This is a genomic window from Paenibacillus sp. R-74696 (assembly GCF_055814915.1).
This window is the reverse complement of the sequence record NZ_JBPULM010000045.1, coordinates 346028-460446: the sequence shown is the minus strand read 5'-3', so window position 1 is coordinate 460446 and position 114419 is coordinate 346028. Positions and strand designations below refer to the sequence as shown.

The window sequence follows — 114419 nt, the reverse complement described above, 5'->3', positions numbered from 1 at the left end:
AGCCCACTACAGATCATACAATTAAAAATCCTGAAATCCTTTATATATAAGGGTTTCAGGATTTTTTTTGCGTACTGTCAGTGAAAAGCGGATGGGGACAAACCGGCTTGAGCATCCACGAGCTTGAACTTATTGCCTTTTTCATTCGCCATCTCCAAACCCAAGTAATCTAGGCTGTCTTAATAGGCCGGATTCCGTAAATTCGAGCGCACTTATTCGGCAGTTGAAGGGTGAGGCAATCCAAACGACGTCAGATTTTTTCATGCCATTAGAAAGGTCGGGGAAAGGGCATTCGCCCGGATGCTCCATCATAAATTGCTTCAGCACCTGCTTAGAGGCATTGTCCAGCCCTGACACATGCCCGATGTATCTGCCTTCATATCGTAGGACCAGGCTTGATACCTGTCCGTCACGCTGTTTAATGCCGACGACGTCAGCAACTAACCGGACTTCTTTTCGTTTTTTAAACCAATATTGATGTTTCTTTCCTTCCATATATGGGCCATCTAATCTTTTTGAGATAATTCCTTCCCATTCACGATCATTAAGCCATTTCCAAAGCTGCTGTCCATCGAAGTGCAAATCAGTTACAAATAGACGTGGCATTTTCTCAGGGAAGGAAGCTTGTAACTTCTCAAAACGTTGTTTAAAAGGGAGCTTTCGTATATCCTCACCATTTGAGTTGAGCATGTCAAACATTACAAATATAAGGCCATCCTCATGGGCTCGTTTTCGGGCCCCGAGCTTGGCTCTTTGAAAGTTTGGGCGTATACCATCAAAATAAGCGATCTCGCCATCCAAAATGCAAGGCCCTACACGTATGGGTTCTAATAAGGACACGATTTCTGGAAAAGTGTGATTACGCGGCTCTAAACGCCGCCCAAACAGTTCTACCCCTCCTTTTCCATCTAAACGAACCAAAGTACGAACGCCATCCCATTTTATCTGATAGCACCATTCAGGGCCGCTCGGTATATCAGGAGATGTTATAGGAGCCATAGGAACGGCAGGAAGCTGCAGCTGCATCATGATGCAGTTCCTTTTGCTTTGGAGGCGCGTTTTTTCTTAGGAGCCGGCGCAGGCGGTGTCGCGTTCTTTGTTGCATCCAAGCTGGCCTGCAGCGCGGCCATCAAATCAATGACATTGGTTCGTCCTGAAGCTGCTGGAGCGGATACAACGTCAACACTTTGACCGGCTATTTTTTGCTGTATCAGCTCGGTAAGCGCGATGCGGTAGTCATCCGTATATTTAGCAGCGTCAAAGGGCTCGCTGAGCTGCTCAATCAGCAACTTAGCCATATCGAGTTCCTTTTCATTCACAGCTGTTTGTGCGGGTAGGCTTGGAACCTGGCTGATAGCACGAATTTCATCGGGAAAGAACATCGTCTCCAAACACAAGCAGTTCCCGACTACCCGAACCGCTGCAAGACTGCCTTTGGAGCGAATAGATATTTTGGCTATACCTATTTTGCCTGTTTGTCGAATCGCCTCTAGCAGCAGGCTATACGCGCCAGCGCCCGCCATGTCGGGAGAAAGGTAATATGCTTTTTGATAATAAACGGGATCAATTTCAGCGAGGTCTACAAAATCTAAAATCTGTATGGTCTTGGCGGAATTTGGCTTGATTGCCTCCAACTCTTCCTCTTTAACAATCACATATTTATCTTTTTCATACTCGAAACCCTTCACAATTTCGTCAGGGCCAATCTCCTTATTACAATGTCGACATGTTTTCGCATAATTAATTGGCATGCCACAATCCTTGTGTAAGCTGCGAAATGATATGTCCCTATCCTCCGTGGCCGAATGCATTTTAACGGGGACATGAACCAACCCGAAGCTAATTGCGCCTTTCCAGACGGTATGCATATATAACACTCCTTGTTGTTTTAATTTAGAGTGTACATTTACTGGGAAGCTATTCATTTAGCATCAAATTCTGTATTGCATTCAGCATGTCCCCATGCAATGATGGATTAAAAGATAAAGGGAGAAAATAATGATAGAGTTTGTATTATTTATGCTTTTTTCAATTATCGAGGGTTTTGGCATTCTCTTTCTGATGCTAAAGATTTACAGACATGATACTTCCAGCTTTTACTCTGCTCTTATCGTCATAACGCTATCGAGCCTGCAGAGTTATTTTTTGAGGGAGGAGCTTTCGCTAGAAAGTATAGTTCCAGTCATTAATATTTTCATATTCGTAATATTCCTGAGTGTTATTAAAAAGATTCCGTTTTTTGCATCGTTGATTATTACCGGATTGGGCTATTTTATTTTTGCTATGATACAGGGTGCAATTGTAAACACATTTCCGTTCTTTTCAGTAGCAGAGATAAAAGCACAGCCATATATGGGATATTTGCTACAGATGTTCACAGCCTGTATTAATTTATCTATAGCTTGGGGCTTAAACAGGCTTAGAATAGGTTTTGTGGAGGAAATTTCTGAGAAAATGCGCTTTCCGCATGAACGGCGTGTAGTCGGAGGTTTTATTATTGCGATCTTAATAGGTTTTGCATTCATTCTGCATCAGCGCAGCGAGATTCTTAATATCGTTTATTATTTTGCAACTGCGTTATTTTTCTTTGTTTATTCGTACCTGAAGGAGGTCAGATCCAATGTTGGAAACTTTTTCGAGAAGACTGGCAATAAGCATTAAGACCATTGTTCCAGAGCATCCAGCTTCGGAAGCGCGACTCCAGTACGCTTTGTCATTAATCTTAAACGCTCTATTTATTATTTCAGGGGCGCTGCTCATAGCGTTATTCACAGGCAAGCTGGGCGGTGTATTAGCGGCTCTTATCTCGTTTGCTGTACTTAGGCAGGCATCGGGTGGGTTACATCTTAAATCGGGAACGATGTGTGTCGTGGTATCGATTGGGGTGGCGACGGCGCTGTCATTCACACCAACATTTTCGAGTGGAACGCTGTTGGTAATCAATTCAATTAATCTGCTGCTTGCACTGTTATTCGCACCGTCAGACATAGAGAAACAGTCGCGTATTTCTAGGCGCTTCTACCCGTTACTAAAACTGATATCAGCTGTAATTATATGTAGCAATTTATGGATAGAATCGTCTATAATTGCATTAACATTGTTAGTGCAGTGCGTTACGTTAATTCTGGCTAAGGTGGTGAGTACTCATGCTAAAAAATCTAGTATATAAATTGGCTACATTACTGGACGGAGCGGCTGTTCTTTCAGTAAGAACAGCCAGCTTTCTTTACGTCAATCAACCAGAGACACCGAAAGAGCTTTTGAAATAGTGGCGAACACAAGTGCACACAATAGAAACCCTTGATAAAATACTATTTTTGAAGTGAATGAATATTAGGCGGTAATGAATCACCTAACTAAGCAGCCAGTTGTCGATATCTAATCGATGACTGGCTCTTTCCTCAATGGTTTAAATGCGATATGGTTAGAAAATTGAAGGTAATTCAAGACTGTCTGCTTCAAGTTTTTTCTGCGTATAATCCATCCCGCATAAAATTCTCAAAAGCTACGCATCCTATCGATTGAATGCCGAGTGGCGAGCGGTAATTGCCGCTCACAATACGAAGGAGGCGAGCTTGATATGAGCGCGAACGAATGGAGCAATGGGGAAAGAGAGCAAATTGTAGCGGTACAGAAAAATGGTGACGGGGATCTGACGAGCTTTAAAACGTCATCGGGCCGTGTACTGGATTACCAGACGGCGCTGCAAGAGGTGCAGGCAGGGCAAATCGCTGGCGTGAATGCTTTCAAAGGTAGAGATGGCGAAACGTACATCCGTGGCGACGCAGACGGCGACCCTACGAACAATTTGGACCAGCTCCCGCTGTTTTAAGCAGAAAGCCCGATCTGAGCATAGCCAACAGAGAAAGAGCCTGACGCGAAAAAACGTCAGGCTCTTTTTGCAATGGATGCTGTTCATTTATCAGACTCACATCTACACCGTATAAATCTCACGCTGCTGTACAAACCGCATTTTCCCCGTATGTCCTATGTAATTTTCCATCGTATCTCCATAATGCATGAGCCATACCTTCTCCTGCAGCGTCTCCGGCAGTGTTAGCAGCTCGTCGAGACAGGCATGTACAACACCTGGCGCAATCAGCTGGCAGTCGTGAAAAATCGTATCCACGCCATCCTCCACAAGCTGCTCCAGCAAAGACGGGCTGAACTTCATATCTGCCGAATAGAAGAAGTGCTGATTGAAAATAAACGAATAGCTGTCTTTCAAGGCAATATGTTCGGTCTTAAGCAGCTTTACCGTCAACCCTGCATGCAGCTCATGCTCAACGCCTTCTTCGAGCCGTCTCACTTCAAAGAAATCATCAATCGATTGCAATGGTCCTTGCGTCAGCCCGCCGCGCAGCGTCTGCTCCCACAGCGGCTCCACTAGCGAGGAGGCGATGTACAGCACGGGTTTTTTCCCGTAAAGGAACATCATTTGAAAAGCATATTCCTCCAGCCCGCCCACATGGTCGCCATGAATATGGCTGATCAGCACCGCATTCAGCTCATCGAACGAAAGATTCGTCTCATGCAGCGCTTTGGGCAGCGTAATGCCGCAATCGACCAGCAATTTAAACCCTGGCACCTCAATTAGCGCATTGTTATTATCATATTTCTTGGCAAAAGCACTCCCTGTTCCGATCATTTGTATATGCAATGGAACACCCCCGTCTTCGAAATCATCTCGCTACATTTAATGTATCAAATGATTGGCAAACTGACAAATAGAGATACCCTTTGCCGGGTACCTACATATAATGCAGGAGCAAGATCCGGCAGGGAGGACAGAGCAGCAATGAGCAAAGGAAAAGGCAAAAACGTAAAGAAGAAACAACCGTCAGGTGAACGGAAGCAGTACCAATATAAATTGGTGCTATCCCCCGTCTGCGAAGTGTGTCCGACACCTTGTGCAAGGGGACTCGCGTATTTGGATCGAATGTCCGAGCCGGGCGCAGTTGGAAAAGGGGTTCCTTGCGTGCTCACCCGCACCTATCATTAACCGGAATATTTCCCAGGCAACCGCATATTTCTACATTTTTTTTCGCACGGGCAAGCAGCTTAAATCCCTGTAAATGATGGTCTGAAAAAAGGGAGAGCGCAAGCCTGTGCTGGAGCCATCATATAGCGCTGGTACAGGGCTGAAAAAGTTTCTGTAACAGCGCAACTCTATTCATTTTGAAGAGTATAACCATATATCCAGACAAAGCGGATGGAGGGTACTCACCTATGAAATTCAGAAAAATAGCGATTTTGCTGCTGGCGCTTTTTTTATGCAGCAGTACCTTAATGATTGCCAATGCGGCCTCGCAGACCGTGAAGGTTCTCCTGAATGGCAGCGAGCTTGAAGAAGGCGGCATTATGGTGGATGGCAAGACTTACCTGCCGATTCGGGAAATAGCCAATAGCCTGCAAACCATCGTCAATTGGGATGGGCAGAATAAGAAGGCAACCTTAACGAGACCGAATGTACATATTGTACTGATGCAGGATAGCAAGCTGTTTGGCAATGTGACGAAGGGCAACTCGTATACATTCAGCGTATTGTCGCAGGTCGACAATTTGAAGACGGATATTGCCGCGGTTAAAGTATCGATATTTGATCCGTATGGCAGCGAGAAGGTCATTCAGACGCAGACCGATAAGATTACGAAGGATAACTTTTGGTATCGGACGGAAGACTTGAAGTATAATTTCGAGTATTCGGGGAAATATGCGGTGAGATTTTTCCTGAAAATGAGCTCATCCGACGATTGGACGCTCGTCTCGGAGAAGCTGATTTCTTCGCAATAACGGCGACGGCCTGCGTTTCTTCCAAGTGGAGGAAACGCGGGCTTTTTCGTTTGACCGCTGCTAGGTCTCATGGTACGATACTCAGGTATGGATAATTGACTGAAATGGGGTAAAACAATGACTGAGCATAATCATGGCGCAGATTGCGGTTGCGGAGAAGACCATGAACATGAAGAAAGTGTATTTATTGTAACGGACGATGAGGGCCAGGAACGCGAAATGGTCATGGTTTATACGTTTGAATCCGAGAACAACGCTTATGCGGTACTGCTGGATCGCAATGATCCTGAAGCAGACGGCGTTATTTTCCGCATCGAGGAAGAGAACGACGAGGCATACCTCGTTGGGATCGAAGACGATGAAGAATGGGATCGCGTAACGAAGATTTATGAAGAAATCGCCGTTACAGAAAACGCAGCAAAAGAAGAGTAGGTTTTCCTCTCTTTCCGCTGACCTAGCAAGTCATCATGCACCTTAGCTGTGCATGCAAAAGACACCTGCGTCACCAAGGGCGAATGCTCTTGGGACAGCAGGTGTCTTTTGTTCGCATATTAGGAAATAGCCGTTTCCTCGAAAATTACTTTAACGAATTCAACATTGCGGTCCTCTGGACCTTTAACAGGGAGGCCAACTTCAACATGCTCCACAATATAGTCAATATTTTTCTGGGAAATAACCTCGCCTGGGAGTAGAATCGGGATGCCTGGCGGGTAAACATAAATAAATTCGGCAATAATCCGGCCGGCCGACTCTTTGAACGGAACGACCTCGGTCTGTCCATAGAAAGCATCGCGAGGCGAGAGCGACAGCTGTGGAATATCTGGGATTTTGACAACGAGCTCGCGAGCCTCGGCGCCTTCATGGAAGCTGTTCGATAGCGCACGCAGCGCCTCCAGCAATTTTTCTATTGAATCGGATGTATCACCCGGCGTAACAAGGCAAAGAATGTTATACATATCGCTCATTTCAATTTCGAGGTTGAAATGGTCACGGAGCCAGTTTTCTGTCTCATAGCCGGTAATGCCGAGATGGCGGACATGAATAGCGACCTTGGTTGGGTCGAGATCAAAGGTAGCCTCTCCACCTAATATTTCCCGTCCAAAGCAGTACAGGCCGGAAATTTCATTGATGCTCTTGCGGGCATACTCGGCCAGCTCGATCGCTTGTTCAGCCAGCTTGTGGCCGTTTAGAGCCAAATTTCGCCGCGACGTATCGAGCGACGACAGCAAAATATAAGACGTCGACGTTGTCGTCAGCATGCTGATAATCGTTTGAATACGGTGGGGATTAACCCGGCCTCCGCGTACGTTCAGCACGGAGCTTTGCGTCATGGAGCCGCCCAGCTTATGAACGCTCGTCGCTGCCATATCTGCGCCAGCCTGCATGGCGGACATCGGAAGCTTTTCATTGAAATGAATGAGCACGCCATGCGCTTCATCTACCAGCACAGGAATATCGAATGTATGCACCAGATCAACGATTTCCTTCAGATCGGCACATACGCCGTAATACGTCGGGTTGATAACAAGCACGGCTTTAGAGTCGGGATGCTTGTCCAGCGCACGTTTGACAGCGCGTGTCGTAATGCCGTGATCAATGCCGAGATTTTCGTCACGCACGGGTGAGATAAAGATCGGACGGGCACCTGCAAAAATAATTGCCGCCATAATGGACTTATGCACATTGCGCGGGACGATGATTTTATCGCCGGGAAGGCAGACGCTCATGATCATCGTAATAATGGCACCGCTCGTGCCTTGCACGGAAAAATAAGTATAATCTGCGCCGAAAGCATCGGCTGCAAGCTTCTGGGCTTCCTCAATAACACCGGTAGGCTGATGCAGGTCATCCAGCGGAGCTATATTTATTAAATCGATCGATAACGCGTTATCGCCGATAAATGCACGAAATTCGGCATCGCTGCCTAACCCTTTCTTATGTCCTGGAATATGAAATTGGGTTGGATTCTGTTCCGCATGGCGGCGTAATGCGCTGAAGAGCGGGGTTTTGTTATGATCCATCGCTTTCATCCCTGCCTCTCTAGTTAAAATACAAACAAGGTTGAGTATAGCAAAAACAAGTCGGAATGCAAGAAGCTTTTTTTTAAACGCTTGCTTGCGGCAGAAACGGAGGCTCGATAATAAATGAAAGAACGTACAGGCAAAAAGCCATCCGGCGTCGTTATTTGGCGCTCCCCTTTTATTATTCAACTGCTGATCATTATGTTTATTATTGAATTTGTAAAGGGAGCGCTGCTCATTTCCATTCTGCCTGTGTACATGGGAACGGTGCTTGGCTTATCAGCCTACGCGATTGGCTGGGCACTGGCGCTGCAATATATTGGCGATAATTTGTTTCGCAGCCCGATTGGCTGGCTCATTGACCGTTTGGGCTACCGCTCTGTGATGCTTGCGGGTATTGTGCTGACCTTTACGGCCGTATTACTGGTCGCTTTTGCCCATCATACAAGCTGGATAGTTGCCGCTTGTCTGCTGCTTGGCATTGGGACGTCCCCACTATGGCCGTGCGTCATTACAGGGGCGACAGAGGAGGCTGGCGAGGAAGCGAATGGCCGGGCGATGAGTGTTGTCTATGTTGCTTGGCTGGTCGGTGTGGGTGCGGGGCCAATTGCGATTAATTTTCTGCTATCCAGCTCGTATACGGCAGCTTTCCGCCTCATCATTGGCGGTATGATCGTCGTTGTGCTGACGACGATGTTTCTGCCCGGACGCGGGCGCATGAAGCAGCGTTCAGGTGCAGCGGAAGAGTCTGGGTCACAGACGGCTTCGCATGCAGCAGGAAAAGGCGATGCTGCCAGAGAGCCGTTCAAAGTTCGCGCCAGCCGTTATTTTGCCAAAGTAGGCAAGTCGCTTCATGCCAGCAAGCTGCTTTATCCGGCTATGTTTGTGCAGAACTTCTCGCTTGGCCTGCTGACACCGATCTTAACGCTGTTCGCACGTTCGGTGCTCCATCTGACGCCCGCCCAGTACAGCTGGTTTCTCATCGCTGGCGGCGCCATTACGGTGCTGGGACTCATTCCGGTAGGGAAGCTTGTGGACCGGGTCGGGACAAAATGGTTTTTGCATGTCGGGTTTCTCCTCGCCGCCATCTCGCTGCCGCTGCTTGGCATGACCCGTTCGCTGCCGCTTGTACTTGTTATTGTGGCGATTGTAGGCATTGGCTATGCCTGCATCATTCCGGCCTGGAATGCTTTAATTGCCCAAGCGATTCCGAAGGCGGAGCGTGGTGCGGTATGGGGCTTCTTCCTGACGATTGAAGGCTCAGGCATGGTGCTGGGCACGATTTTATCCGGCAAGCTGTGGGATACCTTCGGCCATCAGGCGCCATTTCTAGTAAGCGGAGCAATGCTGCTTGTCCTATTTGTTCTCCATTTGTTCATTACCAGAAAACAGCCAGTTATGATAACATAACGTGTGGAGGGGATGAGCTTAATGGACAGACGCTTGTTAATTGTAATGGCTACCTTAATGACAACATTTATTGGCTTCGGGATTATTATCCCGGTCATGCCCGAAATTATTAAAGCAGCAGACCCGCTTGGCGCGGAGGCGCATACGGGCTTAATGCTCGCGGTATATTCGGCTGTATCGTTTGTGCTTTCTCCGGTATGGGGAAGCTTGTCTGACCGAATCGGCAGACGGCCTATCATTCTCATTGGCGTACTTGGCTTCGCTCTAAGCTTTGTCTTATTCGGCTTGTCGTCGGGCAATTTGACGCTGATGTATTTATCCCGAGTGCTGGGAGGCTTGTTTTCCGGTGCGGTAACCTCGGTTATTGTTGCTTACGTAGCGGATATTACAACGCCTGAGGAACGCACCAAGGGCATGGGACTGGTCGGCATGTCAATCGGCCTTGGCTTTACGATTGGACCTGGCTTTGGCGGACTGTTAAGCCTTGTGTCGCTGGAAACGCCGTTTTATGCAGCTTCTGCGCTTGCGCTGATTACATTCGTGCTCGCATGGGCCAAGCTCAAGGAGTCGCTTGCACCGGAGCAGCGCCGCAGTGGGTCAAGCCGCCGCGAGTCGCGCTGGAAAGCTTTTACCGGGCCGCTAAAATATTTGTACATACTGGCTTTTTTCGTCACGTTTACGCTGGCAGGATTGGAAGCGACGTTGCAGTTTTTCGGCATGAGGCGCTTTGATGTAACGCCGCTGCAGGTGGGGATTTTATTTTTCGTCTGCGGCTTTGTTGGAGCGTTAATTCAAGGCGGTGTCGTGCGCAGACGAATCAAGGCGGGAGAAGAGGGCAAATACATTGCCATTGGCCTAGTCATATCCAGCATCGGCTTTTTCATGCTGCTCGCTGCGCATTCGCTTTGGTGGGCGACACTTTCCTTGGCCGTATTCGGCATCGGCAATGCGCTCATTCGCCCTTGTGTAACGTCATTAATTACTCAGAAGACGACGGTTGGACAGGGCGTTGCCTCAGGGCTCAGCTCGTCGATGGACAGCTTGGGACGTATTGCGGGGCCGCTGGCAGGTACATTCCTGTTCACGCTTGATTTAAGGCTTCCATATGTATCAGGGGGCATTCTATGTTTGGCAGCGCTGCTGCTGCTCGTACAATTCCGGCAAATGGATAAAAAGAAGTCGGTAGCGCAAGCCTGATTTCTACAATACCGACATCCAGATCAAACATAATAACTCTATTTGGGGCTGCCTTCGGGCAGCTCTATTTTCATTTCTTAGGGGACTTTTTGGCTAAACGCAAATGAGAAGTGACCGATGTCCCGCGACTGTTCGGTGCGTCTACATTCAGTCTACATTCATTTGCCTTCTTCGTCGGCTGATGAACCGTAGAGAGCAGGCACCGGAATATCGAGCAGCCGGTAATATACCCCAAGCTGGGCCCGATGGTGGACCATATGGCTGAGTCCGAAGGTGCGAAGCGCGAGCGCCCGCGGTTGGCGCAGAATGATATGGTCGCCGCTGCGCAAGGTCCATTCCTCCCCGAGTGTTTTCTCATCGCAATCGGCTAACAGCTTTTCTAGCTTGACGACGTTCGTATCGAATTCCTCCAGTACGTCCTCGCGTCTTTCCAAAGCTTCCCGCCGAAACGGCGTGGTCGCTAGATCGAATTCCGGAGAATGGAAAATAGCCAATTGCCAGTTCAGCAGGTTGACCAGGTGCGTGACGAGCCCTCCCAATGTCATCGATTTTTCATGTGGTTTCCACATCAAATGCTCCTCGGGCAAGCGCTCCAGTATTCGGCGCGTATTAGTCAGCTCATGCATGACGTCTCCGATGATCAGTTTTTTCACCATAAATTAACTCTCCTCCCTTATATAGTGATAATACTATAATCACGATGGAGTGGAAAGGCTTGTTTCAGTCGCTTTGGGCATCAGCAAGGAATGCCTCGAGTTGTGTTTTATATGAAGAACAAAAGGGACAGCTATTTAATTTTTCGCAAAAATATATGGTAATATGAGGATATGAATGCAAAGAGAGGTGAAGTAGATGAAAAAAACGATTTTTCGCGCATTGCTGACAGGAGTTGCCTTTGTCATTGTTTTTTATGGTGTGCAAATAATCGGTGGCGTGTATATAACCGAACATTATGTCCCCGATATAACAGAACAATATGCATCTGTTGACTACTTGCAAAGTACCGTAACTATTAGCTGGGAGGACAACACTCCTATTTGGGCGTGGCTGCAGGTATTGCTCGTCATGCTGCTTGGAGTTGCTGTCTACTACTTGGCAAGGCTGCTGAAAAGCAAGCTATCGAAATAATCAGCGATAAACGAACTCATACTAATCAGGCCATCATCCCCCATGTCCGAAATATCTGCTAATAGGAAAAAAGCCGCTGCACCTTGCAAAATACAAGGGCAGCGGCTTTTTGCGTATGCGATATTTTATGTGTCTTATTCCTGCACGAGCGAGCGGCGATACAGCGGTAGCAGCGATTCATAGGTTGAGGAGGCAAGCTTCACAAGCGCTTCGCCATCGCGCAAAATCGGGTCGTCGGCCGCAATATGCTGGCCGATGAGCAGCTCTGACTTCTTCACGTCGCGGAAGCGGACGAGGGCATGCTTCCATTGCTCGCCTGTCATTTCGCTGACGGGTACGGATTCCTTTTTCGTATGATCCAGCGAAATGACATAGGAGGAAGGAACCTGCGCGATGACCTCATCCAGCTCGTTTAAGTAAGCGGAGGCGATGCGGGATTTATTCGGCGTCTCGTAAATGAGGGCGAACCATATAAACAGATGATCGTCAAAAAGGCCCAGTTGAAAATGCGGATGTGCCTTATACCCGCGCTTATTATTGCAAATCGCGAGCCACGTATCCTTAGGCGGATTTACGGAGCGGCGGGCATGCTTTGCTACGTGCAAAAACATTTCGTCGCCTGCCTGCACGGAAAGCTCGATGCGCAAGCGCTCGCCAATGGCGTGGAACTTAGGCTGGATTTTTTCCTGGATTCCCGCCATCCGCTCCGCTAGTCCCTGAAGCTGAAACACATCGAAATCCTCTTGTGTAAATCCTTTAAGCTCGGTCGTGCTATTCGCTATCGTATTTATGCTCATACGTTTATCTCTCCTTGCTTGGAATGAATGATAATTTCAAATAAAAAATCGCCATTTGCGTACGATCCCGCAGCCCCAGCTTGTGAAGCATATCGGAAATATAGTTTTTGATCGTGCCTTCGCTCAAAAAAAGCGAGGAGGCAATTTCCTTGTTCGATTGTCCATCGGCAACGAGGCGAATAATTTGCTGCTCGGCCTGCGTCAAGCTGTAACGTGCCGCTAGCTCACTGCTGGTCCGCTCTTCCGGAGAAAGCTCGGTCAGCGCAGCATCTTCTGCGTCTGGCATCGTAATCATGCCCGCCAGCTTGCGGGCGATATCGGGATGAATGAGCAGCGAGCCTTCAAAAACGGTTTTAATGCCATTAATAATACGGCTTGGCGGTACATTCTTCAGCAAATAGCCGCCGGCGCCGCAGCGGATTGCCTGCACAATATAGTCGTCATCATCGAAGGTGGTCAGGATGAGGACGGCAGGGGGCTGCTCCAATGCCCGAATGAGCCGCGTGCCTTCGACGCCATCACAGCCGGGCATGCGAATATCCATCAGTACGACATCGACCTTCGTCCTTTGCACAAAATCAGCTGCGGCCTTGCCGTCGGCACATACTCCCGCCACGATGAGCTCCGGGTCGAGCTGCAAAATAACCTGCATGCTTTCCCGAATAAACGGATCGTCATCTACAATTAATACGGTAATCATAGCAGCGGCCTCCTCCTAGCCTTTCACAAATGCATGTTTCTCGTCAGCACCGCTAGCGCCGCCTAGCAGCGGGAGCTCGGTCGTCACGCTGAAGCTATCCTCCGCTTGCCAAGACAGCTTTCCACCGATTAATGATATACGCTCTCGCATGCCGCGCATGCCAAGCCCTGCTGTAATGGTCCCTTCGGGCACAGCGCCATTGTTGGCGATCGTTAAGGCTACGGTGTGCGGTCGAAATAGCAGTGTAACCTTTACCCTTGTGGCGCCTCCGTGGCGAACCGCATTTGTAATGGCTTCCTGCGCGTTTTTGAACAAAATAAATTCCATGCTCGGGTAGAGAGGGAGTGGATTTCCCTGCACCTCAAAGGCGACTGCGATGCCGAGCGCTTCGCCGGAATCTTTAACGAGGCGGTCCAGCGCATATTGCCTGGAGTCTCCTTCGCTGGGCACCGCGAGCCTGCGCACGGTTTGGCGCATCCGCTCCATGCTGTCCTGCAACTGGTCGCGAATTTGCCCGACCATCGTCTGTGCGCGGGCAGGGTCCGCCTGAAATAGATGCAGCGCGGCCTCGGACATCATTTTCACCCGGATTAAGCGATGTCCGAGATCATCATGTATGTCTCGCGCAATGCGATTGCGTTCTTCAGTCTGCGCGTATTGCTCGATTTGCGAGGCATAGCTCTGCATGCGGCGCCTTGCGGCTTCCAGCTCCTCATGGCTTTGCGCAAGCGCTGCATACAGCGTCTCCACTTGGCTTCGCTTGCCCTCTACCTGCTGGGTAGCCTGCAGCACCGCCCCAATCGTCAGCCACAACAGCAGCATTGCAGCCATCATGCTCGGCGCTAGACCGTACATGGCGATCCAGAGGCATGCCCCTCCAGCCATGATCCATATTGCGGCCATACCAGCTGATGGCTTCGTGCTTAAGGCTGCTATTAAAGTAGAGAAGAGGAGCAGGAACAAGACGCCGCCATAATGATAGGCGAACCATCCGAAGCCAAGCAGCTCCAAAAACAAAATCAGCACCGCGTATTTAGGAAACAGCGTATCTAGTTTAATGACAGACAATGCTATCAAGACGCCGATCGTATAAAAGGCATAGCTTGCGGCTGAAATCGAGAATACGCTGATGACTGCGGGTACAGCAATCAATAGGCCTCGAAACCAGTGAAACGGTACATTCATGTCGGATTAGCTCCCGCAGCGCAATAGGCTTTTATCGTCCTAAGGCGTTTTTTCATTTTGATTCCTATCGTTTCATTATAGCATAATCGCCCAAAAACCGGCTGTATACAGCAGGCGCTAATGATATGACTTTCGTCACCTTCATTTTGTGACTTTGTAGAGCTGTATGCTTGCAAGCGGCGTTTTATAATGGACACAAGATGATGAATAGGGAGGATGAGGGCTATATGAGCCTAGTAACATTTAAAGATGTCGTTAAAAAATATGACAGCACCATTACCGTCAACCATTTGACTTTTGATATTGGCGAAGGCGAAATATTCGGACTGCTTGGGCCCAATGGGGCGGGGAAAAGCACATCGATCCATATGCTTTCGGGGCTGCTGCCTCTGAGCGGCGGCGAAATTACGGTAGGGGGATATTCCATTCGCAAGCAGCCGCTGGAGGTCAAGCGCCTCATTGGCCTAGTGCCGCAGGAGCTGGCGATTTACGACATGCTTACCGCTTGGGAAAATGTATCCTTTTTCGCAAAGCTGTATGGACTCAGAGGCAAGCTGCTGAAGCAGCGGGTGGAGGAGTCGCTGCAATTTGTTGGGCTGCTGGAGCGGGCAAAAGACAAGCCGTCAACGTTTTCGGGCGGCATGAAACGGAGACTTAACATTGCTTGCGCGATTACCCATCGCCCAAAGCTGATTATTATGGATGAGCCGACGGTTGGCATCGATCCGCAGTCGCGCAATCATATTTTGGAGTCGGTGCGCGAGCTTAACCGTCTGGGGTCAGCCATTATATACACAAGCCATTATATGGAGGAGGTAGACGCCATTTGCTCGCGAATTGGCATTGTCGATAAAGGCAAGCTCATCGCCTGCGGCAGCAAGGAGCAGCTGAGGCAGCAGGTCGGGCAGGAGGAGCGGATTATTTTCGAAGTCAATCAGGCCCATCAGGCTGCGGCGAAGGAGATGGGCGAGCATCCGGCAGTTAAGCAGATAGAAGAACAGGATGGCCAGCGGAGGCTTGAGGTCACCGTGAAGGACTCGCCTTCCGTGCTTCAGGATTTGCTGTTTATATTGCAAAAGCATGGCATTTCGCTGCGCCAGCTGACTCGCGTCGAGCCGAATTTGGAGTCGTTGTTCCTCCAGCTGACCGGCCGCTCGCTGCGCGATGAATAGGAGGTGCGAAAGCATGCGGACATGGTGGATTGCGTTAACCTATGAATGGATAAAGATGAGCCGAATGCACACGCTGCTTGTGGTGCTCGCGGGGCTTCCACTGCTGCTCATCTATTTGCTAGGCAGTGCTTTTGACAGTGAAATAAAGCCAGCGAAGGTGGCGGTATACAATGCCGATCAAGGGACGTTGCGAGAAGGTGTAGATGCTTTTTGGCAAGGGGCTGACATCCTTCCATACGCCCGTCCCATAGCGCTCTCCTCGGAGGCTCAGGTGCGGGAGGCGGTGCAGGATGGAACGGCCGATTACGGCGTTATTATTCCTGCGGATTATTCCGACAAGCTTGCAGCGGGAGAAAGCGTTAGCTGGCACACTCTCGAAGGCCATGACGGGAGTAAAAACATTGCGGCCCATTCTATCGTTCGTGCGTACCTGTCTCAGGTGAACATGCAGGCGGCGGCCTTCAAGGTGCTTGGGCCCGAAAGCTTATCCGCGCTGGACAACCGCCAGACGGATGCTGCCGCACTCGTTAAAGTACAGACGCTGGGCGGGGGAGCGGATCAATCCTTCGGTTCTGTATCGGCTATTCAGTATTATTCTGTCGCTTATTTGATCATGTTTTTGCAGTATGGCGGCATGACGGGAGCCATTTCGCTGCTGCGGCAAAAAAGAGAAGGAACCTTGCAGCGCTTGTATGGCATCCCTGCTTCGCTCAGTGCGGTTGTAGCCGGCATTATTAGTGGAGCGGCACTGCTCGGCGTGATGCAGACGATTATTATGATTGTTTTTACCAAGTATGTTTACGGCGTTGATTGGGGAGGGGCGTACGGGGGAATCGCGCTCGTCTCACTGCTGACCATTATCGCTGGCTCTGGACTAGCACTGACGATAGCTTCTTTTGCCAAAACCGTTAAAACGATGCAGACGCTGTTTAACACGCTTATTTTCAGCATGACTTTTTTAAGCGGAGGTATGGTTGCGATGGTTCAGAATAAGCTGGGTCTCATCAGCAAGCTGAATATTAATTATTGGGCCAATGCGGCGCTGCGTGGGCTGATGGATGGATCAAGCAGTGTCCTCGTTTGGCAAAATATCGGTATTTTGGCGGCTATAGCCGCAGTACTAGCCATTGCAGCGATTATTCGCTTGCCTAAGGTGGTGAAGCAGCATGCGTAGCTTGCCAATTGCGATGCAGCTCATTCGCAGAACGATGGGCACGCGCCGGGGCTTTTTTCTAAATGTACTGCTTCCTGCAATCGCCTTGTCGGTTATCGCTGGTTTGTTCAGCAGCCTGCAAGCGGATAAAGAAATTATTGCTGTCAGCAATGCAGATCGAGGAGCTTTCGGCGCTTATATGCTGGACCTTGTCAATAAGGACTCGCTTTATGAGGTGAAAATGGAGACAGATTCGACGGGCAAGCTGGTTAGGGAAGCTGTTGCAGCTGGTGACGCAGATGCGGCGATTTTTATTCCCGCCGATTTCACGGAGCGCTTGCTTGCCGGCGAGCAGCCACAGCCGGTGCTATATCGGTGGACGGAGCAGCTGTGGAACGCCTCTCTATTATCCTCGCTTGAGGCTCAGGCGAGCAGCATGGCAGCTTCCGTCGAATTGCTGCAAGCGGCCTCTGGCGGGGCTACTCTGGATGCCGAGAAGCTTAGCGAGCTGCTGGAGCAGCAGGCGAGGCCTGCGGTCAGCGTAGAGCATACTCCGATGAAGCTAGGGGTCGTTGCTGCCAATCCGATTATGATTGGCGTGATCTTGCTTTTTCTCATGCTGCTGGTCAGCCAGTCTGTCGGCTTCATTATGGAGGATCGGGAAATGCGGACGATGCAGCGCATGTATACGGCGCCGCTTCGCTCCCTTGATATTGCGCTTGGCAACTATTTAGGCAGCATATTGGTTGGCAGCATTCAGCTTGTGCTGGTGCTCTCGCTTACTTATTTTGTGTTTGGTTATTCGCCGGGCGTTTCCTTCGGGGCTATGCTTTTCGTATTGGAATGCTTTATGCTGGCGGCGATAGGCGTTATGACGGCAGTTGGGGGACTCGTGAGAAATGCCCATCAGCTGAGTCAAATCAATTTGCTCATTGTCACGCCTACCTCGATGATCAGCGGCTGTTTTTTTCCGCTATCGATGCTGCCGGAGTTTTTGCAGAAGCTGGCCAATTTTATGCCGCAAAAATGGGCGCTGCAGGCCATTGACCGACTGAGCATAGGTGGTGGGATCATAGATATTGCGCAGCCGATTCTGATTTTATTGCTGTTCGCCGTTGTCCTGCTTATTTTCGGTGGGGCTGTGCTTCGGCCAAGTCATCAATAATGAAGATTCAGCTTCCATATTGAATCGTTTACAATAGTGCATGTACTTGCTCACTGGCGCAGCTTGCTGGTGGGGAGGGCTTGCACTATTTTTGCGTGGAATTATATAGAGCGTGCCTTACATATTGAGCTGTAGAAAAATAAGGAGCGAAAAATGAACCTTTTGACTCCGTTAATTGTTTATAGGGTGTACATGGCGAGAGCGAGAGGAGGGAAAGCGGGTTATGACGGAAAGAGAGCTGTTTGAGCAATATAACAAGGACGTCTATAAAACGTGCTACTATATGCTCCGAAATGCAGCGGATGCAGAAGATATATGCCAGGAAGTATTCGTGACGGCATTCCGCAAGGAATGGCGGCAGGTTGAGCAGCTTAAAGCGTGGCTGCTGCGTTTGACAGTTAATTCCTGTCTAAATGCAATCCGCCGCTCCAAAAACGGGAGGCTGAAAGAAAGCTTAAGCGGCTGGCTGTCGCGCAGACACCCGGAAACGGTGGAGCAGGTGGTCGAGAAGCGGGAAGCGCATCAAGAATACAGCAGGCTCGTGGAGCAGCTGCCGTTGAAAATTCGCACGGTAATAGCGCTGCGCTATATGCAGGAGCAGACACTGCCAGAAATAGCGGACATTCTAGGTATTCCAGTAGGTACGGTGAAGTCGCGGCTGCACAAAGGGTTAAAGCTGATGAAGCAGTCGCTGGAGGCCAAAGACGGTATTTATGAACAAGGAGGCATGCATTATGAAACCATCAGAGAACGAAATGATTCAGCGCTTGAAAAAAGCTGAACCGCCAGCCTATCCTGATTTTGAGGCGATGTGGCAGCGGATTGGGCATACAGGCGTTGAAGCCGCTGCCAGAAGCAAGGAAGAAGTCGGAACAGCAGGTTTTCAAGTTAGCGGAGCAAGCTCGCAGCAGGGCAGCGGTGCGGAAGCATCGGTGCGCCTGTTAAAGAAGCCGCGCAGCCTGAAGCGTGGTCTAGTGATTGCGGCGGCAATTGCTTTAGTTGCGGCGACTCCTGTTTTTGCCTATCAACTAGATTGGGTTCATCTGTTGAATGGCAGAAGCGGTATTCAATCGGCTCTTGCTCAAGGCATGGGACAAAAAATGGAGAAGTCGGCCGTACAGGACGGCGCGACCTTTACAATTCATACGGCGGTTGTTGATGACAACCGTACAGTATTGCTTTACAGTCTCGCTCCAGCGGGCGGAGAGGACGGTTATTTATCCTTTTCAGATATGCGATTGACGGATTCAAAGGGAAAAGCGATTGAAGGCAGCTATTCGATGAGAGGCTGGGATGAGGCCAGCCATTCATACCGTGGTTATTTCGAGACGGAATGGACGCCAGAGCAGCTGGTGGATCAGGTGGATTTTTCGGCATCGGGGGCAAGCTTTATTTCGAACGCCGCCATCCCAATAGAGCTAGACCTAACTAGCGATGGCATACAACGCTTTAATTTGGATCAGGATGGGATGGGCAAGCTGGAGGTCCAGCTTTTCAAGCAAAATGGGGATGAGGTTTTGCTTTCCTCCGCGCTCAGCTTTACAGATGAAACAGTAAAGGGTTATGCGTTCCCAGAGTTAACAATCAAGAGTGGGGACAGTCTCGTTAAAACAAGCCGCAGCGGTACATTTGGGAAGCCGGGGCCTAATGGTGAATATACGATGCTGCAATATTTTAAGCTAAGTGATTTAACGAGCAGCGATTTAACCTATAGCCTCAGCTATGCCCGTGAAGAAGGACAAATTGACGGAGGTTGGAGCATACCGCTTGAGCTAGACAAGCAGCAGATGCTTTCTGGCACGATTAAACGTGACGTTCAGGTGCCGATTGATTTGCAGCAGAATAGCTTTAAAATCGATCAGATTGTCATAACGCCAACCCAAATCAGGCTTACAACAAGCCATGAGCAAAAATATATGCAGTACCCTTTCCAAAACTATAAGCTCGATGTAGGAGGAACATTGTTAGAGGGTTACCTTTGGGGTGGCAGTGAACCTTATAACAATGCTATACGGTTTGAGCGTCCGCAGGGACTTGTCATTTCGGAGCAGACCCCGATTACGCTCATTCAAAGCTATGAGGTAACAACGCATACAGACAAAGATGCAGTCATTCATTTGAGCGATATAAAGGAAGAGAAGCAGTACATGACGACGGAAGTAGGCGGCTATCCAGTTAAATGGACCTATTACCGTAAGGGTTCAGATGTGTTCATCCAAAACGAAAGCGACGACAAAACGTTCGGCGGTGTCAACCAGACTTTCCGTGGAAAAGGGAGAGACAGCGTGCCTAGCGAAATACTAACCGCTAATTTCTCCGGCGACGGCATTAACAGCTCGACAGAGGTTTACCGGAACTACGAGGGAGACAGTCTTGATTTGTCCATCTATTACTACACGACGGATGCACCGGATAAGGAGCTGCGCACGCCGCTGCTGCCATAAAAACGATAAGATGCTCCAAAATGATTCGTTCGAGCGCATCCAGCGCTTGCTGCAAGCCGCCCAATTTGGGCGGCTTGTATTATTTTTTTGCCCAAAATCAGCTTTTGCTTTAAAATTAGTCAATAAACCAAGTTGCCAGAACATAAGATGGAGTATAAGATAGAAACAAGAACAAATTGTCAGAACATTTAGTCAAATTTATGAAAGGTGTTACGACACTGTTTTGAAGGAGGGATTGCCGTGAATAAGAGCCACGAAGTCGAGTATTGCAATTTGGAGCTGCGATTTGAACGGCGGCAAATCCAAAATCTCATCCGCGATCTCATTCAGGAAGGGTACTCCTTGTATTGGAGCGAAACGGAGGTCCAGTTTCTCATCTCGATTCGAACAGGCCGCAAGCTGGTGAAGCTTAAGTTTCAGCGGATGAAGGATAGCTACAAGATGGTGGGAGACTATGTAATCCGGGACGAGAGGTTGTCGGAGCTGCTGGAAAAACTCATTAATGATTCTAGAGGTCATGCGGTGGTCAAGCGAATGAAGGATCGTCAAATCGTCATTGAGAGCATTATGTTCGGTGAGATTATACGACTTGTGGAGGTGTCCGGTATGGAACATCGGATTATTTATCAGAAGAAGCCGCTTGTCACCATGGAAGAAATGATCAAAGCTTTTCAATCCAAACGAGCAGAGGAGCGCGCTCCGGTGCTGCGCTATGAGCTTGATTACGAGCTATCCGTTCTGCATGAAGCACTGGGAGCTGAGGATGAGGCTGCTGTCCTTTCGTCAAAAGCAAAGCTTGGCGAGCTGCGGCTGGAAATGCTGCAACTCGAATTGTAAACGCCGTCTATTTCAGAACAAAGGTTGCACAAAATAGATAAAGCGGGAGCAGCCATTGCGGTTATTCCCGTTTTTTTTGTTTTTTCTTAAAATATATTCAGAATGGCAACGCCGTTTGCTAGTGGAAGGTCGCATTCTGGCGCAATATAAGGTAAACTTTCTAAAGCGGTCAATAAAACTGATGGTGTTTTGGTTATATTTTTAAACCCTACTAGTTTTCTTCTCTGCACAAAAGGAGTAAAATAGAGCTATTGTTGACCCAAATACAATAACAAAGGATGGAAGAACCAGATGTCTAAACAGCAAATCGGTGTAATTGGCTTGGCAGTCATGGGCAAAAATTTGGCCCTTAATATTGAAAGCAGAGGCTTTACGGTGTCGGTATTTAACCGCTCCCGCGAGAAAACGGACGACCTGATCCAGGAAGCAGCAGGCAAAAACCTCGTTGCTGCTTATACAGTGGAAGAGTTCGTACAATCGCTTGAAGTGCCGCGCAAAATCCTGATCATGGTACAAGCAGGCGCTGGTACTGATGCTACAATTGACTCCCTGTTGCCGCATCTGGATAAAGGCGACATCATTATCGACGGCGGCAACGCTTATTTCCCTGACACACAGCGCCGTTCCAAAGCGCTTGAAGATAAAGGCATCCGCTTCATCGGCACGGGCGTATCCGGCGGCGAAGAGGGCGCACTGAAAGGCCCTTCCATCATGCCAGGCGGACAAGAGTCAGCTTACAAGCTGGTTGAGCCAATCCTTACAGCTATTTCGGCAAAAGTCGGCGACGACGCTTGCTGCACATACATCGGACCAGACGGCGCAGGCCATTATGTAAAAATGGTGCACAACGGCATCGAGTACGGCGACATGCAGCTGATTTGTGAAGCTTATGACCTGCTCAAAAACGTGCTTGACGTTAGCGTTGAAGAGCTGCACAGCATTTTCAGCGAGTGGAACAAAGGCGAGCTGGACAGCTACCTAATCGAAATTACAACCGACATCTTCTCGAAATACGATGAAGAAACAGGCAAGCCGATGGTAGATGTGATTTTGGACTCCGCTGGTCAAAAAGGTACTGGCAAATGGACAAGCCAAAGCTCGCTCGATTTGGGCGTTCCTCTTTCCATCATTACGGAATCCGTATTTACCCGCTTCCTGTCCGCAATGAAGGAAGAGCGCGTAGCAGCAAGCAAAGTGCTGAGCGGTCCTGCAAAACAACCATTCCAAGGCGACAGAGCGGCATTCATCGAATCCGTACGCAAAGCCTTGTTTGCAAGTAAAATTTGCTCTTATGCGCAAGGCTTTGCTCAAATGCGTGCTGCTTCCGATGAATATAACTGGAACCTGCAATACGGCGAAATCGCGAAAATCTTCCGCGGCGGCTGCATTATCCGTGCCCGCTTCCTGCAAAACATTACAGATGCTTACAACCGCGATGCGGATCTGCGCAACCTGCTGCTTGATCCTTACTTCAAGGAAATCGTTGAATCGTACCAAGGCGCATGGCGTGAAGTGGTTTCCGTGGCTGTATCGAACGGTACGCCAGTTCCGGCATTCGCAAGTGCGCTTGCTTACTTTGACAGCTACCGTACAGAGCGTCTTCCAGCGAACCTGCTTCAAGCACAACGCGACTACTTCGGCGCTCATACGTTCAAGCGTCTAGACAAAGAAGGCACATTCCACTATAACTGGATTCAATCTTAATCGGGATCTTAAGAGGAGCGAGCGGCATTATTCGTGCGGCTCGCTCCTTTTTGCTGCAATTAAACCGTGGGACGCTTCCTTCAGCCAGCTCCGCAAACGATCGGCTTCCTGGTCGGAAGCGCGTCCACGATGAATGAGGCTCATGGCCGCTTCAGCAAAGCAATGAAAATTACGCAACAATCGTGGCTGCGACAAACCTGTTAAACCAGGATCATCGTCAGCCACCTTTTTTTTAATATATTCGAGCATCCAGATGACATCTTCGCGGGAAAGCGGATGATTGGGGTTTAAAATACGGCTAATACGCAATTCCGCCTTCTGTGCGGCTGAGTGTTCACGATCATGGGTCATGACGGCAGCCCTCCTATCGTTCTAATTATTATCAACGATACGGCAAAACGAACTTTTTTATACCCGATTCGCTGCAAAAAATGATATGATGGTTGAAGAAATTAATAGGATACACTAATTTGATGGGGGCACTAGACAATGAATCAGGAGGCAGGCCGCCACGGCAAAATTGTGCTGGTAGGCTTTATGGGAACAGGGAAATCGACCGTCAGCCGCCTGCTGGCCGAGCAGCTTGGTTATGCAAGATTCGATACCGATGAGGAAATCGAACGCTCGCAGGGCAAGCGGGTCGCAGAGCTGTTTGCGGATATCGGAGAAGCAGGCTTTCGTGATTTGGAGAGCGGCATGATTCAAGAGCTGCTAAGCCGCAAGGAGCCAGCTATTATTGCGACAGGTGGGGGCGCTGTTTTGCGTGAAGCCAATCGTGAGGCGATGCTGAGCGGGAGTCTCGTTGTCGCGCTCAAGGCTAGCGCCGAGCAGATTATTGCGAGGGTGCAGTCCGATTCGTCAAGGCCGCTGCTGCAAGGCGACGTTGCCGCGAATGTGAACCGGATTATGGAGCAGCGCAGGCACGCTTACGATTTTGCGCATCTTGTGCTGGATACGACATCGCTCAATGTGCATGCCGTATGCGCAACTATATTACAAACAAGGGAGACAAAATAAATGACAGATGTTTTAGTTACGCCAACACCTAAGCTAAGCGGGGAAATTCAAGCGCTTTCCTCGAAAAATTATACGACCCGCTATTTGCTTGTTGCGGCTCTTGCTGAAGGCACGAGCACGATTTATTATCCCGCTCACAGTGAGGACAGCGATGCGATGCGCCGCTGTATTCGCGATTTGGGTGCTGTTGTAGAAGAGGACGAAGAGAAAATCGTTATTACCGGCTTTGGCCGCAATCCAAAGGATGTAAAGGAGCTGGACGTAGGCAATGCGGGAGCTGTTCTGCGTTTCTTGATGGCTATCGCATCGCTTTGCCCGGATGTGACGTTTGTAAACCGTTATCCGGATTCGCTAGGCAAACGCCCCCACAGCGATTTAATTGATGCGCTTGGGCAAATTGGCGTGCAAGTGTCCCATAATGAAGGCAAGCTGCCGATCACGATTAAGGGCGGACAAGCCAAGGGCGGCAAAATTCAAGTGTCCGGCGCTGTAAGCTCGCAATTTTTGAGCGCCTTGCTGTTCCTGACTCCGCTGCTTGCAGAGGACAGTGAAATTGAAGTGCTGAATGATTTGAAATCCAAGGTTGTTGTTGGACAAACGCTGGAGGTGCTGGAGCAAGCGGGCATCGTCATTCATGCGAGCGAGGATTTGATGAGCTATCGCATTCCAGGCGGCCAAAGCTACGAAGCGAAGACCTATATCGTACAGGGAGATTATCCAGGTTCGGCGGCGATTCTCGCGGCTGCGGCAGTGACGCAATCGGATGTTATCGTGCACCGTCTCGCTGAGAAAAGCAAGCAGGGCGAGCGTGCGATCGTGGATGTGCTTCGCATGATGGAAGTGCCGCTTACTCATGACAATGATATTGTTCATGTCAAGGGCAATGGCAAGCTGAAAGCCATTGAGTTCGATGGCGACCAAGCGACGGATGCGGTGCTGGCGATGGTAGCAGCAGCAGTATTTGCAGAAGGCACCTCGCGTTTCTATGATGTTGAAAATTTGCGATATAAGGAATGCGACCGCATTACCGACTACTTGAACGAGCTTCGCAAAGCGGGAGCGAATGTAGAAGAGCGTCAAAGTGAAATTATCGTCCACGGACGTCCAGAAGGCGTTGAAGGCGGCGTCGAGATTAATGCGCATTATGACCACCGCGTCATTATGGCACTCTCGATTGTCGGACTGCGCTCGAAGCAGCCGATTCGAATTCGTGACGCGCACCATGTTGCGAAGTCTTACCCGATTTATTTTGACCATCTGAAGGCGCTTGGTGCGAACGTAGAGTGGGTAGAATAAACTTGAGGTAGAAGAAATAAATAGGTGGAATAAGGGAGGAGCGGTTCATATGGCATTTGAAAATCCATCACGCGAGGAAATTAAGGGGCTGCTTGAGCAAAGCGCTACTGTAGCAGTGGTCGGCTTGTCTGACAAGCCTGACCGCGTCTCCTACATGGTATCGCAGGCGATGCAGGCGAAAGGCTATCGCATCATTCCAGTTAATCCAGCTGTGAAATCGGCAGAAATTTTGGGTGAAACCCGCTATGAGACGTTAAGTGATATTCCGTTTAAAGTGGACATCGTCAATGTGTTCAGACGCAGCGAGCAGACCCCGCAAGTAGCGGAGGAAGCCGTTGCCGTTGGTGCGAAAATTTTATGGCTCCAGCTTGGCATAGCTAATGATGAAGCGGCGAGCATTGCTGAAGCTGGTGGATTGCAAGTGATTATGGACCGCTGCATTAAGGTCGAGGATTCGATTTTGCTCCCACAAGGAAAATCCAAAACCTGACTGTAATAAAAAACCGATCGACTTAGCACAATAAGAAAGGCTTCAAGGGGCGATGCAGCATGTCGTTCATGAAGACTTTCTTTTTAAATGTCGAGGAGGACAACACGTGAATCAAATGTCGCAACAGCCAGGATATTTCCAAGGGCAGCAAGGTCAACTGGGTCAACAAGGTCAGTTTTCGAACAATTATCAGCCATCGGGCTTCGTACAGTCGCATTATCAAGGCCAACTGAGCGAGCCAACCTTTAACCAGAACCCAAGCAGCATTGTGCAATCTCCTATCGGCGGTAATCAGGCGACGAACCAGCACAGCTACAGCTCTGCTTCATATTTGCCAAGCCATCAACAAAATACGGGCATGACGCAGCATCAATATCAGCCGAACAGCGGTTACCAATCGTTTACGGCGCAGCCACATGTTTCAAGCTATACTTCGCACTTAGGCTCAACTAATTATGCAACGAACCCGGTAATCTCGCACTTAGGCTACCAAGCGAGCCCTCAGCAGCATTATGTACAGTCCCACACGGGGTATGCGGGTCAAAACCAAAACTTCTCAAGCGGCGGATATGCAGGGATGTCCAATAACCAATATCAAACGCATGGCGGCATGCCAGTACAATCGGCGACAGGTCAAAATCCGGTGTACCACGCAACGAACGCTTATGCACAGTCCGGTCCGGTCATTGCGCAATTGGGGTGGCAGGCTGGCCAAAATCGCTAAGCCATTTACGCAGAGCTTAATATAAGCTCGCCGCTGTAACGTTATAATAAGGAAGAATCATCAACAGGAGCGGGCCGAAAGGCCCGCTCTTCACTTTGACAAAACGTGCGGAAAGCCTTACCATCGAGAAAAAGACATTTTAATCAGCAAAGGGGGTACGAAAGTGAATATATTAGGAAGCCTGCAGCAGCTCGGAAGAGCATTTATGCTGCCAATGATTGTGCTTCCAGCAGCAGCCATATTTTCGAGCCTCAGTCAATTGCCATGGGATTATATTGGACTGCCGCAGCTAACGCTTTATTTGCAGGCTGCAAGTCATGCCATTTTTACTTACCTTCCTTATTTGTTTGCGGTAGGCATTGCGCTTGGCATGACAGGAAATGCGCTTGCAGCTGCATTATCGGCACTCGGCGGGATGTTCATTTATGTAGGCATCACGCAGACAGCTGTGCCGGAAATTGAGCCGACGGTGTTTATCGGAACGTTGATGGGCATTATCTCAGGCTTTAGTTATGAACGATTTAAAAATTTGCGTCTGCCTGAATACATACAGTTTTTTGGAGGGCCGCGGTTTGTTCCGCTGTTCGTCAGCTTTATATCGGTCTTATTTTCCATATTTATGATTGGACTCACGCCATATATTGAACGGATGCTTGAAGAGCTTGGCAACATTGTAGCTTCAGGAGGCGGGTTCGGTGTTTTTCTTTATGGCTTTGTCCATCGGATTTTGGTCGTGTTTGGCCTGCATCATCTCGTCAGCCATGTTTTCTGGTTCCAGATTGGCGGTTATACGCTGGCGGATGGGACAACCGTGTATGGCGACTTGCCGCGGTTTTTCTCTGGAGATCCGACAGCAGGCGTGTTTATGGCGGGGATGTATCCGACGATGATGTTTGCACTGCCCGCTATCGCGCTTGCCATTATTCATGAGGCAAGGGAGGATCTTAAGCCTAAAATTCGCAAAACGTTCATGTACGCGGCGCTAGCTTCCTTTTTGACCGGTGTGACCGAGCCTGTGGAATTTGCCTTTCTGTTCGTTGCGCCATATTTGTTCGTCGTTCATGCACTGCTCTCAGGCGTCATTATGTGGGTGACGTATGAGCTGGGCATTCGCCACGGCTTTTCATTCTCGGGCGGAGCGATTGATTTTATCGTCAACGAGCATTTGGCTACGCGGGGCTGGCTGCTCATACCCATTGGTATCGTGGTCGGGCTCATTTATTATTTTCTGTTCCGCTGGGCGATCGACCGTTTTCAAATACCGACTCCAGGGCGCGAGGAAGGCTCGCATCTCGATGAGTGGGCTGGCGATATTCCGCAGCGTGCGCCGCTTATTTTACAGGCGATTGGCGGCAAGGACAATATTGTGAAAATGGAATCATGCATAACCCGGCTGCGATTGAAAGTAGCTAATGAGAAGCAGCTTGATATCGCGGCACTGCGCAATTTGGGAGCAGCCGGGGTCATTCGGCTTGGCGGCGGCAATGTGCAGGTTGTCTTCGGCACATATTCGGAGCTGATTCGCGGTGAAATTTTGAATACGATTCAGCGGGATCAAGAGCAGGTGCTATTCAGCTCGCCGATGCAAGGAAAGATGATCGCGCTCAGCGAAGTGCCCGATCCGATTTTTTCCGGCAAGCTGGTTGGCGACGGTGTTGCTTTCATACCGGATAAAGGAGAGCTTGTCTCGCCCGTCAAAGGGGAAGTTATTCATATTTACCCGACGATGCATGCGATTGGCATTCGAACGCCGGAAGGGCTTGAGGTGCTGCTTCATATCGGCATTGACACGTCCCTGCTTGGCGGCAAAGGTTATTTCAAATCCGCTGTCAAAGAAGGGGACAAGGTGCTTCCAGGCGACTTGCTCATCCGCTTCAATTTGCAGCAGGTTCGCAAGGAAAGCAAATCGCTGGCGACTCCGATGGTCATTACCAATTCGGATCTCGTGCGTTCATGGCGATTTGCACCGTATAAAACCGTTAAAAAAGGACAATCTTCCGTAATGTCGGTAGTGCTTAAAGAGATACAAGTTGGAGGGGAAAGGCCATGATACAAGGTATTGGAGCGTCAGCAGGCATAGCGATCGGAAAATCTTTCGTATTGCCCAGCTGGGAGTGGGAGCTGCCGGAGCAGCGCATCGATGTTGCTGATTTTGCCCGTGAGTTCGAGCGAGTATATGAAGGCATCCGAACGTCAAAATTCGAAATCGAGCAAATGAAGGATGAGCTGCGGGAAGTGGTTGGTCCTTCGGAAACCCATATTTTTGACGCGCATCTTGCGATTTTGGACGACCCGGTGTTTATGAATGAAATTCAAGGCATTATTAGCCGGCAATACAAGGCAGCAGAGGTAGCAGTCAAGGAAGCGATCGATCACTTTGTGACGATGTTTGATTTGCTGGATGATGAATATATGAAGGAGCGTGCGCTGGATATAAAGGATGTCGGCAATCGGCTGCTCAAGCATTTGCTTGGCGTGCCGGAAATTAAGCTTCCGTCCAACACAAAGCCGTTTATTCTCGTCGCCAAGGAGCTTTCTCCTTCGCAGCTTGCCCATATAAATCCGCAAAATGTACTTGGCATTGTTACGCTGGCAGGCAGCACGACTTCCCATTCCGCTATTATGGCGAGGGCGCTCGGCGTTCCGCTCGTCGTTGGAGTGGAAGCGAAGCTGGAGGAACCGATTCAGACGGGCCAGATGATCGTGCTCGATGGCGGTGACGGTGTCATGTATGTACAGCCGGCTCAGGAGATTGTCGCGCTATATTCAGCGAAACAGCGGCAGCAGCAGGAAGCGAAAACCCGTCTGCGCGATATCGTCGATCATAAGCCGATAACGCCGGATGGCAAGCGGTTGGAGCTTGCGGCCAATATCAGCTCCTTCAAAGAGCTGGAGATTGCTTTATCGAGCGGGGCGCATGGCGTCGGCTTGTTCCGCACCGAGTTTTTATATATGGACCGCAATCGCTTCCCACTGGAGGAGGAGCAGTTTGACGTATACCGCAGCGTAGCGGAGAAGCTGGAAGGCAAAACGGTCATTATTAGGACGCTTGATATAGGCGGTGACAAGCAGCTCGATTATTTTAATATTGCTGAGGAAGACAATCCGTTTCTAGGCTATCGTGCCATCCGCATCTCACTGGATCGCAAGGATTTGTTTAAAGTACAGCTTAGGGCGATATTGCGGGCCAGCCATTATGGACAGGTTAAGCTGATGTATCCGCTCATTTCCTCGGTTGAGGAAGTTCGTGCAGCAAATGCAGTATTAGCTGAGGCGAAGCAGGAGCTCGAGCAGGAGGGCCAGCCATATAACCGGGATTTGCAGGTTGGTGTCATGATCGAGGTTCCGGCTGCGGTAATTATTGCTGATTTGCTGGCAGGCGAGGTCGATTTTTTCAGCATTGGCACGAATGATTTGGTGCAGTTCACCCTTGCTGTAGACCGAATGAATGAGGAGATTTCGCATTTGTACGAGCCATTCCATCCCGCAGTGCTGCGGATGCTTAAGCTCACGATTGATGCGGCGCGCCGAAGCGGCATTAAGGTGGGGGTATGCGGAGAGCTGGCTGGCGATGTCAAGGCGCTACCTATTTGGCTGAGCCTTGATGTCGATGAGCTTAGTATTTCATCGCATTCGCTGCTGCAGGTGAAAGAGCGGCTGCTCCGCACAAGGCAGGAAGACAGCCGCTTGCTGCTTCCGAAGCTGCTGGAATGCCGCACGAGTGCGGACATTCATGAGCTGCTTGGAAAGTTTATGGATGAAAATGATGCCAGAAGGCAAAGCGCCTCTATTTCTTAAAATATAAGAATTTATAAGTATTACATTTATAAATAGACTTATATTTCACCCTTGAAACGGTTGCTTTGCCGCCAAAGGACGGCTTCAGCCGTTTACGCTTGGCCTTTGTATTGCTCTAATGCGTCAACGAAAGCTTTGGCGTATGGCGGAAGATCCGGCGGACGTCTAGCAGAGATGAGGTTTCCGTCTACAACAACCGCCTCGTCAAACCATTCGGCACCGGCATTTTCCATATCGTCACGAATGCCAGGCGTGGAAGTGACCTTGCGGCCTTGCAATATTTTAGCGGAAATGAGCACCCAGCCCGCATGGCAAATTTGGCCAATCGGCTTTCCGGCTGCGTCAAGCTCCTGCACAAGCTCAAGCACTTTAGGGTAGCGGCGGAGCTTGTCCGGCGCCCAGCCTCCAGGAACGAGCAGACCAATAATGTCGCTGCTGTTCACTTCATCAAAGCTGAGGTCGGCAACGGCGGGCACGCCATATTTTCCAATATGCTTCTTGCCCTTCTCAGGACCAGCATATAGAACGGTAGCTCCCGCCTCGCGGACGCGATATACCGGATACCATAGCTCCAAATCTTCAAATTCATCATCCAGCAGGCAAATAACGGTTTTATTGTGTAAGGTCACAGCTTTTCCCTCCATTTCATATTGTCTTACCTATTGTATCGAAGGAGAACTTATGAAGCAAACCATAGCAAAGCGTACGGTAAGAGTGCTTCGCTGTATTCCAGCCGTATTCGGCATGGCAGCGATTTTTGCCGCATCAGCGACGACGGGCGAAGAGATGAATACGCTGCTGCCCTTTTTTCAAAAGCTGTTTCCGCAAATGGCGAGCTTTGATTGGGGACATTTTGTCGCATATTTTATGCTCGCTGCCACCATCGATTTCGCAATCGGTGCGAGAGCCGACCGTTTAGGCATCAAAGTATTGATCGTGTTGTTGTGCGGCATCTATGGCATTACAGACGAATTTCATCAATCTTTCGTAGGCGGCAGAATGCCGGATGCGGCCGATGTCCGCAATGACATGATTGGAGCGACTGTGTGGGTTATTCTAGTGGCACTGCCGCCAGTACGCCGGTTATGGCGGCGCATCGCTCGGTAATCCCGTTGTTTACACAAATGATATAAATCAGCAAAAGCAGCGGCCGAAAGACCAGGATTTATTGAAGTGGCAGCCCACGCTTTAATCGTTCATTTATCGTTGAATTATCGTTCATTTTCAATAGTAAAAATTACATAAGGCTGAAAGCAGGAGTTTTCGCGAAAAAGGTCGAATATTTTACGCATCTCAAATTATGAGCATAAACGGAGATGAAGGGCGGTACAGCCGTCCGCGTGAAGGAGTGGACCAACTTGGAAAAGCGGTGTCATTGTGGTGACATCATGAAGATGAAGCTGCGTACCGTCATTTATTCAGGGAAAGTGGAAATAGACAATGTGCCTATTTATTCCTGTGTAGCCTGCAGTCGAAGTGAAGTGTTTCCAGAAGTAAAGCCCGATTTGACGGGTCTGATTGCTCAACTGGGAGCGGAGCCAGAGAAGCAGACCTTTTTTTTCGATGAATGTAATGAATGGGCAAGCCTGCTCGTCATTGCGAGAAATACGAAGAAGCAATCCGATCCTGCCGCAGTGGAACGGCTTATTCAGGAGCGGATCGATGCGCTGCTGGACCTGCTGCTGCTTGCTCAAGGGCTTGAGGATGAAGGTTGGATAGCGGATATTACGAAGCGGCTGGGCCAAATCAGCCGGCCGACAAGGCATACATAATGCAATAAAGCGATGAGTTTGCAAGCAGATGCTTGTTCGGAAATGAAGGCGCCCCGGCGCTAACATTGCGAAAAGTAATATTTTGTCGTATGATTATTCTATTGTGCAGTGGGCGAAAGTAAAAAATCTGAGATAATGGAGAGAAGGACCTTGACGGTAACCATTTATGATGTAGCAAGAGAAGCAGGAGTATCTATGGCTACGGTTTCCCGGGTTGTCAATAACAATCCAAATGTGAAACCCGCAACCCGCAAGAAGGTTTACGAGGCCATTGAGCGTCTGGGATACCGTCCTAATGCGGTAGCTAGGGGCCTTGCAAGCAAGAAAACAACGACAGTTGGTGTCGTAATCCCCGATATTTCCAACGCTATTTTTGCTGAAGTGGCACGGGGTATTGAAGACATTGCGAATATGTATCACTATAATATTATTTTGTGTAATGCGGATAAGAAGAAGGATAAAGAAATCCGCGTTATTAACACGCTGCTAGAGAAGCAGGTTGACGGTTTGCTCTTTATGGGCGGTGCTGTAACGGAAGAGCATATGCAGGCGTTCAAAACAACGAATGTCCCAATCGTATTATGTGCAACTACGGATGAGAACGGTGAAATTCCTTCCGTTGATATTAATCATGAGGAAGCAGCTTTTGATGCGGTCAACAAATTGCTGGAGCAAGGCCACCGCCGGATTGCGATGATCAGTGGCACATTGCAGGACCCTGCGAATGGCTATGCCCGTTTCCAAGGGTACAAGCGGGCGCTGGAGACAGCTGGCATTGCTTATGATGACACGCTTGTTCGTATCGGCAACTATCGTTATGAATCCGGTATCGATGCCATGAAATATTTTATTGAGCTGGACGAGCGTCCGACTGCGGTATTCTCGGCAACAGATGAAATGGCCATTGGTGCCATTCATATGATTCAAGACTCCGGTCTGAGCGTGCCAGGCGATATTTCCGTTATTAGCGTAGATAACAGCCGTATGGCTTCGATGGTTCGTCCGCAATTGACAGCTGTTGCCCAGCCTATGTACGATATCGGAGCGGTATCGATGCGTCTGCTCACGAAGCTGATGAATAAAGAAAATGTGGATCACTCCAAAGTTATTTTGCCGCATGAAGTGATTGTGCGCCAGTCTGTTGGAGGGGTATAGGAAGTATGACTTTTAACAAAATAGGCATCATTGGGGCGATGGTTGAAGAGATTGAGCTTCTCGGTCAGCACGTCCAAGTAACCAAGGAAACGGTGAAGGCTGGCATTACTTATTACGAAGGCCAGTTTCATGGCAAGACCATTATTTATTGCAAATCCGGTGTTGGCAAAGTCAATGCTGCTGTATGTACACAAATTTTAATTGATTTGGGTGCGGATTGCGTGCTGTTTACCGGCGTAGCCGGAGCTGTTGATCCAAGTCTGAATATTGGTGATATTGTCGTGTCCACAAGCTGTGTTCAGCATGATATGGATTGCTCGCCGCTAGGCTTCGCACGCGGTGAAATTCCATTCCATGCGCGTTCGGAATTTGTGGCTGATGAGCGTCTGGTCCAGCTGGCCGTTGATTCGAGCAATCGCTTGTTTGAGGGACGCAGCTTGAAAGGCATCGTGTTATCCGGCGACCAATTTATTGCGAGCCGCGAGACGGTTGCGCTGCTGCGTGAAACGATGAACGGTGCTTGTGCGGAAATGGAAGGCGCATCAGTAGCCCATGTATGCGATATGAATGAGGTGCCCTTCGTGGTCATCCGCTCCATGTCGGACAAGGCTGACGGGTCTGCGCATGTCAATTTCCCAGAATTTACAGTGAAGGCAGCCAATAACTCCTACGCAATTATTGACGACATGCTTCGACATATGTAGTTCATAAGAAGGTACAAAACCGCCATCCGGGCACACGGGATGGCGGTTTTTGTCGTTGGAAAACGACGTTCAAAATAGGAAATAGATAGAAACAATTATATTCCGATAGGAATTATCTATTTTAATTGACAGCGATAGGAAAAGCATTGTACGATTCATCTTGCCACCAGCATTTTACTATTTTTGGTTAAATGAGGAGGAGAGAAGAAAAAAGATAGCCTAGAGCAGTACTGAGACGAATTAAAAGACAGAACATTCTGAAAATAAGGCTGTTGGCGAAAATTAAACTTTAGGATAGGTGGAGATAGGTAATGGCAGACGTTAGCTGTGTCGTATGCAAATCGGAAATTAGCGTGGAGTCGGATGCAATAAGTGGGGAAATCGTAGAGTGCTCGTCATGCGGACAAGAGCATGAGGTGCATGCTGTAAATAATAGCATTTCAGTAGCATTAGCTCCCGAGATTGAAGAAACTTGGGGCGAGTAGAGGAGCCTGGGGTATGAAGCAGACAAATACGGATATTTTGCTTTGTGTGACGAAGCTGCGAGAGGAAGAGAAGCGTATTTATGAACTGCTCCAGCAGGCTGGACACCATGTCCAGGTGAATTTGGATTCGATGGAGCTGCCGCTTGAGCAAGGCTGTGCCGATCAATATGGTGTCGCACTTATTCGCTGCCTCTCGCAGAAAAAAGCGCTAAGCCGCTCAACGATGCTGGAATTATCCGGCATTGAAACGATCAATTCGGTTAAAGCGATTAACATTTGCACGAACAAAATTCATCAAGCAATCGTGTTTCAAAAGCATAACATTCCGCAGCCCCGCTTCAAGGTCGCTTTTACAGCAGACAAAATCCTCGAATCGTTCGAGGATTTTGGCAACATATTTGTGATCAAGCCACCCAGCTCCTCCTGGGGAAGAGGCATTGCCCGCATTGTTGGCAAGGAATGCCTAGATGGCTGGATTGCGGCACGGGAATCGCTTGATCCGACCCAGCAGTCCTTTCCTGTACTCGTACAGGAATACGTGGACAAGGGGGATTATGATATTCGCGTTGTCATTGTCGGCTGGAAGCCAATCGTTGCATTTCGGCGGGTATCGGTCGACAACTGGAAGACGAATACGCATTTGGGAGCAGAGGTTGAGCCTATTGCTATCAATCAGGAAATAGAATGGATTTGCAGCAAGCTGACCGAGGTGCTCGGTGAAGGCATCTATGGCTTGGATTTATTTTATGACTATCAAAATAAACGTTATCTCGTATGCGAGGTCAATCAAAACCCGGAGTTTTCAAAGTCATGGAAAATTCATGGCGTCGACGTAGCCGCTCATATCGCGCTTTATTTGCAAGGGAAATTGGCATCTAGAACAAGGCAGGAGGTTAACGCATAACGCAGATTAGACGATGGAACTCGAGTTAAAACGATGAAACATGAACCATGAAAGCAAGCTAAGGATAAAGGAGAATCGGCAATGGCCCATACGACAATTATTACAGCTCCAGAGAAGGTGACACCAGTAATCAAAAAGGAGCAATATTTTTCTCTATCCTTTGTTTTATCCCGTGTGCTGAATTCCGGCGTCATCATGAGTATTGAAAAAAATGAGAGCGAGCTAAAGGGGCTTGAGAAAAGTATCGGCAAGCTGACACAAAGCAAATATGTCTCCTTGTTTAACAGCTATACGGGCGCGGTGCATGCCGCGCTCTGGGGACAGGATATCGTCCATGGCTCGCTGACACGCCTGGAGGGGGCGAGCGAGCAGGATCAGCGTTTTGCAAGCTGGCTCGGAGTAGGGCTGGTGACGGATCCGGAGGTTTCACAAGGCTTCGAGAAGGTTAGCGTTACGTGGGGAAATTTGCCCCGCATTGAGCAGGAGCTGCAGCAGTCGCCGGTGCTGGTGCTGGATTTCACGGAGCTTGGCTTCGGCCCCTGCGCCTCTATTTCGGTAAATGACGAGAGCGTCTGGACCAAGGCGGAGCGTCTGAAAATATTCGGCGCCTTCGACTTGAAGACGATGTGGACGCAGGAGGAGGCGGAACCGGACATTCAGCCGGGCGCACAATTCAACTATAGGCTCAGCCCGCTCGTGGCGGCATGCGTCAAACTATCGCTTTTAAGGAGGAACAGCAGCCATGAAGACTGATTTTATCCGCAAGCCGCTGAGCTTGCCGTCGGAGGCCTGGATTAACGAGCAGCTTGCTTATTATGGGGGGCCAGCGGTCATTCCCGAGGATAGCCGGAAGACGACCTTTCCTTCCATTACGAAAGAGGACATCGTGCAAATGCTAGTGTCTATTCAGCAAAGCCCGGAAGATGTGATCGATGAGTTTACGGAAAAATACCGCAGCTACGTGGGGGCGAATTATGCGCTTGCTACCGCAAGCGGAACATCAAGCCTGCATCTGGCACTCGTTGGCGTTGGCGTACAGCCGGGAGATGAGGTCATCGTTCCAGCGTTTACGTTTATTGCGACCGCACAGGCCGTTGTGGCGGCGAAAGCGATTCCGGTATTTGTGGATATCGATCCACTGACCTATAACTTGAATCCAGCGCTGGTAGAGCAGGCGATCACAGCGAGGACGAAGGTCATTATGCCGGTCCATGTCCATGGCTTGCCAGCTGATCTGGCTCAGCTTAGGGCGCTGGCTGACAAGCATCAGCTGCACCTAGTGGAGGATGCATCCCATGCGCATTCTGCCTCCATTGGCGGACAGCTGTGCGGCTCTATCGGAGATGGAGCGGGGCAAAGCTTAATGGCGGATAAAAACTTCCCCGTAGGCGGAGAGGGCGGCATCGCCTTCTTCAAGGAGCGGGAGGATTATGAACGGGCATTGAGCTTTTTGCAGGAGACGGGCATTGATTACCGCATGTCATGGATCGCGGCAGCGTTTGGCATTAGCCAGTTGGATCGATTGCCGTTTTATGATGCGATTCGGGCGAGAAATGCGAGCTATTTAACAACTATTTTAGCGCAAACGAAGCTGTTTAAAGGGCCGTATGTGCCTGAGGGGCATAAGCATAGCTACAATATGTACCGCATTAAGCTGGACCCGGAAGTAGCGGGGCTGGGAGATTTGCTGGATTATCAAGTGAAAGAGGCTATTCAAGAGCTGGCATCGAGCGAAGGCGTGTTTGCGCGGGAGTGGCAAAACGTGCCGATTCCGGGCCATCTGCCTTTTCAAAATCGCAAAGGGTTTGGCAGAGGGTATCCCTTTACACTGTCAGAGCGCAAAGACTTTGGCTACCACATTGACCATTTCCCCGAGACGCTGAAAATGCTGCGCTCGTCGCTGACCATTTGCCGGGAGCTGCGTTCGCCAATTGAATATGAGCGCATAGCCGCATATGCGCTGGCGTTTCAGAAAATAGACGCAAACCCGTCGATTATTCGTGAACTCGTGCTTCAGAACACGGCGGCCAAAAAATCATATGAGAGGGATGCGAGACTCGGATGAGTGTAATGGGTAGCAGCATGAAGCGCGTCGCCATTTTGGGCGGCAATGGCTTTACAGGCGGAGAGCTTTACCGGCTTGTAAAGCGGCATCCTTATTTTAAAGTGGATTTTGTATCCTCGGAATCAAAGGCAGGGCTGCCGCTGGATAAATTTTTTGTTTCGTCGGCGCGCCAGAAACGGTCGGAAGGCGGGAAATTTCAGAAGCTGGCAGAGCTTGCCGGACATTATGATTTCATTTTTTCCTGCCTGCCGACAGGGGTATTGCCACGCCATATCGACCATATTGCCGAGCATGCCGAGTATGTAATTAACGTCAGCGGAGATTATCGCCTAAACGATCAGGAGCTGCTGCGGCAGCATTATCCAGAAAGCCTCAGCCATCCAGCGAAAGGGGGCAGCCATTATTTTATTCCGGAGTTTAGCGACATTAATTTGGAGGCGAAGGTGGTCAATTTGCCCGGCTGCATGGCGGTTGCAACGATTTATACGCTGTTTCCGCTGCTGGCAGCTAATCTGATTGAACCGCGCGTCATCTCGGACGCCAAGACGGGCTCCAGCGGCGGCGGCAAGGCGAGCACGGAGCATCATGCGGAGCGCGCCCATAATTTTCGTCCTTATAAAGTGCATGGGCATCGCCATAGGCCGGAAATCGAATTTGCGCTCCAACAGCATCTGGAACGTTCCGTGGAGCTGCAATTTTCCGTGCACAGCCTGGATTTGCCGCGGGGCATTCTCGTTACGTCCTACTCGCTGCTGAAAGAACAAGCGAGCGAAATCGATGTGAAAAAAGCATTTTATGGCGCCTACGCGGCAAAGCCGTTTGTCCATTATTTCAATTCCAAAAACGGTTCCTATTCGTATCCAATGATCAAAACGACAGCAGGGACGAATTACGCTGAAGTTGGCGCTTATGTAGAGGGCCGCAATTGCGTATCGATCGCCTCGATCGACAACCTGATTAAAGGAGCGGCAGGGCAAGCCATTCAGGCTGCGAACCTTTACAGCGGCATTGCGGAGGAGGCGGGCTTACAATTTGAGCTAGAGGGGGCGTGGCCTTAATGTCGAGCCAGAGCTTGTATGTCATTAAACTTGGGAGCAGCACGATTATGCACCATCCCGAAGTATTTGCCGAGCTCAATGATCTGGTGCAAAAAGGAAAAAAGGTGCTGCTCGTAGCGGGCGGAGCAGAAGGCATCCGGCAAAAATACGAGCAGCTGAACCGGAGTATTCCGATTCTCGCTTTAGCGAACGGAGATGAGGCGCGGTACTGCTCTCCGTCAGAGATGCCGCTCATTCGGGCGGCATACCAGGAGTTTATTTTAGCGAAGGTCCATGAGCAATTAAAAAGCTACCAGCTCAAAGTATTCGCCCAAATCGGCGGGGACAACGAGGTTGTATTTGGACAAAAATCGAAGCCGGTCAAAGCTGTCATTGATGGCAAAACCGTTATCGTTCGCGATTCCCTGTTCGGTTCTTTTACAGGCTGCAACGTCGATTTTCTACAGGGTGCCCTGCAGGTGTTTGACGTCGTATGCTTGACACCGCCTATTTATGACCGTGAGCTAAGCGAATACATCAACATCGATGCGGACATGCTGGCCGCTCATCTTGCAACCGAGCTTGGAGCCGAGCATCTGCGATTTATTACAGGTACGGCGGGTCTTTTGCAAAATGTAGATGAACCAGCTTCTACGATATCCGACGTCTATCTGGGCGATGAAATTCATTCCATCAAAGGACGGATGAAGCAAAAGGTACGGGCGGCGAATCACGCCATCAGTAAAGGCATTTGCGATGTAAGCATAACAGGTCCGCATTCGCTGAATCGGCCGGGCACGGGCAAAACGTGGTTTTGGAATATCCAGCGGGATACCAGTGGGACGGATTTGCTTAGAAAAGCGATTCGAATTCCATCGGTTTCCGGCGACGAGTCAGAGCTTGCGAGCTATTTGCTGAATGCCGTTCAGCTGCCAGGGGTAGACGGCTTTGTCGACGAGGCGGGCAATGTAGTGTTCCGCAAAGGAAATGGGCCTAATCAGCTGCTGCTGCTCGGTCATCTGGATACTGTGCCCTATAATTGGCATGTTACCTGTGATGCTGAGCGAATTGCTGGCCGCGGAACGGTGGATGCCAAGGGCAGCCTGCTGAGCTTCATTCAAATGCTGTATGATGCCGAGGTGCCTGAGGATGGCTCGCTGCTGGTCATTGGGGCAGTGGAGGAGGAGGTATCTTCATCCAAGGGGGCCTTTTACGTAAGGGATCATTACCGGGCGGATGCGGTCATTATCGGCGAGCCGAGCGGGGAGGACAGCTTGACGCTCGGCTATTACGGGCTTTACAAGCTGAGCATTTCAATTAGTAAGCCACAGGAGCATTCCGCTGGCAAGGACAGCGTTAGCGTGCTGGATCAGCTTTATACGATAGTGGCGGATATCCGGGAGCAGGTAGGAGGCGTTGATCCGAGCAGTTTGTCATCTCTTATTGACATAAAACATAGTAATCATAATGGAATGCTTGGTTCTACGGGCATTTTGAATTTTCGAATTTCTCCGCTTGCGGGCAAGGATTATGCGAAGCAGATCCAGCTTGATTATGGCGATGGCGTGTCTGTAGCGGTGCTGCGTGCTACGCCAGGCTTCGCAAATCCTCGCAACAGTCCATTAGTTAAAGCCTTTGTACGCAGCTTTGCGAGCAAGGGGAAAGCGATTCATTATATTAAAAAGCGTGGAACAAGCGATATGAACACGCTGGCTACGACCTGGGAGGACGTGCCGATGGTCGCCTACGGCCCCGGTGATGCAAGCCTCGACCATACGAATGAGGAGTATTTGCTGCTAAGCGAGGTACATGGCGCGCGAGCCATTTTACAGGGAGCCATCGAGGAATGGTATCGCCTAAGATCGGAGGAGGGTTCCTATGGATACGTTGGTACAGCTGCCAAATCGTTCAGCTGAGCCTGAAGAGCTGCTGGCGAAGGCGCAGGCTGCACGCAGCTCTATTATCGATATGGCGGCCCGCGAGACGGGCTGCCATATCGGCGGCAGCTTGTCGGTCATCGATTTGCTCATTGGCGCCTATGCAAAATATCATCATGACGCGGATACGGCCATCGTGCTGAGCAAAGGGCATTCCGCAGCGGCGTTATATGCGGCGCTGTACCAGTATGGGATTTTGTCCGATGATCCTGCTGCCTCCTACGGCGGGGCAGATTCGCTGTTCACCGGGCACCCCAACCCGAAGCTGCCGGGCATCCCTTTTGCCACCGGCAGTCTCGGGCATGGGGTAGCCTATGCAGCCGGCTGGGCGCTTGGACAAAAGCTGCGGCGCACGAGCGGGGTTGGCATTGCCATCGGCGGTGATGGCGAGCTTCAGGAAGGGCTATGCTGGGAAACGGCACAACTCGTACAGGCGAAGGGCATTACGAATTTCATTTATGTCGTCGATTGCAACGGGGGGCAAAATGATGGCCTGCTAGCCGACATATCGCCGCTGCCGAATTTGCGGGAGCGCTTTGAAGCCTTTGGTTTTCAGGTGAAGGAGATCGACGGCCATGATCTCGGGCAAATTATTGCAGCGCTGGAGCCAGGCGGGGAGAAGCCGCTGGCGATTTTGGCCCATACGGTGAAGGGCAAGGGCGTAGCTGCCATAGAAGGCAATCCACATGCCCACTATGCCAAAATATCTGAGAAAATAGCGCTGAAATGGAAGAGGGGCTTGCAATGAGCAGCTTGGCAGCAAGAGAGGCCTATAAAGATGAATTAACGAAGCTGGCAGCGGATAATGCGAACATTATTTGCTTAGAGGCGGATTTGGGCGGAAAAGAGCATCCTTTTCAGCAAAGCTATCCGGATCGTTTCTTCAATCTAGGCATAGCAGAGCTCGCCAGTGTAGATATCGCTGCGGGGCTGTCGAAGGCAGGCTTCGTGCCGTTTTTCTCGACCTTTGCTTCGTTTGCTGCTTTGCGGGCAGCGGAGGGCGTAAAGCTGGCGCTAGGATATATGGGTGAAAATATTAAAATCGTCGCGGCCTATGGCGGAGTGTCGGGCGGCTGGTTTGGGACAACGCATCATTGCTTGGAGGATATCGCGGTTATCCAGACGTTCCAGAATATTCGCATCGCTTGTCCGCATGGGGAAGCGGAGACGAGGCGGGTTGTGCAGGAGGCGGCAGCGTCAAATGAGCCCTACTACATCCGCCTGTCTCGCAATGACAAGTTCGATAGTCTCGCCCGTGATGAGTCGAGCAACTGCCGCGAGCTGCTGTTTGAAGGCGCTGTGCGCAGCGAGGCAAAGCTATGCCTGGTGTCGATTGGCGAGCAGGCCACTGAAATATGCAGCCGGATCTATCAGGAAAATGAGCGGGTCAACCATGCGCATCTTTGCTATGTGGATCGCGACAGCCTGAAGCGTTACAAGGCGGAGCTGCAAGCGGCAGCGGGAGCCTTCCTCGTCGTAGAGGAGCACCGGGCTGCTGGCGGTACAGCGTCCAGTCTCGCTCTGCTGCTGCCGGAGAGCCGGGTCTATTCGCATGATTGCGGCGAGGAATGGCCGATATATGGCGGCAGCCATGCAGAGGTGCTGCACTATTTAGGTTTTGGCTATGATGCGCTGACAAGGCAGATCGCAGAGCTCGGAGGAGATGCCGATGATATTTAGCGTGCTGCGGCCAGCGAAATTCCGTTATTTTTTTCTCTCGGACATTATTTCCGGCTTCGGAGTTGGGATGAGCACCATTGGCGCCAACTGGTTTCTAATGGACCAGACGGGTTCAATCAGCGCGATTGGGTTTATGCTGTCGCTCAATGTAATCGCCGGCTTTCTAATTTCGCCGTTTGTGGGCAGCTTGACTGACAAATTTAATCGCAAAGCGATTATTCAGTGGACGTATTTCATCAGGGCGGCAGCTGTGCTGGCTATTATGGGCTTGTTTTTATGGACCGGATTCCGCATTGAATATTTGTATTTATTTACGATTGTGAATGGCATGGGCTGGACCATCTATATGTCGGCCTCCCGCAGTCTGGTGCAGGAGCTGCTGCCTGAGAAGGATTTGATCAAGGGCAATTCCTTAATTGAAATCAGCCTGCAGGTCGGCATGTTCATGGCGGGTGCAGCATCGGGCGTGCTGTATAAATATTCGGGCTTTGAGGTGATTTTGCTCATTAATGCGCTTGTGTTTATCGTCAGCAGCCTGCTGCTGTACCGGGTCAGCTATGAAGCGATTGCAGTCGAAAATAAAAAAGAATCGTTTGTTTCCAGCTTTAAAAATGGACTCAGCTATTTGGCTGAACGCCCGTTTATTTTTTTCCTCGGCGTCATCGCTATTATTCCGTTAGTGTCCACGATGATTTATAATGTCGTGCTGCCGGGTTATGTGAGCGATGCTGTCAAGGGAGATTCGGTCGTATTCGGCCTTTCGGATATGTTTTATGGCATTGGCGGGCTGTTATCGGGTTTCATTGCCGCTCCGCTGGCCGCGAAATTATCGAAAAATACGACGATTGCTTTATTTTTCGCCGTAGCCTTTGGCGTATTAATCGCTGTCGCGTTCAACACATTTGCGTTTGTCCTGTATTTGGGCAGTATGCTCATCGGCCTCAGCAATTCCTCGCTGCGAATCGTCATGACGACAACGCTGATGGAGGAGGTATCGAAGTCCTATATGGGCCGGGCGATGTCGGTATGGATGGCCATTTCGCTGCTGCTTCAGACGGTATCAGCTTCCGCTCTGGGCTTGCTTATCGACCGTTATTCGGCAGCTGTCGGCTTTCTCTGCATGGGTGGGCTGATGCTCGTGGGGCTGATTTTGCACCGGATGCTAGTTGCAAGCAGCGGCGTAAAGGCGAAAAAAACGCTGGAGGTATAAATTTATTAACTAAAGGAGAATAGCTATGACCAAACCCAAAATCGTCGCTTTTGTTGAGCCGAGCTTCTACGGGGTGAGCTTTGCAAGAGCGGCCTTCCAGCAGGGATGCACGGTAATCTCGATTGTATCCTCTGTGGATAACCCGCGCACGTATGGCTATGAGGGCATTTACCATGATTTAATTGTTGCGGATATTAGAGATGAGGAGTCCGTTTACGAGGCAATCCGCGGCTCAGCGTATTTCGGCAAGCTGGATGCTTTAATTCCGGCGACAGACTATGCCTCTCATTTGACGGCAAAGGTCGCAGAGCGGCTGGGGCTTAGAAGCGTGCCTTATGAAGCGGCGTTAAAATCAAGAAATAAAGATTTGGCCCGCGAAGCCTATGAGGCGTTTGGGGTGCCAAGCGCAAAATACAGGAAGGTGAGAACCTATGAGGAAGCGGAAGCAGCGGCTCGTGAAATTGGCTATCCAATTGTACTTAAGCCGACCAATTGTGCAAGCAGCCAAAATGTCTATTTTATTTCCGGGCAGGATGAGCTGAAGGAAGCGATGGCGATCATCTCGGATTTTAAAGTAACGTATATGGATTTCAAAGTGAGAGAGGAATATTTGGTTGAAGAATATTTGGAGGGCCAGGAGTTCAGCGTGGAGATTTTTCTTGAAAATAGCGAGCCTGCGTTTGCGGTCGTTACCGAAAAAATAACGTCGCCGCTGCCTTATTTCGTCGAGGTGGCGCATACGCTGCCGACCTCCGTGCATACGGATAAACAAGCGGAAATTATTGATACGGCGGTAAGCGCGCTGCGGGCAATTGGAATTACGGATGGTCCTAGCCATGTCGAGGTGAAGCTTTCAGAGCAAGGTCCGCGAATTATTGAAGTGAACGGCAGGCCGGGAGGCGACAATATTTCCTCGGATTTGCTCGTTCAAGCGCTTGGTGTAGATTTTTTTGAAGCGACCGTACATTATTATTTAGCAGAGCCTGTAAATGTTCATGCCAGCCGCAGCCGGGCAGCGGCGATCGCTTATTTGCTGGCCGAGAAGGACGGCACCGTTGCCTCCGTAGAAGGTCTTGAGCATTTGCAGCCGGGAGACGCTATCGTTCGTTCGCATATTTCGGTGCAGCAGGGGGACCAGATTTCCGTAGCTAAAAGCTCGGATGACAGGCTCGGTTATGTCATAACTGTGGCGGATACACCGCAGGAGGCGAAGCAGGCCGCACTTGATTTAATAAGCAAGGTAGAGCTGGTCTATCAGTAGCCTAAGCAGGCTTGCGATTTTAAACAAATACAGGGGGACTGCAAGCAGATGACGAACATTTTGATTGTAAACGGACATGATTATTATGACAGAGCGCAAGGGAAGCTGACCCAGACGCTCATTGCAGCGGCGGTCTCACAGCTCTCTGAGCAGCATGCTGTTCAGACAACCACGGTTGCAGAGGGCTATGAGGTGGAGCAGGAAATTCAAAAATTCCAATGGGCCGACGTTATTATTTTTCAGACGCCTATTTATTGGTTCAGCATTACAGGCCTGCTCAAAAAATATATCGACGACATTTACCTGCCGAATATATTTTTCGGCAAAGCGGTAGAGTTTGGCCGTGGCGGGCTGCTCACCGATAAAAAATATATGCTGTCGCTCACATGGGGAGCGTCCGCTGCCGCTTTCTCGGTTCCAGCGGGCTTCCTGGAAGGAAAAAGCGAGGACGAGGTGCTGTTCAGCGTGCATAAAACCCAAGAGTATTGCGGGCTTAAGCAGCTGCCCACCTTCTCGCTTTATTCTTCCATGCGTGAGCCTGATGTGGGAGATGGCTTAGCGAAGCTTAAGGAGCATTTGAAAAAGACCTTCGAGCTTTGAGTCGGAGCGAAATTCATAGCTAGCCCGCCCCGTTCGGTCAAGCCAGCTTATAAATCTTGAATAGCAATTTCGCAGATGGCACGATTTTTGGTTTCAATTTCACTACGGCGGGGAATGGGCGGAATATGCGCCAAATCATCCAGCCACCATTCGGGCAGCTCACTAGGGCTGCTTTTTTGCCATTTATCGAGCCACTGCTGGGGCAGTCGCAGCTTGCTCTCAAGAAGGGGCTGCGTTTTCTCCAATCCCGCAGCAGCTCTGCTCGCAAGCTCCAAGGCGATAGGGTGATCGGTCATGGTCAGCCATACAAGTGCCCAAGCACGCGGAACGACGCGCCATAGGTCATAGCCGCCGCCGCCAAGCGCGACCCATTTGCCGCCCGCAAACGTATGGGCCAGCTCATGGATAATGGTAGGCATTTCGCTATAAATGCGCATGCTGCAATGAATATGCGACAGCGGATCATAAGCGTGAGCATCGCAGCCATGCTGGCTAATAATAATGTCGGGCCTGAAAGCGGCCGCGACCTTCGTAATGGAGGAGCGGAAGCATTCCAGCCACGAATCGTCCTCCGTATAAGGCTCCATGGGCAGATTAAAGCAGGTGCCTACGCCCGCATCGGTGCCTTTTTCATACACATAGCCGGTGCCGGGGAAAAGAAACTTGCCCGTCTCATGGATGGAGTAGGTGCATACATCGGGATCATTGTAAAAAATCCACTGCACCCCGTCGCCATGATGGACATCGGTGTCGATATAAAGCACCCTTGCGTTGTACGTTTCCCGCAAATGCTTGATGGCCACGGCTGCGTCATTGTAGACACAGAAGCCGGAACCGCGCTCTGGAAAAGCGTGATGCAGCCCGCCTGCCATATGATAAGCATGCAGCGTCAGCCCGCTCATCACCTGCTCCGCCGCTTCTACAGAACCGGCAACGATAGCTGCGGCTGCGTCATGCATGCCCGGGAAAAAAGGCGTATCCTCCGTATCCAGCCCAAATTGCCCGGAGCTGTCTTGCTCTTCTAGTGCAGGTGTCTGCGTGCTGAGCTGCCTAACTGCTTCTATGTAGTCCTCGCGATGCGCCAGCGCGAGCATTTGGCTGCTTGCTTGGCGGCTCGTCTCATGCCATTGCTCCTCGGGGAGCGCGCCCAGCGTTTGAAGCAGGTCGACCGTAAGCGTCAGCCTGATCGGATTAAAAGGATGCTCCTCGCCAAATTTATAAAGCGAGCAGTCTGGCTGATGCACAAAAATAGCATTTGACGGCATAAGCATAAACGAATCACGTCCTCCTCCGGCTCATTACGCCGATCTATCCTTAATACATAAACCGCTGCCGAAACCGGACGCGGTCAAACTGTTCGATTGATGCCAGCGGTACTTCGCTGCCAATCCGCACCATCAGGCAGTTGGCGGGATGGGAGCATATTTCCGGATCATCCGTTGCATACCAAATCATATCGACTGACTTCATCAGCTTTTCCATCATCGTGCGATAGTCCCAGACGCTGAGTCCCGTGCTTTTCAAATCCCAATGCCAATAATATTCCGTTGTAAAAATAATCAGGTTTTCCAACTGCTGCTCCGCGAAGGCGAGCTGGATCATTTTTTTGCCGAGCCCATAGGAGCGGTAGTCATTAGCTACTTCGACAGCGCCAAGCTCGACCAAATCGATCATACTTCCTTCGGACCACCGCTCCAGCTCATCGGGATAATGGAAGGTGACATAACCGACGATGCAACCGGCTTCCCGGGCCAAAATAATGCGCCCTTCCGCCAAACCGGCGATTTCGACTAGCGCTTCATGCTGTTCCGCAGGCCTGCGAAATGCATCAAGGTCCGGATGCATAGCAAGCAGCGTTAGCTGCTCAGCAGGAACAGGCCCTTCCAGCACAAGCTCCCGGCCGTCTGCGAGTATCATTTTGTCTTGCTGGTAGTGTTTGCGATGCTGCAAGGCATACTCCCCTCTCTGTGGTGCTGCCTAAATGGTAAAGCTTGTTCTACTAATGGTTATAGCAAACATTCAGCCAAATGAAAAGCATAGTCGAAAATAAAGCAGATATGTTATAATCGTCCATGTAAGCGTATTCCACTCGGTAAAGGTGTAATAGATTTGATGGGAGAGTGATAGAATGTCTGATCTACATCAAGAGCGAATTCCAGCAGTAGCTAATAATTCTAACCTGGTTGATTATGATGAAGCTGTAAAAACCTTCCGATGGGAAACGATTGAGCAGCAGTTCAGCTGGCACCAGACCGGAAAGGTGAATATGGCTTATGAAGCGATAGATCGCCATGTATCTGTTGGCAAGGAGGACAAGGTTGCCCTTTATTACAGCGACAGCTCACGCGACGAGTCATATACGTTTGGGCAGCTGCAAGCGCAATCGAATCAATTTGCGAATGTGTTGCGGGGGCTCGGCATCATGAAGGGCGAGCGCGTATTTGTGTTTATGCCGCGAACGCCTGAGCTGTATATAAGCGTGCTCGGAGCGCTCAAAGTCGGCGCCGTTATCGGCCCGTTATTTGAAGCGTTCATGGAGACGGCAGTCAAGGATCGCCTTCAAGACAGTGAAGCGTCTGCGATTATAACGACGCCAGCGCTGCTCAGCCGGATTAAGCGCGATGAAATTCCATCGCTGCGGCATATTATCGTTTATGGCGATGAGGTGCAGACAGATGACGTAATCGTCGATTACGCCGCTGAGATGCAGCAGGCATCGACCGATAGCGAGATCGAATGGCTCGGACGCGAGGATGGCCTTATTTTGCATTATACATCGGGTTCGACTGGCAAGCCTAAAGGCGTCTATCATGTGCAAAATGCAATGATTCAGCATAAATATACAGGCCAGATTGTCCTCGATCTGAAAGAGGATGATATTTACTGGTGCACCGCCGACCCGGGCTGGGTTACGGGAACTTCCTATGGCATTTTTGCTCCATGGCTTAATGCAGCTACGATTGTCGTAAGGGGAGGCAGGTTCAGTCCAGCGGATTGGTACGGCACGATTCAGAAATACGGCGTCACCGTCTGGTACAGTGCGCCAACAGCGTTCCGCATGCTGATGGGCGCAGGAGATGACGTCGTATTAAACTACGATTTGTCCAGCTTGCGACATGTGCTCAGCGTGGGCGAGCCGCTTAATCCGGAAGTCGTTCGCTGGGGGATGAAGGTTTACCAGCAGCGCATTCACGATACGTGGTGGATGACGGAAACGGGCGGACAGCTGATTTGCAATTACCCGTCGATGACGATTAAGCCAGGCTCCATGGGCAAGCCGCTGCCGGGCGTGGAAGCGGCGATCATTGATAATCAAGGCAATGTGCTGCCGCCATACCGTATGGGCAACTTGGCTATTCGCACGCCTTGGCCATCGATGATGCGTAAAATTTATAATAACCCTGCCAAATACGCGGAATATTTTCATCTGGAGGGCTGGTATGTATCGGGTGATTCCGCCTATATTGATGAGGAGGGCTATTTCTGGTTCCAGGGCCGCATTGATGATGTAATTAATACAGCAGGCGAGCGAGTAGGGCCGTTTGAGGTGGAGAGCAAGCTCGTTGAGCATCCAGCGGTTGCAGAAGCAGGCGTTATTGGGAAGCCTGATCCGATGCGTGGCGAGATCATTAAAGCTTTTATCGCCCTGCGTGAAGGCTATACGGCATCCGATGAGCTGAAGGCGGAAATTGCCCAGTTTGTGAAAGTGGGCTTGTCTGCACACGCGGCACCACGAGAAATTGAGTTCAAGGATAAGCTGCCGAAGACGCGCAGCGGCAAAATTATGCGTCGTGTGCTGAAGGCATGGGAGCTGAATTTGCCAACAGGCGATTTATCTACGATTGAGGATTAAAGAGAAAGCTCAAAAAAGCTCCGGTTCCATGCAACGTTAGTTGCGGAACCGGAGCTTTTGCTTTAGAGCGATTCATCTGTGAAAAATAACGTTTAACCGCCAATGCTTGCTTTCGAGGAAGGAGCAGACTGCCCGGCAGCGTTCTCCGCTGTCACATAGAACGTTCCTAATGCAAGCGGCGAGGCGTAGACGAAGCTCGTCTCTGCGGTAGTACCTATTTCCACATACTTCCCATCATTGGCTGCCGCAAAATAAACATGGTACACCTTGACTTGCTCGCCGGCTGCACTTGCCTGCCAAGACAAGGTAACGCCTGTTTCATTGCCTTGTGCGGAAAGGCCAGCAGGGGCTGCTGGTGCAGCCAAGCCGGTTTCCGGCGTTGGCCTTGCATCAGGTCCTTGCCCTGGATCGCCGCTTTGCTCAGGTGGCTGTACCGGATTCAGCGGATCAGGGATAACAGGTGCGACAGGCGCTTTGCCGAAGCGGGCAATTTGGCTAGGTGCCGATTCCTTGCCGGCAACATCTATTGCTGTAACATAAAAGCTGTAGCCATTGCCCGCACTGACGGTGAAGCTCGCGCTGTAGGTGTCTCCGAGCAGGATGGAATTTCCTACTTTGTTAAAGGAGCCTTCGTTAACAGCTTGATATAACCGGAAGCCAACGACATCCTTCTGGGCCGGAGCGGAGAAGGAGAGGCTGACTACACCTTGACCAATCGAAATGAGTGCTACATTGCCCGGTGCACTTGGCGCACTTCCGTCATCCTTACGAGGATCGACCTTGGAAGGCGCGTTTTTGCCTGCATCCGTCGGCAAGTAATAGCTTAGCGCTCGGCGGCTGTTTGCCGGAACGCGGGAAAGCACTTTGCTGATTTCATCCATAAGCTCGTCAAGCGGCTTCTTGCGCTTAATAACCGTCTGCTGCGAAATGAAATCGGAAGGTGTTGCATCTTGAGCGACATAATTGACGCCGTTGTAGCGTATGAATGACATATTCACAAGGGCGTCATCCGCTTGCTTAGGAATATATTTTTTGTTGAACCAGTCGGTTACGAGCATGCCTGCTGATCTTGTTAATGCCGTTGGCAGCTTGCCGCTGGCACTGGATACAGTAGCTTTAACAATGCCATCAGGCTGATTGAACGCCTTGGTCGCAAACATCTCCGGCTTCTCATCGGCAAGCTGATTCATCATCTTCGCCCAGATTTCGCGGGCGCGCTTGCGGCTGTCGCCTTCGAGCGTGTAGATCGGCTTCTCATAGCCGGCCCATACGCCAAGCGTGACATCAGGGGTGAAGCCCATGAACCAGACGTCGCCGTAGTTTTGCGTAGAGCCCGTTTTGCCCGCATACGGGATCTTGCCGTAATTTTTGAGCCGCGAAGTAAGTGAGTTCGCTGTGCCGCTTGGGCTGGAAATAACGGTGCGAAGCATATCCGTCATCAAGAAAGCAGTCTGCTCGGAAAATACGCGAGTCGGCTCGTGCTGATGCTCGTAGACGATTTTTCCATTAGCATCGGTAATCTTCGCGATCATATAAGAATCATTGTACAGGCCTTGATTCGGAATCGAGCCATAAGCGCTCGTCAATTCTTCAACGGATACCCCGATGCTGAGTCCGCCGAGAACGCCAGTCTGTGCTGCATCATCTTCTGGCTGCAGCGTTGTAATGCCGAGCTTTCTAGTAAACTTCCATGCTTCCTTAATCGTAACCTCATCAAGGAAAATCTTAAGCGCTGGCAAGTTAAGCGAGCGATTGAGCGCTTCGCGAGCGGTAACGAGACCGCTGTAACGATTATTTGCATTTTTTGGAATATGATAGCTGGAACCGCTGTTTTTCAAAATAATCGGCGCATCATCCAAGACGCTTGCAGGTTGGATCAGCCCTTTATCAATGGCTGGCAAATAGGCGGCGATAGGTTTCATCGTTGAACCCGGCTGCCGAGTCATCTGAGTGGCAAAGTTCATCTGCTCCTCGTAAAAATCACGGCCCTCCAGCATGCTAAGTATAGCTCCGGTTTTATGGTCAACGAGGACGGCTGCGATTTGCTCAATGCCTTTCTCCTTGCTGTCCGGAGTGAAGTTGCTCGGATCATTTCCGATATCTCGCATCATTTTATAAATGTCTTTGTCAATCGTCGTATGAATCTGATAGCCGCCACGGAGCAAATGCTCGCGGGCTTCTTCTATAAGATCGGCGTTTTCCTTCTTGCGAAGATCGGCTATGGTCAGTGTCGGGTCCTGCTGCATGAGCATAACTTCCGCCGCCTGACGCTCAGCTTCCAGCATGAGGTAAGGATACGTCGTATAGGCTTTCGCTACTGGCTTCGCGAGCGAGCCGCGAATATCGAATTTTTTCGCCTGATCATACTCCTGCTGAGTAATGCGTCCGGTTTGGAGCATCCGCATCAATACGGTCGCTTGACGCTCGATTGCGAGGTCAAAGCCGCCTTCATTGAACTGTCCTTTGCCGTTAAAAGCGGTATAAGCGGAAGGACGCTGCGGCAGTCCGGCCAAATAAGCCGATTGCGCAATGTTCAGCTTGCTCAAATCGGTAATGCCGAAAACACCTTTGGCGGCCGCCTTGATCCCATATAAATTGTAGCCGCTTGAGCCATTTCCGAATGGTACTTTATTCAAATATGCCGCAAGAATTTCTTCTTTCGTCAAGTAACGCTCCATTCGTAAAGCGAGAAAAATTTCCTTCACTTTACGGCTGTCGGTTACGTCCAGGCTTAGAAATACGCGGCGTGCCAATTGCTGGGTAAGCGTACTGCCGCCCGTCTGCGTATCTTCATTAAGCAGCTTTTGCTTAACTGCCCGTCCCAAACCGTTCACATCGACGCCATAATGGGTTTCAAAATTATTGTCTTCAATAGCAAGCACGGCGTTAATGACTTGCGGGGGAAGCTCATCGTAATCAACTAGAATACGATCTTCTTCCGTACGAAGCTGTCCAATAAGGGTATCATCATTAAAGAAGACAAAGCCTGTAACTGAGTTTTCGTTTATTTTCTCTTCAATTAAGGTTCGCGGTCGAACTTCTTCTCCTTTAACCAAAGAGGCCACATAGCCCGTTACGGCTCCTCCCGTTAGCAAACCGACGAATATGACGAGGTAACAGAGCCACTTTACTGTTAGCCATGTTACGAGTCCAAATGTACGCCAGCCGCTTCTGCGGGATGATGATGGTTGTTGATCTTCCTGCATATGAATTAACTCCTCCTCCAATACACCCAACTATTATAGCATAAAACACCATTTCGAAAAGAGGGAAGATGATTGACTTCACTCATTTGCTATGTTATGGATACACGAAATTCTACATACCCATTTATCGGAGGGAATAATTAGTAGGAAGAAATGAAATATAGCATGAGGTCTGGGACAAATTGTGCAAGCTTATTTGATTTTTTGAAACAATTCCTAAGGAATTAACGTAATAAATAAAAACAGTTATAACAGCATTTGGTTGTAGAGAGGGGGGGACAAAGTGGAGGCGTTGTTCTGGGGCTGTCTGTTCGGCGGCGTGCTTTATGCAATTGTAAGCGTTATATTTGGTGATTTTCTAAGCTCTGCTTTTGACGGAGCACTCGATTTCCTCGCCAGCGAGGGTTATGGCTGGCTTCAGCCTACCTCGCTCGTAGGCGGTATTACCGCCTTTGGCGGCGCAGGGCTGCTGCTGCAAAAATATTCACCACTGACAGCTGGAATCGTCCTTGTCATTGCTGGATTAGTCGCGATTGTCGCAGGCGGAGGCGTTTATTTCCTATATGTGAAGCCGATGAGCGAAAGCGAAAATTCCACAGCCATTTCGATTCATGATTTTACCGGGCGGCTAGGCGAAGTATTGGTACCGATTCCGGCGATAGGCTGCGGCGAGGTGCTGATGCCGGCAGGGGCGGGATTTTCCAATCAAATTGCCGCAAGCTTTGATGGCGAACCGATTCCAAGCGGCGTCCGCATTGTCGTGATTGAGGTAAAGGAGCATACGCTGTATGTTTCTCAGCTTGAAATATAGGAAAGGGTATGATTTCGCCATCCTTTCTCTATATTTCTCGGAATGAACTGCGCCGCGCCGCCAAAGGACGGCGAGAGCCGTTTCACCTTGATCCACTGTTATAACTGGCGATTTGACAAACAGAGAGGAGCTTGATGCTATGCCTGAATTTTTGCTTATTCCCACCATTGTCGTTGCTGTATTCGTCATTCTAGGACTCGCGTTCTGGGCCCGCTACAAAACCGTTAGCCCAGATGAGGCGATGATCGTAACCGGCTCATTTCTTGGAACCCGCAATGTCTTGACGGATGATAGCGGCCGCCGCATTAAAATCGTCAGAGGCGGAGGCGCTTTTATACTGCCAATCTTCCAGAAGGCCGAATTTCTTTCTTTGCTTTCCCATAAGCTTGATGTATCTACTCCAGAGGTTTATACGGAGCAGGGCGTTCCCGTTATGGCCGATGGCGTCGCGATCATTAAAATCGGCGGTATCGTAGAGGATGTCGCAACAGCTGCCGAGCAGTTTATGGGCAAGCCGACAGAAGAGCTGAAAAGCGAGGCGCAGGAAGTGCTGGAAGGCCATTTGCGGGCGATTCTTGGTTCAATGACAGTAGAGGAAGTGTATCGTAACCGCGATCGGTTTGCCCAAGAGGTACAAAGCGTAGCGGCCAAAGACCTGAAAAAGATGGGACTGCAAATTGTCTCCTTTACAATTAAAGATTTGCGAGACAAGCACGGTTATCTCGATGCGCTCGGCAAGCCTCGTATCGCGGCAGTGAAGCGGGATGCGGAAATTGCACAAGCCGAGGCAGTGCGGGATGCAAGAATTAAGAAGGCGAGTGCCGAAGAGGAAGGGCAGAAGGCTGAGCTGCTGCGGGATACAAATATCGCGGAAGCGGAGAAAATGAAAGAGCTCAAAGTCGCTTCCTTCAAAAAAGACCAGGATACCGCGAAGGCGGAAGCGGATCAGGCCTATGCTATTCAAGAAGCTCGTGCGAAGCAGAGCGTCGTTGAAGAGCAAATGAAAGTTGAACTTGTGCGTAAAGAACGGGAGATTGACCTCGAAGGAAAAGAAATTTTGCGCAGAGAGAAGCAATATGACGCCGAGGTGAAGAAAAAAGCGGATGCCGATCGTTATGCAGTCGAGCAGGCGGCAGAAGGGGAGAAATCCAAACGGCTGCGCGAGGCTGATGCGCTCCAGTACAGCATCGAAGCTGAAGCGAAGGCTATGGCTGAGCAGAAGCGGCTGGATGGCTTGGCCGTAGCGGATGCTGATCGGGCCAAAGGTACTGCGGAAGCCGATGTAATCAGGCTGCGGGGGCTAGCGGAAGCCGAGGCGAAGGAGAAGCTGGCAGAGGCATTCGAGAAGTTCGGAGAGGCTGCGATTCTCGATATTATTGTGAAAATGCTGCCTGAGCTGGCAGGCAAGGTCGCTGAGCCAATCAAAGGCATCGATAAGCTGACGGTTGTCGATACCGGCAATGGCGAAGGGGCGATGCGTCTGAGCAACTACGTTACTTCCCTTATGGCAACAGCGCCAGAAATGCTGAAAAGTGTAGCAGGCATTGATGTTAATGCTTTAATGAAGGGATTGACGACGAAAAATACATCATCCCCTGCTCCAGTGCCGCCTGCTGCAGCTCCGGCGATAGCTTCCTCAACGAGCGATGCATTGATTCAATTGCTGGCCTCAAAGGAATCTAGCCAAGAGGAGAACAACCAGCCATAATAAGCAAACAAAAAAATCCCTGGCATCAGAAGATGACCAGGGATTTCCCTTAAAATATAGGAAAGAATATTGTAACAATATTCTTTCTCTATATTTCTCGGAATGAAACGCGCCGCGCCGCCAAAGGACGGCTTTCGGCCGTTTCACCTTATTAACGGCTGTAGAACTCGACGATTTGTTTAACGTCGATTTCTTGCGTCAACTCAGCACGCTCTGGGAAACGAACGTACTTGCCTTCAAGCGCTTGGTCGTTAAACTCAAGGTAATTAGGCAGGTGATGACGGCCTTCCATAGCTTCTTTGATCGTTTTCAGACCACGGCTGCGCTCGCGCAGGCCGATTACGTCGTTAAGCGATACGGTGTAAGAAGCGATGTCGACTTTTTTGCCGTTAACTGTAATATGACCGTGAGATACCAATTGGCGCGCACCAGCACGCGAGTTGGACAGGCCAAGACGGTAAACGAGGTTATCCAGACGGCTTTCCAAAAGAACGAGGAAGTTGTCGCCGGAAATACCTTTCAATTTAGCTGCTTTATCGAACAAGTTGCGGAATTGCTTCTCGTTCAAACCATACATATGGCGCAGCTTTTGTTTTTCTTGCAATTGAACGCCATAGCCGCTCAATTTCTTGCGTTGGTTCGGGCCGTGTTGGCCTGGTGGAAATGGACGTTTGAGATCTTTGCCAGTTCCGCTCAGGGAAATTCCAAGGCGGCGGCTTAATTTAAATTTAGGTCCTGTATAACGTGACATGCGTCGTGTTAACTCCTTCAACAAATGGGATTTTTGAAGATGGGGTTGTGTTTCGCGGAACAAGCTCAAATGCTCAAGTCAAAACTTAGAGCCTAACAAGCACCTCAGCCGCAGGCTTGTCAGTGAACTTATTCTCGAGGGTGACACAAAACCGTACGCCCATGTATTCAACAATTAATATTATATGAAATTCAAGCAGAAAGTCAAGAAAAATAGCCGCTTATGCTTATCGGAAACGATATAGAGTCTTTAGGCCTATAAACCAACTGTTAATTAGTGCAATATTCTTAAAAATAAAGTATGATGAGGGTATCTTCTTCATACATAGATGACTGCTCATCTCCTTGTTTAGACCGACAGAAGGGTTGGGTGTTGCAGATGAACAATCGAAACCTAGATGGAAATTTTAACAATCATTTTGCTCAGGCTGCAGCTCCTGTAGAGCAGTTGCATCCTGAAATATGGTTTATGCACGAAGATATTAACGAAGCGGACAGGCCCTATATGATGCCGCTGCTTCACGATAGCTTCGAGTTATGGTTTAGGGAAACAAGCGAAGAAACAGAAGCGATGCAGGGCAGCTCTTTTTTATTTGACTGGGAACTGCGTTTAATTGATAGCGCGGGTGCTGTTAAAGGGCAGGAACTGTTGTGGCATGAAGAACTGCAGCTGCTAGCTGCACAAGTAGCCGCGACAGGCGGCGCTGCTACACTGTCGTTTGGTGAGCCTCTTACTCATGCTGCTGCTGTTCCTGTTCGCAAACGCTCGAATGGCGAGCCATTCAGCATATTTATACATATTGCCCCAAGCAGTGCCGTCGAAGCCGAGCAGCAGGCAAGGCTTGGCGCCCTTCATTTCCGCAGCTGCTTCTATCGCGCTTTCGAACATATATATGTCCGGGATTTGCTGCTCCAGCAAACACGAACGGAGAAGGACGCAAAAAGGCGGGATGCCCTTTTTCTGGCAGCTAAGCGATTGTATGATCAATTCGATGTTACTGCCGTGCTGTCCGAAATGCTGAGCAGTTTGGGCCAGCTTTACCCAAGCTCGGAAGTCAATTTGTATTTGTCACAGGACCATTTGAATGGCGACGCCCGCGTCAAGCCGCTTATTTTTAAAAATGCAGCACATGACATTGTTGCGAAAGCTTTCATGGAAGGCAAGCCAATGACGCAGAAGGAGCGTGATGGCACGATCCGCCTTGCGGTTCCAATGAACGGCAAGCAGGCTGCTTACGGCGTGCTCTGCATCTCGATTGACGCCGAGCGCTGGGATATTGCAAATATGCCGGCCTTCGTGCTGCTTGCTGATACGGCGGGTTCTGCGTTTGAGAATGCCAAGCTGTACGAGCAGTCCAATTTGCTCATCAATGAGCTTCGCGTCATTAATGAGCTGGCGAAACGGCTGAATCAATCGCTGAAGCTTAAGGATATTTTCAAGTTTGCGACGCATGAGCTGCTTAATATTTTTGAAGCCGATTATTGCTCGATTCTCCAATTGGATAAAGATCGCAACCAGTTTAATGTGATGTCCAGCAATATTCCTACGCTTGCACGTGAGCAATTTGTGCCGGATTACGGCTTTAGCGGCATTATTAACCGCACGAAAGAACCGCTTATTTTATCAGATTATTGGCAAACCCGAGTCGTAACGTCTAAAATGATGGATCACACTGGCTCTCGCTCGCTTATCGCCGCACCTATTATGGTCGAAGATGAAGTAGTGGGCGTGATCATGGTTACGCATAAAAGCCCTCATTATTTCTCCTACGACAATTATAAGCTGCTCCAAATTATGTCCACACATATTGCCTTGGCGGTGACGAACGCTTCGCTGCATGCAGAAGTTCGCCGGATGGTGATTACGGACAATTTAACGGGGCTGCACGCCCGCCACTACTTGAACGAGCAAATTCTGAGCCGTCAGCGCAAAGATCCGCTAGGCTCACTCGTGCTTGTCGACGTTGACCATTTCAAACGCATTAATGATACGTTCGGCCATCAGGTTGGGGATCGTATTTTAATCCAAGTGAGCGAAATTATTCGGACCACGATTAGGCAGGGAGACATCGCTGCAAGATGGGGCGGTGAGGAGCTGGCTGTATATTTGCCAGGCATTCGTTCTGAACAGGCTTTTCGGATTGCTGAACGTATACGCTTGCTTGTGGAAGAGGAGACGGACCCTAAAGTGACGGTATCCTGCGGCGTGTCGGAATGGACGTTTGAAAATGAGAAAATTAGCGTTGAATCGTTATTTTATCGTGCAGATATGGCCTTATATGATGCGAAAAACAATGGAAGAAACTGTATTCGGCTCGGTGTGGGCTAAAAGCTGGAATTGGACAATCGGGCATTGGAGTATCTTGTGAGAAAGAAGAGAAGCGCCATGGGCATGTTGCTCAGGCGTTTTTATTTTTGTATCCAGAAGGTCGCCTTTGTCCCATAAGACAATAGCAGCCTGAAAAGGAATAAGGAGTCTACTGCTTCGGGGAAGCTAATGGATAGGAAATGCAACCTCAGGAGGGAAGCGGAAATGAGAATAAACAAGTGGAGTGCTCTATTATCTCTACTCGCATGCACGGCATGGCTGAGCGGCTGTATGGATGTGGCAGACAAGCGAACACCGGAACAGTGGCTGACTTTATCAGCAGCTGGGCTTGCGGCAACGGATAAATACAGCTTCAGCGGCTCTACTTCCATTATTGGAGCAGATGGCTGGAGCTATACGCCGCAGCGCTTCTCGGGAGAGGTGTTGAATCATGAACAGATCAGATCGTATGCAGGGACAGCAGCGGATCAGAGCACATCCCGCACGCCAGCGGAGCTGCTTAAGGAGCTTCAGCAATCGACTAATAAGGTAAGTATTCAAACGGAGACAACAGCGGAAGGGCATCTCGTGCTTCATGCGGCCCTTGACAAGGGTGCAGCGAAGAAAAGGTGGGAGAAGCGCCTGACGGCAGAAATGGCAGCTCTCGCGAGCCGGGCTCCCTCAGAGGAAGGAGCGCTGCGGCAGGAATGGCTGCGCACGTATGAGGCGTCTCATCAGGAGCTGAAGCAAATGCTGGCCACCTTAGAGGTGGATGGACAATACGAGCTGACCATCGACCGCAGCAGGCTGGTGCCGCTCAAGTTGGAAGAGCAAACGACATTTGCTTATCAAAAACAGGGCAAAAGGATCATGGAGAAGCGGACGACGAACATTTCGCTCAGCGCTTTTGATGGTTCCACTTCGCCATGAAGGATGCACATGCCTGTTAAACATGTTACGATGGGGTTGGTAGTAATCGTCAAATATAGAGAAGCAATGATTTGGAGGAGAGTTTAACATGCGTGACCCAAGAATTCAGCAGCTAGCTGCCAATTTGGCAGGCTATTCCATTGGCGTTCAGCCGGGAGAAAATGTACTTATTGAAGTCATCGGCTCGGAACGCGAGCTGACGAAAGCTTTAATTGAAGAGGTAGCGAAGCTCGGCGGCAGACCATTTGTGGAAATTACAGACCCTGCGGTAACGCGTACGCTGCTGCAGAATGGAAGCAAAGAGCAAATCGAAGAGTGGACGAAATATGATTTGCAGCGCATGAAGCAAATGGATGCTTACATCGGCATTCGTGCGGGCGGCAATGTCAATGAAATGAGCGATGTGCCGGAAGATAAAATACGGCTGTATGAGCAAATTTATCGCGATGCTGTACATATGGATCAGCGGGTCAAGCGCACGCGTTGGGTCGTTATGCGCTATCCGAACGAATCGATGGCGCAGCTGGCAAAAATGAGCACGGAATCGTTTGAGGATTTTTATTTTAACGTCTGTAATTTGGATTATGCCAAAATGGACAAAGCGATGGACCCGCTTCAGGCTTTGATGAACAAAACCGATCGCGTAAGAATTGTATCGCCAGGCACCGATCTTACTTTTTCCATTAAAAATATCGGCTCCAAAAAATGCTCCGGCCACCGCAACATTCCGGATGGAGAAGTTTTTTCGGCTCCTGTGCGCGACTCGGTACAGGGTACCATTTCCTACAATGCACCCAGCGTATATTCAGGCGTAACCTTCTCGGACATTTGCTTCACGTTTGAAAATGGCAAAATCGTCAAGGCAACAAGCAGCGATACAGCACGCTTGAATGAGATTTTGGATATGGATGAGGGCGCGCGTTATATTGGCGAATTTGCAATTGGCTTTAATCCGCATATTTTGCACCCGATGAATGACACTTTATTTGATGAGAAGATCGCGGGAAGCCTGCACTTTACACCGGGCCGCGCTTATGATGAAACGGACAATGGAAATCGGTCTTCCGTTCACTGGGACCTTGTGCTTATTCAGCGCCCAGAATATGGCGGAGGGGAAATTTATTTCGATGATGTGCTTATCCGCAAGGATGGACATTTCGTTATTCCGGAGCTCGAGGCGTTAAATTCCGAAAATTTGAAATAAATGAAAAAGAAGCGTTTAACAATTTGCCTCTTGCCCGATCAATGATTTCAGGTTATCATGATTTCGAAGGTAAGCTTTACTAATTTAATTGGAGGGGTTCCCCATGTCTAACAACGCAGCTATTGTAGAAATATCCCAAGCAGCAGGTCAATTCCGCTCATCAATCGTTCTGCAAGCAGATAACAAATATATTGATGTTAAAAGTATTTTGGGATTGTTCACTACGCTGGTAGGCGGTCACTCCTACGAGCTTCACGTCCATGGACCAGATGCTGAAGAAGCAAAAGCCGCAATGGCAGCTGTTTTCGCTAAGCATAACCTGAATATTGCAGTCGTTTCTGAATAAACAGGTTACACCAGTACATGCGCCTCTTCGCTAGCCGAAGGGGTGCTTTTCTGTTTTGTCCTTGTGTATTGGCTCTTTTTCGTCTAATATAAAGGGTATAGACGACGGCGGGTACACGCATTAGGGGGGAAAACGATGTCTTCACCGGAAGTCACGGTTCAATTGCATGAGAAAGCTCTTCGTCTCCTTATGGAGGATGCGGCTAAAATAGAGAAATTGATTGAGGTTCAGATGGAGAACTTGACGACCCGTCAATGTCCGCTGTACGAGGAAGTATTGGACACGCAGATGTATGGATTCTCGCGGGAAATTGATTTTGCAGTACGCGCTGGTTTGATCGCTGAGCATAGCGGCAAGGAGCTGTTAAGCCGATTGGAGCGCAATCTGGCTCAGCTTTACGAAGCGTTGAATAGAAAGGAGTAGGCGTACCATGCGGCCTGCTCCTTTTTTTTGTTTGTCTCCCTTTGTTTCTATCTGTTTAGCTATCTGCTTGTTTTAATTGTTCTATATTTCCTTGTTTCCTTAAGAAGGAACAATTTTGCGGCTTTTGTCTTTATTTTGGTGGGAGTGTGTTGAAAAAGGCGGGGCGGAGCAAAAGGTTTGGAAGTGAGAAGCGGCAGCGCTCGCCTTTGCTCTTGGATTCCCACCATTGAGATGGTGTATCAGGGAATCCAAGAGTAACAGCGATCGAACTCCAAGCCTTTTGCGCAGCCCAGATCCTTTTTCAGCGTGCTCCCATCCTTTATACCAAATAAAAAGCAATGCCCAAAATACAATAAACCATTAGCAGCAGCGCCCCTTCATACCAATTGGTCTGTCCGTCCCCCGATACCGACTTCGCTATAAAGACAGATACCGCGATAGCGGTCAGCTCAATCGGTGTAAAAATAATGTCCATCGTCTTGCCCATTATTGCGCTGGCGATAATGAGCACGGGGGCGACGAACAGGGCGATTTGCAAGCTGCTTCCGATAGCAATTTCGACGGCCGCACCGATTTTATTCCTCATCGCCAACATAATGGCTGCACTGTGCTCTGCGGCATTGCCGACAATGGCTATGATGAATGCGCCGACAAACAGCTCAGACAGCCCAAAACGCGTTGTAAACGTATCCAGCGTGTGGACCAGCCATTCACTAATAAAAGCGACCATCACGGTGGCGACAACGAGCATGAGGACGGAGCGGCCCTTAGACCAGGCAGGCTCGTCGCCATGGTCATTGCTCATTTCGTTGTCTGCAAGCATCTGCTTGTGCGTCACCATCGAGAACAGCAGCCAAAGCACATACGACAAGATCAAAATACTGGCTACAGTCAGGCTGAGGAAATGATCCTTCTCCAGCGAGAAATGCTCGGCTCCAACAAATATCGCCGGTACGAACAAGCCGATGACAGCGAGCATCATCAAGGTTGAGTTATGCTGAGCTAACTGATGATTGAAATGCTGCTGTTTGTATTTGAGTCCACCCGCGAGCAGGCTGAGCCCGAGGACAAGCAGCAGGTTTCCGATAATGGAGCCAGTTATGCTCGCTTTTACCATGTCGAACAGACCTTCCTTGACGAGGAAAAAGGCAATAATCAGCTCGGCTGCGTTGCCGAAGGTCGCATTAAGAAAGCCGCCGAGCCGCTGGCCAGCATAATGGGCGACGCTCTCGGTCGCTTGCCCGAGAAAGCCTGCTGCAAATACAATCGCTATAGCGGAAACAGCAAATTGCAGCGTCATGTCTAGATGGGCGAAATGAGCGAGTGCACTGAAGGCAAACATGACGATTAATCCGGTGAAAAACAGCTTCCGTCTCACGTGGACACCCCTTTGTGAAAATCTGCAAACCTGTTATATAATATATCCAATTCTATTCGACAGATAACCGTTATTTTAATCGACAAAAGTTGCTTCCGGTTAATCCATCCAGTACAATATACATATATAGCAAATGGAGGAGTGAAGAAGATGACCGAGGACCTTAAAACAGGCATTATTCGTATTTCTGATGACGTAGTAGCAACAATCGCGGGACTCGCCGCACTTGAGACTCCAGGTATAGCAGCCATGTCTGGCGGGATTTCCGAAGGGCTTGCAAAACGCCTAAGCGGGAAAAACGTGCAGAAGGGTGTTTCCGTGGAAGTCGGACAGCTCGAGGCCGCAATTGATTTGCGTATAATCGTTCACTATGGCATTCCTATTCAGGAAGTATGCCGTCAGCTGCAGCTCAACGTAAGGGAAACGGTTTCGAACATGACCGGTCTTCAAGTCGTTGAAGTGAATGTGAAAGTAGAAGGTGTTGTGTTTAAGGAAGAAGAGGTTTTTGAGGAAGCAGCGGCTCCGCGTATAAAATAATCGGTGATTGCTTGTCCCGCATCGTGCGGCCAGAGCTGTTCATTCTGATATAACATCGCAACAATAAACAAGCTTCCGCGCCTCATAGCAGGTGGGAAGCTTGTTTTAGTTTTGACGTTTGTTTTTCGGTTTTGCATTGCGATTCGCTTCTCGTGAAATGCTAAGCAATACGCCAATACACATGAGACAGGCCATAAGCGATGAGCCGCCATAGCTTATGAAAGGGAGCGTTACCCCGGTCAGCGGTATAGCGCCTGTTACGCCGCCAATGTTTATGAATGCCTGAATGCTGAACAGCCCTATAATGCCGACGCCGATAATGGTGCCATATTGATCCGAGCAGCGCAAAGCGACGATCAGGCCGCGCCATAAAAAAGCAAGGAAAAATAAAATAAAAAGCGAGGCTCCAATAAAACCGAATTCCTCCGCGATAATGGCAAATATAAAATCATTATACGCATAGGTCAAATAATGCAGCTTTTGTACACTTTCGCCAAAGCCAGCTCCGGTCAAGCCGCCATGCCCTAAAGCCTGTAAAGAGGAAACGAGCTGAAGCCCCGTATCCTGCTTGTCTGCCACAGGATCCAAAAAAGCGGTAAAGCGGGCAATACGATAAGACCACTTTGCCGGGCTTATCGCCATAGAAATACTGACTACAACCGAAAGCACAAGCCCCATTAGTCCGCCGGTTACGAATACCTGCTTCAGATTTGCGCCGCCGGCCATAATCATAATGGTTGCGCAGCCTGCGAGTACCATACAGGAGCCCAAATCCGGCTGCTGCATAATAAGGAAGCAGATGAAGCCTGTAACAAGAATGACGGGAACGAGACCTTTTTTGAAGTCGCGGAATTTCTCGCCTTTTTTGGAAATGAGTGCTCCCAAGTACAAAATAAGCGCGAGCTTTGCGGGCTCCGTTGGCTGTATAGTTAGGGGCCCTATTTTTAGCCAGCTGTGCGCACCGTTAATGTTATCACTCACAAAAGGAACGATAGCAAGTAGAATAATGACAGGAATAAAGAAAAGCAAAAAAGACTTCTTGTAAAATTCGTAACGAATATTCATCATGATGAGCATGAAAAATACGCCTGCTGCTGCAAAAAGAGCCTGTTTTTTAACAAAATAAAGCGGATCATTCAAATACTTTGGTGAATACAAGGCAATGCTTGAGCTCGCGCTGAATACCATCACGAGCCCAAAACCGACGAGCAGAAGCGTGAAAATAAGAAGCAGAAAATCTGGCCTGCCACGGCTGCCGTTTTGCGTTTTGCTCATACTAGTCAAGCAATTGCTTTAGTTGCTGCAATCGCTGCGTAGCTGTGTTCAGAATAGGCTGTGGCACCGGGGATTCATACTCCATACCATGCGGGAACGTTGCTCTGCCAATGTATACGGCTTCAATTGCAAGTACAGCATGTGGAGATTCAAGCTTTCCTTCAACGGCACGCGTGTTGATGCGCAAAAAGTACTCAGCGTTCGTAGCCTTATCTTCCAGTTTCAAATCATATGTAGCGCGGTAGTATTCCCACTGCCAACGAACGAAGCCGAGCTTTTCTGCTGATTCATCCAAATGGAACAGCTCGCTCTGAACACCGTTCAAACCGGTATTCTCAATAATCATGATGTTTCCTCCTCATTATTCAAAAACCAATTGTTGAACATTCATTTCTCATGATAGTATGTTTCCCCAGCCAGTGCAAGCCTTACCCACAGCGACAAAGCAATCAGAAATCAACATTCCTGCAATTAAGCTTCCTCATGTGAGCTTCGTTCTGTTAAAATAGAGTAAGTTTATACGATTAAGACGATAGGTCTGTCATTTGTGTAAAAGGTGAAGGAGGTTTGCTGTTATGTTGACCAGTGTCTATACGTTAGAAAAGCTGCAACATCTTTATCCAGAGATGGTGCAGTGGCGGAGATACCTCCATCAGCATCCTGAACTATCCTTCCAAGAGGAGAAAACCTCAAGATGGATCGCAGGGAAGCTGGCGGAATTCGGCTGCGAGTTTGAGGAAGGTGTAGGCGGATATGGAATCGTTGTGACGATAAAAGGCGAACAGCCTGGGCCAGTCGTGGCTCTGCGCGCCGACATCGATGCGTTGCCGATTCAAGATGAGAAGCAGTGTGATTATGCGTCAACGGTACCCGGAATGATGCATGCTTGCGGGCACGATGGCCATACGTCGTCGATGCTGGCGATAGCTAAGTTTTATCAGGAGCATCGCGAAGTAATCAAAGGCGAGCGGAGGCTGTTGTTTCAGCCTGCTGAGGAAGTGACGCCGGGTGGTGCCATTCATATGATAAAGGACGGCGCGCTTGAAGGCGTGGATGTTATCTATGGCATTCATCTGTGGGCTCCGCTCCCATTTGGGCAAGTATCGTCAAGAGCTGGCGCTTTCATGGCCGCAGCCGATGAATTTACAATTGAAATTATCGGGCTGGGCGGACATGGTGGCATGCCGCATAAAGGAATTGATACGATTGTAGTCGGGGCCTCTCTCGTGCAGTCGATTCAATCGATTGTTAGTCGGAGCATTAACCCGCTGCATCCGTCGGTTATTTCAATAGGATCTTTTCAAGCGGGTACGACGAATAACGTCATTGCCGAACGGTGTTTAATGAAAGGTACAGTTCGTTCATTCGATGAGGAAAGCCGTTATTTTATTCATGAGCGGTTGAAGCAAGTAATTGATCATACCTGCCAAATGTATGGAGCCAAATACGATTTTCAGCTTCGCATTGGCTATCCTGCTGTTATCAATAATGAGCATGAAGCGGAACGTTTTTTCCGTGTAGCTGAGCCGATGCTGGGAGAGGGCAATGCGGTGCGGGGCGATGAAATGATGGTAGCCGAAGACTTTTCCTACTACTTGGACAAGGTTCCCGGCTGCTTTATGATGGTAGGAGCGGGCAATGGCGAGACGTCCACCAGCTATTCCCATCACCATCCTAAGTTCGATTTTGAAGAAGGCGCGATGCTTAAATCCGCAGAGCTGCTTATACGGTTGGCTGAGGATTATGTGTCAGAGCCATAGATGGTCGTAGCACTAAACTAAACGCTGGATGAGCATGTTAATAGCAGTAAGATGAACGTAAGGGGCATGTCACGGAAGACCGTGGCATGCTCTTTTTTTTATGCGAAACGAGCTTTGACGACTAAGGAAACAACAGCGTTTACACTTGCATAAAATAGGGCTTTCTTCCGCATACTGCTCCTATAGGTGGCCATTATGGCCGAAGCGTTGGCCTTGCAGTTTTGCGAAAGGCAGGCTGCATACTGACAGAAAAGGAGGGCTTTCTATGCTGAAGCCAAGCGGCAAGCCGCTCATTGTTCAAAGCGATATGACGCTTTTGCTCAATATGAAGCAAGCCGGGGCAGAAGAGGCCGCTGGAAGGCTGCTTGCTATCGCAGAGCTCGTCAAGCGCCCGGGAGGGTGGCATACGTACCGGATGACTGCCATGACGCTATGGCAAGCCTGCGCGTCAGGCATGGCGGCAGAGGATGTCATGGCGCTGCTGATGGAGTATGCTTCATCGAGCATCCCGACCTATACGGAAATGAGCATACGCAAATGGATGGGAAGATACGGCAAACTGCATCTTGAGCTTGCGGGAGACAAGCTCATGCTAAGCGGCAGCGCAGAGCTTATCACGGAGCTGGACCTCCATCCGCATATCAGGCCGAAATTAACAAACCCGGATTTGGCAGCATGCCAGAACGGTTTAGGTGTGGAGATTCGTGGGGGGGAGCGAGGGCTGCTCAAGCAGGAGCTGGCCCGGCTCGGTTATCCCGTCATCGATCAGGCGGGCTATCACGCCGGTGAGGCGCTGATGGTGCAGCTGCGCGAGGAAACGCGCCACGGCATGCCGTTCGAGCTGCGAGGCTATCAGCAGCAGGCGGTAGATGTGTTCTGCGCCGAAGGCTCCGTGCATGGCGGCAGCGGGGTCGTCGTGCTGCCATGCGGAGCTGGCAAGACGGTTGTCGGGCTGGCTGCACTCGCAAAGCTAAGCAGCGCGACGCTGATTTTGACCTCAAGTACAACCTCGGTCAAGCAATGGAAGCGCGAGCTGCTGGACAAAACAACGCTGCAGGATGAACAAATAGGAGAATATGCTGGCGGGCTGAAGCAGGTGCGTCCGGTGACGATTGCCACCTATCAAATTTTGACGAGCCGCAGGGCGAAGTCGGCAGACTATCAGCATATGAATTTATTTTCCGAGCGCGATTGGGGGCTCATTATTTATGATGAGGTGCATTTGCTGCCTGCACCTGTATTTCGAATGACGGCGGATATTCAAGCGACGAGGCGGCTTGGTCTGACGGCAACGCTCGTACGCGAGGATGGCTGCGCGGAGGATGTTTTTTCGCTCATAGGTCCGAAGCAGTATGAATGGCTGTGGAAGGCGGTAGAAGCAGAGGGACATATTGCGGCTGTTCATTGCACCGAAATTCGCATACCGCTGGATGAGGCTGTCCGCAAGCGTTATGCGGCGGCCGCTCCACGCTCCCAATTGCGCCTTGCTGCAGAAAATCCGTCGAAGGCAGACGTCATTACGGAGCTGTTGAAGCGACATGAGGGCGTCCCAACGCTCATTATTGGGCAATATTTAGATCAACTGCATGCGGTTGCCGAAACGCTCGCAATTCCCGTTATAACCGGAGAGCTGGAGCAGGATAAGCGCCAACTGCTGTATGACCGTTTCCGCTCGGGTGAGGTTCCTGTGCTGGCGGTTTCCAAGGTTGCCAATTTTGCTGTAGATTTGCCGGATGCGGCAGTAGCCATTCAAATATCGGGCAGCTATGGCTCTAGGCAAGAGGAAGCTCAGCGCATTGGGCGCATTCTCAGGCCAAAGCAAGGCAGAAACGAAGCATGGTTTTATACCGTTGTTAGCGATGGCACCAAGGAGCTGGATTTTGCCTTGCGGCGCCAGCTGTTCATGGTGGAGCAGGGATATCGCTATGCGTTGGAATCGCGGGAGTAGTTTCTCATGAATTAAGTAAAGAAATCCGATCCAAATTATCTAGGGGGAGAAAAAATGTACGTCCACGAGCTCGCCGACAAGCTGACGGATTATCGGCAGCAAACGTTTATGGAAGCACCGATGTGGTGGTATGCGGTTAAAGAAAATAGGCAGTGGAGCGATGCTGTTAAGGATCGCCGTTCCGTGCTTGAGGCCATTCAATCGCTATCTTCTACGACGCTTGCGGCGCTGAAAGCGGTCATAAAGCTTGCGGGGGCTGATCCAGCTCCTGAAGAGAAGCTTTTTCGCTTTGGCCCGAAGCTGGCGCGCATGTCAGGCGCGGAGTTTCGCTGGGCTCTGGCCGAATTGCAGCGCGGCGGGCTCGTATTTTCGGTAAGCCGCAATTGGGGCGAGCGCATTTATTTTGTGCCTCGTGACAGCTTTACGCTATGGCAGCAGCTGCTGTTTCCCTGTCATTTGGAGGCGAAGGACATGGATACTTTGGCAGATGGCGAAGTGCAGTTTCGAGCTTCCGGGAGGCTGCTGGGGCTTCAATTGCTTGATGCCTGGACGGAGCTTGCGCGAAGCGGGCTTGTGCTGACGAATAAAGGGATTTTGCCTAAAAAAATAATTGCCCGCCTAGGGATCGCCGTTACCCTTAGGGAGGAAAACATCGCCTGCTTGAATATATCGGATGATAGGGTACGCAAATACGGGCGCATGACTGCCTTTATTTTGGAAACGGCTATAAGGCTAGGTGTGCTGGAGGAGGAAGAGGAACGGCTCGTATGGGTAAAGGAAAAGCTGGAGCAGTGGCTGATTTTAAACAGCTTGGTGCGCGAAGCTTGTCTGCACAGCCTGATTGTGGAGTTTTATTTATATCGGCAGCCGCTTTTGGCACAGGGCACAGCTGCATTGTCTATGCTTGCCGCGGGGCATTGGTATGAGGCTCGTGAGTGGCTGCACGATGTGCAGAGCGAGGCTGCTGCAACGGCAATGGGTCAATTGGCTTTAGGTGATGAGCAGCAGCTGGTCGGTTGGCTGGATACGCTGCATGCTTTTGGTTGGCTTGAGCGGATAGAGCTGCCTGGGGATCGCAGCTGGTTTCGCTGGATGATTGATCCCCAGCAGGGGGCAGTTGATTCATGGGCACCGCTTCCAAATGAAAGTGAAGCTGTCATTGTGCAGCCAAACGGGGAAATTATCGTCCTTCCGGAATGCGACGGGCGTATACGCTGGGAGCTGGAGCTTATGGCCGAACGGGTAAGCGAGGAACAGCTAGGACTGTATCGGCTTAGCCGCAAGTCGATTGAACGAGCCCTTGCTTTCGGGAGATCGGAAGCAGCGATGCTTGCTTTTCTGGAATGGGCTTCCGGGAGCCCTGACGCGGCAGCGGAGGCAGCGCCGCTGCTGCGAGACTGGGGAGGCAAGCTGGATCAGCTAAGCAAACCAGTATCTGGCGGGGGCAGCATAGGAGAAGGCAGAGAGTATCCTTCCTTTCATAATAGCTCCCAGCAGTTTCTAACAGCTGATTTGCGGATGTATCCGGTTTATAAAATGGCTGTATATGGAGCAAGGCAGGAGGACTGGCTTGGCCATTACGAGCTTATCCAGCATGATGATGAGGACAAGCAGGGCAGCTATGCGGGGCTAAAGCAAATACCCGCGAGCTGGTTGAACCAGCGCCGCGCCTACCATCATTCCACAAGCCGGGAGATGATGGAGCGTGCGCTGCAGTGGCAAACACCAGTTGAGCTGCATCTGGAGGAAGAAATCGTTTCTTTTGTGCCTTGGGAGCTGCATGCGGAATCCAATAGCTGGTCGATCACGGGCAGCTTCTCGGGAGCGCAATATGGGGTAAGCGTGAGGTTGTCGCCTGAAAGCTGGCAGGCTATGAGGCTGCTTGTTCCAGGAATTAATTTTCATACATAAAATGGTATGTACTATTTAAGCTAGTATGCTATGATAGATAAGGAAGTAAGCGAATGAAATGAGGTGGAAAAATGCCTGCTACTAAGGAGCTCTCGGCTGTTCTGCCCATACACCCTGAAGGTGCAAGCGGTGTTTCTTCGCTCGATATGGCGTCGCTGCTGCTTTGTGCTTACGAGCTGGGTGATTGGATTAATCAGTCGGCTGAGGTTGCCGAATATTTATATTGGAAAGACGCAGTCAGCGAGGATGCTGATGTTAAGTCGCTGACCAGGAAGTTCGAAAAGGCGAAAGAGCTGTTTGAGGAATGCCAGCGTTTTGGTCGTTTTCATCCTGATTTTCATGCAGCTAAAGATAAAATTAAGGCGGTTGAAGCTGAGCTGGCTCAAATCGAGGCGGTCGTTCGTTTCAAATCGGCGGAGCAGGCTGTTGATACCATGCTGTTCGAGGTATCACGGACCATTGCAGAATCAGTATCGGATACGATTAAAGTGCCGAGCAATGAAGCAAGCGGCGGCGGTTGCGGAAGCGGCGGATCCTGTGGCTGTGGAAGCGGCGGCTGCGGCTAGGCGGCTCTGCTCGGTGTGAATTTTACACAGGTGGAGGGAATAGTATTGTTACCGGAACGGACGGGTTATATTATATGGGTCAGTGACCTGAAGGCGGCAAGATCGCTTGAAAAACACGGCACCGTTCATTACATGTCGCGCAAAATGCATTATGTCGTCATTTACGTAAATGCCGAACGTGCCGAAGAAGTGCTGCGCAATATTGGACGTTTGCCTTTCGTTCGCAGAATTGAACGTTCCTTCCGGAATGAGCTGCGAACGGAATACACGAAAGACAGTGAAGACAAAACAAGGTTTTACAGCATGTAGCTGCTAGAAGCGAACAGGCTGTGCGCAATAGCCCAGATGGGGACAACCCACCTGGGCTATTTTTTATGCTCAATATGATTCAGTATGATTATGAAATGAACCTCATCGAAGAGCGAAGCAAAAATCGGTTTCATGAAAGTAAAGGGATATGCTGAGTTTGCAAGCCTATGGCGGGTTCATAATCAGAACTGGAGCCGCGGAGCCGTCTCGTCAACTGTTATTTTTAAAATTCAGCATTTTTTCTGTTGTAAAATCGGTCAATCATGGTAAAATACTTGATATAATAGTCATAAAGGCCTGGTTCTTTAGGAGGAGGATTCGTGATGAAGGACAAGTTGACGAAACGTTGGAGCACCTATGAAACATTCTATGTCGATCTGGGCGATATGAAAGTTTCTGATATTGTCATTACGAATCATGCCCGTAGCCGCTGGATTGATCGTGTCGAGCATGAGAAAACGGGCTATGAGGACATCGCAGAGTTTTTGTGGGAATGCTTGAAGCAGGGCCGAATCGAGTCGTATTACCGCAATGAGCAGGATGTTTATTTAATTGACAATGATTTGGTATTCGTAGCCGAATTTTCGCCTTCCCTGACTGATACGGACATCTTGGGGAACCCGCTGCACAAAATGATTATCGTGACATTCCTTGGCCGAATGTCGGAGACGATGGAGCTACGAGATTTGAAATCCTATTATTCCTGGCTGCGCCATTCCCGGCGGATGACGCTCGTTAAAAATAGCCGCAAGAAAAAATAAACCAGCCCTTATACTTAATTAAAAAAGAAAGCGCATCTTCGATTCGCAAGCATGGTGAAGCAGCAGCTAGCCGTGCGATGAACGAGACTTGCGCTTTTTCGTGCGTTTTGGCCTAGCCATATAGTATAATGTAGGGCAGAGGAAAGGGTGGTCGGACAGATGGCGCTTAATTTTCATCAACTGCATATTTTTTATACCGTTGCGGAGCGGGGCAGCTTCTCGGCTGCGGCACAAGCGCTCCATATGACCCAGCCGGCGGTGACGATGCAGGTTCAGTCGCTGGAGGATTATTTTGGCACGAAGCTGCTGCTGCGCTCAACGAAGCGGATCGAGCTGACGGAAGCGGGGCAGGAATTGATGCCATACGCGAGACGCAGCATTGAGCTAATTAGAGATACAGATCAAGCGATGAGCTTGTTTACGAAGCAATTAAAGGGACGGCTGCTGCTTGGAGGCAGTTTGACAATAGGCGAATACATATTACCTCGGCTGCTTGGTCCCTTTGGGCAAGCTTATCCGGACATTGCCATCAGCATGAAGGTGATGAATACGGCGCAAATAATGGAGGATATTATTAATCACCAGCTGAATTTTGGTCTCATTGAAGCGCCAGTCAATCATCCGGATATGCAGATGGAGGCCGTCATGAGCGATGAGCTGCATCTCGTTGTGCCGCAGGGACATCCGCTAGCGGGGCGTACGGATGTGACGCTTACCGAGGCAGCGAGCTATCCTTTTGTGCTGCGCGAGCAAGGTTCAGGAACGAGGCTTGTGATGGAAGAGCAGCTTAAGCGCAAAAATATTGATCCTGCAGGTCTGAAGGTCGTCATGGATCTTGGGAGCACTGGCGCGGTAAAATGTGCGGTAGAAGCGGGCTTAGGCATTTCATTTCTGTCCTCCTCATCGACCAAGCATGAAATTGCGCTGGGCTTGCTGCATAGCGTGCCGATTGTGGATACGAAGTTTAAACGGCAGTTTTATTCCATTTATTTGAAATCTGCGCTGCTGCCGATTTCTGCGGTCACTTTTTTAACGTTTCTTAGGGAAAATGATTTGAGGAAATGGCTATGAGGAGTGAAGTTATGGGAAAGGTAGATTTACATACACATACGACAGCTTCGGACGGTACAGGCTCTCCCAGCAGCAATGTGCAGCTTGCAAAGGCAGCCGGTCTAGCAGCTATTGCGATTACCGACCATGATACGATGGCTGGTGTGGAAGAGGCACTGGCGGAGGGTGAGCGTGTAGGCATCACGGTGGTGCCGGGAGTAGAGCTTAGTACGATTGCAGATGGTCAGGACATACATGTGCTCGGCTATTATGCGAATTGGCGGGATGAATTATGGCAGCAGCGTCTTACGGGGCTGCGTTCTGTCCGCGACATTCGCAATGAATTAATTGTTGCCAAGCTGGTAGAGCTGGGTATAGACATAACGCTTGCGGAGGTTACGGCGGTTGCACTGGAGCACTCTGGGGGCGCGGTCAGCGGGAAGACGGTAGGCCGTCCGCATATCGCGGAGCTGCTCGTTCGTAAAGGAGCAGTCTCCAACATGCGGGAGGCGTTTGACCGTTATCTTGCTTCGGGAAGCGCTGCCTATGTCAATCCGCCTCGTGTAAATCCCTATGAAGCGATTACTTGGATCAAAGAAGCGGGTGGCGTGAGCGTGCTGGCTCATCCTGGCCTATACGGCAACGACGAGCTGGTGGAGCAATTGATACGCAGCGGCGGCGTTCAGGGCATTGAGGTGTATCACTCTGACCACGGGCCGCAGGAGGAAGCAAGGTACTTGCGTCTTGCTGAGCAATATAGCCTGATTATAACCGGAGGCTCTGATTACCACGGCGAACGGGAAGGCAAAGTATTTCACGGCGCAATCGGCAGCCGGACGGTGGATGTGGGTGTCCTGAAGCAATTGAAGTCTGGATTGAACGACGTGAATTTGTAAAAATAGATCTTAATAAACAAAAAGGACGTGACCAGCTGTGCTTAGCAGCGGGTTCACGTCCTTTTTTTAAATATAAGAATATAAGTATCGCCCTTATAATCGGCGTATATTTCACCCGCGAAACGGTTGCTTTACCGCCAGAGGACGGCGATAGCCGTTTGCACTTTGCACTTGTGGCGTGTAGGCAAGGTTAGATGGTGCAGATGAGGCTGACCTTTTGAAGCCTACTGTTTTAGCTAGGTGATTTTTGAAGGCAGTGCTTTAATGCGCTGTTCGTCTGGCGTAATGAAAAGCGTCTTCTGATGGTCATAGATGACGAAGCCAGGCTTGGCTCCGCTCGGCTTATGCACATGGCGAATCATCGTATAGTCCACCGGGATCATACTGGACGATCTTGCCTGACTGTAATGCGCCGCCAGCATAGCCGCCTCTTCAAGTGTAGCATCGCCAAAGCTGCCTCCGCGAATGACGACATGCGAACCCGGGATGTCCTTCGTATGCAGCCAGGTGTCGGAGGAAGAAGCGAGACGGTTCGTCAAATATTCGTTTTGCGTATTGTTTTTGCCTACATAAATCGCAATGTTTTCGGAAGAGGTGTAGCAGAGCAAGGAAGGGTGGGCCGCCTTTTTGCGTTTTGGCCCACGCTTGCTGCTGCGATCACGCAGGTAGCCCTGCGCAACCAGCTCCTCGCGAATTTCCTCCGTGTCGGCAAGCGACGCATTGTCGAGCTGCTGAAGCAGGGAGGACAAATAATCAATCTCTGCCTTTGCCAGCTCCATCTGTTCCCCAACGACAGCGATGCTGTTCTTATGCTTCGTATAGCGGCGGAAATAGCGCTGTGCATTGTCGGACGGCGTGAGCTGCGGATCAAGCTCAATTGTGACCGTCGCTTGATTTTCATCATAAAAGTTAACTAATGTCGCTACTTTATCCCCACGCTGGATTTGATGCATGTAGGCGGTAAGCAGCTCGCCAAGGACGCGGTATTTATCGGCATCATGCGCGTCAACCAACGTTTCTTCCAGCTTGTTTATTTTTTTAATATTTTTGGATTTTTCGTTTTGCACAAAACGAATCAGATCGGAGGCGCGCTGCTTCACCGTATCCCGTTCGGCTTTGTCGCCATAGAAGGCCTCAAGCATTTCGCTGACGGTAGGGAAGCTTGCGGTTTCCCCTTCTAAATGCGTAAGCGCTGTGACGGAGAAATACGGCTTGCCTTTAGCATTCGTCACGATGGCAGGCTCAAATTCGCCCTGCTTTGCTTTGTCCATTAAAGCAGAAAAGCTCGGCCATAAGGCTGCTGCGGAATCATTGGCGCGGTACGCAATCTCCTTGGCGAGCAGCGGACTTAAACCGCTGAAAGCTTCTACCAGCTGCTGAGAAACGGGAGCATCTGCATTAGCTTGCTTCACCGCTGCTGGCGCGCTGTCAGCTTCATCGTCAGCTGCTTGCGTGTGAGCTGGCTCTGGCTTGTGGAACGCTTCGTGAAACTGGTCTTCTCGGGCAATGGAAAACGGGTCAAGCTTTCCTTGGTCTGGGGGAGATACATAGCTGCTGCCCGGCATGACGATGCGGAAGCTGCTGATGGATGGCGTGACATGATGGATGCCGTCATGGATGATACCCGTAGCCGGATCCAGTAAAATAATGTTGCTGTGCCGCCCCATAATCTCAATAATAATGCGTTTCAAGGATAAATCACCGAGCTCGTCGCGGTGCCGAATATCGATATGTATAATTCGTTCCCGTCCGATCTGGCTAATCGCTTCAATGACGCCGCCCTCGCAATATTTGCGCAGCAGCATGCAAAACATCGGGGCTTCCATTGGATTGACATAAGTGCCCGTTGTCCAATGAAGCCGCGGATACGTAGGATTGGCTGAAAGCAGCAGCTTGCCGCTCATTCCGGCTCCGCGAATGCTGAAAATAAGGTCGTTTGCTGTCGGTTGGTGGATTTTATGAATGCGTGCGCCGATGCAGCGCTGCAAATCATCGGTTATTGCATGTATGACAATGCCGTCTAAGGCCATATTTCGCTAGCTCCTTTATGTTTCAGGTCACTCAGGGTTCCTGAAATCGGTACGTATCTCTCTATCATGCCATAGTTGAGGCAAAAACTTAACCCCTTGTTGGGATATTTTGCGGGTTGTCCGAATACATTTAGGCTTGAGAGGCTGTCCGAGGGGCGCTGAGGCATATACGGGAGGGAAAAGAAGCGATGGAACAATTGAAATGGCATCAATTGGGTAAAGGGGAGCTGACGCAAGCGCTGAACAGCATCCCGGAGCAGGGGCTGGCTGCCGCTGAAGCGGCGGAAAGGTTGCAGCGGGATGGGCACAATGAGCTGACCGAAGGCAAGCGGGTATCGCCGATCATGCTGTTTCTTAATCAGTTCAAGGATTTTATGGTATTGGTGCTCATGGGCGCTACTCTTATATCGGGGCTTCTGGGCGAATATTTGGACGCGGTAACGATTATCGCTATTATCGTCATTAATTCCGTGCTCGGCTTCGTGCAGGAGTTTCGTGCAGAAAAGTCGCTGCATGCGCTAAAAGAGATGTCGGCCCCATCGGCCAAGGTTTTGCGCGGCGGGCAAATGATGGACATTCCAGCGAAGGAACTGGTCGTTGGCGATGTCATCGTGCTGGAGAGCGGGGACCGGATTCCGGCTGATGTGCGGCTGCTTGAGGCGAATAGCTGCTATACGGAGGAGTCGGCTCTAACCGGCGAGTCTGTGCCTGTCGGCAAGCATGCGATGGCGATCTCTGAGGCGGATCTGCCGCTCGGAGATCAGCGCAACATTGGCTTTATGGGCACGATGGTCACACGGGGCACCGCGAAGGGCATGGTCATTCGTACCGGAATGAAGACGGAGATGGGCACGATTGCTGAGCTTATCCAGCAGACGGAGTCGATGGAAACGCCGCTGCAGCACAGGCTGGAGCAGCTTGGAAAAATTTTGATTGCCGTCGCCATCGGCCTGACGATTATCGTTGTTGCAGCAGGAATTTTGCATGGGCAGCCTGCATATGGCATGTTTTTGGCTGGCGTCAGCCTTGCTGTTGCGGCCATTCCGGAAGGCCTGCCCGCTATTGTGACGATCGCACTCGCGCTCGGCGTGCAGCGGATGATTAAGCGCAAGGCCATCGTCCGAAAGCTGCCGTCGGTGGAGACGCTTGGCTGTGCCTCGGTTATTTGTTCAGACAAAACAGGTACCCTGACCCAAAATAAAATGACCGTCACGACCATTTGGATGGGCGGACGGCGCTTCGATGTAACTGGGCAGGGCTATGAGCCCGTCGGCGCCATTATGGAGGGCGGGGAGCCCGTTGATATGAAGCACGACGCCTCGCTTAAACGGCTGCTGCAAATTGCGGCGCTGTGCAACAATGCTTCGATTTATCAGATGGAGCCGGAGGAAGGACGCAAGCGCAGTGGCAAAAATGCAGGGGCAGCGAAGCAGGAGTGGGTGCTCAATGGCGATCCAACCGAAGGAGCGCTCGTTGTGCTGGCAGCGAAGCTCGGCTTGACCGCCAAATCGCTGGAAGGACTGTACAAGCGTGAGCGTGAGTTCCCGTTCGATTCGGAGCGCAAGCTGATGTCGGTGCTCGCATCCCATCAAGGAGGACGCGTCATTTATGCGAAAGGCGCTCCAGATGTGCTCATGCACCAATGCAGCTATGTGCTGTGGGATGGCAAGGTTGTGCCGTTCACAGGCACGCTTAAGAAGAAATATGCTGAGGCCAGCGAAGAGATGGCCCAGTCAGCGCTGCGTGTGCTTGGTCTCGCTTACCGTGACCTGCGGGCGACTGATAAATGCAATAGCGAGACGGAGGCGGAGAGCCAGCTCGTATTCGTCGGGCTTACTGGCATGATCGACCCGCCGCGCCGCGAAGCGAGGGAAGCGATTGCGGTATGCCGCCGCGCAGGCATCAAGACGGTGATGATTACGGGTGATCACCAGTTGACTGCAGAAGCCATTGCTGGGCAGCTGGGCATTATGCCTCGCGGCGGCATTGCGATGAGCGGGAAGCAGTTGGAAAGCATGAGCGATGAGCAGCTTGATCGTCTCGTTGACAATGTATACGTCTATGCCCGCGTATCACCGGAGCATAAGCTGCGCATCGTCAAGTCGCTTCAGCGCCAAGGGCATGTCGTTGCAATGACAGGGGATGGAGTAAACGATGCTCCAGCCATTAAAGCAGCGGATATCGGTATTTCCATGGGGATTACAGGAACGGACGTATCCAAGGAAGCGTCCGCCCTTATTTTGAGCGATGACAATTTTGCTTCCATTGTTTCTGCCATTGAGGAGGGGCGGAATATTTATGAAAATATCCGCAAATTCATACGCTACTTGCTGGCCTCCAATGTTGGCGAAATTATGACGATGCTGCTTGCGATGATGGTAGGCTTGCCACTGCCGCTCGTGCCGATTCAAATTTTATGGGTCAATCTGGTGACCGACGGGCTACCGGCGATGGCGCTTGGCGTCGATCAGGCGGAGAAGGATTTAATGAGCCAGAAGCCGCGTTCGGCGAAAGAAAACATTTTTGCCCGCCGCCTTGGCTGGAAAATCATTAGCCGCGGCTTGCTGATCGGCTTATGTACACTGGGGGCATTCTGGATTACGCTGATCGAGGCGCCGGGAAGCACCGAGCATTTAGTAAAGGCGCAGACTGTTGCGTTTGCAACACTCGTAATGGCGCAGCTCATTCATGTGTTTGACTGCCGCAGCTCGCGCTCGATTTTTCACCGCAATCCTTTGCAAAATCGTTATTTGGTGCTCGCCGTATTATCGTCGCTCATTATGATGCTTGGTGTGCTGTACATTGAGCCGCTGCAGCCTATTTTCAAAACGGTGCCGCTTGGCCTGCGCGAATGGTGTCTTGTCTTTGTTGCAGCGGGAATTCCGACGTTCCTTATGGGTATTGGCAGCGTGCTGGGCACATCCAAGCCTAAAAACAAATCGGGCAAGCTGACGTTTGGCTCCAAAATGTCGACGAGATAACATAAAAGTACAAATGTTGATGTATTTAGTGAATAGTGTTTATCCAAGCTTTGCAGTATGCTATCATTAATCAGAATCTTTTATTTATCAATGATAGCCGCGGCAAAGGAGCGTAAATATAATGAACTTCACTAAAATGCATGGATTAGGAAATGATTTTATCGTTATTGAAGGCGAGCAGCAGCTACCTGATAACGCAGCACAGCTTGCTATCGATTTGTGCAACCGATTTTTCGGTATTGGCGCAGACGGTCTCGTATACATTTTGCCTTCGGATAATGCGGATTTCCGCATGCGGATCATTAATTCTGACGGCTCTGAAGCAGAGCAATGCGGCAACGCCATTCGCTGCGTCGCAAAATACGTTTATGACAACGGCTTGACTAATAAAGAACTAATTTCGATTGAAACGCTAGGCGCAGGTGCGCAGGCGGTACAATTGAGAGTAGAGGGCGGTAAAGTTCAAACCGTTCGCGTAGATATGGGCGAGCCGATTTTGAATGGCCTGGCGGTGCCAACTACGGTTGACCAGGAGCAGGTTGTAGAGCATCCGATTGAAGTAGACGGCCATGAGTTCCGCTTTACTGCTGTATCTATGGGCAATCCGCATTGCGTAATCTATGTAGATGATGCGGCTAATTTCGACTTGGCAGCATGGGGGCCAAAGCTGGAGACTCACCCGATGTTCCCGCGCAAAATCAACGTGGAATTCGTAACGGTCAATTCCCGCGAGCATACGGAAATGCGCGTATGGGAACGCGGTGCTGGCCCGACGCTTGCCTGCGGTACTGGCGCTTGCGCGACGGTCGTTGCTTCGGTGCTGAATGGTTATACAGACCGGACGGCAACGGTAACGCTTAAGGGCGGCGATCTGCTCATTGAATGGAATGAAGCGGACAATCACGTATATATGACAGGGCCAGCGGCTGAAGTTTTCCGCGGCTCTTTATAAGGCGGATACGGCTATGGGAGAAATGAACAGCAAACCGGATTTGCGTTCAGCAATCGCTGAGCGCATCTTGACGGGGGACGGCGCAATGGGAACCTATCTTTATCAGATGGGGTTCCCTGTCGGCGTTTCCTATGAGGAATTTAATATTTTGCGCCCTGATGTAATCGAAAATGTTCACCGCCGCTACTATGAAGCGGGAGCACAGGTTATTGAAACGAACACGTTTTCGGCAAACCTGGAAAAACTGTCGATTTATGGCCTAGAAGCGGAAATGGAAGCGATTAACCGTGCCGGTGTCCGCATTGCCCGCGCTGCATCCGGACCGGATGCTTACGTAGTAGGGGCGGTCGGCTCGATTCGCGCCGGAAAGCTTAAAAATACAAGAACCGTCCGCGTCAGCGATGCATATGAGCGCCAAATGGCGGCGCTGCTGACAGAAGGCGTTGACGGCTTTATGCTTGAAACGTTTTACGATCTTGACGAAATGCTGCTGGCATTGCGGATTGCCCGCAAGCTTACGGATATTCCCGTCATTTGCCAATTTGCAGTTGAAGACGTTGGCCGTACGCAGGATGGCGTCAGCCTGAGACAGGCGTTCGACCAGCTTACCGAGGAAGGCGCAGATGTCGTTGGCTTTAACTGCCGAAGCGGCCCGAATGGGATTATGAGGGCGATGAAAGCGATTGAAGGGGAAGCAACATGGCCGCTGTCGATTTTTCCGAACGCTGGTATTCCTGACTATGTGGATGGCAAATATACGTATGCGGCAACGCCGGAATATTTTGCAGCGTCTGCCCGCGAATTTGCTGATTACGGAGCACGTATTGTTGGTGGCTGCTGCGGTACGACACCTGAGCATGTCGCTGCTATGGCAGCAGCGCTGAACCATTATTCACCGCAAAGCGGTTCACAGGCAGCTGGAGAAACGGCTGTTGCAGAAGCAGAGACCCTTGTTATTAATCAACAACCACCAGTGAAACTGGAAATTCCGGATGTTATTGTGCCAACTGAGCCGAACATCGTGGATACGGTTCGTGAGCGTCATACCGTTATTGTAGAGCTGGACCCGCCTCGCGATTTGGATATTAGCAAGTTTATGGCGGGAGCAGCAGCACTGAAGGCATGTGGAACGGACGCGGTTACGATGGCGGATAATTCGCTTGCAGTTACGCGCATGAGCAATTTGGCGCTCGCTGCGCTTGTGCAAGAGAAGGTCGGCCTGCGTCCGCTTGTGCACATTGCTTGCCGAGACCGCAACTTGATCGGTACGCAATCCCACTTGATGGGTCTTGATGCGCTGGGCATTGACCATGTGCTTGCTGTAACAGGCGATCCGGCACGCTTTGGTGATTTGCCGGATTCCAGCTCCGTGTATGACTTCACCTCCTTTGAGATGATCCGCATGACGAAGCAGCTTAATGAGGGGATTGCCTTCTCGGGCAAGCCGCTGAAGCAAAAAGCGAATTTTATCGTCGGTGCCGCTTTCAATCCGAATGTGAAGCATTTGGACAAAGCGGTGCAGCGTCTGGAGCGGAAAATCAAATCCGGGGCCGATTACATTATGACTCAGCCGGTCTACGACACGGCTTTGATTAAGCAAGTGGCAGAGGCGACAAAACATCTTCCGATTCCTGTGTTTATCGGTATTATGCCGCTTGCGAGCGGGCGCAATGCCGAGTACTTGCACAATGAGGTGCCGGGCATCCAGCTGTCAGATGAAGTTCGCCAGCGGATGGCTGGACTTGAAGGGGAAGCGGGGCGTGCTGAAGGCGTCCGTATTGCCAAGGAGCTTCTGGACGAGGCAGTGCTCCATTTCAAAGGCATTTACCTGATTACGCCGTTTATGTTCTATGATATGGCAGTACAGCTTACGGAATATGTTTGGGAGAAAACAGGCGTTCATCGTTAATAGTATTGAAATGAATAAGGGGAAAGTGCTATTTTCATAAATATAAGCATTTATAAGTTTCACATTTGTAAATGGGCTTATATTTCACCGCGAAACGTTAGCTTTGCCGCCAGAGGACGGCGACAGCCGTTTCACCTTGGTAGAATTTGCGCTTTGCCCTTGTTCGTTGCGCCAAAATCATTTAAGATGTATACTAATGAATACTGCCTCCCTGACTGTTTGGAATAACAAGTCGAGGACAGGCTGTCGTACAGTTCGGATGTTGTTTATACGTCCGCCTAGCGGAAAACGTATGCCCCGGACTTTTTTCGTCAACAATAATGCAATAGTTCTGCCGTTATTTGGCAGGTGGAGTGCATTCATCGTCCAAATACTTATACTTAATATCTTGTTTATTCGGGCAGTTGCACGAGGGAGACCGGAGGGGGAGCTTACTTGGCTATTAAACTAATTAATATTGGCTTTGGCAACATTGTGTCAGCCAACCGCATTATTTCAATCGTGAGCCCCGAATCGGCGCCGATTAAGCGGATTATCCAGGAAGCGCGCGACCGTCATATGCTTATTGACGCCACATATGGAAGACGTACGCGAGCGGTAATTATTACGGACAGCGACCACGTTATTCTATCAGCAGTACAGCCGGAGACGGTAGCACACCGTCTTTCCACTAAGGATGACGATAACGACGAATAGTACGGGGAGTCTTATGAATAAGGGATTGTTAATTGTATTGTCCGGTCCATCCGGCGTAGGTAAAGGGACGGTATGCTCCGTTCTGCGAAAAAAGATGCCTAATCTCGTATACTCTGTTTCGGCGACGACTCGTTTGCCACGGCAAGGGGAAATTGATGGCGTAAACTATTTTTTTAAGACCCGAGAGCAGTTTCAGGAAATGATGGCTTGCGATGCCTTGCTGGAGCATGCGGAGTATGTCGGCAATTGCTACGGTACGCCGCGCGATTTCGTTGAACGGACGCTGGCAGGCGGTCAGGACGTCATTTTGGAAATCGAAGTTCAAGGCGCTTTGAAGGTTAAGGAAAAGTTTCCGGAAGGCGTGTTTATTTTCCTCGTGCCGCCATCTTTGGATGAGCTGAAGCAGCGCATTACAGGGCGTGGCACGGAGTCGCAGGACACGATCAATCACCGGATGACGGTGGCGGAAGAAGAGATGAATCTGCTTAGCCATTATGATTATGCGGTCGTAAATGATGAGATTGAAGCCGCTTGTCATCGGATTGAGAGCATCCTTACCGCCGAGCATTGCAAGGCAAGCAAATATTTAGCGGAGCTGGGCGAGCTGCCAGCTGCAATCGAGAAAGCCTAAGCGAGGAGATGGAACATGTTATACCCTTCTATTGATGAAATGGTTAAGAAAGTCGACAGCAAATACTCGCTAGTCGTTGCAGCATCCAGACGCGCGCGCATGCTGCGCAATGGGGAAAAATCCGAGCTTAAATCGCCAAGATCGGCGAAATTTGTCGGTGTAGCTCTTGAAGAGATTTACGGCGATATCGTTGTCGTAGAATCGAAGGAACCGATCGACGAGTAGGCTGCTGGCCCTTTAGTCAGCTTATGTGCAGTTCAGGAGAGCAACCGTCATCTATGGCGGTTGTTTTTTTGTTTCGGAAACTAGGGTGTCCATACAAACCAAAATGGGGCCGCAGCTCCTTACTCAGCGCTTATTTGAAACCAATCTGAGATCTGATGGAGGCTTAAGGAAGCTCAGCATGCGAGTGTAGCAGGGCTGCACAGCTCGGTATACGCTACCTCCGTTTTGAAGGACTGAGGTTCCGCTAATCTGGCTTTTTAGACGATTTGAGGCCGTAAGCGGACAGGAAAGCCGTTATGGCCCTCGTCAGCCTATCTAAATACCGTTTGGCAGCGAAATAGCGTCTCCTGAGTCCACGGCCTCTGCCATAACCATCATTTGGTTGAAATAGCTGCTGCTGTGTCCGCCAAAAGCCCAGGCACAAGGCTGCCTTTCAGGGGCGCAGCTCCTATTGTTGTTTGCAGCTAAATTCAGTCAGGATCAGTAGCTGGATTTTTTACGTTTTCATACGCGCCCTAGAGTGAGTAAAAGACCATCCTGGACCATCCTTCGTACAGGATGGTCTTCGTATTATCAGGTTAGCCAGAATCTTCTGGTTGGCCTTTTTCTATGTGTGAGGTTATTCGCGATCTGCAAGGTCTTGCTGAAAACGGCGCAGGCTGCACGAGTCGGGAGTAAATGCGAAGACCCAACCATCCCAGCTGTGAGGGGCCTAATGATGGGCCTAGTGAGAGGCTTAGCATGTAAAAATCATGTTGTTATTGCCTTGTGTGATTACTTGTATATAAATCTTTGTTTTTGTTTGAAATAAATATATTCAAAGATAAACAAATATGATAGTATTAAAACAAGCAAAAACAAATATGATTTCGGAGGTTTGCAAAATGGTACAATCTTTATGGAATGCCTCTCTTGCAGCAGAAGTTGAAGCAGGTTTGGGTGAACTCGTATACCGTTCTAATATTATTGGCACTGATCGCCGTGTATGTAACTGGGGGGGCGGTAACACTTCCTCGAAAACAATCGTAAAGGACTTCCGCGGCCGTGATGTAGAAGTAATGTTCGTTAAAGGCAGCGGTTCTGACCTTGCATCAATGAAAGCAGGTAATTTTACAGGTTTGCGCATGGAGGATATTCGTCCATTGTTCGAACGTTCGGAAATGTCGGATGAAGATATGGTAGCGTATCTGGTTAACTGTATGATCGATTCCAAGCACCCGCGCGCTTCTATTGAAACGCTGCTGCATGCGTTCCTGCCGTTCAAGCATGTGGATCACACGCATCCGGATGCGATTATTAGCTTGTGCTGCGCAGACAACGGCAAAGCGGTAGCGAAAGAAATTTTCGGCGACCGTTTCGTCTGGGTTCCATATGTACGTCCGGGCTTTACCCTTTCCAAAATGATCGCGGAGGGCGTGCTCGCTAATCCAAAGGCTGAGCTTGTGCTTATGGAGAAGCACGGTCTGGTTACTTGGGGCGAGACGTCAGAGGAGTGTTATGCAAAAACGATTCAAATCATCAGCGAGGCGGAAGCCTACATTGAGGCACGCGTGGATGAAGCCAAGCTGTTTGGCGGCGTGAAGCATGAGGCGCTGGCGGCTGACGTCCGCAGAAGCATCGCGGCACAAGTGATGCCAACGATTCGCGGAGCAGTTAGCGACGAGAAAAAAATGATTTTGACATTCGATGACGAAGCCGATGTGCTGCAATTTGTAGGCGGACACAATTCCGGTGTCGTTTCCCAGGTAGGCGCTGCTTGCCCAGATCACCTCGTTCATACGAAGGTCGTTCCGCTGTTTGTGGATTGGACACCGAACGCGGACGATGTAGAAGGACTTAAAGCGAAGCTGAAAGAAAGCGTTGCTGCCTATAAAGAGCAATACAAAGCGTATTTTGAACGCAATAAGCATGAAGGCGATGTTATGTTTGAAGCGGCTCCACGCGTTATTTTGATCCCGGGTGTCGGCATGATCAATACCGGAAAAAGCTGGGCTAACTCGAAAGTCAGCGGCGCGCTTTACCACCGTGCAATTGCGGTTATTAGAGGAGCGACAGCTCTGGGCGAGTTCGTATCGCTTAGCGAAAATGAATCCTACAATGTTGAGTACTGGCCGCTTGAGCTTTACAAATTGTCGCTTGCTCCGGCTGAAACTGAATTCTCCCGTAAAGTGGCGTTTATTACAGGCGGTGCTGGCGGGATCGGCAGCGAAACAGCTCGTCGCCTCGTTTCTGAAGGCGCGCATGTGGTGCTTGCGGACTTGAATCTGGAAGGCGCTGAGAAAGTAGCGGCCGAAATCAATGACAAGTATGGCGAAAACAGGGCGATTGCCGTTAAAATGGATGTAACGAGCGAAGAGCAGGTTACTGCTGCTTATGCGGCTACTGCGCTTGCTTTCGGCGGCGTTGATATTATCGTCAACAATGCGGGCCTTGCTACATCTAGCCCATTTGACGAAACTTCGCTCAAGGAATGGAACCTGAACATGAACGTGCTTGGCACAGGCTATTTCCTTGTCGCTCGTGAAGCGTTCAAGCAAATGAAAGCACAGGGTATCGGCGGCAACATGGTATTTATCGGCTCGAAAAACTCGGTATATGCAGGTAAAAATGCATCGGCTTACAGCTCCGCTAAAGCGCTTGAAGCACATTTGGCTCGCTGTATTGCAGCTGAGGGCGGCGAATTCGGCATTCGCGTCAACACGGTACTGCCGGATGCTATTTTGCAAGGCTCGGCGATTTGGAACGGCAGCTGGCGCAATGAGCGCGCAGCAGCTTATGGTATTGAGCCGGATCAGCTGGAAGAATATTACCGCAAGCGTACGACGCTGCTGGTTAATATTTATCCGCGTGATATTGCCGAAGGCATTGCTTTCTTTGCTTCATCGAAATCGGAGAAGACGACTGGCTGCATGCTGACGATTGACGGCGGCGTTCCGGCAGCGTTTACCCGCTAAATTTATTAGGAGAGATGCGGATATGTATAAAGCTCAGGGAGAAAAGCATTGGTTTATACCGGACGGTTACATTCCAGAGACGAGCTCCGGCTCGCTGCCTAGCCATGAGTCCATCTGTGTACTGAATACTTCGTCAGAAGAAGCATTGCTGCGCATTACGATCTTCTTCGAGGATCGTGACCCAATGAACGATATTCTTGTCGTGATTCCTGCCAGACGTACCAAGCATGTCCGCACCAGCTCTTTAGGCAAAAACGGAGTGCCGATTCCAATCGGCGTTCCGTATGCCATTGAACTGCAAAGCGACATTCCGGTCATTGTACAGTACAGCAGACTCGATTCCACGCAAGCGGAAAATGCATTAATGTCAACGATGGGCTATCCAATTAAATAATATAATATTTTATAGTGGAAGGGTGTTTGAACATGTCCGATCGCGCGTATCAGCTATTGGAAGAACAGCAGAAGGCTAGAGGGATTAATCTGGATGCCGTCAAAGAGCAATTGAAAACGCTTAAAATCGAAACGCCTTCATGGGGCTATGGCGATTCAGGTACGCGCTTCAAGGTTTATCAGAAGGAAGGCGTTCCACGTACACCATTCGAGAAAATCGAAGATGCAGCGCAGGTTCACCGTTACACCGGCCTTGCGCCATCGGTTGCCATTCATATCCCATGGGACAAAGTAGATGATTACAGCAAGCTGAGAAGCCATGCGGAAAGCCTAGGCCTCAAGATCGGCGCAGTTAATCCGAATTTGTTCCAGGAAGACGAGTACATGCTCGGCAGCGTAACGAATGCAAATGAAAAAATTCGCCGCAAAGCGACAGACCATTTGCTGGAATGTGTGCAAATCGCTAAAGAAACAGGCTCGCGCGATATTAGCCTCTGGTTTGCAGACGGCACAAACTATCCGGGCCAAGGCGATATTCGGAAGCGTAAAGCATGGATGCAGGAATCGCTTTCTGAAATGTACCGTGCACTTGATCCTCATATGCGGATGCTGATTGAATATAAATGCTTTGAGCCTGCTTTCTATCATACCGATCTCGCAGATTGGGGCATGTCGTATAACTTGGCGATGAAGCTTGGACCTCAGGCCGAGGTGCTTGTGGATACTGGGCATCATCTGCAAGGCGCGAACATTGAGCATATCGTTGCTTACCTGATTGACGAGAAGCGCCTGGGCGGATTCCACTTTAACAGCCGCAAATATGCGGATGATGATCTCATCGTAGGAACGACGAATCCTTATGAGCTGTTCCTGATTTTCTATCAAATTTTGCTGGCTAGCCAAGATAATGATGAGGCAATTCGCAACAACGTTAGCAATATCGCCTATATGATTGACCAATCGCACAGCATTGAGCAGAAAATTCCAGCGATGCTGCGATCGGTACTGAATGTACAGACGCAATTCGCGAAAGCACTGCTGATCAATCATGATGAAGTAACTGATGCTCAAAATAGAGATGATGTGCTTGGCGCTGAAGATGCGGTTCGCAAAGCGTTCGAATTCGACGTTACGCCGCTGCTGCACGTGGTTCGCGAGGAGCAAGGCTTGCCGCTAGATCCAATGCGCGCGTATTTGGACAGCAGCTATGGCAAGGATATTTTAGCGAGAGGCAAGGGCGGTGCCAGCTGGTGACCATTCTTGCTTACGATTTAGGGGCGAGCAGCGGAAGAGCGCTGCTTGGCCGCCTCGTCAACAACAAAATCGAAGTGGAAGAAATACATCGGTTCTCGAATGATCCGGTACAAGTGGGAGAGCGTCTGCATTGGGACGTTCTTCGCTTGTATTTTGAGATCAAACAAGGCTTGGTCAAAGCGGGGCAGTTGAAGGCAGAGCCGCAAAGCATCGGCATCGATACATGGGCTGTAGACTTTGGCCTTATTGGAAGCAGCGGCGAGCTGCTGGGAAATCCTTATCATTATCGCGACGGCCACACGGATGGTATGATGGAGAAGGTTTTTAAGGCGATTCCGCAGACGGATATTTTCGAGCGGACGGGCATTCAGTTTTTAAGCTTTAATACGATATACCAGCTCGCTGCTTTACAGCAAAATGGATCACCGATGCTGCGTGAAGCCCAGCATTTTCTTATGATTCCAGATTTGCTGAGGTATTATTTGACGGGCGATATGCTTAATGAGTTTTCCAATGCGACAACGACTCAGCTGTTTAATCCGCTAACAGGAGATTGGGATGGCGAATTGATTGAACGCCTTGGGTTGAATCGCAGTATGTTTGGACAGGTTGTTCAGCCGGGAGCGGATGCCGGGCGTATTCGTTCCTCCGTGAGCGCCGAGCTTGGCGTTGGGAGTATCCCAGTAATCGCCGTTGCTGAGCATGATACAGGATCTGCGGTTGCGGCTGTACCCGCCCTTCAGCGTCCATTCGCATATTTGAGCTGCGGAACCTGGTCGCTGATGGGGACAGAGGTAGAGCGTCCAGTCATTAATGAGACAGCCTATCGCTTGAACTTTACAAATGAAGGTGGCGTAGACGGTACGTACCGCCTGCTCAAAAACATTATGGGCCTCTGGATTGTCCAGGAGCTGAAGCGTGAATGGGATCAAGCGGGGCGCGGCCAATCCTTTGCTGAGCTTGTCAAGCTGGCGGGAGAAGCGAAGCCTTTCACTGCTTTCATCGATCCGGATGCAGCGGTGTTTTTGCCTCCAGGCGGCATGGAAGCACGTATTCGCACCTATTGCGAGCAGACAGGGCAGCAGCTTGAGCGCAGTCCAGGTGCAATTGTGCGTTGTGTATTGGAGAGCCTCGCGTTAAAATATCGTTATGTGCTGGAATTAACAGAGCAGCTTTCCGAGCAGCAGTTCAATGGTCTGCATATGGTAGGCGGCGGCATTCAAAATAAGCTGCTATGCCAGTGGACGGCTAATGCCATCGGCAAGCCGGTGTGGGCAGGGCCAGTTGAGGGCAGCGCAATCGGCAATATGATTGTGCAATGGATTGCCCGCGGCGAGCTGGCCGATATTTGGGAAGCGCGCAAGGTGATTCGGGATTCCTTCGAGGTGGAGCATTACGAGCCGACGGAGCAGCAAGCATGGCAGGACGCTTACGGCCGGTTTACACAGGTGACGGGGCTGTAGTTTTTTGAAAGAAAGGAGGGCGGCTTATGCTGGTTGCGGAGCGTTATGAAAAAATCGTACAGCTGGTGAATGACAGAGGCAGTATAAGAGTGTCCGAGCTCAGCGAGCTATGCGGCGTAACGGAGGAAACGATACGGCGCGATTTGGATCGCTTGGAGCAGGCAGGCAAGCTGCGGCGTTCGCACGGCGGCGCGGTGAACGTGAAGGATCAGCAGCCGGAGACGCCCTTTACCGAGCGGGAAATTACTCATGCGGAGGAAAAACGGCAAATTGCGCAGGAAGCGATTAGGCTCATTAAGCCAAAGGACCGGATCGTACTGGATGCCAGTACGACGGCCTGGTATATGGCTTCGCATTTGCCGGATATACCGCTCACGGTATTGACCAATTCCATTAAGGTCGCGCTGGAGCTGAGCTCGAAGGAGAAGATTGAGGTTATCTCAACTGGCGGGCTGCTCGCTTCGCGTTCGCTGTCCTACGTTGGGCCGCTAGCGGAACGCTCGCTCGATGCGTATTACGTCGATAAGCTGTTTTTATCGTGCAAGGGCGTGCATTTGGAGCGGGGAATTAGCGAGTCAAGCGAGCTGCAGGCGCGCATTAAGCTGAAAATGATCGGCATTGCCGAGCAGGTCGTACTGCTGGCTGATTCCAGCAAGTTCGGCGTACAAGCTTTTACACAGGTGGCAGAGCTGAGTGAAGTCCATTCCATTATTACGGACAAACGGATTGGGGCGGACACCGTTGCCGAGCTGAAGGCAAGATCAATGGATTTGACGATTGTGTAAGGTGGCGTTCTAGCAGGCGGGACTTGTCAAAAGGCTGTTGGGAAGTGTTTGCAGCATACGGATTATTCCCAGACGTTTTGCAGTCCCGCTTGCTTTGTCCAACTTGTCTGACAACCTGATATTATACATTTGTTATTCATCCGAGCAAAAGAGGTGCTAAAGGTGAAAGTATCCCTATTTATTACATGTTTGAGTGACGCGATGTATCCTAGAGTTGGTGAAGCGATGGTCCGGCTGCTGGCGAAATACGGCGTACGGCTTGATTTTCCAACGGTGCAAACCTGCTGCGGCCAGCCGGCCTTTAACAGCGGCTATTGGAAGGAAGCGCGGGAATCAGCGAAGACGATTTTGGACGCTTTTGAAGACAGTGATTTTGTCATTTCTCCATCCGGCTCCTGCACAGGAATGATTCATCATTATCCGAAGCTGTTTGAAAATGATCCTGTCATGCTCGCACGAGCGAATAAGCTCCAGCAGAAGTCTTATGAATTCACGCAGTTCCTCGTTCAGGTGCTTGGGGTGAAGGATGTAGGTGCGGTGTACCCGCACAAGGTGACCTATCATCCTTCCTGCCACGGCAGCCGCCTGCTTGGCATTAAGGAAGAGCCAATGGAGCTGATGCGGCACGTCAAAGGTATGGAGCTTGTGCCGCTGCCGTTTGCAGAGGACTGCTGCGGGTTCGGGGGAACGTTCGCCGTCAAGATGGCGGATATATCTGGCGCAATGGTGACGGAGAAGGCGGACCATGTGCTGGAAACGGAAGCAGAGGTGCTCGTCGGTCTTGATCTTGCCTGCCTGATGAATATCGCCGGAAATTTGCGTTACCGCAACGAACCGGTGAAAGTGATGCATTTGGCTGAGCTATTGTATGAAGGGGTGAAGCAGGCATGAGTGCACCAGCAGGAACGAAAGTGCCGCCTACGGTCAAAGGCCGGGCAGATTTGGCGTTAAACGACGAGTTTTTGCGCAAGGCCGTTAAATTTACGACAGAGCGTCTTCGCAACGGCAAGCAAGCAGCTACAGCCGAGCACGGCAACTGGGAAGATTGGCGCGAACGCGGACGGCAAATTCGTCTGCATACGATCGCCCATCTAGACTATTATTTAAATTTGTTCACTGACAATGCAAGGGCGAATGGCGTTCATGTGCATTTTGCTTCGACGGCGGCCGAGGCGGTTAAGGTTTCGCTTGCGATCGCCAAGCAGGTAAAGGCGAAATCGGTCGTAAAATCCAAGTCGATGGTTACGGAAGAGCTGCATCTCAATCATGCGCTGGAAGGGCTTGGAATTGAAGCGATTGAAACCGACTTGGGCGAGTATATTATTCAGCTTGCGGGCGAGACGCCTTCGCATATTATTATCCCAGCCATTCATAAGAACCGCTTTCAAATTGCGGAGCTGCTGTCCAAGGAAGCGGGCGAGACGCTTGAAGCGGATACGACGATATTGGCGGGCTTCGTCCGCAAAAAGCTGCGGGAGAAGTTTCTTGAAGCGGATATCGGCATGACGGGCTGTAATTTTGCGATTGCTGAAACCGGGTCGATGGTATTGTTTGAAAATGAAGGCAATGCGCGTATGGTGACGACGGTGCCGAAAACGCAGATTACACTTATGGGCATGGAACGGATTATTCCTTCCTGGTCGGATCTTGAAGTAATGGCAACGCTGCTGCCGCGTTCAGCCACTGGGCAGAAGCTGACGATGTATATGTCCGGCATTACCGGACCTCGCCGCGATGTGGACGCCGATGGGCCTGATGAGATGCATATTATTATTGTAGATAATGGGCGTTCGAACCAGCTTGGCGACCCCGAGTTTCAGGAGCTGCTCAATTGCATTCGCTGCGGCGCCTGCCTTAATGCTTGTCCGGTATACCGCCACATTGGCGGTCATGCCTATGGCGGAACGTACAGCGGACCGATTGGCGCAGTGCTCACGCCTGCGCTCCAAAAAAATGTCGGCGATTGGGATGATATTGCCAACGCCTCCAGCCTGTGCGGCGCCTGCTATGAAGCATGCCCGGTCAAAATCCCGCTGCATGAAATGCTCATTTATTTGCGCAGGCGCAAGCAAGAGGGTGGACATCGCGATTTGGCGGAAGCGGGGGGCATGAAAGGATTTTCAGCTATTATGGGCAATTCGGGCCGCTTTAAGGGCGTAGTCAAGCTGGGCAAGCTGGGACAGAAGCTCGTTTCACGCAACGGCGAAATACGGCTTAAGCTGGGGCCGCTGAAGGGCTGGAACAGCTACCGTGTTACGCCAAGCCTGCCGAAGCAGTCATTCCGAGATAAGTGGGGCACGCTCGAAGAGGAGCTTCGCCATGGTCTGAATGAGCTAAGCCCAGATGCGCGCAGCCGGATGGAGCAGCTCGTTCGCAGCAGAGAGCAAGATGGAGGAGGGCATGGACATGGCTGAACAGACGCATGAGCAATGGCTGGAGGAGCTCGCGGCGGATTCCCGCCGCAAGCAGGAAGCTTTTATGAATGATATCGCAAATAAGCTGGGACGTCCGCGCGTACTAGAGAAGCCGGTGCATCCGTTCCGCGGTGCCCCGGACTTCTGGCAGGAGTATGAATGGACACTGGAAGAGCGTATTGAACGTTTTACCACGAATTTTCATAGTAATGGCGGACATGTCAGCCATTTGTCCACGATGGACGAAGCGAAGCAGTTCATTAGCGATAAGGCAGCGGAGCTTGGCGCGCGTTACATTATAAGGCAAAACCAGCCGGAGCTTGCCGGGATGAAGCTGGAAGAAGCACTTCCTAACGTGAGCTTAAGCGTATGGAACAGCGATGAAAATGAAAATTGGAAAGCGCGCGCGGCAGAAGCGGATTTTGGGGTTGTTGTGGCTGATTACGCGGCTGCCTATACGTCATCCATTGCCGTTTTGTCGGGAAAGGACAAGGGGCGCTCAGTAAGCCTGCTCCCAACTGTTCTCATCGTCATTATTCCGCTTGAGCGGCTGAAGACGAAGCTGGGTGAGATTTTAATTCCGATGGATGACGCGGGCCGCGAGAGCTTGCCGGCGGGCGTTCATTTTATTTCAGGGCCAAGCCGATCGTCCGATATTGAAAACGACCTGACGATTGGTGTTCACGGTCCCGGCGTCGTTTATGCGCTGCTGGTAGGATAGGATTTTGGGCTATTTTTCAAGTGAGCTTAGGAAAAGGAGGCGGGCGGCTTGCAAGTAACGAAGCTGACAAAGCGGAACCATTACGAGGAAATTACGGCGCAAATTAAACGTATGATCGTAGATGGAGAGCTTAAGGTCGGAGACAAGCTGCCTTCCACTAAGGAGATGTCCGAGCGCTTTGGGGTGGGGCGGTCTACGACTAGAGAGGCGCTTAGTGCGCTTAAAGCGATGGGGCTGATTGACATTCGCCAAGGTGGCGGCTGCACGGTCATAAGCACGCTGCCCTCGGAGTTTGAGCTGCCCGAGCTGCAATCGCTGCGTATGAATCGCCAAACCTTATTGGCGCTGCTGGAGGCACGCCAGTCCTTCGAGGTATCGAATGCCGCTATCGCTGCGTCTAAACGGACGGAGGAGGATCTGGCTGTATTGAGGGAGCTTGTCGTCCAAATGAAGGCAGCCGCAGGCAATGATCTGGAAGGGGAGCGCACCGACCTGCTATTCCATTTGACGCTTGTAAAGGCGACGCATAATACGATTTTGGTGCAGCTGTTTGAGACGGTCATGAATCAGGTGGAAACCGCCATTCGTGAAATTCGCAGGGTGGAGCTGTATGCGAACCGCTCGGTTGCGGAGCAGCTTTATGAGGAGCATTTGGCCATTTATAAAGCGGTTGAAGTACAGGACGCCGAAGCGGCGTCGCTGTCGATGCGGCAGCATCTGCATCACGTCGAAAGCATTTTGATGAAATATGTGTGACCAGCAGCGGCATTTCTGACGAGTATAATCGTCAAGGATTGCCGCTTTGCCATTAAAGCTGCTTTTCCATATGCACACAAGCCACATGCTCTCCAGATGGCCTGAATCTTAATGAGATATCAAAAGGCTTATAGCCTAGCTTTTTGTAAAAAAGTATTCCTCTCGTATTCGTGTTATGGCATAAAAGGTTAAGCTTCTTTACTTTTAATTTTTCTTTGGCGATCATTTCCATCGTTTTGATCAAAAATCCCGCCGCTCCCTTGCCCCGATAATTAGGTGAGACAATGACATTGCCCAGCCAGCAGTCGTTGTTGTCATCCTTGTAAAAGTTGGCGTAGCAGGCAACGTTCTCCCCGTCTGTAATGACGGTCGGCTTCAGCCGGTTAGGGAGATTTTTTACTATTTGCTCAGGCGTTAAAGGGTAGGCGGCCGACGGAAACATATAAAATAATTCATCTTCGTTTTGTGGAAAAGAAGAGATGGTCGAAAGATCGCTCGTTTGCAAGGAGCGGTACGTGTACATATAATAAATCCCCCCCCCCCATTTCAAAAAAATGTTTTTTGCATATGTCTTAATTATTATGTATTCCTTTTTAAAAGGCTAGATGAAATGATAATGTTGATATTATAGAACGTTTGTTCTAAAATGGTGATGTTAGACTGGTTGGTCAACTGTCCATATGGACAAGAGAGCTAGGGATTGATCCAATATAACCCAATTTTGTAGGTAGAGGTTTGTTTTAATAGTACTTCTAACCATAAACGATAGTTGGGATTAGCCGCTTATTTAGTAAGCGGTTTTCTTGTGTTTAACCATTAATGAATGAATGAAGGTATAGCCTTCTTGCCTAATGGCATGACCGATTTTCGCAAATCGCGGAATGAAATTTAAAAGTTGGGAATAGTAAGGCTTGTGGCAAAACAAAATCAAAAAATAAAGAAGGACGGTGTCTACTGCATGAAATGGGACTGGAGCATTTCCTCACGCAGGAAATTGGGAAAAACGATTGGGGCATTACTTCTGGCTGTTGCCTTGATGATGAGCATGCCGAGCACGAGCATGGCTTTTGGAAAAGGTGATCATGGGCCGGATGTGTACGTTGTTCAAGGGATGCTGAAATCAATGGGGAGCTATGCTGGCCCAATTAACGGGAAATTCGACAGTTTAACAGTAAAGGGAGTTAAGTATTTTCAAAAAATGCATGGGCTTCCGGTTACTGGTGCAGTCGACAGCCGGACATTCCAGTCCATTACTTATGCTTACAGCCAAGTAAAGTACCCTTCGGGAGCGAAGGCAAAGAGCGGAGCGAAAGGCAACTTGCGCATCAAAGGTGAAGGCGGAGCCGGTCAAGGCGGAGGCCAAGGCATCGGTGGCGGAGCCGGTCAAGGCGGAGGCCAAGGAAATGGCGGCGGAGCCAGTCAAGGCGGAGGCCAAGGAATTGGTGGCGGAGCTGGTCAAGGCGGAGGCCAAGGAAATGGTGGCGGAGCTGGTCAAGGCGGAGGTAAAGGAATTGGCGGCGGAGCTGGTCAAGGCGGAGGCCAAGGAAATGGTGGCGGAGCTGGTCAAGGCGGAGGCCAAGGAAACGGTGGCGGAGCTGGTCAAGGCGGAGGTAAAGGAATTGGCGGCGGAGCTGGCCAAGGCGGAGGTAAAGGCATCGGCGGCGGAGCTGGTCAAGGCGGAGGTAAAGGAATCGGCGGTGGAGCTGGTCAAGGCGGAGGTAAAGGAATTGGCGGCGGAGCCGGTCAAGGCGAAGGCCAAGGAAATGGTGGCGGAGCTGGTCAAGGCGGAGGCCAAGGAATTGGCGGCGGAGCTGGTCAAGGCGGAGGTAAAGGCATCGGTGGCGGGGCCGGTCAAGGCGAAGGCCAAGAAAATGGTGGCGGAGCTGGTCAAGGCGGAGGCCAAGGAAATGGTGGCGGACAAGCTCCTACTACCAAGCCTGCTCCAATTGTAACGCCAGCGCCAACTACAGTTCCAGCGCCGGCAACACCAGCGCCAACTGTAGCACCAAAACCAAAATCATATTACTAAATAAAGTGGAATGAGCGTATCATTCCGATAAAAAAACGAGCCATAGAAGCGATTCTAGGGGCTCGTTTTTTGTATGGTTATTTTTCAAAGCTGACTATGGAAGGCAGCTATTTCGCTTGCAAAAACTTGTCGATAAATTGAATCGCTTTATCTGTGTTCTCGCTATTCACACGGACGCCAACGATATAGTTTTTAGGCGTAAGCACGGAAAGATTTTTCACCAGCGGGCTGTTGCTGATATCGATGCCGTATACATGCTCGGTTGGTTCATCCTTCGTCGTTTTTTTGACCAGCTCGCTTTCGGTAACCGAGGATTTCAGCTCGCCGCTCACTGCATCATCGATGTTTTGAAGGACGCCCTGCGGACTGATCCAGTCGAAGCTGGCCGAATCAAGAATATAAATATCCGGCTTCTCCGTTGCCAGAACAACCATTGCTTTTTGCTGGGAAGCCATATCGACCGCATCTTTAGCATCAAGCGGCACATAGGTCAAGTTAACTTTAAACCGTTTCCACTCGGGGAACTTGTCCAGGAGCGATTGCTCGAGGACAGCCATGTCCTGCTTATTGTCCTCTGTAAAAAATTCGCCAAAATACATCACTGACAAATCCACCGGCGGCAGGCTGGCCAGATAGCGCTGTTCCTCGCGATGATCCATATAAGCGATAACGCCGTAGATGATAAGAGCAATCGCCACAATCCCACCGAAAACATGGTATTTATAGTAGCGCCAAAAATGGTCGGTTTTCTCGGCGGCAGACGCCATATTTTTAAACTTTCCATACTCCTTCTCATTGAACGCTTGCTTGAACTTCTGGTCCTCTGCTTCAAGTATCCGTTTATAAGCGGCGGTCACTTGGCTGAATTCATCTGCCGTTGTCTCCCCATTGCCTGTGGTCTGCGTCCGGGAGCGGGATTGGCGAAGCAAGAGGCTATAGCGTTTCTCAACCTCTTCTTTTGAAGCGTTTTCGGGAAGGCCCAGCTTCGCGTAGGCTTGTTTTACATCTTCCATGGGGTCACCTCGACTATTATTTAAAAATATCAGTATAAATCCTACCCTCTAGTATACGGATTTAAGCGGACAAATGCCAATTTTCGCGCTTGCCCGCAGACGAGAGAGCGAATGCTGGCCGAGAAGGCGCTGGCATTGAACAGACTGCGAATTCAGTGATCATATGGTATGATAGGAAAAAGCTAGCTTCAAAACTAGCGTCTTGGGTGCGGCCAAACGCCGTCATACTTGAAGGAAATAAGCAGCTGCCTTACGCTTGGAATCAAATATCCAAGGAATGGGCTTGCACAAATCAGTCAATACCATAGATTAAGAGCATTGTTGTAATGGGGGATGGGCCATGCTTACAAATAAAACAATTATACTAGGAATTACGGGTGGGATCGCAGCCTATAAAGCGGCTACGCTTTGCAGTCGGCTGGTGCAGGCAGGGGCTAAGGTGCACGTCATTATGACCGAATCAGCAGCCCGTTTCATCACGCCGCTGACGCTCCAGACGCTTTCGCGCAACCCGGTGCATATCGACACCTTTGACGAGAGGGACCCTGCGGTCGTATCCCATATTCATTTGGCCGATCATGCCGATCTCATTGTTATTGCTCCTGCCACTGCAAATGTGATTGGCAAAATGGCAAATGGGCTTGCCGATGATATGCTCAGCACGACCCTGCTGGCGGCAACGAGCCCGGTGCTTGTCGCTCCAGCTATGAATGTGCATATGTATGAGCATCCGGCGGTGGCGCAAAATTTACAGACGTTAGTAGATCGCGGCGTCATGTTCGTGGACCCGGGCGAGGGACAGCTTGCCTGTGGTTATGTGGCGAAAGGGAGGCTGGCCGAGCCGGAGGAAATCGTCCACGCGATTGAAGAATGGTTCAGCCGAAGCCGCAAGCTTGCAGGCAAGCATGTTCTTGTTACCGCAGGCGGAACGGTGGAGCGGCTTGATCCCGTGCGTTATTTGACCAATGATTCCTCGGGCAAAATGGGCTTTGCCATCGCGGAGGCTGCGCTGCTGATGGGCGCAGAGGTCACCGTTGTCGCTGGGCGGACGACTGTAGAGCCGCCTGGCGGTGTAAAGCTGGTGCGGGTTGAATCCGCTCAGCAAATGCTTGATGCGGTCACCGCGCATTTTGAAACGGCTGACATCGTTGTTAAAGCGGCGGCTGTTGCCGATTATCGCCCAGCCCAGCAGCAGGAGCAGAAGCTGAAAAAGACGGGCGAGACGCTCACGCTTGAGCTGGAGCGCACGACGGATATTTTGCAGCTGCTCGGCGAGCGCAAGACGCATCAATTGCTCGTTGGTTTCGCTGCCGAAACCCAGCAGATCGCGCATTATGCGATGGATAAGCTGGCGCGCAAACACTGCGATCTCATCGTAGCCAATGATGTGAGCGCGGAAGGGGCAGGCTTCAATGGCGATACGAACGTTGTGCAGCTGTTTGGCAAGGAAGGCTTGATAGAGGCGCTTCCTTTATTGTCCAAACGCGAGACGGCAAGACGTATTTTGGAAGTCGCGGTGCAGCGGCTTTCACAGCTCCCTACCCAAAGGAGCTTTGGCGAATGATTGCCAGAGTGATAGTTGACGTGCCGAGCCGCCAGACCGATCGGCCATTCGATTATGAGGTTCCTGCGGAAATGTCCGGCTGGATTGAGGTGGGAAGCCGGGTTGGCGTGCCCTTCGGCGGCCGCGTGCTGCAAGGCTTCGTTGTGGAGCTCGCGGAAGAGGCGGAAGTTGACAGTCGCCGCCTCAAGGCGGTTGCCGAGCTGCTTGATCCGCTGCCGCCGCTGCTACCTGACTTAATCGGGCTAGCCAAATGGATGAGCGACAAATATTGCTGCTCTTGGACAACCGCGCTGCAAGCGATGATTCCTGCTGCGCTGAAAGGCAAGGCCGAGCGTTATGTATCGCTGAACGATTCGCTGGATGAGGAGCTGGAGCAGCTGGCAAGACGCTTGCCGCAGGAACTGCTGGATATGCTTTCGCGGCAGCGGCAGACGAAGCTCGAATCGCTGAAGGAGCGGTTCCCACAATACGCGCCAGATATTAAAGCAGCGCTGGAAGAAGGCGTGCTGCTCGAGCAGACAGCGATTCGCGACCGTCTGGCGATTCGCAAGGTGCTGACGGTGTTCCCGCCAGCAGATAAGGCAGCGGCTGTCGAGGCGCTAGCGGCATGGCCGGCAAAGGCGGGCAAGCAGCGTGACTTGCTTGCCTTTATGCTGGAGCGAGGCGAGCCCATTGCGCTGCAAGCGCTGCTCGCAGAAGCAGGCGGATCACCGGCGAGCGTGCGCGCGGTTGCAGGCAAAGGCCTGCTGGAGCTGCGGGAAATCGAGCAGCAGCGCGATCCTTACGCGAGCCGCGAGTTCGAGCGGACGGTTCCGCTGCCGCTCACCGAGGGGCAGCAGAGCGTATACACCCGCATAGCTGAAGCGGTCACGCGCGGCGAGCCGCAAGTATTGCTGCTGCATGGCGTGACGGGCAGCGGCAAAACCGAGGTCTATTTGCAAGCGATCCAGCATTGTCTAAAGCAAGGCAAGCAGGCGATTGTGCTTGTCCCAGAAATTGCGCTTACCCCGCAAATGGTCGAGCGGTTTAAAGGTCGTTTCGGCGATGCGGTAGCGGTGCTGCACAGCCGCTTGTCCAATGGGGAGCGCTACGATGAATGGCGCAAAATTAGAGGCCGCAAAGTACAGGTAGCCATCGGCGCCCGCTCGGCGATTTTTGCCCCCTTTGAACGGATCGGACTCGTCATTATTGATGAGGAGCATGAATCCTCCTACAAGCAGGAGGAAAGCCCGAAATATCATGCCAGAGATGTATCTGTCCAGCGTGCAAGGCAGCATGGAGCGGCTGTCGTATTAGGCTCGGCGACGCCGTCGCTCGAATCGTATGCGGCGGCGAGCAGGCGACCGGCAGAAGGGCGCGAATCGTCGCTGCTGCCGATGCCAGACCGCGTGGGGGGCAGGCCGCTGCCGCCCGTAACGGTTATTGACATGCGTGCGGAGCTTGCGGCTGGCAATCGCTCGATGTTCAGCCGCAAGCTGCATGAAGGGCTCGTACAGCGGCTGGAGCGCGGCGAGCAGACGGTGCTGCTGCTCAATCGGCGCGGTTATTCTACCTTCGTCATGTGCCGCTCTTGCGGCTACACGGCGCTTTGTCCGCACTGCGATATTTCGCTGACGTATCATCAGAAGTCACGGCTGCTGCGCTGCCATTATTGCGGTCATGCCGAGCAGGCGCCGCAAACCTGTCCGTCCTGCGAAAGCGAGCATATCCGCTTTTTTGGTACGGGGACCCAGCGTGTAGAAGAGGAGCTTGCGAAGCTGTTTCCCGGCATTCGGGTTATTCGAATGGATGTGGACACAACGACGGAGAAAAACGCGCATGAGAAGCTGCTGAAGCGCTTCGGCGACCGTGAGGCGGATGTGCTGCTTGGCACGCAGATGGTAGCGAAGGGGCTTGATTTTCCATACGTTACGCTAGTTGGCGTTATTGCAGCGGATACGTCGCTTAATTTGCCGGATTTTCGTTCAGCGGAACGGACGTTTCAGCTGCTTACGCAGGTGGCAGGCCGTGCTGGCCGCCACCAGCTGCCAGGGGAGGTCGTTGTCCAGACGTATTCACCCGAGCATTATGCGGTTACAACCGCGCAAAAGCATGATTACATCCGGTTTGTCGAAGAAGAGCTCAAGCATCGCGGCGTTATGGGCTATCCGCCTTATTGCCGGTTGGTGCTGGTCACGATGTCGCATGAGCAGCTTGCGCTGCTGTCCTCAGTGTCTGAGCAGTTTGCGGAGCGGCTGCGCGAGCTGGCGGCTGATGAAGGCGTATTAGGGCCGCTTGGAGCGGGTTTGCCGCGTGTGCTCGAGGTGCTTGGGCCAGTCGCATCGCCTATATCGAGAATGAAAGATCGCTACCGTTTTCAATGTGTGATAAAATATCGGGGGAACATTGATGTGCCTGCGCTTCTTCGCGGTGCGCTTGCGCCATTCATTGCAGGCTCTCCTCAGAAGCTTGTGCAGTTCAGCATTGATGTAGATCCGCAAGTCATATTATAGATTTCGTTGTAAAGGAAGGGAACGGCAATGGCCATTCGTATTATTGTAAAAGATCCTGATCCCGTTTTGCGGGAGCCAGCTATGGAAGTTACTAAATTTAATTCCAACTTGAAAAAGCTGCTTAAAGATATGGCGGAAACGATGTATGACGCTGATGGCGTCGGTCTAGCGGCTCCGCAGGTCGGCATTTCCAAGCGTGTTATCGTGGTGGATATCGGGGATGAAAAAGGACTGATCGAAATGGTCAATCCGGTCATCGTGGAAGAAGAAGGCGAGCAGCTTGGACCTGAGGGCTGCCTGAGTATTCCGAATTTAAACGGAGATGTGATGCGTTCAGACCGCATCGTCGTAAAAGGCCAAAATTCCGATGGCGAGACGTTTACGGTTGAAGCGGAAGGCTTCCTTTCGCGGGCGTTCCAGCATGAGGTTGATCATTTGAACGGCATTTTGTTCACGGATCTCGCCGAGAGCGTGTACGATATTTCCGAAAGACAGAAAAAAGGCGGCGAATAAGGCCATGCGTATTGTATTTATGGGGACGCCGGAGTTCGCCGTCCCTTCTTTGCAGTTGTTAATCAATAACGGCTATGAAGTCGTGGCAGTTGTCACGCAGCCGGATCGTCCAAAGGGGCGTAAGCGGACGCTTACGCCTCCGCCTGTGAAAGAAGCGGCGCTGGCTTTAGGCTTGCCGGTTTTGCAGCCTGAGCGTATGCGCAGCAGCGAAGCGGTCGATGCGCTGGCACAATATCGCCCTGATTTAATTGTGACCGCAGCTTATGGGCAGATTTTGCCGAAAGGTGTGCTGGAGCTGCCGCGTCTGGGCTGTATCAACGTTCATGGCTCGCTGCTGCCTCGCTATCGCGGGGGGGCGCCGATTCAACGTGCGATTATTAATGGCGAGACGGTAACAGGCGTAACGATTATGTATATGGCTGAGGGACTGGACACTGGCGATATGATCAGCAAGGTGGAAGTCGCCATTACCGATGAGGATACTTCGGGCTCGCTGTTTGAGAAGCTGAGCGCTGCTGGGGCGGAGCTGCTGGAGCAGACGCTGCCGGGCATTATTTCAGGCGCTGCGACAGCAACGGAGCAGCAGCATGAGCTGGCAACTTACGCGCCGAATTTGTCGCGTGAGGATGAACGGATTGATTGGGCGAAATCTGCCCGCCAAATCTATAATCAAGTGCGCGGCCTATCGCCGATGGCCGGTGCGTTTACTTATTTGAACGGCGAGCTGTTCAAAGTATGGGCTTGCGCCATGCCCGCAGAGCCGTCTAGCGCGGATAGTGCTGCCGCAGCTCTGCCGGGAACGGTGCGCGAAGCAAATGGAGCGGGCATCGCCGTACAGACGGGTGCTGGCGTAATCGTGCTTACGCAAATTCAGCCAGCAGGCAAAAAAGCGATGTCAGCGGCTGACTGGCTGAAAGGCTCACGGCTGGCTGAAGGCACTATCTTCGGCGAAGCAAACGAGATAAGCGGTGAAGACCAATGAGTGAGCAAAAGCAAGTTAAGCCTGCGCAGCCAGCAGTAAAGTCTGGACGGCCGCAGCAGAAAAATTCAGCGGCGCCTTCATCGAAGGCTGCTTCGCAAGGACGTCGCCCGCAGGCTGGGGGCAAATCAGGCAGCAAATCCCGCTCTGCTGGATCTGCTGGAGGACAAGCATCCAGCGGAAGCAATCGAGCGGCGGGTCAAGCGGGAGCGCGCAAAAGCGGCTCGACACGTGCTCCTCGTACGCCAAGAGAGCTGGCGCTGGATATTTTGGTAAGCGTTGCTGGGGCTGGTGCCTACAGCAATCTCAAGCTCAACCAGTCGCTGCAGGATGCTAATCTTTCTCGTGCGGATGCGGGCCTCGCTACAGAGCTGGTATACGGGACGATTCAGCATCAGCGCACACTCGATTATTGGCTTACGCGATTCGTGGCGAAGGGCTTCAATAAGCTGCAGCCGTGGGTTCATCAACTGCTGCGTATGAGTGCTTACCAGCTGCTGTATTTGGACCGGATTCCGGTTCATGCCGCAGTTAACGAAGCGGTTTCCATTGCCAAGAAGCGGGGGCATCAAGGTATTTCCGGCATGGTCAATGGGGTGCTGCGCAGTATGGATCGCAGCCGTGCAGAGCTTGTGCCGTCTGCAATTAAAGCGGGTTCACCGGCGGAAAAGCTCGCGATCCTTCATTCCTATCCCGACTGGCTCGTTAAGCGCTGGCTGCTCGCTTACGGCGAGCAAACGACTGAAGCTATTTGCGCGGCTGGCAATGATTCTCCGCATGGAAGCGTACGGGTCAATTCCGTCCGCGGAACAAGGGCTGCAGCGCTTGAGCAGCTTGCTGAGCTTGGACTTGATGCCGAAGCATCGCCGCTTGCTCCCGCAGGTATTACGACCCGCCGCGGCGGCAGCTTGGTGGATACGGATGGCTTCCGCGAAGGGCTGTGGACGATACAGGATGAAAGCTCCATGCTCGTAGCCGAGGTCGTCGCACCAGCAGCCGGCATGCAGGTGCTGGATTGCTGCGCCGCTCCTGGCGGCAAAACGACGCATCTGGCTGAGCTCATGGGCAATAAAGGCAAAGTGTGGGCGAACGATTTGCACCCGCATAAACGGCAGCTTATTATTGATCAGTCTTCACGGCTCGGATTGACGAACGTGGAAGCCATAACAAGCGATGCGGCGCAGCTGTCCGAGCGCTTTGCCAGCGGTTCGATGGATGCTGTGCTGCTGGATGCGCCTTGCTCAGGCTTTGGCGTCATTCGGCGCAAGCCCGAGATCAAGTGGACGAAGACGGCTGCAGATGTAGCCGCTATAGCAGATATTCAACGCGAGCTGCTTGAAGCGGTGAGCGGCCTCGTTAAGCCGGGCGGTGTGCTCGTTTACAGCACATGCACTATTGAACGATCTGAGAATGAGGAGCAGGTGGAGCATTTTCTACAGGCGCATCCTGAATTTGAGCTGGACCGCAACTGGCCGGAATCTGTTCTCCATGCTTTGCAGGAGGCAGGGGCGATCGATGAGGCGTTTAAAGGCTATGCGCAGCTGCTTCCGCAGCATTATGGCAGCGATGGTTTCTTCATTGCTCGCTTGCTGAAGCGCGCCTAATCGTTGCTTGTGGTTCATGATGGACGTTTGTGGTAAAATAAATCATCAGCGGCGCAGGTAGAGAGCTTTTGCCGCGCTATTATACAGTCAGGTGTGATAATCTAATGAAACCTTTTATTTACGACTATACGCTAGAGCAGCTGCAAGATTGGATGAAAGAGAATGGCGAGCCGGCGTTTCGCGCTGGCCAGCTGTACGATTGGCTGTACGTTAAGCGTGTAAACAGCTTTGAAGAGATGAGCAACTTGTCCAAATCGCTCAGAACGAAGCTGTTTGACCAATTTCAATTTGTAACGCTCTCCGAAATAACGAAATTCGAATCTAAGGACGGAACCGTCAAGTTTCTGTTTGGGCTGCATGACAACCATGCAATCGAGACCGTTATTATGCGCCATAACTATGGCAACAGCATTTGCGTGACTACGCAGGTTGGCTGCCGGATCGGCTGTACCTTCTGTGCATCGACGCTGGGCGGCTTGAAGCGGAATTTGACCGCAGGCGAAATTATTGCTCAAGTCGTAGTAGCACAGCAAATGCTGGACGTTACGAATGAGCGTGTATCCAGCATCGTTATTATGGGTTCCGGAGAGCCGTTCGAGAACTATGATGCGACGATGATGTTTTTGCGCACGATGATTCACGAGAAAGGTCTGAACATTGGCCAGCGCCATATTACCGTTTCGACCAGCGGCATCGTGCCAAGCATGTACAAATTTGCCGACGAGAATACGCAAATCAATCTGGCGCTTTCTATTCATGCCCCGAATGATACGCTGCGCTCCAAGCTGATGCCGGTTAACCGCCGTTATCCTTTTGATGATGTGATGGAGGCTTGCCGTTATTATTTGGCCAAGACAGGTCGCCGGATTTCGTTTGAATATGCATTGATCGGCGGGGTTAATGACCGTCCCGAGCATGCGCAGGAGTTGGCGGATGTCCTTAAAGGACTGCTGTGCCATGTCAATTTGATTCCGGTCAACCATGTGCCGGAGCGAAATTATGTGCGTACGCCACGGGAGGATATTTTTGAGTTCCAGCGTATACTGGAGAAAAATAAAATAAATGCAACGATTCGCAGGGAGCAAGGGCATGATATTGCCGCCGCTTGCGGACAGCTTCGTGCGAAGCACATGGAGTCTACGACGAGGTGATAACGGTTGATTACGGCAAACCTGAGCGATATCGGAAAAGTTCGTCAAGTCAATGAAGATCATTCATGGGTAGGACAGCTAGATAATGGCATCACGTTTGCTATAGTCGCTGACGGGATGGGCGGCCATCAGGCTGGCGATGTAGCGAGCCAGCTGGCAGTGAATACATTCCGTGAAATGCTGGAGCCCATTGCGGCGAGACCTGACTTTTCCATTGAGGAAGGCAAGGCATTTTTGCGCAAAGCCATTGTAGGTGCGAATGATGTCGTTTATGACATGGCATCGCGCAATGAGCAATATTATAATATGGGCACTACGATAGTCGCTGCCATGTTTCAAGGTCGGGAAGCCGTCATCGGACATATTGGGGACAGCCGCGCTTATGTCATATCCAAAAGCTGCATTGTGCAGTTGACGGAGGATCATACGCTTGTCAATGAGCTGCTGAAATCAGGGCAGATCAGCGAGAAGGAGGCGTTGGTCCATCCACGGCGCAACGTGCTCACCAGAGCGGTAGGCACCGATGCGTCTGTTGAGGTTGATATCCAGACGATTTCCTACTCGGCCGATGATTTCATCCTGCTGTGCAGCGATGGGCTGACGAACATGGTCAACGATGATCAAATTATGTATACCGTAACGAAGGGTGGAGCGAGCCTGAAAGATAAAGCGGAGCATCTCATCCATTTGGCGCTGCGCGCTGGCGGGGACGATAACGTTACCGTCGTGCTGCTGCAAGTAAATACCAGCGCAGATCGAGAGGAGTGTACAGCTGATGATAGGGCATAATTTAGGCGGTCGCTATGAAATTCTGACTCGCATCGGCGGAGGCGGCATGGCGCTTGTCTATAAAGCCCATGACGTCCTGTTGAACCGCAATGTGGCGGTTAAAGTGCTGCGCCAGCAGTTTGTGCATGATGAAGAGTTTATTCGCAGATTTCGCCGTGAGGCGCAGTCGGCAGCTGCGTTATCCCATCCCAATGTCGTTAGCATCTATGATGTAGGACAAGAGGAAGATACGCATTATATCGTTATGGAATATATCGAAGGCAGCAATCTTAATGAGATTATTGTGGAGCGTGCACCGCTCCAGGCGGATGAATCGGTTCGTATTGCCATTCAAATCTGCGATGCGCTTGGTCATGCCCATCAGAATCATATTATTCATCGTGATATTAAACCACATAATATTTTGATCGGTAAAAACGGCAGGGTCAAGGTAACCGATTTCGGTATTGCCCGCGCGGTTACTTCTTCTACTATTACCCAGACAGGCTCGGTGCTGGGCTCGGTTCATTATTTTTCTCCTGAGCATGCTAAAGGGGTAAGTACAGGCGAGAAATCCGACCTTTATTCGCTGGGCATTGTACTCTATCAGATGCTTACTGGCAATTTGCCTTTTTTGGGAGAAAGCCCAATCAGCGTCGCTTTGAAGCATCTGCAGGAAACATTTGAGGAGCCGCGCGTTGTAAACCCTCATATTCCGCAAAGTGTGGAAAATGTTATTTTACGGGCGATGCGCAAAAATCCGGGGGAACGTTACCATTCAGCTCAGGAAATGCTGAACGATTTGGAAACCTGCCTCGCGCCAAATCGAAGGAATGAGGAAAAGGTTTCATTTGCCCATGTAAATGATCTGGATGAGACTCGTGTCATGCCAGCCATTCGCGGCAGTGATATCCGTCCCATTCGCCAGAGCGAGTCAAGCTATGAGAAGGCGGAGGTTTCTTCGGATCAGACGGGCCGGCAGGGAGATAAAGAAGTTCTGAATAAGAAAGCAAAGGGCTGGAAGCGACCGACGATAATTGTGGCAAGCACGCTGGTTGTCCTGGCATTCATCATATGGGGATTCGTGACTTTGCTTGATCGGCTGGATGTAGAGGAAGTGAATGTGCCGTACGTTGTCGGCCTCGACTTGGAGCAGGCGACGGCAAAGCTTGAGGAGTTTGGGCTGAAGGTGCAGGAACCGACGATACGGGAGTTCCGCGACGATATACCGATCAATGAGGTATTTGAGCAGACGAAGAAAAATATGCGCGTCAAGCAGGGCTCGTTCATACAGCTATCTGTGAGTGATGGGCCGATGCTGAAGCAGCTTGGCGATTACCGGGGCAAGACGCTGCAGGCGGTTAAGGATGAGCTTTCTGCGCTTGGTATTAATCCGGATACGCAAATTGATGTTGAAGAAGTATTCAGCGAGCAGGAAGCGGATACGGTTGTTACACAACAGCCGGAGCCGGGAACGGATTTTGATCCGAATACGGTGAAATTCCAGTTTATGGTCAGCAAAGGCATGGAAACGATTAAAATGCCGAACTTGATTGGCAAAACAGTAGCTGAGGCTAAAGATATGGTGAAGGCAAATGGACTGACGCTTTCAGACGATGATATTTTGTATGAGCCGAGCTATGTGCAGGCCAAGGGCCTTGTGCTCAATCAGGACCAATACAAGCCAAATGATCCTGTTCCAAAAGGTACAAAAATCACCATTCGAGTCAGCTCAGGTCCTTCTGCGGAAGCGAAGGAGCATCAGTTCAATGTTGTCATTTCGCCAGCGAAGGCTGGAAAAACGAGCGAAATTCGCATCGTCTATACCGACTCTAGAGGGCAAAACATTGAATGGGGCAGAAACCAAATTCAAGATACCCAGACATTTCCCGTAACCGTAATCCTGGCACCGAACACTGAGGCCATGATTACGATTTATCGGGATAGTCAGTTTGTCGATACGAAATCCGTCACTTACGATCAACTTGCCCAAAGCAGCAGTTCATCTACCGTCACGGTGCCGGGCGAAGACGAACAGGTGATAACACCTGTTACAGAAGAGCCGGTCGTATCGGAATCGCCAGCTCCTGAACCGACAGTGGAGCCGGAACAATCGGAGGTTAACGACAGCGATGACCAAGGAAGCGAACATGGAGAAGCGGAAGGAAAAGGCAAGGGAAAAGATGAGCAGCAGCCATAATCACGCATCTCTTGAGCTTCGTGGACGCATTGTGAAGGCGCTCAGCGGCTATTATTATGTACTGCCTGATGAGGCTGAATCTCAGGATGCAACGGTACAATGCCGTGGGCGCGGCATTTTGAAAAATAAAGGAATTACGCCACTAGTAGGCGACGAAGTTATATACAGCCTTACGGAGAACGGCGAGGGGACGGTGGAGCGGGTTTTGCCTCGCTCATCCGAGCTTATACGCCCTCCGGTGGCCAATATTGATGTGGCGATGCTGGTTTTCTCCGTAACGGAGCCAGCGCTCAATTTGACGCTGCTGGATAAGTTTCTTGTGCATATCGAGCATGCGGAGATTGAAGCGGTGCTGTGCCTTAGCAAGCAGGATTTGGAGCATGATGGCGAGGAGACGGAAGCGGCTGCTGAGGCCGCCTCTTCTGTCAACCGCATTTATTCCGCTATTGGCTACGAGATATATGGGACAAGTTCCAGACAAGGCAAGGGCATTGAGGAGCTTGGGCAGCGGCTGAAAGGGCATTTGGCGGTTTTTGCCGGGCAATCGGGTGTAGGCAAGTCTTCGCTGCTTAATGCAATTGTTCCTGGGCTGCAGCTTGAGACGAATGCGATCAGTAACCGCCTTGGACGGGGCAAGCATACGACGAGGCATGTGGAGCTGATTGAAATTGGCGGAGGTTATGTCGCCGATACGCCTGGCTTTAGCCAGCTCGATTTCACCGAGCTTGGCATTGAAGATTTAGGCTACTGTTTTCGAGAAATACGCGCGTTGTCTCCGGACTGCAAATTCCGTGGCTGCACGCATGTGCAGGAGCCGGGGTGCGCGGTCCTTGCTGCTTTGGCAGAAGGGAAAATAGCGCCAAGCCGTCATGAAAATTACTTGCAGTTTTTAAATGAAATGAAAGATAAAAAACGGAGGTACTGACAAACCCATGACTATAATAGCACCCTCTATTTTATCGGCTGACTTCAGCCGGCTCGGAGAAGAAATTTCAGGTATTGAGCAGGCCGGAGCGGACTGGATTCATGTAGACGTTATGGATGGACAGTTCGTGCCGAACTTAACCTTCGGTCCTCCTGTCATTGCGGCTGTAAGGCCAGCAACAAAGCTGCCTTTTGATGTGCATCTGATGATCGAGCGTCCGGAGTTGTCAATCGCGAATTACGCAGCCGCTGGTGCTGATCGTATTACGGTACATGCAGAAGCATGTGTGCATTTGCACCGTACGATTTATCAAATTAAGGAACTGGGACTTCCGGCTGGCGTAGCCATCAATCCAGGAACTCCGGTATCTGTGCTGGAATCTGTGCTGGGCGATGTGGATCTGATCCTGGTTATGACGGTAAATCCGGGCTTCGGCGGACAGAAGTTTATCCCTTATTCGCTGAATAAGCTGCGTCAAATCCGCAGCATGCTTGTGGAGCGCGGGCTGCAGCATGTTCATGTGCAGGTGGATGGCGGCATCAATGAAGAAACGGCTAAGCTTGTGACGGAGGCGGGTGCGAATGTACTCGTAGCCGGCAATGCAGTATTTGCCCAAGCAGATCGCGCGGCAGCTATATCGGTTTTACGCTAGGCTGCATATCTTAAATTAAGTTTGCACTTGGGAGGCTGTAATGGAAGAATACGAGACATCTCGAGGGAAGACATGGCTGTGGGTGCTCCTATTTGCGCTCGGTATAGGCTTGCTGCTTGCGGCTTTCTCCATTCTAACTGGGATGATCAAATACGTTTTTTCTTTGCTTGCTTTGTATTTGATTTTTCAGTTTTTCAAAAGGGTCGAGAAGCTATGGGCACGAATAACGGTAATCGTGCTGGGGCTGGTATTTTATTTCTTGGCCGTATTGGTTTATACGGCAATCCAGTTCATTAATGAAAATCCGCCTCCAATGACGTGATCATCGCGGATATGGGCTCTCCAGCACTCGTTCAAATGGAATAGGACAAAGGTTAAGCGCATAGGATGGTTACATGAACGCAGGTTCGTGTAGCCATTTTTTTTGAAATATAGGGAAGTATATCGCAGCACTATTCTTTCTCTATATTTCTCGGAATGAAACGCGCTGCGCCACAAAAGGATGGCTTTCGGCCGTTTCACCTTGCGTGAAACATAGCATGTGTATGCGGGAAGAAAAAGCATGTAAGTCACCATTTCGATGAGCGTGTCTGAGGAGGGATGGGCATGAAATTTTACACGATCAAGCTGCCGAAATTTTTGGGCGGGTTCGTAAAGGCGATTTTGAATACCTTCCAAAAAAGTTAGTTCCTTTGCAGCCGCCTTCGAATGATCGTGGTTTATGTGAACAATAAAAAGCACCTGAGCCCAGGTGCTTTTTGTCTACCATACAGCATAAAGCTGCAGGAGATGAATTATACGCGAGTTACTTTACCGGATTTCAGAGCGCGCGCGCTGACATAAACACGTTTCGGTTTACCGTCAACTAGAATGCGAACTTTCTGAACGTTTACTCCCCAAGAACGACGGTTTTTGTTGTTAGCGTGGGAAACGTTATTGCCTGTACCAGGGCTTTTGCCTGTTAGAAAACATTTGCGGGACATGAGTACACCTCCTTCAAGTAGTGCTGAGCTAAAAGCGCATTGTTAGCATAAGCTGTCAGTTATTGCATAAGCAAAACCGCATCGTAGCCATAAGCTCCCAGTTCTGCGTGAGCAAAACCGCTTCATTGGCTTGAAAAAGCGTCGAAGAAGCCTGCACATAAACATACTTTGATATCGTATCATAGTTGTGGGGTCTGAGCAACTAAAACTGATGTTTTTTATGGCGATTTGCCTGAGGTTGGCACCGTCTGCCCTTCTATAACGTAACAGTTTATAGTACAATAATAATTAGTCAAAGATTTTTGTTGCAGCTTCAGTAGCAATTGACTTTAAACAGGGTAATTCATGCTAGACGGCAAATAGCTGAGAATGATGAGATGAATGGGCAGCTTTGCCGCCAGAGGACGGCGACAGCCGTTTACGCTTGTTCCCTTTAAAGACGCGATCTACACGATAAAGGAGTGAATTTCCATGCCACTTACGCTCAGCACTGAGCTTGGCCAAATTTTCATAACAGAGGAATGCATTGCCGTTATGGCCGGTTCCGCCGCGATGGATTGTTATGGCCTTGTCGGGATGGCTTCTCGCAAACAATTAAAGGATGGCATTGCCGAGCTCCTGGGCAGAGAGAATTTGGCGCGCGGCGTTGAAATTCGTAGAGAACAAGATAAACTTTATATTGATTTGTATATTATTGTGAGCTACGGTACGAAAATTTCAGAAGTAGCGCATAATATTCAGACGAAGGTGAAATATGTGATGAGCGATGTTATTGGTCTTAACGTGGACCAGGTCCATATATTTGTGCAGGATGTAAGGGTATCTACATAGCAGGAAGGGGAATTTTCATTGAGTAAGGGCTTCATTAACGGTTCCGATTTTACCGCCATGGCCGTGCTGGGCGCAGAGTTGTTAAATCAAAATGTCGATAAGGTAAATGCGTTGAATGTTTTCCCTGTGCCTGATGGCGATACGGGAACGAATATGAATTTGACGATTGCCTCGGGCATTCGTGAGCTGCGCAGCAAGCCGTCCGACCATTTAGGCAAAACGACGGAAGTGCTGTCTAAAGGACTTCTGATGGGAGCTAGAGGCAACTCAGGCGTTATTTTGTCACAGCTGTTTCGTGGTTTTTCGAAGGGACTTGCAAACGCTGAGCAAGCTGGCCCTCAGCAGATTGCAGCGGCGTTGCAGCACGGTGTAGATCTTGCTTATAAGGCTGTTGTGAAGCCGGTGGAAGGAACGATTTTGACGGTAGCCAAGGAAGCAGCGAAGCATGCGGTTACTTATGCACGCCGTACGAGTGATGTTACGGAGCTGATGAAAGAGGTTTACGAAAAAGCGAATGAAACACTCCAGCGTACACCGGATATGCTTCCTGTGCTTAAGCAGGTTGGCGTTGTAGATTCTGGCGGACAAGGGCTAGTGCTTATTTATGAAGGGTTTGTGCGTTATTTAGTTGAAGGCGAAGGTTCATATGAAAGCTATTCGCTATTATCTGAAGCAGCGCCACCTGAAGAAGTAAGTGTCCCGACGGCACAGCCAGCTTCAGCTCCACGTAAGGCAACGAATTTTGCTGCACAATCCCGTCTGGAGACGGCGGATATTGAGTTTTTCTATGATATGGAGTTTTTTATAAATCGCAAGCCTGGGGGCAAAGCTGCGCCGTTTTTTGATGAATACGCTTTCAAGAAAGCGCTTGGCAAAGATGGGGACTCCATACTCGTCATCGCTGAGGACGATATCATTAAAGTTCATGTGCATTCCCGCAGGCCGGGTGATGTGCTGAATTTGGCACTGCCTTACGGCGAGCTGACGAACCTGCATATTCTGAATATGCGTGATCAGCATCGTGAGCTTCTAGAGGAAGAATCAGCGATTCCGTCCTACGCGGTGCTGCCTGATTATGCGCTGTCGGGAAGCATTTCCTCGCCAGAGCTGCTGGCGGGAACTTCGGGAGCGGCCGTGCCGCCTGGACAAGTTCATGAGCTGGCGCCATTCGGCATCATTGCCGTAGCTCTCGGCGAAGGTATTTCGAACATTTTTCTGGATAATGAAGTGGATATTGTGCTGTCCGGCGGGCAAACGATGAACCCGAGCACCGAAGATTTCGTGAAGGCTATTGAATCGCTTGTGGCGGATCATATTTACTTGCTTCCGAATAACGGCAATATTATTCTTGCTGCTGAGCAGGCTGCTGAGCTTAGTGAACGCAACGTTACGGTTATCCCGACGAAGACAATCCCGCAAGGGCTTGCGGCGGTGCTGGCTTTCAAAGAGGATGAGAGCGCTTCGCGCAATACGGATTGGATGAAAAATGCCGCTGAGCAAGTTGTATCCGGCCAAGTAACGCATGCGGTTCGCGACACGACAATTGATGGTGTAAATATTCGCGAGGGCGATTTTATCGGTATTAAAGAGAAGGCCATCGTCGCGGCGCATGAGGATCTGGCAGAGACTTGCCGCCTCCTCATTACTGAGCTTATGGCCGGCGGCGGCGAGCTGATTACGGTGCTGACTGGAGCAGAGGCGAAAGCGGAAGATACGGAAGCGCTGGAAGCATGGGTGGCAGAGGCTTATCCCGATGCAGAGCTGGAAATTCAAGAGGGCGGACAGCCGCTTTATCCTTATTTATTCGCTGTGGAATAATGACAGGACACTAATCATTCAACAGCTGTTTATTCGGTACGAAAGGGGTCGCGAAGATGAGGAACATTCATATTATTACCGACAGCACTTCGGATATCCCGGCTGAAAGATGTACAGAGCTGGGCATTCAGGTTATACCGCTAAAGGTGCTGTTTGGTGAAGAAACCTATTTGGATGGCGTGACGATTGGGAAGGAGCAGTTTTATGAAAAACTGATTGCTTCGCCTGTTCTTCCGACAACCTCTCAGCCGTCTCCAGCGGAGTTTCTTGAAGTATATGAACGGATTTTGCTAGGCGATCCGGAAGCTATTATTATATCGATTCATTTGGCGTCCGTACTCAGCGGCACTTATCAGTCGGGCGTCATTGCGAAATCGATGCTCGATGAGCAAGCGGATGTGACGGTCATTGATTCCAAGTCGGCTTCGTATGGCTATGGGGTTCAGGTAGTGACGGCAGCACGAATGGCGCGTGAGGGGGCCTCTAAAGAGGCGATTTTGGCAGAGGTGGCCCGTCTTCAAAAGGAGCTAAGCCTTTATTTCCTCGTTGGTTCGCTGGAATTTCTCCAGAAGGGTGGCCGAATCGGCAAGGCGGCAGCGCTGTTCGGATCGATTTTGAACATTAAACCGATTCTTTCCCTTGATCAGGAAGGGACGGTTCAGTCCGTGGACAAGGTGCGCGGTACGAAAAAAGCGATGCTGCGCATTATGGAAATGCTCGACAAGGATTTTGGCAATGCTCGAGTTGGGGTTGCGATTGGCTGGACGCACGGCGAGCAGACGGCGCAGGAGCTTGCGGCGCTGCTCCAAGATAAGCCGAATGTGGCATTCATTGATTTTATAACGATTGGCGCCACGGTGGGTACCCATGTGGGTCCTAATACCTCGGCTGTATTTATGTATAAAGTGTGAGGAATGATTATGATGACGCTGGAGCAATATTCCGTCCGGCAAATTAAAGGCGTGAGCGCTCCAAAGGAGCAAGAGCTTCACGCCTTTGGCGTTCATACCGTTGCTGATTTGCTGGACTATTTTCCATTTCGTTATGAGGATTATCGCGTTCGCGCGCTAGCGGATGTCAAGGATGGAGACAAAGCTACCGTACAAGGGGTTGTGCGGGGCATGCCAGTGCTGCAGCGTTACGGGAAAAATAAATCGCGGCTCACTTGTAAAATTGAGATCGACTTTTTGCTCGTTACGGCGGTATGGTTTAACCGCCATTTTCTAAGGGATCAGCTGACGCCTGGCCGTACCATTATTTTGACAGGCAAGTGGGAGCAGCATCGCCAGCAGATGACCGTCTCGGAGTCCGAGTTTCCGGAAGGGGCCGGCTCTGCCAAATCAGGGACGCTGCAGCCGGTGTATTCCGTCGGTGGGGCCATTACGCAGCCATGGATGCGCAAGACGATCAAGCAGGCTTTGCAGCAATATGGCCCGATGATCGAGGAAGTGCTGCCGTTTGAGCTTATGGAGCGGCACCGGCTCATTGCTCGCCGTGATGCAGTGCTGCACATTCACGAGCCCGGAGATATACGGGAGGGTCTCGAGGCACGGCGGCGGATGGTGTATGAGGAGCTGTTTCTATTTCAGCTGAAATTGCAGGCTTACCGAATGCTCAGCCGCAAGCGGGGTGATGGCATCGCCCATATCATTGAAGCGGAGACGATTCGGCAGTTCGCGTCTACGCTGCCGTTCGAGCTGACGGATGGGCAGAAGAAGGTCGTTAATGAACTATTGGTCGATATGCGGCAGCCTGCAAGCATGAATCGGCTGCTGCAAGGCGATGTCGGCTCGGGTAAAACGGTCGTTGCCGCCATTGCGCTCTATGGTGCGGTAAAATCCGGGCATCAAGGCGCGCTAATGGTTCCGACGGAAATATTGGCGGAGCAGCATATGCGTTCCTTGACGAAGCTGTTCGAGGGCATGGACATTGAGGTGGGACTGCTGACGGGAAGCATGACGG

General features: G+C 50.5%; 108 protein-coding genes and 1 tRNA gene (2 of these 109 running past the window's edge). 88 read left to right on the top strand and 21 right to left on the bottom strand.

All coding sequences use genetic code 11. The annotated features are described in order from the left end of the window. Positions 1–16: transfer RNA gene (locus ACSR9A_RS22275), tRNA-Val, on the top strand; it begins 57 nt to the left of the window's first position. A 125-nt stretch (positions 17–141) separates the two neighbouring features. Here ACSR9A_RS22275 and ACSR9A_RS22270 read toward each other — a convergent pair. Continuing rightward, positions 142–1029, bottom strand: coding sequence for an ATP-dependent DNA ligase (locus ACSR9A_RS22270; RefSeq protein WP_473759520.1), 888 nt, complete (start codon positions 1027–1029; stop codon positions 142–144). Continuing rightward, entirely contained in the window at positions 1026–1868 is an 843-nt protein-coding gene (gene ku / locus ACSR9A_RS22265) for a non-homologous end joining protein Ku (RefSeq protein ID WP_473759519.1), read from the bottom strand. The genes ACSR9A_RS22270 and ku overlap by 4 nt, the downstream gene beginning before the upstream one ends. Before the next feature lie 130 nt (positions 1869–1998). Between ku and ACSR9A_RS22260 the strand changes: the two genes are divergently transcribed. From ACSR9A_RS22260 to ACSR9A_RS22245, 4 genes are all read left to right on the top strand, one after another. Beyond that, positions 1999–2661: a hypothetical protein gene (locus tag ACSR9A_RS22260; RefSeq protein ID WP_473759518.1), complete on the top strand. Its 663-nt coding sequence runs from the start codon at positions 1999–2001 to the stop codon at positions 2659–2661. Then, entirely contained in the window at positions 2621–3169 is a 549-nt protein-coding gene (locus ACSR9A_RS22255) for an accessory gene regulator ArgB-like protein (protein ID WP_473759515.1), read from the top strand. The genes ACSR9A_RS22260 and ACSR9A_RS22255 overlap by 41 nt, the downstream gene beginning before the upstream one ends. Next, positions 3147–3269 (top strand): cyclic lactone autoinducer peptide, encoded by a 123-nt coding sequence (locus tag ACSR9A_RS22250; RefSeq protein ID WP_341282284.1) that lies wholly within the window; start codon positions 3147–3149, stop codon positions 3267–3269. Before ACSR9A_RS22255 ends, ACSR9A_RS22250 begins: the two co-directional genes overlap by 23 nt. Positions 3270–3580: 311 nt before the next feature. After that, on the top strand, positions 3581–3832 hold the full coding sequence (locus ACSR9A_RS22245) for a DUF3892 domain-containing protein (protein WP_473759513.1): 252 nt from the start codon (positions 3581–3583) through the stop codon (positions 3830–3832). Positions 3833–3934: 102 nt separating this feature from the next. Here the strand turns inward: ACSR9A_RS22245 and ACSR9A_RS22240 are convergent, their stop codons facing one another. Then, a complete protein-coding gene (locus ACSR9A_RS22240; protein WP_473759511.1) occupies positions 3935–4660 on the bottom strand; it encodes an MBL fold metallo-hydrolase in 726 nt (241 codons plus the stop codon). 138 nt (positions 4661–4798) lie between these two features. Here ACSR9A_RS22240 and ACSR9A_RS22235 point away from each other — a divergent pair, with 138 nt between their 5' ends. The 3 genes from ACSR9A_RS22235 to ACSR9A_RS22225 all read left to right on the top strand — a co-directional run bounded on the left by ACSR9A_RS22235 (position 4799) and on the right by ACSR9A_RS22225 (position 6225). Further along, positions 4799–5002: a hypothetical protein gene (locus tag ACSR9A_RS22235; RefSeq protein ID WP_341282287.1), complete on the top strand. Its 204-nt coding sequence runs from the start codon at positions 4799–4801 to the stop codon at positions 5000–5002. A gap of 227 nt (positions 5003–5229) precedes the next feature. Then, entirely contained in the window at positions 5230–5793 is a 564-nt protein-coding gene (locus ACSR9A_RS22230; protein WP_473759509.1) for a stalk domain-containing protein, read from the top strand. Positions 5794–5910: 117 nt separating this feature from the next. After that, entirely contained in the window at positions 5911–6225 is a 315-nt protein-coding gene (locus ACSR9A_RS22225; RefSeq protein ID WP_341282289.1) for a DUF1292 domain-containing protein, read from the top strand. Between the two features lie 119 nt (positions 6226–6344). Here ACSR9A_RS22225 and ACSR9A_RS22220 read toward each other — a convergent pair whose 3' ends face one another. Then, complete coding sequence (locus ACSR9A_RS22220) at positions 6345–7814, bottom strand: aminotransferase class I/II-fold pyridoxal phosphate-dependent enzyme (protein ID WP_473759507.1); 1470 nt, start codon at positions 7812–7814, stop codon at positions 6345–6347. Between the two features lie 123 nt (positions 7815–7937). Here ACSR9A_RS22220 and ACSR9A_RS22215 point away from each other — a divergent pair, with 123 nt between their 5' ends. Next, entirely contained in the window at positions 7938–9224 is a 1287-nt protein-coding gene (locus tag ACSR9A_RS22215) for an MFS transporter (RefSeq protein WP_473759506.1), read from the top strand. A gap of 21 nt (positions 9225–9245) precedes the next feature. Continuing rightward, positions 9246–10421, top strand: coding sequence for an MFS transporter (locus ACSR9A_RS22210; RefSeq protein ID WP_473759505.1), 1176 nt, complete (start codon positions 9246–9248; stop codon positions 10419–10421). 158 nt (positions 10422–10579) lie between these two features. Here ACSR9A_RS22210 and ACSR9A_RS22205 read toward each other — a convergent pair whose 3' ends face one another. After that, entirely contained in the window at positions 10580–11077 is a 498-nt protein-coding gene (locus ACSR9A_RS22205) for a DinB family protein (protein ID WP_473759503.1), read from the bottom strand. A 196-nt stretch (positions 11078–11273) separates the two neighbouring features. Here ACSR9A_RS22205 and ACSR9A_RS22200 point away from each other — a divergent pair, with 196 nt between their 5' ends. Beyond that, positions 11274–11549 (top strand): hypothetical protein, encoded by a 276-nt coding sequence (locus ACSR9A_RS22200; RefSeq protein ID WP_473759501.1) that lies wholly within the window; start codon positions 11274–11276, stop codon positions 11547–11549. 134 nt (positions 11550–11683) lie between these two features. Here ACSR9A_RS22200 and ACSR9A_RS22195 read toward each other — a convergent pair whose 3' ends face one another. Genes ACSR9A_RS22195 through ACSR9A_RS22185 form a run of 3 tightly spaced genes read right to left on the bottom strand, consistent with a single transcriptional unit; the run spans position 11684 to position 14231 of the window. Continuing rightward, a complete protein-coding gene (locus ACSR9A_RS22195) occupies positions 11684–12346 on the bottom strand; it encodes a DUF1054 domain-containing protein (RefSeq protein WP_473759500.1) in 663 nt (220 codons plus the stop codon). 4 nt (positions 12347–12350) lie between these two features. After that, positions 12351–13046 carry a response regulator transcription factor gene (locus ACSR9A_RS22190; RefSeq protein ID WP_473759499.1) on the bottom strand — a complete coding sequence of 232 codons (696 nt, stop codon included), beginning with the start codon at positions 13044–13046 and terminating at the stop codon, positions 12351–12353. Between the two features lie 15 nt (positions 13047–13061). Beyond that, on the bottom strand, positions 13062–14231 hold the full coding sequence (locus ACSR9A_RS22185; protein WP_473759498.1) for a sensor histidine kinase: 1170 nt from the start codon (positions 14229–14231) through the stop codon (positions 13062–13064). 227 nt (positions 14232–14458) lie between these two features. On the opposite strand from ACSR9A_RS22185, the gene ACSR9A_RS22180 reads away from it, so the two are divergent. The 7 genes from ACSR9A_RS22180 (at position 14459) to gndA (ending at position 22706) form a co-directional block, all read left to right on the top strand. Further along, positions 14459–15403 (top strand): ABC transporter ATP-binding protein, encoded by a 945-nt coding sequence (locus tag ACSR9A_RS22180; protein ID WP_473759497.1) that lies wholly within the window; start codon positions 14459–14461, stop codon positions 15401–15403. 13 nt (positions 15404–15416) lie between these two features. Continuing rightward, positions 15417–16577, top strand: a complete 1161-nt coding sequence (locus tag ACSR9A_RS22175) for an ABC transporter permease (RefSeq protein ID WP_473759496.1) — start codon at positions 15417–15419, stop codon at positions 16575–16577. Then, a complete protein-coding gene (locus tag ACSR9A_RS22170) occupies positions 16570–17721 on the top strand; it encodes an ABC transporter permease (protein ID WP_473759495.1) in 1152 nt (383 codons plus the stop codon). Before ACSR9A_RS22175 ends, ACSR9A_RS22170 begins: the two co-directional genes overlap by 8 nt. A 223-nt stretch (positions 17722–17944) precedes the next feature. Next, a complete protein-coding gene (locus tag ACSR9A_RS22165; RefSeq protein ID WP_473759494.1) occupies positions 17945–18502 on the top strand; it encodes an RNA polymerase sigma factor in 558 nt (185 codons plus the stop codon). Then, entirely contained in the window at positions 18456–20165 is a 1710-nt protein-coding gene (locus ACSR9A_RS22160; RefSeq protein ID WP_473759492.1) for a DUF4179 domain-containing protein, read from the top strand. Before ACSR9A_RS22165 ends, ACSR9A_RS22160 begins: the two co-directional genes overlap by 47 nt. Before the next feature lie 240 nt (positions 20166–20405). Beyond that, positions 20406–21002: a hypothetical protein gene (locus ACSR9A_RS22155; protein ID WP_473759491.1), complete on the top strand. Its 597-nt coding sequence runs from the start codon at positions 20406–20408 to the stop codon at positions 21000–21002. 291 nt (positions 21003–21293) lie between these two features. Beyond that, a complete protein-coding gene (gndA, locus tag ACSR9A_RS22150; protein WP_056038723.1) occupies positions 21294–22706 on the top strand; it encodes an NADP-dependent phosphogluconate dehydrogenase in 1413 nt (470 codons plus the stop codon). Between the two features lie 27 nt (positions 22707–22733). Here the strand turns inward: gndA and ACSR9A_RS22145 are convergent, their stop codons facing one another. Continuing rightward, positions 22734–23057, bottom strand: coding sequence for a hypothetical protein (locus tag ACSR9A_RS22145; protein ID WP_473759490.1), 324 nt, complete (start codon positions 23055–23057; stop codon positions 22734–22736). Positions 23058–23195: 138 nt separating this feature from the next. Between ACSR9A_RS22145 and ACSR9A_RS22140 the strand changes: the two genes are divergently transcribed. The 6 genes from ACSR9A_RS22140 to ptsP all read left to right on the top strand — a co-directional run bounded on the left by ACSR9A_RS22140 (position 23196) and on the right by ptsP (position 30031). Next, on the top strand, positions 23196–23723 hold the full coding sequence (locus ACSR9A_RS22140; RefSeq protein WP_473759489.1) for a shikimate kinase: 528 nt from the start codon (positions 23196–23198) through the stop codon (positions 23721–23723). Further along, the gene (gene aroA / locus ACSR9A_RS22135; protein WP_473759488.1) at positions 23724–25019 is read left to right on the top strand and encodes a 3-phosphoshikimate 1-carboxyvinyltransferase; all 1296 of its coding nucleotides are present in this window, start codon (positions 23724–23726) and stop codon (positions 25017–25019) included. A gap of 49 nt (positions 25020–25068) precedes the next feature. Next, the gene (locus tag ACSR9A_RS22130; RefSeq protein WP_473759487.1) at positions 25069–25509 is read left to right on the top strand and encodes a CoA-binding protein; all 441 of its coding nucleotides are present in this window, start codon (positions 25069–25071) and stop codon (positions 25507–25509) included. 106 nt (positions 25510–25615) lie between these two features. After that, positions 25616–26233, top strand: coding sequence for a hypothetical protein (locus ACSR9A_RS22125; protein ID WP_473759486.1), 618 nt, complete (start codon positions 25616–25618; stop codon positions 26231–26233). A 163-nt stretch (positions 26234–26396) separates the two neighbouring features. Then, positions 26397–28283 (top strand): glucose PTS transporter subunit IIA, encoded by a 1887-nt coding sequence (locus ACSR9A_RS22120; protein WP_473759485.1) that lies wholly within the window; start codon positions 26397–26399, stop codon positions 28281–28283. Next, the gene (ptsP, locus tag ACSR9A_RS22115) at positions 28280–30031 is read left to right on the top strand and encodes a phosphoenolpyruvate--protein phosphotransferase (RefSeq protein WP_473759484.1); all 1752 of its coding nucleotides are present in this window, start codon (positions 28280–28282) and stop codon (positions 30029–30031) included. The genes ACSR9A_RS22120 and ptsP overlap by 4 nt, the downstream gene beginning before the upstream one ends. 92 nt (positions 30032–30123) lie before the next feature. Here ptsP and ACSR9A_RS22110 read toward each other — a convergent pair whose 3' ends face one another. After that, positions 30124–30660 (bottom strand): type 1 glutamine amidotransferase domain-containing protein, encoded by a 537-nt coding sequence (locus ACSR9A_RS22110; protein ID WP_473759483.1) that lies wholly within the window; start codon positions 30658–30660, stop codon positions 30124–30126. Between the two features lie 52 nt (positions 30661–30712). Here ACSR9A_RS22110 and ACSR9A_RS22105 point away from each other — a divergent pair, with 52 nt between their 5' ends. The 15 genes from ACSR9A_RS22105 to ACSR9A_RS22035 all read left to right on the top strand — a co-directional run bounded on the left by ACSR9A_RS22105 (position 30713) and on the right by ACSR9A_RS22035 (position 44841). Further along, complete coding sequence (locus tag ACSR9A_RS22105) at positions 30713–31138, top strand: VanZ family protein (RefSeq protein ID WP_473759482.1); 426 nt, start codon at positions 30713–30715, stop codon at positions 31136–31138. 251 nt (positions 31139–31389) lie between these two features. Beyond that, the gene (locus ACSR9A_RS22100) at positions 31390–31803 is read left to right on the top strand and encodes a hypothetical protein (RefSeq protein ID WP_473760220.1); all 414 of its coding nucleotides are present in this window, start codon (positions 31390–31392) and stop codon (positions 31801–31803) included. Between the two features lie 150 nt (positions 31804–31953). Then, positions 31954–32958 (top strand): catabolite control protein A, encoded by a 1005-nt coding sequence (ccpA, locus tag ACSR9A_RS22095; protein ID WP_341282313.1) that lies wholly within the window; start codon positions 31954–31956, stop codon positions 32956–32958. A 5-nt stretch (positions 32959–32963) separates the two neighbouring features. Further along, positions 32964–33662: a 5'-methylthioadenosine/adenosylhomocysteine nucleosidase gene (locus ACSR9A_RS22090; RefSeq protein ID WP_341282314.1), complete on the top strand. Its 699-nt coding sequence runs from the start codon at positions 32964–32966 to the stop codon at positions 33660–33662. Positions 33663–33973: 311 nt separating this feature from the next. Beyond that, complete coding sequence (locus ACSR9A_RS22085; protein ID WP_046230559.1) at positions 33974–34147, top strand: lysine biosynthesis protein LysW; 174 nt, start codon at positions 33974–33976, stop codon at positions 34145–34147. A gap of 13 nt (positions 34148–34160) precedes the next feature. After that, positions 34161–35051 (top strand): RimK family alpha-L-glutamate ligase, encoded by an 891-nt coding sequence (locus tag ACSR9A_RS22080; RefSeq protein ID WP_473759481.1) that lies wholly within the window; start codon positions 34161–34163, stop codon positions 35049–35051. An 81-nt stretch (positions 35052–35132) separates the two neighbouring features. Beyond that, positions 35133–35804: a degT/DnrJ/EryC1/StrS aminotransferase gene (locus ACSR9A_RS22075; RefSeq protein WP_473759480.1), complete on the top strand. Its 672-nt coding sequence runs from the start codon at positions 35133–35135 to the stop codon at positions 35802–35804. Next, the gene (locus ACSR9A_RS22070; RefSeq protein WP_473759479.1) at positions 35794–37116 is read left to right on the top strand and encodes a DegT/DnrJ/EryC1/StrS aminotransferase family protein; all 1323 of its coding nucleotides are present in this window, start codon (positions 35794–35796) and stop codon (positions 37114–37116) included. Before ACSR9A_RS22075 ends, ACSR9A_RS22070 begins: the two co-directional genes overlap by 11 nt. Further along, positions 37113–38174 carry an N-acetyl-gamma-glutamyl-phosphate reductase gene (gene argC, locus ACSR9A_RS22065; RefSeq protein ID WP_473759478.1) on the top strand — a complete coding sequence of 354 codons (1062 nt, stop codon included), beginning with the start codon at positions 37113–37115 and terminating at the stop codon, positions 38172–38174. Before ACSR9A_RS22070 ends, argC begins: the two co-directional genes overlap by 4 nt. Next, the gene (locus ACSR9A_RS22060) at positions 38174–40069 is read left to right on the top strand and encodes a M20/M25/M40 family metallo-hydrolase (protein ID WP_473759477.1); all 1896 of its coding nucleotides are present in this window, start codon (positions 38174–38176) and stop codon (positions 40067–40069) included. Before argC ends, ACSR9A_RS22060 begins: the two co-directional genes overlap by 1 nt. After that, positions 40032–40838, top strand: a complete 807-nt coding sequence (locus ACSR9A_RS22055) for a 1-deoxy-D-xylulose-5-phosphate synthase N-terminal domain-containing protein (RefSeq protein ID WP_473759476.1) — start codon at positions 40032–40034, stop codon at positions 40836–40838. The genes ACSR9A_RS22060 and ACSR9A_RS22055 overlap by 38 nt, the downstream gene beginning before the upstream one ends. Next, complete coding sequence (locus tag ACSR9A_RS22050) at positions 40835–41770, top strand: transketolase family protein (protein WP_473759475.1); 936 nt, start codon at positions 40835–40837, stop codon at positions 41768–41770. The genes ACSR9A_RS22055 and ACSR9A_RS22050 overlap by 4 nt, the downstream gene beginning before the upstream one ends. After that, positions 41760–42980 (top strand): MFS transporter, encoded by a 1221-nt coding sequence (locus ACSR9A_RS22045; RefSeq protein WP_341282324.1) that lies wholly within the window; start codon positions 41760–41762, stop codon positions 42978–42980. The genes ACSR9A_RS22050 and ACSR9A_RS22045 overlap by 11 nt, the downstream gene beginning before the upstream one ends. 25 nt (positions 42981–43005) lie before the next feature. Then, a complete protein-coding gene (locus tag ACSR9A_RS22040) occupies positions 43006–44241 on the top strand; it encodes an ATP-grasp domain-containing protein (RefSeq protein ID WP_473759474.1) in 1236 nt (411 codons plus the stop codon). Between the two features lie 48 nt (positions 44242–44289). After that, a complete protein-coding gene (locus ACSR9A_RS22035; RefSeq protein ID WP_473759473.1) occupies positions 44290–44841 on the top strand; it encodes an NAD(P)H-dependent oxidoreductase in 552 nt (183 codons plus the stop codon). A 47-nt stretch (positions 44842–44888) separates the two neighbouring features. Here ACSR9A_RS22035 and ACSR9A_RS22030 read toward each other — a convergent pair whose 3' ends face one another. Continuing rightward, on the bottom strand, positions 44889–46106 hold the full coding sequence (locus ACSR9A_RS22030) for an acetoin utilization protein AcuC (protein WP_473760219.1): 1218 nt from the start codon (positions 46104–46106) through the stop codon (positions 44889–44891). 49 nt (positions 46107–46155) lie between these two features. Then, on the bottom strand, positions 46156–46791 hold the full coding sequence (locus ACSR9A_RS22025; protein ID WP_473759472.1) for a GNAT family N-acetyltransferase: 636 nt from the start codon (positions 46789–46791) through the stop codon (positions 46156–46158). Positions 46792–46969: 178 nt separating this feature from the next. On the opposite strand from ACSR9A_RS22025, the gene acsA reads away from it, so the two are divergent. Beyond that, positions 46970–48694 (top strand): acetate--CoA ligase, encoded by a 1725-nt coding sequence (gene acsA / locus ACSR9A_RS22020; RefSeq protein ID WP_473759471.1) that lies wholly within the window; start codon positions 46970–46972, stop codon positions 48692–48694. Between the two features lie 92 nt (positions 48695–48786). Here the strand turns inward: acsA and ACSR9A_RS22015 are convergent, their stop codons facing one another. After that, on the bottom strand, positions 48787–51900 hold the full coding sequence (locus ACSR9A_RS22015) for a transglycosylase domain-containing protein (protein WP_473759470.1): 3114 nt from the start codon (positions 51898–51900) through the stop codon (positions 48787–48789). A 283-nt stretch (positions 51901–52183) separates the two neighbouring features. Here ACSR9A_RS22015 and ACSR9A_RS22010 point away from each other — a divergent pair, with 283 nt between their 5' ends. After that, the gene (locus tag ACSR9A_RS22010) at positions 52184–52711 is read left to right on the top strand and encodes an NfeD family membrane protein (RefSeq protein WP_473759469.1); all 528 of its coding nucleotides are present in this window, start codon (positions 52184–52186) and stop codon (positions 52709–52711) included. A 139-nt stretch (positions 52712–52850) separates the two neighbouring features. Continuing rightward, positions 52851–54419: a flotillin lipid rafts scaffold protein FloT gene (floT, locus tag ACSR9A_RS22005; RefSeq protein WP_473759468.1), complete on the top strand. Its 1569-nt coding sequence runs from the start codon at positions 52851–52853 to the stop codon at positions 54417–54419. A 151-nt stretch (positions 54420–54570) separates the two neighbouring features. Here the strand turns inward: floT and rpsD are convergent, their stop codons facing one another. Then, positions 54571–55170: a 30S ribosomal protein S4 gene (gene rpsD / locus ACSR9A_RS22000; protein WP_341282332.1), complete on the bottom strand. Its 600-nt coding sequence runs from the start codon at positions 55168–55170 to the stop codon at positions 54571–54573. A gap of 378 nt (positions 55171–55548) precedes the next feature. On the opposite strand from rpsD, the gene ACSR9A_RS21995 reads away from it, so the two are divergent. The 5 genes from ACSR9A_RS21995 to ACSR9A_RS21975 all read left to right on the top strand — a co-directional run bounded on the left by ACSR9A_RS21995 (position 55549) and on the right by ACSR9A_RS21975 (position 60380). Further along, positions 55549–57498 carry a diguanylate cyclase gene (locus tag ACSR9A_RS21995; RefSeq protein WP_473759467.1) on the top strand — a complete coding sequence of 650 codons (1950 nt, stop codon included), beginning with the start codon at positions 55549–55551 and terminating at the stop codon, positions 57496–57498. A 204-nt stretch (positions 57499–57702) separates the two neighbouring features. Further along, a complete protein-coding gene (locus tag ACSR9A_RS21990; RefSeq protein ID WP_473759466.1) occupies positions 57703–58407 on the top strand; it encodes a hypothetical protein in 705 nt (234 codons plus the stop codon). Positions 58408–58495: 88 nt separating this feature from the next. Further along, positions 58496–59611 (top strand): aminopeptidase, encoded by a 1116-nt coding sequence (locus tag ACSR9A_RS21985; protein WP_473759465.1) that lies wholly within the window; start codon positions 58496–58498, stop codon positions 59609–59611. A gap of 103 nt (positions 59612–59714) precedes the next feature. Continuing rightward, positions 59715–59957, top strand: a complete 243-nt coding sequence (locus tag ACSR9A_RS21980) for an HPr family phosphocarrier protein (RefSeq protein WP_046230579.1) — start codon at positions 59715–59717, stop codon at positions 59955–59957. Between the two features lie 135 nt (positions 59958–60092). Continuing rightward, entirely contained in the window at positions 60093–60380 is a 288-nt protein-coding gene (locus ACSR9A_RS21975) for an Fpa/YlaN family protein (protein ID WP_056038636.1), read from the top strand. A 319-nt stretch (positions 60381–60699) separates the two neighbouring features. On the opposite strand, the gene cax is transcribed toward ACSR9A_RS21975, so the two are convergent. Continuing rightward, positions 60700–61758 carry a calcium/proton exchanger gene (gene cax, locus ACSR9A_RS21970; protein ID WP_473759464.1) on the bottom strand — a complete coding sequence of 353 codons (1059 nt, stop codon included), beginning with the start codon at positions 61756–61758 and terminating at the stop codon, positions 60700–60702. Positions 61759–61908: 150 nt separating this feature from the next. Between cax and ACSR9A_RS21965 the strand changes: the two genes are divergently transcribed. Continuing rightward, a complete protein-coding gene (locus ACSR9A_RS21965) occupies positions 61909–62295 on the top strand; it encodes an Asp23/Gls24 family envelope stress response protein (protein ID WP_341282338.1) in 387 nt (128 codons plus the stop codon). A 105-nt stretch (positions 62296–62400) separates the two neighbouring features. On the opposite strand, the gene ftsW is transcribed toward ACSR9A_RS21965, so the two are convergent. Together ftsW and ACSR9A_RS21955 are read right to left on the bottom strand one after the other, a co-directional pair. Continuing rightward, a complete protein-coding gene (gene ftsW, locus ACSR9A_RS21960; RefSeq protein ID WP_473759463.1) occupies positions 62401–63570 on the bottom strand; it encodes a putative lipid II flippase FtsW in 1170 nt (389 codons plus the stop codon). 1 nt (position 63571) lies between these two features. Next, positions 63572–63916 (bottom strand): YugN family protein, encoded by a 345-nt coding sequence (locus tag ACSR9A_RS21955; RefSeq protein WP_341282340.1) that lies wholly within the window; start codon positions 63914–63916, stop codon positions 63572–63574. 229 nt (positions 63917–64145) lie between these two features. On the opposite strand from ACSR9A_RS21955, the gene ACSR9A_RS21950 reads away from it, so the two are divergent. The 8 genes from ACSR9A_RS21950 (at position 64146) to ACSR9A_RS21915 (ending at position 72771) form a co-directional block, all read left to right on the top strand. Then, positions 64146–65330, top strand: a complete 1185-nt coding sequence (locus ACSR9A_RS21950; RefSeq protein WP_473759461.1) for a M20 metallopeptidase family protein — start codon at positions 64146–64148, stop codon at positions 65328–65330. 265 nt (positions 65331–65595) lie between these two features. After that, positions 65596–67278, top strand: coding sequence for a DNA repair helicase XPB (locus ACSR9A_RS21945; RefSeq protein WP_473759460.1), 1683 nt, complete (start codon positions 65596–65598; stop codon positions 67276–67278). A gap of 54 nt (positions 67279–67332) precedes the next feature. Further along, a complete protein-coding gene (locus tag ACSR9A_RS21940) occupies positions 67333–69189 on the top strand; it encodes a helicase-associated domain-containing protein (protein ID WP_473759459.1) in 1857 nt (618 codons plus the stop codon). 71 nt (positions 69190–69260) lie between these two features. Next, entirely contained in the window at positions 69261–69755 is a 495-nt protein-coding gene (locus ACSR9A_RS21935; RefSeq protein WP_473759458.1) for a YlbF/YmcA family competence regulator, read from the top strand. 45 nt (positions 69756–69800) lie between these two features. Next, entirely contained in the window at positions 69801–70064 is a 264-nt protein-coding gene (locus ACSR9A_RS21930) for a YlbG family protein (protein ID WP_046230587.1), read from the top strand. A 323-nt stretch (positions 70065–70387) separates the two neighbouring features. Beyond that, a complete protein-coding gene (locus ACSR9A_RS21925) occupies positions 70388–70825 on the top strand; it encodes a hypothetical protein (RefSeq protein ID WP_046230588.1) in 438 nt (145 codons plus the stop codon). Positions 70826–70984: 159 nt separating this feature from the next. Then, positions 70985–71896: a selenium metabolism-associated LysR family transcriptional regulator gene (locus ACSR9A_RS21920; RefSeq protein WP_341282344.1), complete on the top strand. Its 912-nt coding sequence runs from the start codon at positions 70985–70987 to the stop codon at positions 71894–71896. 11 nt (positions 71897–71907) lie between these two features. Then, a complete protein-coding gene (locus ACSR9A_RS21915; RefSeq protein ID WP_473759457.1) occupies positions 71908–72771 on the top strand; it encodes a PHP domain-containing protein in 864 nt (287 codons plus the stop codon). Positions 72772–73007: 236 nt separating this feature from the next. On the opposite strand, the gene ACSR9A_RS21910 is transcribed toward ACSR9A_RS21915, so the two are convergent. After that, positions 73008–74801 (bottom strand): Rqc2 family fibronectin-binding protein, encoded by a 1794-nt coding sequence (locus ACSR9A_RS21910; protein ID WP_473759456.1) that lies wholly within the window; start codon positions 74799–74801, stop codon positions 73008–73010. A 188-nt stretch (positions 74802–74989) separates the two neighbouring features. Between ACSR9A_RS21910 and ACSR9A_RS21905 the strand changes: the two genes are divergently transcribed. The 15 genes from ACSR9A_RS21905 (at position 74990) to ACSR9A_RS21835 (ending at position 92935) form a co-directional block, all read left to right on the top strand. After that, positions 74990–77782, top strand: coding sequence for a calcium-translocating P-type ATPase, SERCA-type (locus ACSR9A_RS21905; RefSeq protein ID WP_473759455.1), 2793 nt, complete (start codon positions 74990–74992; stop codon positions 77780–77782). A gap of 121 nt (positions 77783–77903) precedes the next feature. After that, the gene (dapF, locus tag ACSR9A_RS21900) at positions 77904–78734 is read left to right on the top strand and encodes a diaminopimelate epimerase (protein WP_473759454.1); all 831 of its coding nucleotides are present in this window, start codon (positions 77904–77906) and stop codon (positions 78732–78734) included. A gap of 13 nt (positions 78735–78747) precedes the next feature. Beyond that, positions 78748–80643 carry a bifunctional homocysteine S-methyltransferase/methylenetetrahydrofolate reductase gene (locus tag ACSR9A_RS21895; RefSeq protein ID WP_473759453.1) on the top strand — a complete coding sequence of 632 codons (1896 nt, stop codon included), beginning with the start codon at positions 78748–78750 and terminating at the stop codon, positions 80641–80643. Between the two features lie 435 nt (positions 80644–81078). Further along, on the top strand, positions 81079–81339 hold the full coding sequence (gene remA / locus ACSR9A_RS21890) for an extracellular matrix/biofilm regulator RemA (RefSeq protein WP_005548256.1): 261 nt from the start codon (positions 81079–81081) through the stop codon (positions 81337–81339). Between the two features lie 13 nt (positions 81340–81352). Beyond that, complete coding sequence (gene gmk, locus ACSR9A_RS21885) at positions 81353–81970, top strand: guanylate kinase (protein WP_341282350.1); 618 nt, start codon at positions 81353–81355, stop codon at positions 81968–81970. A 15-nt stretch (positions 81971–81985) separates the two neighbouring features. Continuing rightward, entirely contained in the window at positions 81986–82195 is a 210-nt protein-coding gene (gene rpoZ, locus ACSR9A_RS21880) for a DNA-directed RNA polymerase subunit omega (protein ID WP_341282351.1), read from the top strand. An 884-nt stretch (positions 82196–83079) separates the two neighbouring features. Beyond that, positions 83080–85149, top strand: a complete 2070-nt coding sequence (locus tag ACSR9A_RS21875; protein ID WP_473759452.1) for a bifunctional aldolase/short-chain dehydrogenase — start codon at positions 83080–83082, stop codon at positions 85147–85149. A gap of 22 nt (positions 85150–85171) precedes the next feature. After that, positions 85172–85543, top strand: a complete 372-nt coding sequence (locus ACSR9A_RS21870; protein ID WP_341282353.1) for a sensory rhodopsin transducer — start codon at positions 85172–85174, stop codon at positions 85541–85543. Between the two features lie 32 nt (positions 85544–85575). Further along, positions 85576–86796, top strand: coding sequence for an L-rhamnose isomerase (rhaI, locus tag ACSR9A_RS21865; protein WP_473759451.1), 1221 nt, complete (start codon positions 85576–85578; stop codon positions 86794–86796). Next, a complete protein-coding gene (locus tag ACSR9A_RS21860) occupies positions 86793–88259 on the top strand; it encodes a rhamnulokinase (protein WP_473759450.1) in 1467 nt (488 codons plus the stop codon). The genes rhaI and ACSR9A_RS21860 overlap by 4 nt, the downstream gene beginning before the upstream one ends. Before the next feature lie 26 nt (positions 88260–88285). Then, positions 88286–89044, top strand: coding sequence for a DeoR/GlpR family DNA-binding transcription regulator (locus tag ACSR9A_RS21855; RefSeq protein ID WP_473759449.1), 759 nt, complete (start codon positions 88286–88288; stop codon positions 89042–89044). 162 nt (positions 89045–89206) lie between these two features. Then, complete coding sequence (locus ACSR9A_RS21850) at positions 89207–89935, top strand: (Fe-S)-binding protein (RefSeq protein ID WP_430154505.1); 729 nt, start codon at positions 89207–89209, stop codon at positions 89933–89935. After that, positions 89932–91458 carry a LutB/LldF family L-lactate oxidation iron-sulfur protein gene (locus ACSR9A_RS21845; protein ID WP_341282358.1) on the top strand — a complete coding sequence of 509 codons (1527 nt, stop codon included), beginning with the start codon at positions 89932–89934 and terminating at the stop codon, positions 91456–91458. Before ACSR9A_RS21850 ends, ACSR9A_RS21845 begins: the two co-directional genes overlap by 4 nt. Then, positions 91451–92179, top strand: a complete 729-nt coding sequence (locus ACSR9A_RS21840; RefSeq protein ID WP_473759448.1) for a LutC/YkgG family protein — start codon at positions 91451–91453, stop codon at positions 92177–92179. Before ACSR9A_RS21845 ends, ACSR9A_RS21840 begins: the two co-directional genes overlap by 8 nt. A 48-nt stretch (positions 92180–92227) precedes the next feature. After that, positions 92228–92935: a FadR/GntR family transcriptional regulator gene (locus ACSR9A_RS21835; protein WP_473759447.1), complete on the top strand. Its 708-nt coding sequence runs from the start codon at positions 92228–92230 to the stop codon at positions 92933–92935. Positions 92936–92987: 52 nt separating this feature from the next. On the opposite strand, the gene ACSR9A_RS21830 is transcribed toward ACSR9A_RS21835, so the two are convergent. Then, positions 92988–93458, bottom strand: a complete 471-nt coding sequence (locus tag ACSR9A_RS21830) for a GNAT family N-acetyltransferase (RefSeq protein ID WP_473759446.1) — start codon at positions 93456–93458, stop codon at positions 92988–92990. Positions 93459–93848: 390 nt separating this feature from the next. Here ACSR9A_RS21830 and ACSR9A_RS21825 point away from each other — a divergent pair, with 390 nt between their 5' ends. Further along, positions 93849–94964 carry a peptidoglycan-binding domain-containing protein gene (locus ACSR9A_RS21825; protein WP_473759445.1) on the top strand — a complete coding sequence of 372 codons (1116 nt, stop codon included), beginning with the start codon at positions 93849–93851 and terminating at the stop codon, positions 94962–94964. A 107-nt stretch (positions 94965–95071) separates the two neighbouring features. Here ACSR9A_RS21825 and ACSR9A_RS21820 read toward each other — a convergent pair whose 3' ends face one another. Continuing rightward, positions 95072–95977: a J domain-containing protein gene (locus tag ACSR9A_RS21820; protein ID WP_473759444.1), complete on the bottom strand. Its 906-nt coding sequence runs from the start codon at positions 95975–95977 to the stop codon at positions 95072–95074. Positions 95978–96317: 340 nt separating this feature from the next. On the opposite strand from ACSR9A_RS21820, the gene coaBC reads away from it, so the two are divergent. From coaBC to spoVM, 12 genes are all read left to right on the top strand, one after another. Next, positions 96318–97541: a bifunctional phosphopantothenoylcysteine decarboxylase/phosphopantothenate--cysteine ligase CoaBC gene (gene coaBC / locus ACSR9A_RS21815; protein WP_473759443.1), complete on the top strand. Its 1224-nt coding sequence runs from the start codon at positions 96318–96320 to the stop codon at positions 97539–97541. After that, the gene (gene priA, locus ACSR9A_RS21810) at positions 97538–100033 is read left to right on the top strand and encodes a primosomal protein N' (RefSeq protein WP_473759442.1); all 2496 of its coding nucleotides are present in this window, start codon (positions 97538–97540) and stop codon (positions 100031–100033) included. The genes coaBC and priA overlap by 4 nt, the downstream gene beginning before the upstream one ends. A 27-nt stretch (positions 100034–100060) precedes the next feature. Further along, positions 100061–100546 carry a peptide deformylase gene (def, locus tag ACSR9A_RS21805; protein ID WP_341282366.1) on the top strand — a complete coding sequence of 162 codons (486 nt, stop codon included), beginning with the start codon at positions 100061–100063 and terminating at the stop codon, positions 100544–100546. Between the two features lie 4 nt (positions 100547–100550). Further along, the gene (fmt, locus tag ACSR9A_RS21800) at positions 100551–101528 is read left to right on the top strand and encodes a methionyl-tRNA formyltransferase (protein ID WP_473759441.1); all 978 of its coding nucleotides are present in this window, start codon (positions 100551–100553) and stop codon (positions 101526–101528) included. Next, positions 101525–103129 (top strand): 16S rRNA (cytosine(967)-C(5))-methyltransferase RsmB, encoded by a 1605-nt coding sequence (rsmB, locus tag ACSR9A_RS21795; RefSeq protein ID WP_473759440.1) that lies wholly within the window; start codon positions 101525–101527, stop codon positions 103127–103129. The genes fmt and rsmB overlap by 4 nt, the downstream gene beginning before the upstream one ends. Positions 103130–103233: 104 nt before the next feature. After that, positions 103234–104280 carry a dual-specificity RNA methyltransferase RlmN gene (gene rlmN, locus ACSR9A_RS21790; RefSeq protein ID WP_341282369.1) on the top strand — a complete coding sequence of 349 codons (1047 nt, stop codon included), beginning with the start codon at positions 103234–103236 and terminating at the stop codon, positions 104278–104280. 6 nt (positions 104281–104286) lie between these two features. Beyond that, positions 104287–105069, top strand: coding sequence for a Stp1/IreP family PP2C-type Ser/Thr phosphatase (locus tag ACSR9A_RS21785; RefSeq protein ID WP_473759439.1), 783 nt, complete (start codon positions 104287–104289; stop codon positions 105067–105069). Then, positions 105056–107248: a Stk1 family PASTA domain-containing Ser/Thr kinase gene (gene pknB, locus ACSR9A_RS21780; protein WP_473759438.1), complete on the top strand. Its 2193-nt coding sequence runs from the start codon at positions 105056–105058 to the stop codon at positions 107246–107248. Before ACSR9A_RS21785 ends, pknB begins: the two co-directional genes overlap by 14 nt. Next, a complete protein-coding gene (rsgA, locus tag ACSR9A_RS21775) occupies positions 107232–108173 on the top strand; it encodes a ribosome small subunit-dependent GTPase A (RefSeq protein WP_473760217.1) in 942 nt (313 codons plus the stop codon). Before pknB ends, rsgA begins: the two co-directional genes overlap by 17 nt. A 7-nt stretch (positions 108174–108180) precedes the next feature. Then, a complete protein-coding gene (gene rpe, locus ACSR9A_RS21770) occupies positions 108181–108825 on the top strand; it encodes a ribulose-phosphate 3-epimerase (protein ID WP_473759437.1) in 645 nt (214 codons plus the stop codon). A gap of 40 nt (positions 108826–108865) precedes the next feature. Beyond that, a complete protein-coding gene (locus ACSR9A_RS21765) occupies positions 108866–109147 on the top strand; it encodes a hypothetical protein (RefSeq protein WP_473759436.1) in 282 nt (93 codons plus the stop codon). A 284-nt stretch (positions 109148–109431) separates the two neighbouring features. After that, entirely contained in the window at positions 109432–109512 is an 81-nt protein-coding gene (gene spoVM / locus ACSR9A_RS21760) for a stage V sporulation protein SpoVM (RefSeq protein ID WP_040711006.1), read from the top strand. Between the two features lie 107 nt (positions 109513–109619). Here spoVM and rpmB read toward each other — a convergent pair whose 3' ends face one another. After that, positions 109620–109808 carry a 50S ribosomal protein L28 gene (gene rpmB / locus ACSR9A_RS21755; RefSeq protein ID WP_046230617.1) on the bottom strand — a complete coding sequence of 63 codons (189 nt, stop codon included), beginning with the start codon at positions 109806–109808 and terminating at the stop codon, positions 109620–109622. Between the two features lie 471 nt (positions 109809–110279). Here rpmB and ACSR9A_RS21750 point away from each other — a divergent pair, with 471 nt between their 5' ends. The 4 genes in view from ACSR9A_RS21750 to recG are tightly spaced (at most 56 nt apart) and all read left to right on the top strand, a layout consistent with a single transcriptional unit that may run on beyond the window. Next, the gene (locus ACSR9A_RS21750) at positions 110280–110639 is read left to right on the top strand and encodes an Asp23/Gls24 family envelope stress response protein (protein ID WP_473759435.1); all 360 of its coding nucleotides are present in this window, start codon (positions 110280–110282) and stop codon (positions 110637–110639) included. A gap of 18 nt (positions 110640–110657) precedes the next feature. Then, entirely contained in the window at positions 110658–112457 is a 1800-nt protein-coding gene (locus ACSR9A_RS21745; RefSeq protein ID WP_473759434.1) for a DAK2 domain-containing protein, read from the top strand. A 56-nt stretch (positions 112458–112513) separates the two neighbouring features. Next, positions 112514–113368 carry a DegV family protein gene (locus ACSR9A_RS21740; protein WP_341282375.1) on the top strand — a complete coding sequence of 285 codons (855 nt, stop codon included), beginning with the start codon at positions 112514–112516 and terminating at the stop codon, positions 113366–113368. A gap of 12 nt (positions 113369–113380) precedes the next feature. Next, positions 113381–114419, top strand: the 5' portion of a protein-coding gene (gene recG, locus ACSR9A_RS21735; protein ID WP_473760215.1) for an ATP-dependent DNA helicase RecG. The gene runs 1013 nt beyond the window's last position; the window shows 1039 of its 2052 coding nt (coding positions 1–1039); the start codon lies at positions 113381–113383; its stop codon lies off the right edge, out of view.

What these genes read in the sequence shown, in the direction of transcription:
- ACSR9A_RS22270 (WP_473759520.1), bottom strand. Translation starts at nt 1,029, where the DNA reads ATGATGCAGCTGCAGCTTCCTGCCGTTCCTATGGCTCCTATAACATCT.
- ku (WP_473759519.1), bottom strand. Translation starts at nt 1,868, where the DNA reads ATGCATACCGTCTGGAAAGGCGCAATTAGCTTCGGGTTGGTTCATGTC.
- ACSR9A_RS22260 (WP_473759518.1), top strand. Translation starts at nt 1,999, where the DNA reads ATGATAGAGTTTGTATTATTTATGCTTTTTTCAATTATCGAGGGTTTT.
- ACSR9A_RS22255 (WP_473759515.1), top strand. Translation starts at nt 2,621, where the DNA reads ATGTTGGAAACTTTTTCGAGAAGACTGGCAATAAGCATTAAGACCATT.
- ACSR9A_RS22250 (WP_341282284.1), top strand. Translation starts at nt 3,147, where the DNA reads ATGCTAAAAAATCTAGTATATAAATTGGCTACATTACTGGACGGAGCG.
- ACSR9A_RS22245 (WP_473759513.1), top strand. Translation starts at nt 3,581, where the DNA reads ATGAGCGCGAACGAATGGAGCAATGGGGAAAGAGAGCAAATTGTAGCG.
- ACSR9A_RS22235 (WP_341282287.1), top strand. Translation starts at nt 4,799, where the DNA reads ATGAGCAAAGGAAAAGGCAAAAACGTAAAGAAGAAACAACCGTCAGGT.
- ACSR9A_RS22230 (WP_473759509.1), top strand. Translation starts at nt 5,230, where the DNA reads ATGAAATTCAGAAAAATAGCGATTTTGCTGCTGGCGCTTTTTTTATGC.
- ACSR9A_RS22225 (WP_341282289.1), top strand. Translation starts at nt 5,911, where the DNA reads ATGACTGAGCATAATCATGGCGCAGATTGCGGTTGCGGAGAAGACCAT.
- ACSR9A_RS22220 (WP_473759507.1), bottom strand. Translation starts at nt 7,814, where the DNA reads ATGGATCATAACAAAACCCCGCTCTTCAGCGCATTACGCCGCCATGCG.
- ACSR9A_RS22215 (WP_473759506.1), top strand. Translation starts at nt 7,938, where the DNA reads ATGAAAGAACGTACAGGCAAAAAGCCATCCGGCGTCGTTATTTGGCGC.
- ACSR9A_RS22210 (WP_473759505.1), top strand. Translation starts at nt 9,246, where the DNA reads ATGGACAGACGCTTGTTAATTGTAATGGCTACCTTAATGACAACATTT.
- ACSR9A_RS22205 (WP_473759503.1), bottom strand. Translation starts at nt 11,077, where the DNA reads ATGGTGAAAAAACTGATCATCGGAGACGTCATGCATGAGCTGACTAAT.
- ACSR9A_RS22200 (WP_473759501.1), top strand. Translation starts at nt 11,274, where the DNA reads ATGAAAAAAACGATTTTTCGCGCATTGCTGACAGGAGTTGCCTTTGTC.
- ACSR9A_RS22195 (WP_473759500.1), bottom strand. Translation starts at nt 12,346, where the DNA reads ATGAGCATAAATACGATAGCGAATAGCACGACCGAGCTTAAAGGATTT.
- ACSR9A_RS22190 (WP_473759499.1), bottom strand. Translation starts at nt 13,046, where the DNA reads ATGATTACCGTATTAATTGTAGATGACGATCCGTTTATTCGGGAAAGC.
- ACSR9A_RS22185 (WP_473759498.1), bottom strand. Translation starts at nt 14,231, where the DNA reads ATGAATGTACCGTTTCACTGGTTTCGAGGCCTATTGATTGCTGTACCC.
- ACSR9A_RS22180 (WP_473759497.1), top strand. Translation starts at nt 14,459, where the DNA reads ATGAGCCTAGTAACATTTAAAGATGTCGTTAAAAAATATGACAGCACC.
- ACSR9A_RS22175 (WP_473759496.1), top strand. Translation starts at nt 15,417, where the DNA reads ATGCGGACATGGTGGATTGCGTTAACCTATGAATGGATAAAGATGAGC.
- ACSR9A_RS22170 (WP_473759495.1), top strand. Translation starts at nt 16,570, where the DNA reads ATGCGTAGCTTGCCAATTGCGATGCAGCTCATTCGCAGAACGATGGGC.
- ACSR9A_RS22165 (WP_473759494.1), top strand. Translation starts at nt 17,945, where the DNA reads ATGACGGAAAGAGAGCTGTTTGAGCAATATAACAAGGACGTCTATAAA.
- ACSR9A_RS22160 (WP_473759492.1), top strand. Translation starts at nt 18,456, where the DNA reads ATGAAACCATCAGAGAACGAAATGATTCAGCGCTTGAAAAAAGCTGAA.
- gndA (WP_056038723.1), top strand. Translation starts at nt 21,294, where the DNA reads ATGTCTAAACAGCAAATCGGTGTAATTGGCTTGGCAGTCATGGGCAAA.
- ACSR9A_RS22145 (WP_473759490.1), bottom strand. Translation starts at nt 23,057, where the DNA reads ATGACCCATGATCGTGAACACTCAGCCGCACAGAAGGCGGAATTGCGT.
- ACSR9A_RS22140 (WP_473759489.1), top strand. Translation starts at nt 23,196, where the DNA reads ATGAATCAGGAGGCAGGCCGCCACGGCAAAATTGTGCTGGTAGGCTTT.
- aroA (WP_473759488.1), top strand. Translation starts at nt 23,724, where the DNA reads ATGACAGATGTTTTAGTTACGCCAACACCTAAGCTAAGCGGGGAAATT.
- ACSR9A_RS22130 (WP_473759487.1), top strand. Translation starts at nt 25,069, where the DNA reads ATGGCATTTGAAAATCCATCACGCGAGGAAATTAAGGGGCTGCTTGAG.
- ptsP (WP_473759484.1), top strand. Translation starts at nt 28,280, where the DNA reads ATGATACAAGGTATTGGAGCGTCAGCAGGCATAGCGATCGGAAAATCT.
- ACSR9A_RS22105 (WP_473759482.1), top strand. Translation starts at nt 30,713, where the DNA reads ATGAAGCAAACCATAGCAAAGCGTACGGTAAGAGTGCTTCGCTGTATT.
- ACSR9A_RS22090 (WP_341282314.1), top strand. Translation starts at nt 32,964, where the DNA reads ATGACTTTTAACAAAATAGGCATCATTGGGGCGATGGTTGAAGAGATT.
- ACSR9A_RS22085 (WP_046230559.1), top strand. Translation starts at nt 33,974, where the DNA reads ATGGCAGACGTTAGCTGTGTCGTATGCAAATCGGAAATTAGCGTGGAG.
- ACSR9A_RS22080 (WP_473759481.1), top strand. Translation starts at nt 34,161, where the DNA reads ATGAAGCAGACAAATACGGATATTTTGCTTTGTGTGACGAAGCTGCGA.
- ACSR9A_RS22075 (WP_473759480.1), top strand. Translation starts at nt 35,133, where the DNA reads ATGGCCCATACGACAATTATTACAGCTCCAGAGAAGGTGACACCAGTA.
- ACSR9A_RS22070 (WP_473759479.1), top strand. Translation starts at nt 35,794, where the DNA reads ATGAAGACTGATTTTATCCGCAAGCCGCTGAGCTTGCCGTCGGAGGCC.
- argC (WP_473759478.1), top strand. Translation starts at nt 37,113, where the DNA reads ATGAGTGTAATGGGTAGCAGCATGAAGCGCGTCGCCATTTTGGGCGGC.
- ACSR9A_RS22060 (WP_473759477.1), top strand. Translation starts at nt 38,174, where the DNA reads ATGTCGAGCCAGAGCTTGTATGTCATTAAACTTGGGAGCAGCACGATT.
- ACSR9A_RS22055 (WP_473759476.1), top strand. Translation starts at nt 40,032, where the DNA reads ATGGATACGTTGGTACAGCTGCCAAATCGTTCAGCTGAGCCTGAAGAG.
- ACSR9A_RS22050 (WP_473759475.1), top strand. Translation starts at nt 40,835, where the DNA reads ATGAGCAGCTTGGCAGCAAGAGAGGCCTATAAAGATGAATTAACGAAG.
- ACSR9A_RS22045 (WP_341282324.1), top strand. Translation starts at nt 41,760, where the DNA reads ATGATATTTAGCGTGCTGCGGCCAGCGAAATTCCGTTATTTTTTTCTC.
- ACSR9A_RS22040 (WP_473759474.1), top strand. Translation starts at nt 43,006, where the DNA reads ATGACCAAACCCAAAATCGTCGCTTTTGTTGAGCCGAGCTTCTACGGG.
- ACSR9A_RS22035 (WP_473759473.1), top strand. Translation starts at nt 44,290, where the DNA reads ATGACGAACATTTTGATTGTAAACGGACATGATTATTATGACAGAGCG.
- ACSR9A_RS22030 (WP_473760219.1), bottom strand. Translation starts at nt 46,106, where the DNA reads ATGCCGTCAAATGCTATTTTTGTGCATCAGCCAGACTGCTCGCTTTAT.
- acsA (WP_473759471.1), top strand. Translation starts at nt 46,970, where the DNA reads ATGTCTGATCTACATCAAGAGCGAATTCCAGCAGTAGCTAATAATTCT.
- ACSR9A_RS22015 (WP_473759470.1), bottom strand. Translation starts at nt 51,900, where the DNA reads ATGCAGGAAGATCAACAACCATCATCATCCCGCAGAAGCGGCTGGCGT.
- floT (WP_473759468.1), top strand. Translation starts at nt 52,851, where the DNA reads ATGCCTGAATTTTTGCTTATTCCCACCATTGTCGTTGCTGTATTCGTC.
- rpsD (WP_341282332.1), bottom strand. Translation starts at nt 55,170, where the DNA reads ATGTCACGTTATACAGGACCTAAATTTAAATTAAGCCGCCGCCTTGGA.
- ACSR9A_RS21995 (WP_473759467.1), top strand. Translation starts at nt 55,549, where the DNA reads ATGAACAATCGAAACCTAGATGGAAATTTTAACAATCATTTTGCTCAG.
- ACSR9A_RS21990 (WP_473759466.1), top strand. Translation starts at nt 57,703, where the DNA reads ATGAGAATAAACAAGTGGAGTGCTCTATTATCTCTACTCGCATGCACG.
- ACSR9A_RS21985 (WP_473759465.1), top strand. Translation starts at nt 58,496, where the DNA reads ATGCGTGACCCAAGAATTCAGCAGCTAGCTGCCAATTTGGCAGGCTAT.
- ACSR9A_RS21980 (WP_046230579.1), top strand. Translation starts at nt 59,715, where the DNA reads ATGTCTAACAACGCAGCTATTGTAGAAATATCCCAAGCAGCAGGTCAA.
- ACSR9A_RS21975 (WP_056038636.1), top strand. Translation starts at nt 60,093, where the DNA reads ATGTCTTCACCGGAAGTCACGGTTCAATTGCATGAGAAAGCTCTTCGT.
- ACSR9A_RS21965 (WP_341282338.1), top strand. Translation starts at nt 61,909, where the DNA reads ATGACCGAGGACCTTAAAACAGGCATTATTCGTATTTCTGATGACGTA.
- ftsW (WP_473759463.1), bottom strand. Translation starts at nt 63,570, where the DNA reads ATGAGCAAAACGCAAAACGGCAGCCGTGGCAGGCCAGATTTTCTGCTT.
- ACSR9A_RS21955 (WP_341282340.1), bottom strand. Translation starts at nt 63,916, where the DNA reads ATGATTATTGAGAATACCGGTTTGAACGGTGTTCAGAGCGAGCTGTTC.
- ACSR9A_RS21950 (WP_473759461.1), top strand. Translation starts at nt 64,146, where the DNA reads ATGTTGACCAGTGTCTATACGTTAGAAAAGCTGCAACATCTTTATCCA.
- ACSR9A_RS21945 (WP_473759460.1), top strand. Translation starts at nt 65,596, where the DNA reads ATGCTGAAGCCAAGCGGCAAGCCGCTCATTGTTCAAAGCGATATGACG.
- ACSR9A_RS21940 (WP_473759459.1), top strand. Translation starts at nt 67,333, where the DNA reads ATGTACGTCCACGAGCTCGCCGACAAGCTGACGGATTATCGGCAGCAA.
- ACSR9A_RS21935 (WP_473759458.1), top strand. Translation starts at nt 69,261, where the DNA reads ATGCCTGCTACTAAGGAGCTCTCGGCTGTTCTGCCCATACACCCTGAA.
- ACSR9A_RS21925 (WP_046230588.1), top strand. Translation starts at nt 70,388, where the DNA reads ATGAAGGACAAGTTGACGAAACGTTGGAGCACCTATGAAACATTCTAT.
- ACSR9A_RS21920 (WP_341282344.1), top strand. Translation starts at nt 70,985, where the DNA reads ATGGCGCTTAATTTTCATCAACTGCATATTTTTTATACCGTTGCGGAG.
- ACSR9A_RS21915 (WP_473759457.1), top strand. Translation starts at nt 71,908, where the DNA reads ATGGGAAAGGTAGATTTACATACACATACGACAGCTTCGGACGGTACA.
- ACSR9A_RS21910 (WP_473759456.1), bottom strand. Translation starts at nt 74,801, where the DNA reads ATGGCCTTAGACGGCATTGTCATACATGCAATAACCGATGATTTGCAG.
- ACSR9A_RS21905 (WP_473759455.1), top strand. Translation starts at nt 74,990, where the DNA reads ATGGAACAATTGAAATGGCATCAATTGGGTAAAGGGGAGCTGACGCAA.
- dapF (WP_473759454.1), top strand. Translation starts at nt 77,904, where the DNA reads ATGAACTTCACTAAAATGCATGGATTAGGAAATGATTTTATCGTTATT.
- ACSR9A_RS21895 (WP_473759453.1), top strand. Translation starts at nt 78,748, where the DNA reads ATGGGAGAAATGAACAGCAAACCGGATTTGCGTTCAGCAATCGCTGAG.
- gmk (WP_341282350.1), top strand. Translation starts at nt 81,353, where the DNA reads ATGAATAAGGGATTGTTAATTGTATTGTCCGGTCCATCCGGCGTAGGT.
- rpoZ (WP_341282351.1), top strand. Translation starts at nt 81,986, where the DNA reads ATGTTATACCCTTCTATTGATGAAATGGTTAAGAAAGTCGACAGCAAA.
- ACSR9A_RS21875 (WP_473759452.1), top strand. Translation starts at nt 83,080, where the DNA reads ATGGTACAATCTTTATGGAATGCCTCTCTTGCAGCAGAAGTTGAAGCA.
- ACSR9A_RS21870 (WP_341282353.1), top strand. Translation starts at nt 85,172, where the DNA reads ATGTATAAAGCTCAGGGAGAAAAGCATTGGTTTATACCGGACGGTTAC.
- rhaI (WP_473759451.1), top strand. Translation starts at nt 85,576, where the DNA reads ATGTCCGATCGCGCGTATCAGCTATTGGAAGAACAGCAGAAGGCTAGA.
- ACSR9A_RS21855 (WP_473759449.1), top strand. Translation starts at nt 88,286, where the DNA reads ATGCTGGTTGCGGAGCGTTATGAAAAAATCGTACAGCTGGTGAATGAC.
- ACSR9A_RS21845 (WP_341282358.1), top strand. Translation starts at nt 89,932, where the DNA reads ATGAGTGCACCAGCAGGAACGAAAGTGCCGCCTACGGTCAAAGGCCGG.
- ACSR9A_RS21840 (WP_473759448.1), top strand. Translation starts at nt 91,451, where the DNA reads ATGGCTGAACAGACGCATGAGCAATGGCTGGAGGAGCTCGCGGCGGAT.
- ACSR9A_RS21830 (WP_473759446.1), bottom strand. Translation starts at nt 93,458, where the DNA reads ATGTACACGTACCGCTCCTTGCAAACGAGCGATCTTTCGACCATCTCT.
- ACSR9A_RS21820 (WP_473759444.1), bottom strand. Translation starts at nt 95,977, where the DNA reads ATGGAAGATGTAAAACAAGCCTACGCGAAGCTGGGCCTTCCCGAAAAC.
- coaBC (WP_473759443.1), top strand. Translation starts at nt 96,318, where the DNA reads ATGCTTACAAATAAAACAATTATACTAGGAATTACGGGTGGGATCGCA.
- priA (WP_473759442.1), top strand. Translation starts at nt 97,538, where the DNA reads ATGATTGCCAGAGTGATAGTTGACGTGCCGAGCCGCCAGACCGATCGG.
- def (WP_341282366.1), top strand. Translation starts at nt 100,061, where the DNA reads ATGGCCATTCGTATTATTGTAAAAGATCCTGATCCCGTTTTGCGGGAG.
- fmt (WP_473759441.1), top strand. Translation starts at nt 100,551, where the DNA reads ATGCGTATTGTATTTATGGGGACGCCGGAGTTCGCCGTCCCTTCTTTG.
- rsmB (WP_473759440.1), top strand. Translation starts at nt 101,525, where the DNA reads ATGAGTGAGCAAAAGCAAGTTAAGCCTGCGCAGCCAGCAGTAAAGTCT.
- rlmN (WP_341282369.1), top strand. Translation starts at nt 103,234, where the DNA reads ATGAAACCTTTTATTTACGACTATACGCTAGAGCAGCTGCAAGATTGG.
- pknB (WP_473759438.1), top strand. Translation starts at nt 105,056, where the DNA reads ATGATAGGGCATAATTTAGGCGGTCGCTATGAAATTCTGACTCGCATC.
- rsgA (WP_473760217.1), top strand. Translation starts at nt 107,232, where the DNA reads ATGAGCAGCAGCCATAATCACGCATCTCTTGAGCTTCGTGGACGCATT.
- rpe (WP_473759437.1), top strand. Translation starts at nt 108,181, where the DNA reads ATGACTATAATAGCACCCTCTATTTTATCGGCTGACTTCAGCCGGCTC.
- ACSR9A_RS21765 (WP_473759436.1), top strand. Translation starts at nt 108,866, where the DNA reads ATGGAAGAATACGAGACATCTCGAGGGAAGACATGGCTGTGGGTGCTC.
- spoVM (WP_040711006.1), top strand. Translation starts at nt 109,432, where the DNA reads ATGAAATTTTACACGATCAAGCTGCCGAAATTTTTGGGCGGGTTCGTA.
- rpmB (WP_046230617.1), bottom strand. Translation starts at nt 109,808, where the DNA reads ATGTCCCGCAAATGTTTTCTAACAGGCAAAAGCCCTGGTACAGGCAAT.
- ACSR9A_RS21750 (WP_473759435.1), top strand. Translation starts at nt 110,280, where the DNA reads ATGCCACTTACGCTCAGCACTGAGCTTGGCCAAATTTTCATAACAGAG.
- ACSR9A_RS21740 (WP_341282375.1), top strand. Translation starts at nt 112,514, where the DNA reads ATGAGGAACATTCATATTATTACCGACAGCACTTCGGATATCCCGGCT.